This window comes from Anaerobacterium chartisolvens (genome assembly GCF_003337415.1).
Taxonomy (GTDB): Bacteria; Bacillota; Clostridia; order Acetivibrionales; family DSM-27016; genus Anaerobacterium; species Anaerobacterium chartisolvens.
In genome coordinates this window covers 1-89,687 of sequence record NZ_QPJT01000019.1, presented here as the reverse complement: position 1 = coordinate 89,687, position 89,687 = coordinate 1, and the positions used below count along the sequence as shown (strand labels likewise).

The 89,687-nt window shown below is 39.7% G+C and carries 77 protein-coding genes, 1 pseudogene and 2 riboswitches; of the genes and pseudogenes, 15 read left to right on the top strand and 63 right to left on the bottom strand.

The window, feature by feature from the left end; translation table 11 throughout:
- Together DFR58_RS15530 and DFR58_RS15525 are read right to left on the bottom strand one after the other, a co-directional pair.
- Positions 1-922, bottom strand: a 922-nt coding sequence (locus DFR58_RS15530; RefSeq protein ID WP_147273191.1) for a hypothetical protein, incomplete at its 3' end; no start/stop codon positions are given.
- Position 923: 1 nt separating this feature from the next.
- Positions 924-2,186, bottom strand: coding sequence for an S-layer homology domain-containing protein (locus tag DFR58_RS15525; protein ID WP_114298768.1), 1,263 nt, complete (start codon positions 2,184-2,186; stop codon positions 924-926).
- 616 nt (positions 2,187-2,802) lie between these two features.
- Between DFR58_RS15525 and DFR58_RS15520 the strand changes: the two genes are divergently transcribed.
- Positions 2,803-4,644, top strand: coding sequence for a P-loop NTPase family protein (locus DFR58_RS15520; RefSeq protein ID WP_170138181.1), 1,842 nt, complete (start codon positions 2,803-2,805; stop codon positions 4,642-4,644).
- 312 nt (positions 4,645-4,956) lie between these two features.
- On the opposite strand, the gene DFR58_RS15515 is transcribed toward DFR58_RS15520, so the two are convergent.
- The 16 genes from DFR58_RS15515 to DFR58_RS15440 form a co-directional block, all read right to left on the bottom strand.
- Positions 4,957-5,496: an imm11 family protein gene (locus tag DFR58_RS15515; protein ID WP_114298766.1), complete on the bottom strand. Its 540-nt coding sequence runs from the start codon at positions 5,494-5,496 to the stop codon at positions 4,957-4,959.
- Positions 5,497-5,519: 23 nt separating this feature from the next.
- Entirely contained in the window at positions 5,520-6,677 is a 1,158-nt protein-coding gene (locus DFR58_RS15510) for an AHH domain-containing protein (RefSeq protein ID WP_114298765.1), read from the bottom strand.
- 79 nt (positions 6,678-6,756) lie between these two features.
- On the bottom strand, positions 6,757-7,053 hold the full coding sequence (locus DFR58_RS15505; RefSeq protein WP_114298764.1) for a WXG100 family type VII secretion target: 297 nt from the start codon (positions 7,051-7,053) through the stop codon (positions 6,757-6,759).
- Between the two features lie 133 nt (positions 7,054-7,186).
- A complete protein-coding gene (locus DFR58_RS15500; RefSeq protein WP_170138180.1) occupies positions 7,187-7,525 on the bottom strand; it encodes a WXG100 family type VII secretion target in 339 nt (112 codons plus the stop codon).
- Positions 7,526-7,559: 34 nt separating this feature from the next.
- The gene (locus DFR58_RS15495) at positions 7,560-7,796 is read right to left on the bottom strand and encodes a ubiquitin family protein (RefSeq protein WP_114298762.1); all 237 of its coding nucleotides are present in this window, start codon (positions 7,794-7,796) and stop codon (positions 7,560-7,562) included.
- 5 nt (positions 7,797-7,801) lie between these two features.
- Positions 7,802-8,641: a hypothetical protein gene (locus DFR58_RS15490; RefSeq protein ID WP_114298761.1), complete on the bottom strand. Its 840-nt coding sequence runs from the start codon at positions 8,639-8,641 to the stop codon at positions 7,802-7,804.
- 57 nt (positions 8,642-8,698) lie between these two features.
- Positions 8,699-13,288 (bottom strand): type VII secretion protein EssC, encoded by a 4,590-nt coding sequence (essC, locus tag DFR58_RS15485; RefSeq protein ID WP_114298760.1) that lies wholly within the window; start codon positions 13,286-13,288, stop codon positions 8,699-8,701.
- A gap of 196 nt (positions 13,289-13,484) precedes the next feature.
- Positions 13,485-14,474 carry a hypothetical protein gene (locus DFR58_RS15480; protein WP_114298759.1) on the bottom strand — a complete coding sequence of 330 codons (990 nt, stop codon included), beginning with the start codon at positions 14,472-14,474 and terminating at the stop codon, positions 13,485-13,487.
- Complete coding sequence (locus DFR58_RS15475; RefSeq protein WP_114298758.1) at positions 14,461-14,988, bottom strand: hypothetical protein; 528 nt, start codon at positions 14,986-14,988, stop codon at positions 14,461-14,463. Before DFR58_RS15475 ends, DFR58_RS15480 begins: the two co-directional genes overlap by 14 nt.
- A 9-nt stretch (positions 14,989-14,997) precedes the next feature.
- On the bottom strand, positions 14,998-15,465 hold the full coding sequence (locus DFR58_RS15470; protein WP_114298757.1) for a hypothetical protein: 468 nt from the start codon (positions 15,463-15,465) through the stop codon (positions 14,998-15,000).
- A gap of 33 nt (positions 15,466-15,498) precedes the next feature.
- Complete coding sequence (locus tag DFR58_RS15465) at positions 15,499-15,969, bottom strand: hypothetical protein (protein WP_114298756.1); 471 nt, start codon at positions 15,967-15,969, stop codon at positions 15,499-15,501.
- Between the two features lie 38 nt (positions 15,970-16,007).
- On the bottom strand, positions 16,008-18,023 hold the full coding sequence (locus DFR58_RS15460) for a hypothetical protein (protein WP_114298755.1): 2,016 nt from the start codon (positions 18,021-18,023) through the stop codon (positions 16,008-16,010).
- Positions 18,016-19,881: an ATPase, T2SS/T4P/T4SS family gene (locus DFR58_RS15455; protein ID WP_242987673.1), complete on the bottom strand. Its 1,866-nt coding sequence runs from the start codon at positions 19,879-19,881 to the stop codon at positions 18,016-18,018. The genes DFR58_RS15460 and DFR58_RS15455 overlap by 8 nt, the downstream gene beginning before the upstream one ends.
- Before the next feature lie 3 nt (positions 19,882-19,884).
- On the bottom strand, positions 19,885-20,700 hold the full coding sequence (locus DFR58_RS15450; RefSeq protein WP_114298754.1) for a P-loop NTPase family protein: 816 nt from the start codon (positions 20,698-20,700) through the stop codon (positions 19,885-19,887).
- 3 nt (positions 20,701-20,703) lie between these two features.
- Positions 20,704-21,372: a hypothetical protein gene (locus DFR58_RS15445; protein WP_114298753.1), complete on the bottom strand. Its 669-nt coding sequence runs from the start codon at positions 21,370-21,372 to the stop codon at positions 20,704-20,706.
- Positions 21,365-22,363, bottom strand: a complete 999-nt coding sequence (locus tag DFR58_RS15440) for a hypothetical protein (RefSeq protein ID WP_114298752.1) — start codon at positions 22,361-22,363, stop codon at positions 21,365-21,367. The genes DFR58_RS15445 and DFR58_RS15440 overlap by 8 nt, the downstream gene beginning before the upstream one ends.
- Before the next feature lie 697 nt (positions 22,364-23,060).
- Here DFR58_RS15440 and DFR58_RS15435 point away from each other — a divergent pair.
- A complete protein-coding gene (locus DFR58_RS15435) occupies positions 23,061-24,158 on the top strand; it encodes a GerAB/ArcD/ProY family transporter (RefSeq protein ID WP_114298751.1) in 1,098 nt (365 codons plus the stop codon).
- Here the strand turns inward: DFR58_RS15435 and DFR58_RS15430 are convergent.
- The 5 genes from DFR58_RS15430 to pta form a co-directional block, all read right to left on the bottom strand.
- Positions 24,124-24,342, bottom strand: a complete 219-nt coding sequence (locus tag DFR58_RS15430; protein ID WP_114298750.1) for a hypothetical protein — start codon at positions 24,340-24,342, stop codon at positions 24,124-24,126. The two genes, DFR58_RS15435 and DFR58_RS15430, sit on opposite strands and share 35 nt — an antisense overlap.
- A gap of 1 nt (position 24,343) precedes the next feature.
- Positions 24,344-25,513, bottom strand: coding sequence for a Ger(x)C family spore germination protein (locus DFR58_RS15425; RefSeq protein WP_170138179.1), 1,170 nt, complete (start codon positions 25,511-25,513; stop codon positions 24,344-24,346).
- Positions 25,497-26,930 (bottom strand): spore germination protein, encoded by a 1,434-nt coding sequence (locus tag DFR58_RS15420; protein ID WP_114298748.1) that lies wholly within the window; start codon positions 26,928-26,930, stop codon positions 25,497-25,499. Before DFR58_RS15420 ends, DFR58_RS15425 begins: the two co-directional genes overlap by 17 nt.
- Before the next feature lie 294 nt (positions 26,931-27,224).
- A complete protein-coding gene (locus tag DFR58_RS15415; protein ID WP_114298747.1) occupies positions 27,225-28,415 on the bottom strand; it encodes an acetate kinase in 1,191 nt (396 codons plus the stop codon).
- A gap of 107 nt (positions 28,416-28,522) precedes the next feature.
- Positions 28,523-29,515 carry a phosphate acetyltransferase gene (gene pta, locus DFR58_RS15410; RefSeq protein WP_114298746.1) on the bottom strand — a complete coding sequence of 331 codons (993 nt, stop codon included), beginning with the start codon at positions 29,513-29,515 and terminating at the stop codon, positions 28,523-28,525.
- A 686-nt stretch (positions 29,516-30,201) separates the two neighbouring features.
- Between pta and DFR58_RS15405 the strand changes: the two genes are divergently transcribed.
- Entirely contained in the window at positions 30,202-31,854 is a 1,653-nt protein-coding gene (locus DFR58_RS15405; RefSeq protein WP_114298745.1) for a cellulase family glycosylhydrolase, read from the top strand.
- A gap of 189 nt (positions 31,855-32,043) precedes the next feature.
- On the opposite strand, the pseudogene DFR58_RS22690 reads toward DFR58_RS15405, so the two are convergent.
- The 5 genes and pseudogenes from DFR58_RS22690 to DFR58_RS15375 all read right to left on the bottom strand — a co-directional run.
- Positions 32,044-32,349 (bottom strand): annotated as a pseudogene (locus DFR58_RS22690) (carbohydrate-binding protein); the annotation flags it as partial.
- A 481-nt stretch (positions 32,350-32,830) separates the two neighbouring features.
- Entirely contained in the window at positions 32,831-35,113 is a 2,283-nt protein-coding gene (locus DFR58_RS15390) for a DUF5703 domain-containing protein (RefSeq protein WP_114298743.1), read from the bottom strand.
- Positions 35,114-35,133: 20 nt separating this feature from the next.
- Complete coding sequence (locus DFR58_RS15385) at positions 35,134-35,970, bottom strand: carbohydrate ABC transporter permease (protein ID WP_242987670.1); 837 nt, start codon at positions 35,968-35,970, stop codon at positions 35,134-35,136.
- A complete protein-coding gene (locus DFR58_RS15380) occupies positions 35,970-36,839 on the bottom strand; it encodes a carbohydrate ABC transporter permease (RefSeq protein ID WP_114298742.1) in 870 nt (289 codons plus the stop codon). Before DFR58_RS15380 ends, DFR58_RS15385 begins: the two co-directional genes overlap by 1 nt.
- A gap of 196 nt (positions 36,840-37,035) precedes the next feature.
- On the bottom strand, positions 37,036-38,406 hold the full coding sequence (locus tag DFR58_RS15375; protein WP_114298741.1) for an ABC transporter substrate-binding protein: 1,371 nt from the start codon (positions 38,404-38,406) through the stop codon (positions 37,036-37,038).
- 326 nt (positions 38,407-38,732) lie between these two features.
- Here DFR58_RS15375 and DFR58_RS15370 point away from each other — a divergent pair, with 326 nt between their 5' ends.
- The 3 genes from DFR58_RS15370 (at position 38,733) to DFR58_RS15360 (ending at position 42,804) form a co-directional block, all read left to right on the top strand.
- Positions 38,733-40,535: a cache domain-containing sensor histidine kinase gene (locus DFR58_RS15370; RefSeq protein WP_114298740.1), complete on the top strand. Its 1,803-nt coding sequence runs from the start codon at positions 38,733-38,735 to the stop codon at positions 40,533-40,535.
- Positions 40,536-40,559: 24 nt separating this feature from the next.
- On the top strand, positions 40,560-42,062 hold the full coding sequence (locus DFR58_RS15365) for a response regulator transcription factor (RefSeq protein ID WP_114298739.1): 1,503 nt from the start codon (positions 40,560-40,562) through the stop codon (positions 42,060-42,062).
- 151 nt (positions 42,063-42,213) lie between these two features.
- On the top strand, positions 42,214-42,804 hold the full coding sequence (locus DFR58_RS15360) for a DUF5301 domain-containing protein (protein ID WP_114298738.1): 591 nt from the start codon (positions 42,214-42,216) through the stop codon (positions 42,802-42,804).
- A 65-nt stretch (positions 42,805-42,869) separates the two neighbouring features.
- Here DFR58_RS15360 and DFR58_RS15355 read toward each other — a convergent pair whose 3' ends face one another.
- The 5 genes from DFR58_RS15355 to DFR58_RS15335 all read right to left on the bottom strand — a co-directional run bounded on the left by DFR58_RS15355 (position 42,870) and on the right by DFR58_RS15335 (position 47,599).
- On the bottom strand, positions 42,870-43,664 hold the full coding sequence (locus DFR58_RS15355) for an amino acid ABC transporter permease (protein WP_114298737.1): 795 nt from the start codon (positions 43,662-43,664) through the stop codon (positions 42,870-42,872).
- A gap of 18 nt (positions 43,665-43,682) precedes the next feature.
- Positions 43,683-44,396 carry an amino acid ABC transporter permease gene (locus DFR58_RS15350; RefSeq protein ID WP_114298736.1) on the bottom strand — a complete coding sequence of 238 codons (714 nt, stop codon included), beginning with the start codon at positions 44,394-44,396 and terminating at the stop codon, positions 43,683-43,685.
- A 39-nt stretch (positions 44,397-44,435) separates the two neighbouring features.
- Positions 44,436-45,338 (bottom strand): transporter substrate-binding domain-containing protein, encoded by a 903-nt coding sequence (locus tag DFR58_RS15345; protein ID WP_114298735.1) that lies wholly within the window; start codon positions 45,336-45,338, stop codon positions 44,436-44,438.
- Between the two features lie 92 nt (positions 45,339-45,430).
- Positions 45,431-46,153 carry an amino acid ABC transporter ATP-binding protein gene (locus DFR58_RS15340; RefSeq protein ID WP_114298734.1) on the bottom strand — a complete coding sequence of 241 codons (723 nt, stop codon included), beginning with the start codon at positions 46,151-46,153 and terminating at the stop codon, positions 45,431-45,433.
- A 243-nt stretch (positions 46,154-46,396) separates the two neighbouring features.
- Positions 46,397-47,599, bottom strand: coding sequence for a macrolide family glycosyltransferase (locus DFR58_RS15335; protein WP_114298733.1), 1,203 nt, complete (start codon positions 47,597-47,599; stop codon positions 46,397-46,399).
- 287 nt (positions 47,600-47,886) lie between these two features.
- Between DFR58_RS15335 and DFR58_RS15330 the strand changes: the two genes are divergently transcribed.
- The 5 genes from DFR58_RS15330 to DFR58_RS15310 all read left to right on the top strand — a co-directional run bounded on the left by DFR58_RS15330 (position 47,887) and on the right by DFR58_RS15310 (position 51,610).
- On the top strand, positions 47,887-48,729 hold the full coding sequence (locus DFR58_RS15330) for a YiiX/YebB-like N1pC/P60 family cysteine hydrolase (protein ID WP_242987669.1): 843 nt from the start codon (positions 47,887-47,889) through the stop codon (positions 48,727-48,729).
- A gap of 176 nt (positions 48,730-48,905) precedes the next feature.
- Complete coding sequence (locus DFR58_RS15325; RefSeq protein ID WP_114298732.1) at positions 48,906-49,271, top strand: VOC family protein; 366 nt, start codon at positions 48,906-48,908, stop codon at positions 49,269-49,271.
- 53 nt (positions 49,272-49,324) lie between these two features.
- Positions 49,325-50,086, top strand: a complete 762-nt coding sequence (locus tag DFR58_RS15320) for a MerR family transcriptional regulator (protein ID WP_114298771.1) — start codon at positions 49,325-49,327, stop codon at positions 50,084-50,086.
- Positions 50,087-50,148: 62 nt separating this feature from the next.
- On the top strand, positions 50,149-50,880 hold the full coding sequence (locus tag DFR58_RS15315; RefSeq protein WP_114298731.1) for an ABC transporter ATP-binding protein: 732 nt from the start codon (positions 50,149-50,151) through the stop codon (positions 50,878-50,880).
- A complete protein-coding gene (locus tag DFR58_RS15310; protein ID WP_114298730.1) occupies positions 50,867-51,610 on the top strand; it encodes an ABC transporter permease in 744 nt (247 codons plus the stop codon). Before DFR58_RS15315 ends, DFR58_RS15310 begins: the two co-directional genes overlap by 14 nt.
- A 75-nt stretch (positions 51,611-51,685) precedes the next feature.
- Here the strand turns inward: DFR58_RS15310 and DFR58_RS15305 are convergent, their stop codons facing one another.
- Both DFR58_RS15305 and DFR58_RS15300 read right to left on the bottom strand, forming a co-directional pair.
- Positions 51,686-53,209 carry a radical SAM/SPASM domain-containing protein gene (locus tag DFR58_RS15305; protein WP_242987668.1) on the bottom strand — a complete coding sequence of 508 codons (1,524 nt, stop codon included), beginning with the start codon at positions 53,207-53,209 and terminating at the stop codon, positions 51,686-51,688.
- A gap of 175 nt (positions 53,210-53,384) precedes the next feature.
- A complete protein-coding gene (locus DFR58_RS15300; protein ID WP_114298728.1) occupies positions 53,385-53,939 on the bottom strand; it encodes a protease inhibitor I42 family protein in 555 nt (184 codons plus the stop codon).
- A 459-nt stretch (positions 53,940-54,398) separates the two neighbouring features.
- Positions 54,399-54,491, top strand: a riboswitch (NiCo riboswitch).
- 76 nt (positions 54,492-54,567) lie between these two features.
- Between DFR58_RS15300 and DFR58_RS15295 the strand changes: the two genes are divergently transcribed.
- Positions 54,568-55,458, top strand: coding sequence for a cation diffusion facilitator family transporter (locus tag DFR58_RS15295; protein WP_242987667.1), 891 nt, complete (start codon positions 54,568-54,570; stop codon positions 55,456-55,458).
- Positions 55,459-55,694: 236 nt separating this feature from the next.
- Positions 55,695-55,883 (top strand): 50S ribosomal protein L28, encoded by a 189-nt coding sequence (rpmB, locus tag DFR58_RS15290; protein ID WP_114298726.1) that lies wholly within the window; start codon positions 55,695-55,697, stop codon positions 55,881-55,883.
- A gap of 189 nt (positions 55,884-56,072) precedes the next feature.
- On the opposite strand, the gene DFR58_RS15285 is transcribed toward rpmB, so the two are convergent.
- The 27 genes from DFR58_RS15285 to DFR58_RS22620 form a co-directional block, all read right to left on the bottom strand.
- Positions 56,073-57,758: a sensor domain-containing diguanylate cyclase gene (locus tag DFR58_RS15285; protein ID WP_114298725.1), complete on the bottom strand. Its 1,686-nt coding sequence runs from the start codon at positions 57,756-57,758 to the stop codon at positions 56,073-56,075.
- Between the two features lie 45 nt (positions 57,759-57,803).
- On the bottom strand, positions 57,804-59,891 hold the full coding sequence (locus tag DFR58_RS15280; RefSeq protein ID WP_114298724.1) for a cell division FtsA domain-containing protein: 2,088 nt from the start codon (positions 59,889-59,891) through the stop codon (positions 57,804-57,806).
- A gap of 146 nt (positions 59,892-60,037) precedes the next feature.
- Entirely contained in the window at positions 60,038-60,673 is a 636-nt protein-coding gene (gene nth, locus DFR58_RS15275; RefSeq protein WP_114298723.1) for an endonuclease III, read from the bottom strand.
- A 36-nt stretch (positions 60,674-60,709) separates the two neighbouring features.
- On the bottom strand, positions 60,710-62,179 hold the full coding sequence (gene glgA / locus DFR58_RS15270; protein ID WP_114298722.1) for a glycogen synthase GlgA: 1,470 nt from the start codon (positions 62,177-62,179) through the stop codon (positions 60,710-60,712).
- A gap of 167 nt (positions 62,180-62,346) precedes the next feature.
- On the bottom strand, positions 62,347-63,795 hold the full coding sequence (locus DFR58_RS15265) for an HD domain-containing phosphohydrolase (protein ID WP_242987665.1): 1,449 nt from the start codon (positions 63,793-63,795) through the stop codon (positions 62,347-62,349).
- Positions 63,796-64,070: 275 nt separating this feature from the next.
- Positions 64,071-65,648 (bottom strand): S1C family serine protease, encoded by a 1,578-nt coding sequence (locus DFR58_RS15260; protein WP_114298721.1) that lies wholly within the window; start codon positions 65,646-65,648, stop codon positions 64,071-64,073.
- 178 nt (positions 65,649-65,826) lie between these two features.
- Entirely contained in the window at positions 65,827-67,317 is a 1,491-nt protein-coding gene (locus DFR58_RS15255; protein ID WP_114298720.1) for a sensor histidine kinase, read from the bottom strand.
- A gap of 12 nt (positions 67,318-67,329) precedes the next feature.
- A complete protein-coding gene (locus DFR58_RS15250; RefSeq protein WP_114298719.1) occupies positions 67,330-68,016 on the bottom strand; it encodes a response regulator transcription factor in 687 nt (228 codons plus the stop codon).
- Between the two features lie 142 nt (positions 68,017-68,158).
- Positions 68,159-68,347, bottom strand: coding sequence for a hypothetical protein (locus DFR58_RS15245; protein ID WP_114298718.1), 189 nt, complete (start codon positions 68,345-68,347; stop codon positions 68,159-68,161).
- 182 nt (positions 68,348-68,529) lie between these two features.
- Positions 68,530-69,324, bottom strand: a complete 795-nt coding sequence (gene trpA, locus DFR58_RS15240) for a tryptophan synthase subunit alpha (RefSeq protein ID WP_114298717.1) — start codon at positions 69,322-69,324, stop codon at positions 68,530-68,532.
- 24 nt (positions 69,325-69,348) lie between these two features.
- Positions 69,349-70,548 (bottom strand): tryptophan synthase subunit beta, encoded by a 1,200-nt coding sequence (gene trpB, locus DFR58_RS15235; RefSeq protein WP_114298716.1) that lies wholly within the window; start codon positions 70,546-70,548, stop codon positions 69,349-69,351.
- A 248-nt stretch (positions 70,549-70,796) separates the two neighbouring features.
- On the bottom strand, positions 70,797-71,444 hold the full coding sequence (locus DFR58_RS15230) for a phosphoribosylanthranilate isomerase (protein WP_114298715.1): 648 nt from the start codon (positions 71,442-71,444) through the stop codon (positions 70,797-70,799).
- A gap of 2 nt (positions 71,445-71,446) precedes the next feature.
- A complete protein-coding gene (gene trpC, locus DFR58_RS15225) occupies positions 71,447-72,229 on the bottom strand; it encodes an indole-3-glycerol phosphate synthase TrpC (RefSeq protein WP_114298714.1) in 783 nt (260 codons plus the stop codon).
- 16 nt (positions 72,230-72,245) lie between these two features.
- Positions 72,246-73,292: an anthranilate phosphoribosyltransferase gene (gene trpD / locus DFR58_RS15220; protein WP_114298713.1), complete on the bottom strand. Its 1,047-nt coding sequence runs from the start codon at positions 73,290-73,292 to the stop codon at positions 72,246-72,248.
- A 61-nt stretch (positions 73,293-73,353) separates the two neighbouring features.
- Positions 73,354-74,490, bottom strand: a complete 1,137-nt coding sequence (locus tag DFR58_RS15215) for a chorismate-binding protein (RefSeq protein ID WP_114298712.1) — start codon at positions 74,488-74,490, stop codon at positions 73,354-73,356.
- 418 nt (positions 74,491-74,908) lie between these two features.
- Positions 74,909-76,102: a cation:proton antiporter gene (locus tag DFR58_RS15210; protein ID WP_114298769.1), complete on the bottom strand. Its 1,194-nt coding sequence runs from the start codon at positions 76,100-76,102 to the stop codon at positions 74,909-74,911.
- Between the two features lie 52 nt (positions 76,103-76,154).
- Positions 76,155-76,229: riboswitch (Fluoride riboswitch) on the bottom strand.
- Positions 76,230-76,284: 55 nt separating this feature from the next.
- Complete coding sequence (locus tag DFR58_RS15205; RefSeq protein ID WP_114298711.1) at positions 76,285-76,566, bottom strand: hypothetical protein; 282 nt, start codon at positions 76,564-76,566, stop codon at positions 76,285-76,287.
- Between the two features lie 147 nt (positions 76,567-76,713).
- On the bottom strand, positions 76,714-76,893 hold the full coding sequence (locus tag DFR58_RS15200; protein ID WP_114298710.1) for a ribbon-helix-helix domain-containing protein: 180 nt from the start codon (positions 76,891-76,893) through the stop codon (positions 76,714-76,716).
- Between the two features lie 317 nt (positions 76,894-77,210).
- Positions 77,211-77,393 carry a hypothetical protein gene (locus DFR58_RS22220; RefSeq protein WP_207659249.1) on the bottom strand — a complete coding sequence of 61 codons (183 nt, stop codon included), beginning with the start codon at positions 77,391-77,393 and terminating at the stop codon, positions 77,211-77,213.
- 239 nt (positions 77,394-77,632) lie between these two features.
- Positions 77,633-78,937 (bottom strand): amidohydrolase family protein, encoded by a 1,305-nt coding sequence (locus DFR58_RS15195; protein WP_242987663.1) that lies wholly within the window; start codon positions 78,935-78,937, stop codon positions 77,633-77,635.
- Between the two features lie 13 nt (positions 78,938-78,950).
- The gene (locus DFR58_RS15190) at positions 78,951-79,724 is read right to left on the bottom strand and encodes an ABC transporter permease (protein WP_114298708.1); all 774 of its coding nucleotides are present in this window, start codon (positions 79,722-79,724) and stop codon (positions 78,951-78,953) included.
- Positions 79,724-80,626 (bottom strand): ATP-binding cassette domain-containing protein, encoded by a 903-nt coding sequence (locus tag DFR58_RS15185; RefSeq protein ID WP_114298707.1) that lies wholly within the window; start codon positions 80,624-80,626, stop codon positions 79,724-79,726. Before DFR58_RS15185 ends, DFR58_RS15190 begins: the two co-directional genes overlap by 1 nt.
- A gap of 182 nt (positions 80,627-80,808) precedes the next feature.
- Positions 80,809-81,519: a response regulator transcription factor gene (locus tag DFR58_RS15180; RefSeq protein WP_114298706.1), complete on the bottom strand. Its 711-nt coding sequence runs from the start codon at positions 81,517-81,519 to the stop codon at positions 80,809-80,811.
- Positions 81,516-82,973 carry a sensor histidine kinase gene (locus tag DFR58_RS15175; RefSeq protein WP_114298705.1) on the bottom strand — a complete coding sequence of 486 codons (1,458 nt, stop codon included), beginning with the start codon at positions 82,971-82,973 and terminating at the stop codon, positions 81,516-81,518. The genes DFR58_RS15180 and DFR58_RS15175 overlap by 4 nt, the downstream gene beginning before the upstream one ends.
- A gap of 306 nt (positions 82,974-83,279) precedes the next feature.
- Complete coding sequence (locus DFR58_RS15170) at positions 83,280-85,619, bottom strand: hypothetical protein (RefSeq protein WP_114298704.1); 2,340 nt, start codon at positions 85,617-85,619, stop codon at positions 83,280-83,282.
- 262 nt (positions 85,620-85,881) lie between these two features.
- On the bottom strand, positions 85,882-86,268 hold the full coding sequence (locus DFR58_RS15165) for a hypothetical protein (RefSeq protein WP_114298703.1): 387 nt from the start codon (positions 86,266-86,268) through the stop codon (positions 85,882-85,884).
- A gap of 151 nt (positions 86,269-86,419) precedes the next feature.
- Positions 86,420-86,992: a 4Fe-4S binding protein gene (locus tag DFR58_RS22620; RefSeq protein ID WP_114298702.1), complete on the bottom strand. Its 573-nt coding sequence runs from the start codon at positions 86,990-86,992 to the stop codon at positions 86,420-86,422.
- A 177-nt stretch (positions 86,993-87,169) separates the two neighbouring features.
- On the opposite strand from DFR58_RS22620, the gene DFR58_RS15155 reads away from it, so the two are divergent.
- Positions 87,170-87,655 (top strand): transcriptional regulator, encoded by a 486-nt coding sequence (locus DFR58_RS15155; RefSeq protein ID WP_114298701.1) that lies wholly within the window; start codon positions 87,170-87,172, stop codon positions 87,653-87,655.
- Between the two features lie 187 nt (positions 87,656-87,842).
- Here the strand turns inward: DFR58_RS15155 and DFR58_RS15150 are convergent, their stop codons facing one another.
- A complete protein-coding gene (locus DFR58_RS15150; protein WP_114298700.1) occupies positions 87,843-88,397 on the bottom strand; it encodes a TetR/AcrR family transcriptional regulator in 555 nt (184 codons plus the stop codon).
- Positions 88,398-88,554: 157 nt separating this feature from the next.
- Here DFR58_RS15150 and DFR58_RS15145 point away from each other — a divergent pair, with 157 nt between their 5' ends.
- Entirely contained in the window at positions 88,555-89,487 is a 933-nt protein-coding gene (locus tag DFR58_RS15145; protein WP_114298699.1) for a ketopantoate reductase family protein, read from the top strand.
- Positions 89,488-89,687: the final 200 nt, after the last annotated feature.

Sequence of the window (89,687 nt, the reverse complement as noted above, 5' to 3'; positions counted from 1 at the left end):
CACTGCCCATATCATCCGCCTTTATAACTCCCGTAGCCTCTGGATCTATATCCTCACCGCTCTTGCCTGTATTCTCAGATCCTTGGTAATAAAAGTAAATACAGGCCGTGGAAAATAAGTCATCTAATGACAGTATTACGCTGTCAGAGATCTGCATAGAGCCCTCGGCACTTTCACCATATTTCACCTTTACTCCCATGCATTCATGTCCCGCTATCTGTCTGGCAGTATATTGATGCTCCCCGCTTTCAACCTGCTCCGAGTAATCATACCTGCTTATTGCGCTGCCGTCCATGAGGAAATGCTTTACTTCAACATTGCCATCCAGCATTTCAGGATGCCTGTCAAGATGTACCTTTTTATTGAAATGACTATCAAAGCTTACGGAGCTTCCCCAGATACGGGCATTTTTAATTCCATCAAGTGTAAAGTATACCTCCTCTTCATAGTTGTCCCCCCCGTTGGTAAGCCTGCCTAACCGCCTCTTTTCAACTTCTCCATCATATTCAACAATGGTAAGCACACCGTCAAAGATAAGGTCTCCCCCCTCGCGGTACAGCTCCTCCTGCCATTCCTTATCCACTGCTCCTATTCGGTTGAATATTATATCTTTGTCTATCTTAAAATATGTTCTCACTTTCTCCTTATATCCATCCCCATCCTCATCTATATATTCGCTTTCCGACTCCTCAAACTGTATTACTACAGATTTTGTCCTGTCCTCACTGTAGATCGTCCAGCCTATGGTTCTGTATCTTATATCCGTTGTCGCCTTTTGATCATATGTCGTCATTGTAAGCGAGCCGTCAGACTCAAACTTCAATGGCTCACCTGCATAACTGTCTCCTCCTGCATAACCACTTGTATAGACTATATACGCTATAAAAATCACCATGAATATAGAATATAATTTTTTCTTCATATTAATCTACCTCACTGACTTCTGTGAGAAGGTATTCATTGTTCATTACTCTTGAGGCATGTTCCCATCCCTCTTTTAATTCCATGTTTACTAATTCAACTTCAAAAGCACAAGTATATTCTTTATTTAAGGTTACATTTCCAAGCATGGTATAATTCTTTAACCATTGCATGTCACTGCAGCTTTTTACTGAAAAATTCAATTGTCCTCTTACCACTTCCCCATGCGCTGCATATACTAGTGAAGGATCGGTTATAAATTCACTCTTTATGGAAATATTCTTTTCCTCCACCATATCCGCCCAATACTGTATATGTTCCTCTATAGGCCTTGTTATCCCGTCATCTGCTCTCCATCTTGTCTGAGGCATGAAAAACCACTTAAGCTTTTCAATATATTGAGCCTTGTCATATGTACGGTAATCCACATTGTAAAAAGTCTCCATATACCGCTTTCCTATATTCATAAATTCAGTTACTTTTTTTAATCCATATCTCTCGACACTCCACTTATTAGAACCAATAAAGCCTGTAATTTCACTTTTCCTATACTCATACTCATAAAGCTCCTGAGGTATATCGGGATTGATCCTGTATACCAGATCGCTCAAATCAGGCGTATTATCTGCTTCAACACCCTCAAGCTCCAGCTTGAGCCTTGCCGAAGGATCTATAAACCTTCTTATAATTGCCACCGCCTGAGCCCTTACCAAATTATCCTCGGCCCCGAAGCTTCCGTCGCTATAACCTCCTATAAGCCCTATGTCATAAGACTTTATTACGTAAGGCTTATATTTATCCGGTACTGCATTATAATCCTTTATAAGGGTCTTTACCTTGTTTGCCTCACGGAAGCTGTATTCCCCGAAGGCCCTTACCAGCAGCATGGCCATCTCTCCTCTTTTAGCCGCTCTTTCATAATCACTCAGCTCAAATTCTCCTCCGCTCAGCCATCCGTTCATTATTGCCGTTTTAACATATGGGATATACCACTTTTCTCCATTGCGCCTTTCAGGTATCTCATCATTTCTGGCAACCGCTATGCATTTCATAAGCTGTGCCAGTGTAAAGGGATTCTCCGGCTTAAAGGTTCCGTCGGCAAAGCCCTCAAATATTTTCCTTGAATCCTTCATCATATAATCCAGATCATTTTTATAATATGCGTTGTCAGGGATATCGCTGAAGCTTTCCGCACCGAAAGTAGATGTTGTAATAATGCCTGAAAGCAGTATAGATACAAGCACCATGGATAATATCTTTTTCATTTTGGGATCCTCCTATTTGTTAATATTTTTATGAGGAGGCTGAATGCTTTTCTTTGTTTATTTTCTGAATTGTATACCAAGTAATTTATAGCATTATTCTATATAATATCCTCTGCTTCAATTATATAGCAGTCTATCTATGAGGTAAAGATGGTTTTAGCAGAATTTTATCTTACTCATGAGTAAAAACTTGAATTAACCAATTCATAATACCTATTTTTATTGGTTTCTGATGCCGACTTTCCGAAACTATTCCGATATTGTAGGTATCAAAGGATGAAAGCCTTATGACGTAACAAGAATTACTTGATATTCTCAATAATACCCAAAATGAAAAATCCTAATTTATTGTCATCCCAAAAAACATAAGAAACCGTTGCAGAATTAAGTATTTCATTAGTTAATGCAACGATCCCTTTTTTTTAAATTTAATCAGTTATACTGGTTAATTAAAAATGCGTTGTGAAAGGGATAAGAAAAGGATAGCGCATGCCCTTAATTTCGAGACTTAAGCATTTTAACAATTATCACAAGCTATTCACAACAATTATTGCATAGATATTTACCAATGAATAATTTTACTATATAATTATAACAAAGGATGTGATGTAAAGATATGCCACACTCAATTTGCTGCATGAAATCGAGAGACAGCTATGACAGAATAGTACATATTTTAAAACAATTTAACATACAATGGGATGATTTTGTTACAGATCTGGATTCTTTTAAAGAAAAAATAGCCTCCAAAGAATATGATCTGGCAATTATAGACGTGAGGCTCTGGTGGAAAGATGAGGCAATTGATTTCTTATACCGTAAGGGTGTTGAAAATATAATTCCATTTGAAGGAGACTTTGACGATATTCTGAATATTATTAAGTCTACTGTAAAGTCTTATCAAAGTATGCCGGATGAAAAAAGCACTTTTAATGAAAAATATCCTGTTGAGCAAAGAAAAAAAGATAAGCACCAATCCGAGAAAATGGTTGAAGTGCCTGTCTACAGACAGGTTTATACTGCTATACAAAATAATCTCATAGGTGTTCTCAATCTTACCCCCGGCGCAGGCTCCACCTTCGTAACGCTTAATCTGGCAAAGATGCTTTCTGAGCATGGAGTACTCCCCAGTGTCATTGAGCTTCCACTGTCACGTACAATCTTTGGCAGAGCCGGACTGGAAAAAAAATTGGGTTATGATTTCTATTCCTTTCATAATGCTGTGGCCGAAGGAGAGAAAATCGAAAAAAACAGAGAAAATATATCCGATGGAATAGCATATATAGTACCTGATTCTCGTAAATTTCTTTCTGACAAATGGAATTATAATATGATTATGAAGCTCTTATATGCTTCAAAAAAATCTTCTATAAATATAATTGACATAGGTCATCATTTCAAGCATGAGCTTGTACAGGAAATAATTGACGAAATGGATATGCTGCTGCTTGTAATAGACTCCGGCTATAAGGATTTTGATGTTGACATGGTAAGACAAGTAAAAAAATTCCAGAATACCGGCAAGGTAAAATATATAATAAATAAATGGTGCAGTGATTCAGACAGGAACAAAGTCATTTCAGATATTGGAGATATAGATTATATAAACGTACCTTTTCTTAGTAATGAAACAATAAAAAAATGTGTTGAAGGCAATTTCATTCCATATGCCTTGATTGAGGTAAAAGAGCAGCTTGACAAAAGCCTTATGGGACTGATAAGAGAATTAGTCCCTTCAGAGGTATTTCCCGATGCAAGCTTGCCAAAACCAAATAATACAAATGGAAATACTCAGCCTATAAAATATGTAGCCGTGGGAAATAATGAGATAGCATTTACCGGAGCAGGCTATGGCACAGGCGTAACACATACTGCAATAATGTTTGCTCATTATCTCTCAATAAATTATAATGTGGCTATCGTAGAGCTTAACGAAAGCATGTCATTTAAAGAGCTTCAAAGCAATATAAGTGATTCTGACGCTCCTGATAAATTCTTTACATACAAGGGTGTTGACTACTTTTGGGGAATTGAATATTCACAATTTGTACTGACCCATAAAGAAAAGTACGACTTTATACTTCTGGATTTCGGATGTTTTAAAGATGGAATAGAGCTTGATGATTTTTCCAGAGCCAATAAAAAAATAGTTTTGGGACATGGGTCCGATTGGAAGGTAAAGGAAATAAGAAGGTTCCACACCTATTCCAGAAGCTATGATTTAAATAACAGTTGGATTTATGTTATACCATTCATTTCAGGAAATGAAACAGGAGATATAAAGGGATTTGTAAAAAACAAGGTATATACATTGCCATTTAATAAAAACCCCTTTATCCCGTCCGAGGATGTAAAAAATGTATTCTCCGAAATTCTGGGGATCAAGCTTGAGTCTCCCCCCAAAAAAGGCCTTCTGGATTTTTTTAAACGAGCTCACGATTCCATTAAATTATCATAACTTAAAATTCAGAAAAGTTGTCCTCATTTTTATACTTAAATAGCTGCAGCGGGAGCCGTATCTATTTCGTTTCCGGCATTTCATATTCCGTCTTACTTTTCAGTATTTCATCCACTGTCACAAAGTGCTGCGCACCGCTCAATACATGGCAAACTCCCGCTAAAGGATGACCACTTAGGTGGAAAGTTCTTTGACCGGGAATTCAGCTTTATTGTATTTGGTAATCAAACGGATTTAAAGTTTAGGTGCTGTTCAGGTGGCTGTTAATCAATTTTTTTCGAAATAACCAATATTGTACATCTGTTTGTATTATTAGTTTTTATCACTATCCCAAACAAGCTCAAATTTGAATCCAGTAAGGTTATTTTCGAGTATACGATTTCTAAATTCATCGGATACAAAGGGACGACGCAATGGTTCATCAACAATTTTAAACAAATGCTCATTTTTTACTTTTGAAATATCAAAAGCGTATTTAATAAATCTCATAATTCGTTTGCCATCTCTAAAAGTTTTATACTCTGATTTATCATAATCAATGCAGTCTAAAACTTTAATTACATTAATTGCATAAAATTCCCAGCCCTCGCAATCTAGTTGGAGTATTTCTGCATTCCCAATTAATAAATCTTTGAGAGTATCGACAGCCTTCTTGTCAAATATCGGTATATGTGATGAAAGTCCAGGTGAATTGCTAAATTCCCTATCATACATTCTTTTTACTTGAACAGGGTTCCAATTCATCAACTTCTGTCTTCCATCAAAAGTCTGTACTTCATCAATATCTATATCATTTTTCCATGTCAAATTATCGTAATTATCAACATCACAGTCTAGCAGCCAAATTTTCATGCTATCCACCTCCATACTGTATACTATTTGAATGTTCCTTTTGATAACTGATCAGCTATGTCGTCTAAGATATCTAATACGTCATTCTTGCTTTTTGCTCCAGATAATAAATCCGTAACTTTTCTATAATACGAATCGGTATGCAGACTTGGATGATATGCGCCTTCTGCCACATCTTTTACAGTTGGTAGAAATGCCCCATTAGTAGCATCATTAATGTCCACTCCAAATTTTTGAAGAATCGCTCTAGCTTCAGCAGCTTTAGGTGAACTTCCTGCAACTATATGATGAGCTGCATTAGCGTAATTCGGAACATTAATTCCTGATTCAATCATATTTTGACGTAAGACTTTAGAGCTTGGTGTGGATAAGGTCTTTAACCCACCGTTTAAGACTTCCTTAGAGCCTAAAACCGCCTCATCACCCTTTTTTAACACAGTCGAAAGCTCATCACTATTCTTTAAAGCTGTGACAATCCTGTCACTGCCTTTAATCGCTACCGCTGCCTCATCCGCATACTTCAGATATTTTAATGCGCCTATAACGGGTATTACCCCCACGAGGTTTAACGCAAAATTTAAAATATGCTCCCCAGACCATTCCCAGTTTACCAGACTTGCCGTTAAGTCCCTTATATCCGCTGGCAGGTCTATCCCTACAATACCAGTAAGCACCTGAAGCCCCGTACCTAAAAGTGTCATGTCATCCGTAAAATCCCCCAGCACTACCTGCTTTACTGAGGAAAGCAAATAATCTCCTACAGGACTCGCCACGCTTTCATTCATCTCAAGTGACACATTACGATAAAACTGCTGCTTAAGGCTTCCGTCAACCCCCATTCTTGCATTGTCAGAGGAATTAAGCCATGCAACCTCTTTCGCCACACTCTCCATTCCCTTTAGCGCAGCCTCCATATCACGGGAAAGAAAGCTGTCCTCATCCATAAAGCTCCGACCTGCCTTCTGCGCCATAGAGCCTAAGTCCATACCCATATTATACAGCATATACAGGTCATCTGCAATCCGGTATTCTGTGCCTCCCAGCCTCTTTTTAACCTCCGGCTCAAGACTTTCAAGTATGCTTCCCACATCTCTGACCATAGGCTCTATTTCAGCAACTATGGACTTAATCCTGCCCCCAAGGCCTATTACCTCATCCGGCTTCATATATATTTTTCCCATCTTATTTTCTCCCTAAAGCAGCTCAGATATCAGAAGCCGGCCAAATAAAATTTGACCGTTTTCTGATATTCCAACACCCTTAGACTTTCATCTGAGCGCCTAAATTTCTGTCTGTATCCTCAAGTGCTTGTGCTGATTTGTTCATATTGGCAACAAAGACATCTATAGACACCTTAAACTTATTCAGTTCTGCTTTCGCACTGTTGAAGGATTGCTGAAACGCTTCCACAGCTTGTCCCTCCCACTGGCTTCTAAGACCCTCAATCAATTTCCCCATCTGATCAAAGGTCTGCTGGTGCTGATCATTAAAGCCTTGTAGTCTTTTAGCCTCACTTCTCAATTGTTCAGGAGTTATCCTGATTGTTCCTGTCGCCATAATATTTTCCCGTCCTTTCAGTTTATTTATAATATCCGGAGTCTAAAGAATCGCCTGCAGTACGAATGCCTGCTAAAACATAGTCATCCGAAAACTATACAAAATTACATGCTTTTTTATCCTCTGGTTTATTTTATTTAAGACTCTGTGCCGCCCGCCTGCGTCTGGCTTCCTCAGCTCTTCTTCTTGCTTCAGCCTCAAGCCTTTTATCTTCTCTTTCATAATAATCCGCAATACTGTTTAAAGATCTTGCTAAGCTTCTCAAGCTGTTCTTCATATTTCCCAAATATGCCCTCCATCTGTCTTCACAGGTACTGTAAGCAATTTGTGAATACCCCTGCCATATATAGCTTACCTGCTGTAAGGCACTTTTTGCCCTCATATCGACCCTCTCCAGAGCATCAGCTTTACTTAAAATTTGTTTTGCTGCATAGTACAGCCTGTTATAATCCACATTTACATAACGTCCCACACAAAAACACCTCCCACCACTTCTGACATAACGTCTAGACCCCTCCTGCCTCAACTATCAGGCAGCTCCCTTCCCATACTCCTGCTTCTCCCAGAGTTTCTTCAAAGGATAATCTTCTGCCTAGAGGTTCGGCAAATAAAAAATCTATCTTTTCGCCCATATAATTCTCCAGAGAAGCAGCCAGTTCCTGAGCTGTAATATGGAAGGAGGCTTCAATATCCATAAGCTCCCTTCCATCACCAGATTTTATTGTAAAAATCACAGTATCCATACAACTTATACCTTTCTTTCGGAATTTCTGCTTAATATATACCTCTCTGCAATATCCTCAGCAAGCTCGTCTATTATATCTTCTGCCTGTTTTCTGCTTACACTGAAGAATTCAATGTAATTCCCCTTTTGATATAAGAACTCTGCAACCCATAGTCTGTCTTCATCCTTTAGAAGCTTAAAAGCTGTGGCTTTGCCTCCATAGTTCTCCTTATATTCTTTTACAATTAAAGATCCATGCACGTCAGATCCTGCTAATGCTTTTAAAAGAGACTCCGCTGCATCCTCGGACAATCCGCTGTCTTTAAGCAGCTCACTCCCCGAATTGCTCCCATCTTTAATGCATTTAAATATATTATCAAGCTGTGTTTCTGATATACGCGCTTTTTGGTTGTCTATACGAAAATCGTAATGCGGAATAGTACACTGCTTTATAATATTTGAAAGCTCTGAACTTTCCACAATGGGCCTCACACTATAAATATCTTTTTGCCCGGGTACTTTGTAAAGGTGTATACATGCACCCTGAGACAAATAAATTCTGTGTACGGAAACTGCATTTCTCCCCTCGTACATTTCTGCCTGTATAATTGCCTTGCAGAAGCAGCATATAGCAATCGCGGCATATATAAACCTGTCCATGACAATTTTTCCTTCCTCAAGCTTTATATATCCTTTTTCACTGAGCTCCTTCCGAATAATCTCCCACTCCGTTTTTATGCCGCTCTCAGTAAAATTTTTATATGGGTTTTCTATTCCTATAAGCTCTTCGGCATTTACAAGAGCAGCAAGAAATACCAACTCCTTTGAACTGACTATACAGCTTACCGTTTTTGGCTCTTTCATATGTACAAAACTCCTTCTCTCTTTTTAAAGTTATTCCCTAAATATGCTAAATAGCCCTTATATCAGCGGGAGCTTAAGCTTAACATACCTGCCCTTTGAAATATAATAAGCCTCTCCGGTACCAAGTATATTTCCCTGCTCAGAATAGGGCATTTTTGTGCTGAAAACCCTTTGCTGCTCAAAGCTCCCACCTGTAAGCAGACCTGTCTGATTGTCTATGACCGCTTTTGTAAAGCTGTCATAGCTATTACTTGATATATCATCATCCAGACCTGATATCACTATGCATAAGCCAAGACCCTTATACCTCTTTACGAGCTTCTCAAGATTCATTTTTGTATCATCATCTGCCATATCCATAAAATCTTTGTACTCATCTATAAAAACAATTATCCTTGGTACACTGTCGATATAGCTCTTCTCGTCAAATTCTCCTCCTGAATCCATTCTTTTATTTAAAAGCTGCTCTTTTCTATTCTCTATTTTTAGTATAATCTCACTTACTACAGCAGACACGTCCGCCGCATCCGAAGAATATGAAGCTATTTTATTAATGCTTTTATATTTATAAAGTCCCATATTATTGGAATCTATTATATTCACCTGATATAATCCTTCAGCATCTTTTTCTAATACTGTTGTTAGTAAGCATTTCAGAACAGTGGTTCTTCCACTCTGGATTTGTCCTGCTACCAGTATTGAGGAGCTATCTCCAAAATCAAAAAACACAGGCTCCATGTCCTCTGTTGTAAGCCCTAAAGGTATAAGATTCCGGCCGCATATGCTCTCTTTAATCTCTTCATATTCAAGCATCTCCCTATAAGACATAACTTCAGGAATCACAGGTATTTTTTTAGCCCTCTTTCCCTCCCAATTACCGCTTACTCTTTCAAAACATTTTCTCATCTCCTGAGATCTTTCAGCCTCATTTTTTCCTGGGAACGGCAAAGCGGTCTGGAATTCAACAGGCTTTCCCATTTTTATAAGACCTCTGCCGTTTACCGGAGACGGTTCAAGTCCGCTTGTTCTCCCTACTATGTTCACGTAATCCGATTTGTCTGTCATTTGAAGGGCTACAGAAATTTTAAAGTTTTGTGACACTTTATATTTTAGCTCTGACATGGCACTTGCAGTAACAACCAGATGCAATCCATAATTCGCAGCTTCTCTTGAAAGCTGCACAAACACCTCCTCCATGTACGGATAAAGCTCAGACATGGCAGAATAGTTATCCACAATCAGCACAATTGCAGGCAGCTTATTCTCCGAAACAGCCCTGAAAGAGGAAAGATTGGTAACACCTATATCAGAAAATATTTTTTTTCTTTTATCTATCTCCTTTTTAAGAAGCTTTACAAGCTTGGACAGCTTTTCTTCATCCTCACCTATTACTACATCTCCTACGTGTGGAAGACAGCCAAAAGTATTAAAGGTTCTTCCTCCAAAGTCCATAATGTATATATTTACATCTTTGGGTGAATATGTAATAGCCAAGGATGTTATCACCGTACTTAGGAATGTTGTCTTTCCCGTACCGGGAGCGCCATATAAAACAGCATGACCCTCCTTGCCAAGATCAAGAAATGCAGGATACTGCTTTTGTTCGGAAGGACTGTCCGCAAAGCCTATTACAGGACATATCCAATCCTTAGCATCTCTCCACGTACACCCATCCCATTTGTCTGGCTCCATCCCAAGAAGCTCCCATAGCCAAATTACATCTGAAAGCGGTGGAAGCCATGGCCCATTCAACCTTTCTATATCTTGCTCCGAGGCTGTTTTCATTATTTGCTTAATGACAGCATTAAGCTGCGTCTCTAAGTTTCCCGTGCCCTTGCTCTTTTCATATGAAAACAAAGGCCTCCTGCTTCCCTCAAGACCTACTCTAAGAAGTAATCTTTCACCTGTCCCTGCTCCTTCGCTCCCGGGATTATATTTTGCACCGCTCCAGGCAGACTGAAAAAGATCAAATATTTCATTATTCCCTACCTGCAGATATGCCCTTCCCGGATGCTTTATATCCCCTGCATCCGGCCTTTTAAGCACCTCATTACTGTCCTCCCTCCCCTGGACCTTAAGGCAGAGTCTGAATCTTGCATTGCTCCATATCTGATCATCCACAACACCTGACGGCTTCTGTGTAGCAAGTATGAGATGTATTCCAAGACTTCTTCCCACTCTGGCAGCACTTACAAGCTCACGCATAAATTCGGGCTGTTCAGACTTGAGCTCTGCAAATTCGTCAATTATTATTATCAAATGCGGAAGAGGATTTTGCGCCTCCTTCTTTTTATAGAGCATCTGATATCCGTCAATATGATTTACTTTATATTCTCCAAGAACTTCCTGACGTCTTTTTATCTCACTTTTAATGGAAACCAGGGATCTTGTAATCTGATTTCCGTCAAGATTTGTAATTGTCCCTATTAAATGAGGCAAATCCTCAAAAAGGTTAGCCATTCCTCCACCCTTATAGTCTATAATTACAAATGCTACATCATGCGGATGAAAATTTACTGCAAGAGAAAGTATCAGGCTTTGAAGCAGCTCACTTTTCCCTGAACCTGTAGTTCCTGCAATAAGTCCATGAGGGCCGTGATATTTTTCATGCAAATCCAGAAGAAGCTTGTCTCCGCCTTCACGCAAGCCAAGTGGTACTGCAAGCGACTTAAATGTTTCACTTCCCTCCCATCTGGTTTTTATATTCAGCTTTTCAGTAGAATCCACTCCAAAAAGCTCAAGAAAAGGAACACTAACAGGGATTTCCTGCTCCGCCCCTACCTGCTTCAGCCTTACAGGGGCTAACCTTCTTGCAACAAATTCACTTTTAGCAGCGGATATCTTATCCGGAGTAAAATTAATTCTGTGAGAGGATTTCTTTTTCTCATATATAAGCCCTGTAGCTTCACTAACCAGTTCAAGTATATACCTGCAATTTTTAGGAAGATACTGCATTTTATCGAATGCAAGTATTGTAGATACCCCGAGAAGACTGTTATTCTTCATAAGCAATTTTACAACAGGCTCATTTTCAGTTGCCGCTTTATCTGCAAGTATAAATATATAATGAGGAATAAGCCTTTGCTGCTCATCCTTCTTTTCCTCAAGGTCTGATTCCCTCTTTTTCAAAAGATCGTTGAACATATTCATTATATCGTGGGCAGAGGAAGCCTCACATGCTACAAATCTATTTTTATAATTCTCATCCCATACATGGGGAAGCCACCTTACCCAGCTCCACTCATGCAATTCCTCTTGAGGAAATATCAATACAAACTTGACCTCATCGTATGAATGATGTACAGCAAGCCTTATAAGTATATTCCTTATCATGGCAATTACATTACTCCGTATGCCTATAACCCCAACAGTGCACGCCTCATACAAATTTACAGTTATAGGAAGCTTTTCGACTATTGCGTGTTTCTCAAAAATCACCTGAGGCTTATCTAAAAGCGGATCATCATCTATGTTGATTTCGGGAACCGAATATTTTATCTTTGCCATCAGAGGAACGTCACCTATTCCAACCCTTACATCAATAAAGTCATTGTCGTCAGTTGCCCTTTCCCATAGCCTTCTTGAACGTTCCTCTGCTATCTGTACACATTCCTCAGGTTCCGGATGTGTTCTTAAAAGTATTGACTTCTGCTCCGCTCTCATATTTTCAAGCTTATAATCTATCTTCATTATAGCAGAAGAGTATTTTTCATTCCTCAACCTGTCTCTCTTTTTATATTCCTTTGTTTGGGAAAAAAAATTTGACAGCGATATAATTACCGTAGCTGAAGCCATGGGAACAGTAAACATAAGAGAGCGAGGATACGCAAATGCCGCAAGGCAGGTAACCATCGGCGTAAGAAAGAGCTGGAGCCAGAAGGATAGTCCCGTATTAGGCTTATTAGGCTTTTGAGGAGCACTGGGTATGGATACCTCTTCTATTGGCATTTGAGGCTCAAGCCTTGGTGAACGCTGAAAATATGGGTATATCGATTCGATTGACAGCACTTCTTTTAAATTTTTTACCGAAATCAATGTATCCGAATGAAAAACCGTTATCCAAGTCCTGTCAAAAACAATTTTATGTCCGCCTATATATATTGTGTCCCCAGGGCTTAAGCTCTTTCTCTCCGCTCTTGTTCCGTTTATATGTACAATGTGGCCTTCACATGACTCAATACAATATTCCCTGTCTCTCATACACCTTATAACGCAATGCCTGTTATGCACAAAGCTGTTGCCGTACACTATATCATTATCAGAAGCACTGCCTATTTTAATATCTATAAGGTCTTTAATAAGATATTTAGACGATTTATTAGGATAACATGCCTTGTCTAAAACCACTATTCTAATGTCTTCCCCTGAATGCACAGATTTGCTGACAGTAAAAACGTCCCCATTTTCCACTGTTTTCCGATCTATAAGCTTTTCGCCGTAGAATACACCTCTTGATGCCGGGTTTAAAATGACCCATGCACCTAGTCTATTTTCGAATATTACACTGGAAGGATATAAAAATTCTGACTGTATAAAAATATCGTCAGATTCATCACTGCCTATTGAAATTGCTTCCTTATTGAATTTACCTACATCTACCTCATTAAAAAAGTCTCCATGGTATATATGCAGTAAAATTTCTTCCAAGAAAAGTCCCCCCTATAGTTAAATCTGAGATATTTCTCAATATTTAAATATATTTGTATGTTAACTATGTATTATTTTTTTATAATTGTATCATATTGTGTTTTTTATATCAAATTAAAATAAATCCCAAGTTTCTATAAATATATAATCTTATTTCAAAACATATATATGAGAATATTTTATACCTTTCCTTTATTTATGGATTGCATTTAGGACAAGGATAATACCCTTTTTCAGCACATTCCTTTCTGCTGCCGTATATATCAACCTTATCCTTATCTACTCTTCCGTTATTATAGGGCAAATCCACACATCCTGTCCTGTGATAGTATTGTATCAGGCTGGTGGCCTCAGACTCAACATAGTATCCCTCATGCTTTACAAGCCTTCCTCCTCCGACAGCAAAGCTGTTAAACACATCCCCTCCAGTCCCTATCGGTATTCCCTGAAAAAAGGCGATTACACCCACATCATCTATAGTTCTGTACCAGTCCTCATCCTGTATCAGAGGGGGCGCAAAATGATATGTAATACCGTATTTTAATGCAATACGGTTATGCAAGTTTATATAATAGTTTATGTCATCCTTAATGCTTTCAACAATTGTGCTTCTTCTCACACGGTCGAAAGACTCACTCGTATCTATAATACTCCCTGCATGCAAAAGCCTAATATCCTCATAAGCTCCCTCATAGGCCCTATTATCGGGATCTGTGACATCGTACACCGTTAAATAATCATCTAATGTAAAGGAATACACATATGTCCCTTCAGAATATGAAAACATTTTTTTGGGCTTCCATACATGCTTTATCTCGCTAAAGCCTAAAGCCCCCGTATATATTTCCTGCGAAAATATATAATAGCCATCATAGTCAATCACCGCAATGACCGGAACATAGCCTTGTATTTTTCTTTTAAGCATTGAATTGTCCAAAACATCAAAATTTATATACAGTGAATTAAAAAAAGCTTCAACAGCTTGCTCTTTGTTTATCGTAATCCTGCCATCCTCTCCCCTCCCAATAAGTGCCGAAGCCGCATCCTCACATGCTGCATCCAGCAGCTTGTTGATTTCCAGCGTCTTTATGGATACTGCCTTCATATCCCACAGCTTAAGATTGGAAATTAAAATAAAAGGAATAACTATTATTACAAAAACGATGGCAAGATTAGTAATCTTCATCCTTGACCATCCCCCCGTAATTGATTATGATTTTTGCCTCAGCCATGTCTGCGCCATACAGCATCTGTTGTATTTTAGTAGCCAGAGTCTTATTTTCATTTCTTACCCTTACAGCAAAATAGTCGCCCTTTCCAAGCTTATATCTGGGGTCAGCAGCAGATGAGGCAGGAAAAAGCTCAGACATTATGCTTTCCGTATATGTACCCCTATAATTAATGTTAAACTTATTTTCGGAAGCTCCCGCACTGTCCAGAGGATCATATCTCTTATGATAATGCTCCATCTGTATGGAATAAATATTGTTTGTAGCAGAAAGCCTCCGGGTAAATTCCCTGTACATATCCGGTGTTATATAGCCCAGATTTCTCACAGAATCCACAAACTTAGCTGTTTCATTCAGTACAAAAACCTTTGTTGTGTCATCTTGATTTTCAAACATATTTAATATGGGAAATATAAACAAAAGCAGCACCGAAAGAAACAGGGCTATAATTTTGCTGAGCGATTCACCCATTTTAAAACCTCACACCCTTATATATTCAATCCCTGTGACTTTTCCCCCGGCATCTATTATGTACTTTGCCCTGTATGTGTCATTGGGATTTATTCTAATACCGTTAAACGGATCTTTTTCCGTATCGCTTCCCATATCTGTAAAAGCGCTGTTTAAATTCCCTTCATTTTCATTCCCTTCATTTTCAAATCCGGAATAAGTGTTTGCCATGCTTTCCTCTGCTATTACCCCTCCGTTAACAAAAATATCCACATCCATTCCCCCGTAAACCTTTGCGATGATTTCGGCTCCAGATACAGTAACCTCCTTGGCATCCACATTGCTCTCATACAACAAATTATCCTGCACAAGACTTTCCTTAACAAGAGCGATATTTCTAGCTGTGCCGCTGCCCATAAGCATAAACACGGAAATGGCTACCGTAAAAATAAATATACATGACACCTCAAACAGAAAATCCGCCAGATTGTCGCTCATAGAAACACCCCTTGCATACCATATATTATGGTCTTATGTCTGCTGTGTAAATAGAAGCCCCGTTATTGCTCCATTAGCATTTTTGTAAACTTTACCCAGAAACCTTCCGTTAGGATTAATATAAGTAGCCCTCTTTACGTCTTTAGCAATGTTAATATAATTATCAGTATCACTTTCTGAAATATCATTTCCTATTCCCCCTGTACTCGTTACTTCTTTAATATAGCATACGCCAGCCGTATTTAAATTTGTAATAACCTTTACACCAAATGAAGCCTTCTTATTTTTTTCTATGAAATTTAAAACCTCGCTCCCCGATACGACTGAGCCTTCATACATGCTGACCTCTGCCGTATCAAGATCGCTGTTAACCTGCCCCAGCTTTTCCAGTCCAAGCTTTGCAGTATCCTGCCCTGATCTTAAGACCATAAAGCCTATTGTCACCACCACCATTACTATTACTATAGCAGCACCAATTTTAATGGCTGTAGTTGCATTTTCCATAAAAATTATCTCCCTTCAATATTCTTAAATAAAAATTTTTAAAGTATGTCTCTAAGCTGTTCTGAATAATTTAAAAGCTGGTTCATGCTTTCCAGCAAAAAAGGAATAAGCATGTGCAGAAGCAATGTGGCTATAAGAGGAGTAAAGGCTATCATCTTACCGTACATCGCCTTGCTGGCAATCATCATTTCATTGTCCTGCTTTCTTTTTTCCTGATAATACCCCCTTTCAATGATAAGCTCATCAAATGCCTGCTGAACCGATATCTTATCGGATGCGGCCTGAAGGTTCTCCACAAGCCTTGTGAACGGAAGAAACGGCTCATCAATTTTGAGCTGCTCCAAGGCCTCTATGTCACCGTGCTCAAAATTATTTATACACCTGCTTATAGAGCCTTTAAAAATCACTGCAAACTGCTCCATCCACTGGAGTATGTTGTCTACGCTTATCCTCTCTATATACATAAGCATGATTATGATTGAGTGGAACTGCATAACCTCGTCCTCCATCCCCATCTGAAGTATCTTTTTTCTGAATACCAGTATCAGGTAGGGTATATTATAAGCCATAAAGGCTATAAGGAAGCAAATTAAAAGCTGCCACCATTTAAAGTACTGATTGTTATATGAAACAAGCTTTTTATATATCCTCTCAGAGGCTGAAGCCGACATGTCCGCGTCCCTGATTCCTCCTGATTCTTGTATTTCCTTTTGGATCTGCTCAAGTGCCGGGGTTGTACCCTTATATTTAAGCAGTATGCCCCTGTCAAGATCCCTCATCTCATCGGCAGCCTCCTTGTTGGTGCTCTGGGTCTCCCTATCCATATCGGCTCCTACGGAATTGAGTATGTTATACCTTGTGATTGAGTAAACGTTGAAAAACACAAAAAGGCTTATGGCAAAAGCCGCACTCCCGTATATTATGCGCTTGAGGTAAAAAGCATTGACCCCTGACTCAGAGGCTGTATTTTTAAGCAGTTCGGTATACCTTGAGGCTTTGCTGTAGTTAGCGTCTACAAGCCTGTCCATTGTTTTTGAAACAAGCCTTATGCTCAAAAGCTTATCCTCAAGGACACTCAGTGTCCTGCTTGTCTGAACGTTACTCTGGAGCTTGTTTATAAGCTGGTATGAAAGTATAACAAGTGCAAAAAGTATTATTGGCTCTACAAACCCGTAAGCACCGCTGTAATATTTAACTAATTCAGGTAGATTAGCTACCGCCCACATTTCCATAGGCTTAATAGTAAATATAGGAGCCATTGCGATTATGGACAGGCTCTTAAACAGGTAGTTGAGCTTCTGTCTTTTTAAAAGCTCTATATTTATCTCCTGCTTTAAATAATTGAGGTTTGTAAGAAACATTGATTTATCGTCAACCTTTCTGTCATCAAACCTCAGTATGGTCTGGCACAGTGCGATAAATGTCTTGAAAAACTTATTGGGAGCCACCTCATTATACTTTTCTATTTCTTCCTCAACATCGTTTGCCGTCAGAATCTCGTATATCCTGTGAGCATGCAGTGACATTTCATATCCGCAATTCTCTATAGAGTCAAAAATAGCCTCATCAATCATTCCGTGCTCATGAAAGTTATGCCTTACATCTCCTAAAAATCTTTCAAACTGCACCATTATTTTGTTCTCAACCCGGTCTACAAACAGGCCCAATATCTGGTCATGTACTATAACAGCAGTGAGAATCGCTATTACAAAGAAGTATAAGTCTCTTCCAAGCGCAGCAAGGATTACAAACACAAGAAGTGCTGAAAAAAAAGACATAAAAGCGAACTTCATAGTGCTTCTCCCGATCGTCCAGTTATCGGCAAGCTCCATTATCTGGATTCTTTTTCTCACCCTTGCTATATAGTTTTTAGTTATGAAAAGCCTGCTGAAATACAGATATGAGGAATACCAGAAGTTTTTTCCGCTTCCGTGCCTTTCCTTAACCGCATTTCTGCTTTTTACCCTGCGCTCGGTAAGAAGCGCCGCCGCAAGGAATAAAACCGCTGCAACCAGTATGCCTGCAAGTATAATTATAATAGTATTGTTACTCATAGCTCACTCCCCAATTCAAAAGGGTAAAAGCCTTAAACTCTTCTCTTTCACCCCCGGTCATATGCCTCGCCATTTCGCTGTAGCACTCAGGGCTTACAGGCTCTCCCGCCTTGTACTCACCGTTTTCCCACACTATAATATCCCTTGTTTCAAATACCTTTCTGTCCGTCACCCGCACAAAATACTCCTTCATTGTGTCAAGAAAGCTATCCTGCTTTTCCTCATGCCTCTCAATTCCTTTATACCCCTCGGGGTATTCTATATCCTGACTTAAGGGTATGATTTCAGTTATTCTCTCAATATACCTGTGCCCGCTTATGTCCTTGTTCAGGTGCACATCAAAATTTACTACGTCCGCCACCTGCTTCTCAGCAATCTTTTCGTTGTTAAAAACTCCTGTCTGCAGGAGACAGTTTCTCAAGGCCAGCACAAGATTGCCGGTGGTCTTGGCATGGTGAGTAAACATAGTAAAAAGTGAGGCAACCTGAGCCATCTGTATCATCCACGAGGCAACCTTGGCATCGGCAACCTCTCCCAATATGTTTACAGTACCGTCGGTTTTTTTCTGAAGGTCTAACCCCTCCTGGCCTGAAACCGTTGTGGTTTCCCTGAAGGTCAGTATATTCCTGAAGGGATAGAGCTTTCTTAAATGAAGCTCAAAGGCCATCTCCTGAATTCTTAATGTGAAGGTCGGATTTATAAACCTTACAATGGACATCAGAAGAGTAGTCTTTCCTGTTCCCTGTGATCCTGTTATTGCGGTAATCCTGCAGCCCTTTATAAGCCATTTTACAAATCCTATGGGAAGCTGCTTATTTTTATCGACAATAAGATCCTCAGGGACAGCCTTGTCCACACTGTCGAACTTTCTTACAAAAAATACCCAAGACTCCGAGAAAGGCGGCCTGGCTACGACTATACGGCTTCCGTCCTTCATCTCGTTTACCTTGTAGCCGTTTGACTCAGACAACTGTCCCGGGTTGTTGTAGCGGTATATATTTTTGCATACACGCATCAATTCGTACTCTGTCCCAAAGCTCAGGAAGGAAAGATGTATGGTTTTTCCCTTAAAGAATATCCACACACTGTCATAGGACGCGGGAAGAGAGCTGAATACCTCGCTACTGAGCTCGGATTCCTGAAAAAAGCTTGGAGGAATACCCGACACTCCCCCTGAAACCCCGTCAATTTTCATATCCCTTATTTCGTCAATTACTCCATAGCCCTTGTACAGTTGGTATATTCGCTGTACCACAATACTTAGCCGATCCTCAAATGTAGCCAATCTTTGAGCATTTTTATTATATATTTTGTTTATTTCATCAGCTTTTATTACGTATAAAGGCTGTCCATATTCATCTGTTTTGGGATTGTCAAGCCCATTATCCATAATTATTTTTTCTAATGCCCTGTAACCATTTTTTATTTTGTAGATATGCATCAGTATTTCAAACTTGTCCTGTATGCTCAACTCCTTTGGGTTGTCAAAATTTATAATTTTTGTTATATTGACTTCGTCTATCTTGTAATTTTTAACAAGAATATCCCTTATAAAATCCTTTATATAATTTTTAGCATTTATATCTCCATATGTGCAGTTCTTTAAAGCAAGCCTGAGCTGGCTTTTATTTTGAATTCTTTTTGCAAACTCCTCTTTTGACAGATTCATTTCGTAAAGGTTGGTCTTTAATATATTATTAAATGTATCCTTAACTTTCTGTACAAGAAACTCCACACTAAACATATCTTCCTCAATGTCATATTTAGCATGGATAATTTTCTTGCTCTTATTAAAATACCAAAATACCCCTCCGGCAAAAACGGCCAGAATCAAAATAATCATTAGAGTATTCATCATAGCCTAATCACCTATTTTCTTTGTAGTAATATCTATGCCTGTATGTGCCAATATGAGCCTTGCGGCATTCCTGACCTCATTGATGAAGCAGTAATTCAAATCATCCTTTTTAGCGGACAGGTTCTTAAGGAAGAAATCAAGCACCCTCCCGTCGGAACAGGCATCACTGAATTCTATGTTGTAAGGGATAGCAGCAATATTTTTCTTTATGCCATACCTTCTCATAATGTTCTTTGTGTTATATCGGGAGTCCATGTCGTACCTTCCTATAAGGAAAATATAATTCTCCAGCCCCTCCTTATGCCTTTCGAAAAAGTCATCCAGCACACTTGAGTTCTGGCTGAGATTAACAACTATAATATCCGAATACTTTAATATTTTACTTGAAAGCTCATTATAGCCCGCAGAAACATCAATGAAAACAACATCATAAAATTCCTGAGCCAGACTTAATATCTGATTCATAACATTATTAAGATCATGCATATAAAGATCCTTATTTGTATTGGTTGTACCCATAAGCAGATCAAGCTTTTTTTTCAGTATGCTTGTTGTATAATTTACGATATTGTCCTTGTCCAGCTTGTTTGACTTTATAAATCTGGCCAGTGCGTCAATGCCGCTGTCAGACAGCTCCATAAGCTCACTGTTCAAATATCTTTTATCCAGTAACGAGGATTCTATGGTGCTCTTTTCAAAATGATTATGGGTGATAAGCATTTTAAGCCTGTATTCAAGCGCAGTTACTAAAGCAATAGAAAGCATGTTGCTGGTGGTAGCAGACTGCCCGTGCACATTACTCCAAAAAGCTATACGCATATACTACTTCCCCTTTTCCGCTTTTTTAATTGCCATTTCCACATCCTTGCGGTTAAAGCTCAAAGAATCCACAAGAATATCTTTAAACATAGCACTGTATTCCTTTGGGAGCCCACTGAATCTGAAAATGTCATTATACTGGCTGTCCAGCCTGCAGCAAAGCTCTTTTTCGGAAATATAGAAATAGTATTCCTTGACAACTGTTGCTATGTCAAGCAGACTATCCAGATAGCTTTTGTCGATCTTGCTGTCTACCACATCCCTGTATATTCTTATAAACTCATAGGAGCAATCCAGCATTTCTAAATACTCCTTAAGTCTTAAAACACTGGATCTTTCCAGATCTGTCACAGCAAATCTCAGACTACAGGACATTAGCTCCTTTACAAATGCGGGGTTAAGTCCAAAGTTTATAATTATCACATTATATTTACTTATATCGACTTTTTTGTAATTCTCCTTATTGCAGCAACCAATATAGAAGTCCACATTCCTATACGAGGTAAGAAGGTTTATTGGAATAGATTCTGGTACGGAATACTTTAGCAACTGCTGTTCTGAAGTATCCATAACAGCAATATTCATATCCATATTGAACAGTATCCTTGAAATATAGAGAATTATATCTTCTGTTTTACTTCCTACAAATCCTATTTTAATAGTTTCATCCATCCTTGCCACCCCCAAAATCAGCTTCTGAAAGATCATCCACACCTTGCTCCTGTTCTTGCGGTGTCATCTGCTGTTCAGAAATTGTGGATACATCCTCAAGAAGTTCCCTGTCCTCGTGCTTATCAGTATTGCTGATATTCGGCACAGGCACTGAGTATGCACCCGGAACAGAATAATTGGAAACTGCAGCCTTAGGATTAATATTTTCAAGCCTTTTGTCCAAAGCTTTACGAACCTCTTCCGCCAGATACAACTTAGCTTGATCCAAAATATTAGGGTTTGTTTCCATAAGACTCATTACATGGATGTTTGCAGGATATGTAGGTGTAGCCTCTGCCTGAGACGTCGGCTCAACATATGTGACAACATAAAGCTTTGTGCCCTGATTTATGTAAGCATCTACAATGGCACTGCTTACCGTTACCGTTTCCCTCTCATTGAGCCAGCACCATATGGTGTTTTTAGATATATCAATGCTTCTTATCTTCTTTTTTGAAAGCACAATGAAATCCTCTCCGTTGGGAAACATTATTCTCAAGTCTATAAACTTGTCCTTTTCCAGATTGCTTTGAAGCAAAAACATATTGAATTCTTGCTCTCTTACATCATCCTGAAGCTGCTCCTCCGAAACCATGTATTTCATAACAGGAACATTCTCAGGCATTTCACTTTTTGCATACTTCCCAAAATCGACTTCACCCATAAACATCTCCGGGTCAAGGTTCGAAATAATTTCCGATTCATTGAAAAGCTCCTTGTCAAGCCTTGCTCCGAAGGTTATCTTTTCTTTGGCAACAAAGACCCGTCTCCTGTCGTTATTCCTCTGAAGCTCCAGTTCCCTGACCTTTTCCTCATATCCCTGCTTAACCCCGTTAGTAAAGCCCGTATATGCAAAATATCCCGCAAACCCCAGAGTTAAACAGCCGACTGCGCAAATTGCAAGTGTTATACCGTATTTAAAAAGCTTATTTCTCTTCTTGACAAACGCCATCTAAAAGTCCTCCCATCTGCAAATCATAAAATAAATAAAGCCCTCTGCAACGCTTCAGCTCTTACATTACCTGTACGGCACAAGCTACACCTCTTGTGGCATGGCAGCACCGCCCTTTCGTTATAAATGTCCCGCCTTTTAAAATATCTGTTATTTAAAAATTAACCATAAATTTGTCCGCGGCAATGGTATTTATATTATATTTATCATCTTATATGCATTTTTAAGATGGCGTTAAATATTGATATTCTTATTTTAAATTCAAAAGCTCGACAACATTTAATACAGTTGATATTTATATTTAAAATCTGATTAAAAAATCTTCTGTAGTATAATTTTACGTTATATCCTCCTTTTTGATTATATACCATTTTTTTTTACACGTAAATACATTTATAAGCTTATATTGAAATTTTTCACTGGTGAGCAAGGAATTTTGCATGTAGATTTATGTATATATTGTTGTTAGAATATTTGAATTTGAGCTGTTTTTATGCAATATTATGTTGTCTAAAAATATTACTTCTACATATTTTAACATCTATAGAAGTAATTTACCACATCCTCTAAAATAATTCAAGAATAATCGGAATTAATTTTTAAGCTTAAAAAGCATTTGTATAAGAAGAATAAAATATCAAAAAATCCGAAACAATATTCTTGTTTTTAAAATTGTAAGCTTTGTGGAGGAGATTATTTGTATACAGGCAATGTGACCGACAAGCAAAGTATATCCGTAATAGTAATGTATATAACAGGAACCTCGTCTCTGGTAATATTTGCACTGGAGGCAAAAAAAGATTTATGGCTGGGTATACTTATATGCTACGCTATGACAGTCCTGATGTCACTTATGATAGGCAGAATAAAGCGGCTTTTTCCCGATATGGACATCTTTCAAATATTCGAGGTGTGCTTCGGAAAAATAATTTCAAAGCTCATAAACGCAGTATATATTATATCTGCATTCTATGTTGTCGTTTTAATCAATACCTTCCTCATTCATTTTATAAGAATAACAGCCTTGCCCACTACTCCCAATCCCTTTTTGGCAGTATTTATCACCTTTATATGCATATGGATGGTTAAGGAAGGAGTTGAGCTTATAAGCAGGTTCTCGGCTATGTTTCTTTTGCCCACCCTGATTTCTATTATTCTGCTGGTAGTTATGCTTATTCCCCAAATGAACTTCGGAAATCTTCTTCCCGCTTTTCAGGAAGGAATATTCGACATACTGTACGGCTCCTTATCCGCCTTTATTTTCCCTCTTGGTGAAATAGTCGTATTCTCGGCATTCTTTCAAAAATTCAGCACACCAAAAGCTTCATACAAAGTCTTTTTGACGGGCTCTGCAATAGGTGCTCTGGTGGTATTTTCTATTTCGGTGTCGAATGTGATGGTATTAGGAATAAATCTGGCCTCCGATGTGTATTATCCCACGTATTTATCTGCCTCAAGAATTTCCGTAGGTACGTACCTGCACGGGCTTGAGCTGATTTTATCAATTGTTTTTATTTTAGGGGCTTTTGTGAAATCAGCGGTATATTTTTCTGTGTGCTGCAAGGCTATTGCACGCAGCTTTGGCCTTGATAGTGATTACAAATTTATTGTGACTCCCGTAGGGCTTTTGCTTTACTGCAGCTCTCTTTTTTTCTATAAGGGTGCTCCGGATTATACCGAATGGCTTAAAAAGGCTCTTGTGCCCTATTCCATACCGTATATAATAATAATTCCTATAATTACATTTATAGTAGTGGAATTCAGGAAGAAAAAATTTTCGCAATTGCGTCAATGAAGTCGCCCATCGGCTTTGCCGGGGTGCTTAGCTTAACACCCAAGCTCAGCAGCAGAGTAAGAATAAATGCGGGAAGGAAAATGCACAAATACAATATCAGCTTCTTTACCTGCCTTGCTTTTACCAAAGGAGCTGTTTCAATCAGCGCTATAGCAGCAAATACACATATAACCAGTAAGAACATACTATCTACCCGCCTTTGTTATTTTCATGCTCTGATCGCTTGCTGTAATTTCTAATTTCACCTGTATGTCAGATGAGATTTTTTCAAATTCATTTCCCCAATCATTTTTCATTTGCTTCCAGAGCTTTGGATATTTATTTTCAACCTTATCACCGAAGCGCACGGCATCCACCTTATATTTTTCCTTAAGCAAATTTACAAGCTCTTTTATTTCGCCTGTTATCATTCTCTCTGCTTCCTTTTCCAGCTCCTTTATATTCTCCTTCTTAAAAATATCTTTACTTCCGTCAATTTCAGAAACACTGGCTTCCATTTGCACTCTGACCTCCATTACCAGTCCTTTCTCACCCAGAATGGGTTTTATTCTGGTCTTGCTGCCTAAAATCCTTAACGAAACAGTCTGGCGTTTTTCATTATGTGTTTGCTCCACGATAAAAGTCGCATCACGCAGCTTGTCCATGATGAGCAAAAGTGTTTTTGTCTGATTACCGTCAAGCCAGCATATGGCTTTATTTCTGCTTATTATCTCAGTGCCGTTTACCAAAGGAATAGCACCCTTATCCGACTCCTCAAGTGTGACAGTGGGCAGTACCGCGTAAAAGTCTTCTGATTGCAGGCTGTACATAAATTCCCAATAAGGAACCTTCATATAGGTTTCGTTAGATTTTACAGTCAAAAAAACATGATCCAGATAGTATGAAATAATGCTTTCAGTCTGAGGATCAGCCTTTAAAAAAATCTCCCCTGCGGTTTTTTCCTTTGATAGAAGCATCCATACATAGTCCCTCGTCTCAAGGTCTCTTTTAACCCAGTCCATTATTCCTATAAATAAATTCTCACTTTCAATCAATTCCTCACTCAGGATGATTACCTTGGAATGACTCCATAGCAGCTTATGTCCGGCCTTTGACGTAAGCTTGTTTACAGCATCAATTACGCTTTTTCCTTTACTAGTGTATATCTTGGAATTAAAGGTGCTTCCTTTTTCCGATGATTTGGGCAGTGTTATCTCCGCTGTGACAACAAGGCAGTCATTTTTTTCGTCATAATCAAACGCCGCACCCGCCACAATAATCTCTTCACTAATTTCCCTATAATCCCAGCAGCCTGTTGTAAACATTAACAATATAAACAAAACAGCAAGTATAAAAATGTCAGCTTTTCTCTTCATTCGCTTCTCCCGCATCTATTTGAGACTGTTTTTTTGCTCTGAAGCGCAAAACCCACCACGGTACGCGTATTCCGGTGTCCTTTGCTTCAAAAGCATTCAGGCTGGATATGCTCAGCATGTAAGGTACTCCGAAGGAGTTCATGGAAAGAAGATGAATAAACAGGCATATTGCTCCGAAAAGATATCCATAAAAGCCTATAACTCCTGAAAACAAAAGTAATATTATCCTTACGATGCTTAAAGAGCTCATCAGCTTTGGGATAAGGAAATTTGAAAGCCCCGTCACAGCCACTATGATTACAATAGGGGCACTTACAAATTTGGCGTTTACAGCCGCGTCGCCTATAACTACCGCCCCCACAAAGCTAATTGTTGACCCGACTGCCACAGGCAGCCTGGAGCCGCCTTCTCTCAATATTTCAAAAACCACCACCATAATAAACATTTCTATAATTGTAGGAAACGGTACATCCACTCTCGAGGCCGAAATAGTAAGCAGCAGCGGAGTGGGTATAATTTCCTTTCGGAAGGAGGTCAGGGCGACATATATTGCCGGTATGCTTGTAGATAAAAAAAATGCCCCCCACCGAAGAAGTCTATTTACACTCCCCGAAATGAAATCATTATAATAGTCCTCGCTGGACTGAAAGTATTCACTGAATAAAAAGGGTACAGTTAAAGCAATGGGGGTTCCGTCTACTATTATTGCAATTCTTCCTTCAAGCAGGCCTGACACAAGCTTATCGGGCCGTTCGGTATGTCCCACCGTAGAAAAGAGGGACAAAGGGTGGTCTCTGATTATTTCTTCAATATACCCCGATTCCAGAACCGCATCAAGCCTTATATTTTTTATCCTATCATTTACCTCTTGAAGTATTTTATCGTTTGACAGTCCATTAATATGACAAATACAGATTCTGGTTTTAGTTTGTGTTCCCAAAAAATCAAATCTAAATTTCAGATTGGGGTTGTTTACTCTTCTCCTTATCAACGATGTATTTATTATCAGTGATTCTGTAAAAGCATCTCTTGGGCCTCTCACAACATTTTCCGAAAGGGGCTCAGATATGTCTCTTAACTTCAACCCCTTTAAATCCACAATCAGGGCCTCGGGGCAGTTATCCGCGATTATAAGTGTATCGCCGTACAGTATTGAGCCCACAATTTTGTCAACATCTGAATTAATCTCAATGTTTCCGCAACTAATGATTTGTTTTTTAAGGCTATTAACCATGTTTTCCCTGTTTAAGCTTCCTTCCGGTGAATTCAGTACCGCTGATATCAAGCCTTTGCTTATTTCCTTCTGATCTGCCATTCCCACGGTATATACCACGCAAATTCTTACATTATCATTATTGAGTGGAAGCAGTTCATGGAAAACAATAGTGTCGTCGTTTTGAAATATTTGCCTAAACATAAGCAGATTTTTTTGGTAATCATCAAATATATGCGTTATATCTAAATTTCCATGGCTTTTTTTTTTGCATACGGCATTTTTCTCTTAAACAAGCTAAATATCCCCCTGCCACTGTCTTAAAATATAATTACGGATAATATAAACCATTATATATTATTGCAGAGATGAAAAAAATTTATTCCTGCCCGTTTGCTATATGTATTAAAAAGAGAGCCCTTGTTATATACAAAAGCCCTCTTTCCGTCACGCAATATTTTTACAATGCCATGCCGCTTGCTGCTCTAAATTTATTACTTAAATTAATTTGGCTGTTTCTCTCGCAATAGCAAGCTCTTCGTTTGTAGGTACCACAAGAGTTCTAACCCTTGCTCCCGGAGTGCTTATATCCATTTCCTGAGCTTTTTGCGTATTCTTATCCCAGTCAATTTCAATACCCATATTTTCCAGTCCCTCAAGAACGGTGCGCCTTACTATCGAATTATTCTCTCCCACTCCCGCTGTAAATATTACCGCGTCAGCCCCATTTAACACCGCCATATATTCTCCTATATATTTCTTTACCCTGTAGCAGAATACCTGAATGGCCATCTGGGCCCTTTTATTTCCGTTCTCGGCAGCGGTATGCAAATCTCTGAAGTCGCTGCTTACTCCTGAAATGCCAAGAACTCCGGATTTTTTATTAAGATAATCATTTATTTCTTTTACACACATATTCTCTTTATCCATGAGAAATGTCAATATCTGAGGGTCTATAGAGCCGCTTCTGGTGCCCATTGCCAGACCTTGAAGAGGAGTAAAGCCCATTGTGGTATCCACAGACCTGCCCTTGTCAATAGCGCAGATGCTGGCTCCGTTTCCAAGATGGCAGGTTATAAGCTTAAGGCTCTCAAAAGGCTTTCCGAGCATGACGGCAGCCCTCTGCGCAACATATTTGTGCGAGGTGCCGTGAAAACCGTATTTTCTTATTCCGTATTTCTCATAAATTTCATAAGGCAGTGCATACAAATACGCATATTGAGGCATCGTCTGATGGAACGCAGTATCAAATACAGCTATCATGCGTATATTGGGCATTATCTGCCTGCACGCCTCTATTCCCACTATGTTGGGAGGATTATGAAGAGGAGCTATATCTATACAATCCCTTATGGCATTCATTACTTCATCATCTATTATCACAGAATCGTGGAATTTCTCTCCCCCATGCACTATGCGGTGGCCTATGGCGGATATTTCATCCATGCTTGATATTACGCCAAGCTCCGAATCGGTGAGAGCATTTATAACCTCTTTTATTGCAGTCTTATGATCCGGAAGAGACTTTTCCAGAACCACGGCATCATTATCTTCTTTCGTATGCTTAAGATATGAATTTTCTATTCCTATCCTGTCGCAAAGACCCTTTGCCAGCACAGCTTCATTTGCCATGTCTATAAACTGATACTTTAAAGAAGAGCTTCCCGTATTAATAACCAAAATTTTCATTTTATACCCTCCATGCAGCTTAAGCCGCGAAAAATTCATGCTTTAAAGCAATTTTCATTCAAGCATCTTTATACATCATACATCAAATTAACGATCAATTTCTTTAATTACGCCTCCTGCGCCTGCACCGCAGTTATGGCAACAACACCGGCTATGTCCTCGGCGCTGCAGCCCCTTGACAAATCGTTTACAGGCTTTGCAATACCCTGTAGGATGGGTCCGTAGGCCTCAGCCTTAGCAAGCCTTTGAGTCAGCTTATAAGCTATGTTTCCGCAATTCAAATCAGGGAAAATGAGTACGTTTGCCTTTCCTGCGACATCACTCCCAGGTGCCTTTGACTGCCCGACAGAAGGCACAAGCGCGGCGTCCGCCTGCAGCTCGCCGTCCAGCATAAGCCCGGGGGCCTTTTCCTTGGCTATCTGCGTCGCCTTAACAACCTTCTCTGTCAGTTCGCTTTTAGCACTTCCATAGGTGGAGTACGAAAGCATGGCAACAACCGGTTCAGCCTGAACCAACTGCTTAAACGAGGCGGCAGATTCAATAGCAATATCGGCCAGTCCGTCTGCGTCAGGGTTCTCCACAACTCCGCTGTCTGCATAAACAAATGTGCCGTTATGTCCGTATTCACAGTCGGGGACAACCATAACAAAAAATGCCGAAGCCATTTTTGTACCCGGCTTGGTTTTTAATATTTGCAGCGAAGGCCTTACAGTGTCTGCTGTTGAATGAGCGGCCCCCGAAACCATTCCGTCGGCATCACCCATTTTAACCATCATTGTGGCAAAATATACATAATCCTTCATTATTTCCTTTGCCTTCTCCAATGTGACTCCCTTTGACTTCCTCAATTCATAAAAGCAATTGGAATAGTCTTCGAACTTATCAGAAATTAAGGGATCTACTATCTTCGCCTTCGAGATATCCAGATCCCCCGCCAGTTTTTTGATTTCACTTTCGTTTCCTACCAGTATAATATTGGCTGTACCTCTCTGCTGAACCATAGCCGCCGCTTTTATAGTTCTTATGTCCTCGCTTTCCGGCAGAACTATAGTTTTAATGTTTGCTTTTGCTCTCTCACAAATTTGTTCTAAAAAATCCATTTATCATACCCCTTTCTTATTTATTTAAAATAGTAAAAACTATCTTTTATTATGACCTGCTCCTAACAATTGCTTTTATCAAGCATTTGCCGACATTCTTAATTATATACAAACTGTTCATTGTATACAAGATAAAATTTATTGAAAATTATTTTTTTGTGATTATTTTTCATATTAAGTAATTATTTTTCATTGTTCTGTTATATTTTGTTATACAGCTTAATAATAATCAATCTTTATCGTGTTCTATATGATTTATTGTTTTTATCAGGAAGTGCATATAATTTGATATAATAACTTTTTTGTAGTCAAAATTTGTAGAAAATAGGTTGATTTCCTCTTAAATGTTTAATAAAATATAATAGTATCAATATTTGTCAATTCCTTGGTTGTATTAGTATTTACTTTAAGGAGGTGAATCATTTTTTTACTTTCTTATAAAACTTTTTAGAGCTGATCTCACTCCTCCAGTCTGTAAAATTATGCGGAAATTATGCTAAAATAAACGAATTTTGTTTTATAGGAATGGCAGTGCTTTAATTTCAACTTATTCAGTGTCCCGTAATCCAGTACCTCTTAATGAATTCTATTGCAGGACACCGGTTAGTGAAAAGGGGGGATTTTACAAACAAAATTTATTATTAGAACTTATAGAGTACAAACTTTTTTAGGGGGAGAGATTTTTTATGAGAAAAACAAAAAGAGTTATTTCATTAACCGTTGCTTTAATGCTGGCTTTTACGCTGTGCTTTTCACCTGCCGTAAAAGCTGTTGACGGAAATAATGACGACTGGCTGCACTGTAAGGGCAACAAAATTTATGATATGTACGGAAACGAGGTATGGCTGACAGGCGCCAACTGGTTTGGCTTTAACTGCAGCGAAAATGTCTTTCACGGTGCCTGGTATGATGTTAAGGGCATTATGAAAAGTATAGCCGACAAAGGCATAGGGCTTTTAAGAATACCCATTTCAACAGAGCTTCTATACAGCTGGATGGTTGGAAAGCCAAATAAGGTTTCAAGTGTAACCGCCGGCAACGACCCTCCTTATCACGTTATCAATCCCGATTTTTACGATCCTCAAACCAAGGGTGTAAAAAACAGTATGGAGATTTTCGATATTTCAATGAGGTACTGTAAAGAGCTGGGTATCAAGGTAATGATTGATGTGCATAGTCCTGACGCCAATAACTCAGGGCATATGTACCCTCTATGGTATGGGCTTGATACAACCACGGCGGGCGAAATAACTACCAAAAAATGGATAGATACCTTGGTATGGCTTGCCGACAAATATAAAAACGATGATACCATTCTGGCGTTCGATCTGCAAAATGAACCCCATGGAAAGAGGGGATATACTGGCAATCGTGCTCCCGAAGACATGGCAAAATGGGATAATTCCAAAGACGAAAACAATTGGAAGTATGCCGCCGAAGAATGTTCCAAGGCAATTCTTGCTGCAAACCCCAAGCTTCTGATAATGATTGAAGGAATTGAACAATATCCAAAAACAGAGAAGGGATATACGTTTGATACACCCGATGTCTGGGGAGCAACAGGAGATGCCGCCCCATGGCATGGAGCATGGTGGGGAGGAAATTTAAGAGGAGTTAAGGATTATCCTATAAATCTGGGGCCTTTAAACAGTCAGATTGTATATTCTCCTCATGACTACGGGCCTTCAGTATACAACCAGTCGTGGTTTGATAAGGACTTTACAACCCAGACACTACTGGATGATTACTGGTATGACACATGGGCATACATTAACGATCAGGGCATCGCACCGCTTCTTATCGGCGAATGGGGAGGCCATATGGACGGCGGAAAAAATCAGAAATGGATGACTCTTCTTCGGGATTACATGATAAAAAATAAAATCCATCATACCTTCTGGTGCATAAATCCTAATTCAGGAGATACAGGAGGACTTATAGGAAATGACTGGTCAACATGGGATGAAGAAAAATACGGATTGTTCAAGCCCTCATTGTGGCAGTCAAAGGGCAAATTCATAGGGCTTGACCACCAGATACCCTTGGGCTCAAACGGGATCTCCTTAGGAGAGTATTACGGAACTCCCGATCCTGATCCTGACCCCGATCCAGATCCCGACCCTGACCCTGTAATACTTTATGGTGATTTAAATGATGATAAAACTGTAAACTCCATAGATTTCGCCCTGCTTAAGAGACATCTTATCGGTGATACCTCTGTAGACATAAATATGGATGCAGCCGATGTAAATGATGACGGCGGCGTAAATTCTGTGGACTACGCTATTTTGAAAAGATATTTAACCGGTGAGTTAGAAACACTGCCTTATAAACCCTAAGACAACAGACAGTTTGTTTTAAAAACACCCAAGCGGAGGCCGCCGAATATTTTTCGGCCGCCTCCGCTTTTTTGAGCCTTCTTTACGCGCAAAATTTCCGATTGCCTTCTTTAAGAACCGTCACCTTGCGCCACGGTGTTAATATTTAGAAAGTCGCTTTTGCGGCTTCATTTACTGAGGGATAAATTGCTACTGCGGGCTGGTTCCGCCGCTATTTGTCCATTGAATGACTTCCCCGCCGGTGAACTTCAGATATACGTCATGAGTACCGCTTGCTCCAGTGACATTGGTAGTTCTGGTAGCCCATGTCTGCCATCCGCCAGTATTACTGATCGGTAAAGTTCCTATCAGAGTACCGTTAATGCTGCCAAGCCTTATCTCAATATTGCCTCCGCTGGTAGCACTGGCTACTCTGGCTTCAAAGCCTGTGACTCCACTGCCAAGGCTGACATTGTTATAAACAACATAATCTTCATTTTCTATATTACATACATTAAGACCGCCTTCGCTGCAGCTTTCAGTTCCAACTCCAGATTGTGAGCTGTAGCTCTCAGCTTAGATCTGTGAATCTCCGCCTGATGAATTCACAAGGCACAGCTTGTAGTTTCCTGCAGTATCGGGAGCGGCAATAGTTGTTGCTGTTCCTTCTGCGCTTGTCATGGTTGGTCCCTCAACAAAGCTTGGTTACTGTCGCTTCCCATCGGTGAAACGTAATAAGACGCCTGAGCTGCTGCTGAAGCAACCATAGGACAGATGGTAACAGTGAACAAGCCAGTTAAAACCATTACCAAAGATAGAATTAATGGAATGCACTTTTTTGAAGCCTTGTTCTTTAACATAATTCTGTCTCCTTTCGATTTAAAACTTCATGATTTTTATGGGTCTTATAAAAACACCTTCACCGTCTTCCGCTCCGGATCAGAAGTAATACACCCGGGACTTCCCCGAGGGTGTATGCTGCTGAAAGTGCTAATATCTATACGATTACTTCAATTCCATCCATATCAGGCACAAGCTTCCAGCTAACCTTTTTGTTTTCCATGGAAGCATATATTGCGACTCCTCCCAAGAGATGAAGCTTGAATTTGACATCCCATTCCCCTGTCCATGCGGGAAACAGATAAACTTTATTGCCATATTGCTGCACAAGCATTTCCTGAAGTCCTATCATACCGCTCCCACCCCAATTGTGATCCGGTACCCAGTCGTGTCCAGGCCCCCAGAATGCCGGAAATCTTCTTCCGCTATCGTCAAGCTTCTTTGTATTTATCTCCGCCGCATCTTCCGTCAAACCCAGCCTTGCTGTGAAAATACCGTCCTGATGCCAGCTGATATGGTCCTTCAGCCTGTCCGGTGCCGTTTTCCATGTATGTATCGCAGTATTCTGTCCTTCCAAACCAATTCCATAGATCTCATAGGGAAATACAGGATATAGCTGCGGCAGCTCAACATTATGTATATGGGTCCATGAATATGCAGGATTTATCACCTGCCCCCCGTCTATGCTTCCTAAGGATATATCAGGAACCCTGCTTAGCTTTTCTCTATAGTATTCCGCATCCACATATTCCTCCAGGTGTATAAGCTCTGAAATCAAAGCCCTCAAGCCGGACACAGCATCTGTAGGATTCAAAGCATCCTTGTAGGTTTCAAGGGCGGTTGAAGGGAAAATGACAAGTTTCCCATTCTCGTCATACGGTCTGCATGCATTAAACCTATGTACGAATTCATAATGTTCAAAGTAAAATGCAACTACACTTTCAATAAATGGTACATATCCAGAAATATCCTTTCCTGTATAGCGATAATACCTTAGAATCATGAACGCGAATTCCAGCTGTGTACTGTAATGGTACTTGGTAGCGGCACAGATAAGTTCCGTTTTATCATAGTATTTAGGTCTTTTAAAGATATCCCAACGCGCGTTATCAAATCCATATGTCAACCCGATAGGGAGGCCCATGTTTTCCAGCTGTTCGGTGAAGGAGCAGCCTTTGTGTCCCCAGTATTCCTTTGTTCTTAGCTCGGCATTTTTCAGCAGCCGCTTGTAGTAATTGAACTGGCTGGGCATCATGTCAAAATCTCCCGACTTCAGCATGGGCCAATATATAAGGCGTTGATTTTGCGCTGTAAAGCTGCCCCCTCCCCACATCCTGAAATCGGGAGTCTTGCCGTAATGGTCGGCATCCTTTTCGGAAATGAACGTATGTCCGCCTGTCACTGAATAACATGGGTCGGTAGTAAACAATCCCCCATTGAATTTGGTGGGGTAGCTTCCATATGCATTACAGCCCAGCATATATCGAAAAAGTGTATAATTTCTCGAAAGTCGAAATCCTGTATCACTTTCGTTCTTGTCTCCGTTTATATCAATAAAGCTTCTTTCCCAGAATGACTTCCACCATCTTTTTGAGTTTTCGCGTGCAGATGTGTCTTCAACTGCTTTCTTACACAATAATTCAAGCTCTTTGTTCCATATCCCGATTCTTTCTGACTGGCTTGTATTGAAACAAATATATAACCTGTGCTTTTTACATGCTTCTGATTTTAATGCATAACCGGTATAACCAATCCCGGCATAGCTGCCGCTTGTATTGCCTGAAAATACACAAGTATCACCAAACAGTCTTCCTCCGAAGGTCAAATCCTTCTGCGGATTGTACATTTCATCCTTTATTGCATTGAGGCTTTGCTGGTTTATGAGGAAATCAAACAACAGCTTTTCATTCCTGTTCCGGTGATAAAAAGTTACACTATCCGTACCGGCATATAAATAGTCCGGATATGTGATTACAGTACCCGGATAACATATATAACTGGCAGCAGCCTGTCTTTCACCGTCTCCCAGCTCACCATAGGCAAGTTCCCTCTCCTCTGTGCGCCAGCTTTCATATTGAGCAGTAACCTGGATATCCCTGCCGGACTCCACCTCAATATTGCAAACAGGCTTTGCAGTATCAAACCATACAGCCATATGGAAATCTTCACCGGATATCAACACATATCCATCCTGAAGTATCAATTCCTGTGAAAAGTATTTTTCAAAAGGATTATGGCTGAAAGAGAATCTGAATCTGCCCAGCTTCAGCATCTGGTTGTTTTCATCAAAGCTGCCGCTCCTGTCGATGTACATCAGCACCTCGTCGTTTTCAACCCAAACATTGGCGCCGGCATCAAAGCCACCGCAAGGCATCGATTCGCCCGAGTCCTTGCTTTGCGTGGTCCATTTCACATTGTATTTGCTGATATTAAAATCCATATTTATCACCTGAAATTTTTTTATCCTTTCACAGAACCCGCTGTTAATCCGCTAACAATATATCTCTGTCCGAAAATATATACAAGAAATACCGGCAGAGATATTAAAACCATGTCTGCAAAAACAAGATTCCAGTCTCTGGAGTATTGCGAGAAGAATTTATATGCAGATAAAGGCATTGTCCAGTTATTTGAGTCATTTATAAAATATATGGGTAAGGTTATATCGTTCCAAATACCAAGAAAGGCGAATATAACCAGCGTGATGTTAATTGGCTTAGTCAAAGGGAAAATTATACTGAAGAATAATCTAAGCGTCGAAGCACCGTCCATTAACGCCGATTCATCTATTTCCCTGCTCACAGACTTGACAAAGCCGGTGTACATAAATACTGAAAAAGCACAATTGTATGCTGCGTGCAATAAAATTACACTGGGAATGGTACCGTATATTTTAAGACCCTGCAGCAGCTTTATAGTAGGTATTATCTGTTGAGGGGTTATCAATCCTATAAAAAATACCATAAAAACGAAACCGGTCAACCTGTTTACTCTTCTTGCGACAATAAAGCCCACCATAGATGAAAGAATGACTGTAATGGTTACAGAAAAAGCCGCTATGAGAACTGAATTATAAAAATACCTTACCAGATTCCCTTTTTCAATAACGGTAAGATAATTTTTAATATGCCAAATGGATGGCAGCTTTAATGAAAAGTCCAAAACCTCCGTGTTGGTTTTAAATGAACCCATAAACACAATCATTAAAGGTGCAATAATAGTCAGACTGCATATCCATAAGGACGCTTCCAGCAGCAATGTCCTGACCCTCCGCATCAAATTTATTGAAGAGTTCATTATACATCGACCTCCTTCTTTCTTAAATAAAACAACAAAGGAATACAAATCAAAGCCACCAAAAAGCACTGGAGAAAGTTCAACGCGGTACCGAGCCCCCATGAGCCTTCCCCGAACTTTTTAAAGACTACTGTTCCTATAACCTGTGAAGCATCTGCAGGACCGCCGCCTGTCAGTGTGTAAACATTGGAAAAAGCGTTAAGCCCCGAAATCATGCTCATCAGTAGACTGACGTTTATCGCCGGCACCAGCATTGGAAGTGAAATATTAATAAACTTCGAAATGCTACCCGCACCATCAATTGTTGCTGCCTCATACAATTCAGTAGGTATTGATTGGTACCCTGAAAGAAATATTGTCATATGATATCCAACCATCTGCCATACCGCTACAAAGCTTACGGTATAAATTACTAAATCAAGGTCCGCAAGCCAGTCAAGAGCAGCAAATCCCATGCCAATGCTATTAAGGAAAGTATTAAATACCCCTTCCGGAGTTAAAATTGCCGAAAACAGAACTCCGATTACAACCGTGCTTAATACCGCTGGTATATAATAGATTGTTCTAAGTATGTTTCTTGATTTGATTTTTACGTTCAGCCCTGTAGCTAACAGCAGTCCTAAAATGTTTTTCCCCAAAATAGTAATAACAGCAAATATGAATGTATTCTTCAGTGCTGAAACCAGCAACGAATCAGTAAAAATATATCTTAAGTTTTCAATCCCTGTAAATTTTATTATTTCGTTTTCCGGTCTCCAATCAGTAAAGGAAAAATAAATCCCCGATATGGTAGGAAACATATAAAACAGTAAGTATAAAATCAGTCCTGGGACAATCATATAATACGTATAAAGTTTAGTTTTACCCATGAGGGTCCCCACTTTCCCTTAAATTCAAGTTTATATTGCCATCATTTTTCTGATATGCCATAAGTGTATACCACGCGAAAATAACAACCCTTCAGCTCACGCCTCAATAACCTTGTTATGAATCACCATAATATAAGGCAAGGGATAATAGTCCCTTGCCTATTATTACCCGTATTTCACAATTCCATCTAAAACATTACCAGCCTGCTATTCCCTTTTGTTTCATCAGGTCTGCGAATTTTTTGCCCCATTCCTCGCTTACCTGCTGCGGAGTCATTTTGCCTCCAAGCATGGCCTGGTACAACTGCCATGCGCCGCTGCCGTCTATGCCGGTTTCGCCGTAAATAGTGTCGTTTGCCTGCATACAAATTTTACCCGGCGTTACATAATCGTCCATAATGTCCTTTTTGTATTCGGGCATATCGACCGACTTGGCGTCCTTGAAATTCGCTATGAAAGGCTTGGTCTTGTGCTGCCTTTCAAGCTGGTCCGGCTGTGAAAGGAAGTCAAACAACATCTTCGCTTCTTTTTTATGCACTGCAGCCTTCGGTATACCAAATCCGCTGACTCCCTGATTTGCAAGGTAAACATCATTGTCATAGGGAATCGGGAATATTGAAAGTCTTAAGTCGGGATACTTTTCAATCGCCATAGGAATGAAGAATTCACCCATAATAAACATCGCAGCCTGCTTTTTACCCATAATATCGACTGCGCTGTCAAAGTTATCGGACAGTACACCTTTGTTTGTATAACCCAGCTTAACAAGATTAAGCAATTTAGCATTCATATCCTCATAGACTTTTAAATCAGCCCACTTTTGCTTTCCTGAATTAATATCAGCGGATAAAGTAGGTTGTTTTCTTGTCTGGTAATCACCCAAAGCACAGGACTGCCAGATCTGAATGGTCCAGGCATCCTTGCCGGCAATTAGAAGAGGTGTAATCCCTTTTGCCTTTATAACTTCACAGGCCTTTAAAAATTCGTCATAACTTCTGGGAACTGAAATATTGTTCTCTTTAAATATATCCTTGTTATAAACAATACCTGCAGTATCAACAGGGATATCAAAGGAGAAGTTCATTATTTTATCGTTAAACTTCAGCACTTCCGGTTTGATCAATCTGGATACCCACGGCTCGCTGTCGAGTGTTTCGAAGTTCTTCTCAGCACTAAGCGCCGACTGGAAATCACTGTATGGAGCATGGACAATATCAGGTACGCCTGAACCGGATGACAGCTTTGTCTGGATAATGTTTTTCCACTGGTTATCCGGGTAAACCTGAAAATCGATTTTAATATTAGGATTTTTTTCTTCAAAGGCTTTAAAATTTTCATCATTCCAAGACTTAACCGCTCCCTGGGAATCAAACCAGATAAGAGTGACTTTTTCGTTGCTGGCTTGTGAAGTCTTTTCATTGCTTTCCGGGGTAGACTTTTCGGTGCTTGCTGCTGAAGTTGCTGCTTGAGATGCCTGATTGTCTGCTGATGTTCCGCAACCTGCAAACAAAGATACAACCATAATCATTGCTAATATAACAAATGCTAGCCTTTTAGAATTATGCATAATGCTCCTCCTTATAATATATTGAATTTGTAACAGGTGTTATCAACAACTATAGTGCACTAATAGGTTAATAACCAAAATTGTTTTACATGTTTAATAATAAATCGAAAACCGGAGAAAATAAATGTAATATTTTGAATTCACACCATGTGAATTTTTGACCAGGCATCCAATTTGCGTCCTTTCATATTGAAACATATGCGAAACTGTTATACAATTCAATCTAAAGACTTAACATAATTAGTTCGTTCAGTATATAACATACAATATAACATACAATATAACCAATAGCCAAAGATGATACTTTCATTATAGGAGAAAAGTAAATGAACAACATCAATCTTCAGACAAAAATCATAATAAGTTTCTCAATTGTGATGTTTGTAATGGTTATTTCATTCGGTTTATATATTTCTCTGTATTTTATGAAAATACAGGAAGATAGAATTATCGAAAATATTGAGGAACTGACATCCAAATTCACAAAACAGATTGATTATTATATGAGAGATTTAACCCAGTCGGCCAGAAATCTTGCGTATGAACCCGGATTGATTGAGCAGTTGAAAATTATAAACCAATTCGATGACATCAATGACTATGACCTTACTATGTTTGATCGGAATATAGGCGATACCATTGCAAGAGTAGTTTCCCTCAATTCTTTTTCTCTATCCCCAAACATAGCATATACGAATATTTATGTTTACAGCAAAAATATGAAGTATAAATATTCATTTACGTCAACAAGTGTTGGGAATTTGGAGAAAGTATTGCGCGATAAACTCTATCAGAATGATTTGGAGAAGGATAAGTTTACAATATACTGCAGCAACTCAAATACCAGCCAAGCATCTGCTCCAAATTATTCCATAATTATTCCGATAATGGACAATCTGGGTAATTTATGCGGCTATCTGGAAATCATTCAGGATAATCATGTGCTGGATGAAATTTTTAATGTCGGAAGCTTAGGTAAATGTATTATCATTGATAAATACAACAATATTGTTTATTTAAAGGAACCTCTGGGCGATAAAACGTTAACTTTTCTGACTTCCAGCAAAACCAGCGGCGGTAGTTATCTAAGAGATTCAAGCAACAACTATTTTTTTCACTTCAAGTCGGTCTACAGTCAATGGCATGTATTTATCCAATATACGACCGAATCTCTTTTTGCTCCCCTGAACACAATGAAGTTTGCAAATTACATTTTCATCTTTGTATTGTTAATTTTATCACTTATGTTTATATATTACTTTTCCAGAATATTGACCACCCCAATAATAAAGCTCCGTGATGAAATATTAAAAGTTAACGGCAGTAACATGGAGTTCAATTTTGACGGTGTGTCCTATAACAACGAGATTGAAATGCTAAATAAAGCGTTTCAGGATATGCTTTTCAGGCTGAAGGAATCCGTGCAAAGCGAAATAACTGCTCATAAGGAGGAAGCAAAAGCACGGTTTTCAGCCTTACAGGCTCAAATGTCGCCTCACTTTATCCATAACGTTTTATATCTCATAAGCATTTCCATCCGCAATAACAAGGGTGACGATGCCGTAAAAATGTGTAAACAGCTTTCGAACATGTTAAGATACATTGTTAACTCCCCATTTTCCACAGTGACGCTGGAAGAGGAAATAAGTTATATGTGGAATTACCTGTCTCTTCAGGAAAAAAGCTATGGAGACGCGATAAATTATAGTATAGACCTGCAGGAATCAATCAAATTGATTACTTTGCCCAGACTTGTCATACAACCCTTTGTCGAAAATGCAATTCAACATGGTTTTATAAAGTGCAAGCCGCCCTGGAAAATTTCCATTTCATGCATTGAAAAAAATGATTCATGGGTAATTATAATAAGTGATAACGGCATAGGAATAAAACCTGATAAACTCGATGAAATCTGGGAAAAGATTTCCGGCAATAACGCTTTAGTCACTCAGGAACGTTCAGATGACACTCCGGGCATGTGCAGCATGGGCATCGTTAATACGGTAATGCGCCTCAAGCTTTTATACGGTGAAGAGCTGAGTTTTGACATCTGCAGTAATAATGGATCCGGTACTACTGTATCAATATCGGGGCCCATTAAACCTCAAATATCATCCTTAGAACTTTAAATATTATTTTTGGGGAGATTTCTCATGTACAAAGTATTAGTTGTTGAAGACAACAAACTTATTTTAAAGGATATTACCGACCAGTTAGAATCAATCAATAGCAGGCTAAAGGTAGTAGCTGCTGCTTTCGATGGTGAAGAGGCGTTGGAAATATTAAAAAGAGAGGATATTGATATTCTTTTTACAGATATAAAAATGCCTGTGAAGGACGGGTTAACACTGGTAAATGAGGGGAAAAAAATATCTCCTTCACTAAAGTGTGTGATAATAAGTGGTTATGGTGACTTCGAATATGCCCGTCAGGCAATCAAACTTCAAATAGACGGATATATACTTAAGCCTATTGACCCCGGTGAGTTGGAGGCTGTTATTGAGAAAATTACCGGAGAAATTGATACGGCAAAAGAGCTTGTCTTGGAAAAAACACTGTCCAGACTGCTGATGAATACGTATTCCGGAGAACTTGATCTTATACCTTTTAAGGATAAAAGCTTTGTTTTATCGGTTGTGCGGACAGGCTTATCCAGAAAAGGTCCGCAGTCTTTGGAAAATAATAATGTAAAAAAATACATAAGCGAGGGAAGCAATATTGATTTCAATATAATTGACACTGAATTCATTTCGGAAAAGGTCATTATCTATAATACTTCTGAACATGAACCCGAACATTTTTTGTTAAATGCCGAATTACTGTTCAACAAACTGGTTAAAGAGTACCCACAAATAAATATTATTACAAGTTCAAGGATTTCGGATATATCAAAACTTTGTGATAGGTACACCCGCTTGTCACAGGAATTAAGCTGCCAGATCATATTGGGCAAATCGCAAATATTGTTTGAGAATAATGTAAACAGCATTGATTTAAAATTATTAAACGAATTGTCATACAAGCTTAAGAGAAAGTATGATCTGCTCATGAAAAACTCCCCTCTAAATAGTCTTTTTAATAAAATTGAAGCCGATTTATGTGAATGGGAACAAAAGAGCTTCAACCTGCTTTATATTAAAAGATTTTTGACTATAATGATCGAATGTCTGTATGAAGCCAATAATGCTATCAATATCCCACAACTTGATATATCTCTGGATGTCGAACAACTCCTATATCCCTGTAATACGTATCAGGATCTCAAAAAGAACATGATAAATCACGTTAAGTCGTTTTTTGATGGCTTAACTGAATCGGAAAATATATCTTTGAAGGAATTAATAGAAAAAATTGGCCAATTCATTCAATCAAACCTGTATAACAGCATTACACTGCAAGACTTGGCAGATAAATTTGACCTGACATCATCTTACATATGCAGGATTTTTAAGTCTCAATTTAGTATCTCCCCAATGGCCTATTACATGAATTTAAAAATTGAGGAGGCAAAAAAACTTCTTCGCTCCGATAACGACATATTAATAAAAAATATATCGGATACACTTCGTTTCAGTGACCAGTTTTACTTCAGCAAAGTATTTAAAATGTATACAGGCATGAGCCCGCAGGAATACAAAAAATCTGAAGAGAGGTGACGATAGACCTATGGGGACATATTGACAATCAGGTCTGTGTTGTATAGATTAAAGGCACGGGTTTGCACAACATAGGCTAAGTAGGAATTGCACTATGGCGAAGAGTCCGTGAGATTAAAAGGCTGCCGCAAGAGTACAAAAGGAGGTCGCGATGGATAAGCTGATTTGTCAAATACTTAAAAGGAATATTTTAAACCATAAAAAGCCTGCGCTTTGGGTAATAACCGTTGTGGTTATTGCATGTACTGCCGCCGCCGTGTTTTTGCTGGCAAATCCCGTGAAAATGCTGGAGCTGCCCGACGCCGCCTCTGTTCTTTCTATGGATATGGAGCAATTTAACGAATATGAAAGTCTTGGCGCTGTCACTGCGACAGACAAGGGTGACATCAAAAGCGTTTTATCCGCACTAACCGGAGCAAGAAAAACACTGCGGTCATCTGTAAATGACTATCCGGTGCAGAATAGCTATCTCGTTATCAGGCTCAACCTTTCAGAGGAACGGAGGACACTGTGTCTGTACAGCGAAGGGAGCGCGTACTATATCGAGGAGCCGTATATTGGAGTATATAGAAGCAGCAGCGACGCCAACGCTGCAATACATAAGATATATACCGACTTTACAAGGTATTCCATGGCTGAGAACCCCAAGGGGGGCGGAACGCCATGGGGGGAGGAACGCCACGGGGGGCGTTCCCTACTGGGGACATTCCTCAAAAAATCAGCAACTTCCTTTGTAGAATAGCTCCAGGAATGTCCCCACCTCCACGACTTTTTTGACACAGGAGAACGCATGAAAACAATTGGCGTTCACAATTCGTAGGGAACACCCCCTGTGGTGTTCCGTTCCCGGGGATGGCAATACTGTTTTGTTTTTACATTACTGTTCCCTCTGACCAAAAAGGACAGGGCAAAATTAATTATGAAATAAATAATTGCCGCAAAGCCAAACAATACAAAAACATCTGATACATTAACTGAGCCTGTGCCATTATATCTGTTGGCCGCGCTCAGCAGCGTTTTTACTCTTGACATCAGCTCAATAACCGCAATATTCGCTAAATAAGACGAGTCTTTAATTGTCGTTATAACCTGGCTTAGCAATGTCGGTATTATATTTCTGTACGCTTGAGGCAGAACAATATACAGCATAATCTGTATGGTATTAAAGCCTTGAGAGTGTCCTGCTTCAAACTGCCCGTGATCCACAGAATTCAATCCTCCGCGTACAATTTCGGCAATAACGGAGGAGGTGAACAGAGTCAATGCCGTAGCCCCTTTAAATAAAAGCTTAACCTCCACCGAGGTAAGTCCGAACATCCTTTTTGACAGTGCCTCAGGAATTGGACAAAACACCAGGCATATAAATATCCACAGAAGCAGCGGTGTGTTTCTGAAAACCTCAATATAAGCTGTAGCCAGCCATTTAAGCAATATCTTTTCCTTGCTGCAATAATTACGCACAAGTGCAAGTATCGAGCCTAAAACAAGCCCAATCCCTACCGCAACCAACGATATTATAATTGTAAAGGCCACCCCTTTAAAAATATAGACAAGGATTGCCGGATTCTTCAATATGGATAAACTGCCCTCTAAAGTACTCATTGCCTTGCCGTCACCCCCTTAAGAAATTGCTTTTTGCCCGCCGGCTGCCCTTCGATCCCGCTTTTTAAGGGAATCCTCCCACATACCCGCCAAAGTGGACAGAGGGAAACAAACAACAAAGAACAACAACCCGCTGACCAGATATGCCGGCGCATATGCCCCTCCCGTTGTAGCCCCTGTCACAAAGCTGTAGGTCAGTGAAATCAAATCGGCCCCTCCAATTATATAAAGGCACGAGGTATTTTTTATCAGGTTTACAACCTGATTTACCATAGGCGGAAGTATGATTTTTATGCTTTGCGGCAAAATAACATAATACATCTTTTCGACATAATTGAAGCCTTGAGAATCAGCCGCTTCAAATTGCCCTTTAGAAATAGATCCAATGCCCGCACGAATAACCTCAGACACATAGGCTCCATGATAAATACCCAGAGAGATAGTCCCTGTGACTATAATCCCAAGGCTTTTTCCCGAAAACGCAAGAGCGTAATACAAAAAGCACAGTTGAAGAATCAGTGGTGTATTCTGAATCAGCTCTACGTAAACACGGCTTATGCCTTGCAGATACTTCTTTCCGCCGGTAGCCATTAATCCAAACAGCATCCCCAGCAGCAGTGACAGCAACAAAGCCAACAACGCCATTCTGCCGGTATTATATAAGCCCAATAGAAAGGTAGAGCGGTATATCCATACCTTTTCCCATGCAGCTATAGAAAATAAACCTTCCAATCCGTTTCCTCCCGCCTATTTTTAATAATGCCGGAGCCATTATTCCAGTCCGTTTTCAGAGACTAATTTGTCAATAGTCCCATCCGACAGCCAGCCTGTAATCAGCTCTTCAACAACCGCTGTAAATCCCGAGCCTTTTTTAGTAGCAACTCCGTAATTCTGAGGCGAGAACTTATCCGCTATATAAGACCGGCTATCGGTATTGTAGACGGCAAGAATGGACTTATCCACGCAAAACGCCATAATCTCCCCTGCGCTCAGTGCAGTGGAGATTGTCGGATAATCATCATATTGATGGAAGGAAACCCCCGTATTCCATGTCGCCGGATCAAAGGTATCCTCTTTAAAGCTGTCACCGCTTATAATGCCTCCGTCAATCATCGCTTTTACCAAAGCCTTGGCTGATGTTGAGCCTGAAGAAACACCGACCTTCTTATTAACCAAGCCTTCAAGCCCTTTGATGCCCGATGAATTTTCAACCAAAACAGTAACATAATCAGTGTAATAGGGGGATGAAAAATCCCAGCTTTTCTTTCTTTCATCGGTAATTGTAAATGTTGCCAATACACAGTCAATGTCTCCGGAATCGAGAAGCTCAGTGCGCGTCGCGGCAGTAACGGCGGTAAACTCAAAATAAACTCCAAGATGCTCCGCAATCTTCTTTGCCAGAGTAATCTCAAGCCCGCTATACTCTTTAGTCAATGGGTCCTCATATCCAAATCCTATTACAGCGTTCTTAACACCTACCTTTAAAACACCCCTTTTAATAATAGCCTGCACATCAGCAGGATATTGCGGGATATCATTGCTCACGGCCGTACCAGAGCTTTCAGCATTCGCCGCGCCTCCAGTCCCGCTTTCCTTACCTCCACATGCCGCTAACATAGATGTCAGCAAGAGTATGCTAAGCATCAGACTTACATATTTCTTTAAACTTTTCATAAATATTCCTCCTTTTATATTCTTTTTAAGAATGTTAATGTATTAACATTACAAGCTATAAATCAGTGTTTTCCTTGTCAAGCCAAATTTTATCAACGAATAATCTTACTAAGAAATTGTTTAACCCGGTCATTTTCCGGATTGGTGAAAAAATGCTCTGGAACACCTTCCTCGATAATCTGTCCGTCGGACATGAAAACAATTCGGTCTGCCACCTGGCGGGCAAAGCCCATTTCATGGGTAACCACCACCATTGTAATGTTTTCCCCGGCTAATTTAATCATGACATCCAGTACCTCCTGAATTGTTTCAGGATCAAGCGCGGATGTGGGTTCGTCGAACAATATAATCTTTGTCTGGGCACATAATGCACGTGCGATAGCAATACGCTGCTGCTGTCCTCCCGAAAGAGTTATCGGATACGCATGGGCCTTTTCACTAAGCCCTACAATATCAAGATAATGGTACGCCAAGTCTTCAGCTTCTTTTTTGCTCTTATGGTGCAATTTAACGGGTGCCAGGGTCAGATTCTTTAAGACCGTCATATGAGGGTAAAGATTAAACTGTTGAAAAACCATAGACGTGGTTTGTCTGACCAGTCTTGTCTTATTTTTTGATGTCAGCTTTTGCCCATTAATATATACGTGTCCGCTGGTTGGCGCTTCCAAAAAGTTTATGCAGCGGACAGCCGTGGATTTTCCGGAACCGGAGGGTCCGATAATGACCAGCTTTTCACCTTCCGAAACTTCCAGGTTGACATTTTTAAGTACATGCAGAGTCCCAAAAAACTTGTTGACATTCTCCATGTTTATCATAGTATCCCCCTTCTCCCGCAAACCTCGCTCTGATGCCTAAGATAAAAAAAATGCCTGAACTGTTAAGTTCAGACACCATTATCTTGAATAAAACTTTAACAAAAAAATGTTGTTCTGTCAAGGAAATTATGGGGATAAATGGTCTTGTTTTAAAAATGCGGAATCATGGGGGACGGTTCTTCTGCTTTCCTTTCAGTCCTACGCTGCGCTACGGAAGCATAAGAACCGTCCCCATGGTTCCGTTTAAGCTGTTTTGGTGATGCCTTGTATGTAGTTTGCAGCCGTTTTATACCCTCCCGCTTCTCTTAAGGATTGCTTTATCTTTTTTATGTTGTTTTTGTAACAGTCGTCTTTTAATATTTTTTCTAATGACTCTCTGAGCAATTCCGGAGTAATGCTTTCATTATCAAGCGCAATTCCTGCCCCTAATTCCGCTACTCTGCCTGCTACAAACGGCTGGTCTACCGATTGTGGCACCAATATGGTCGGTACTCCAAAGAAAAGTGCTTCATTAGTGCTGTTCATACCTGCATGGGATATAAATGCGTCTGCTTTGCTTAACACCTCAAGCTGAGGAACATAATTGTATACGCAAAAGTTTTTCGGTATGCTCCCCAGCTCTTTAATGCTTGTATCCTTTCCAACAGACATTATAAATTCATAATCAAGGCTTTCAAAAGCTTTAAAGCATTTTTTATAAAATTCGGCAGAGTCATTGTATACTGTTCCCAAGGATATATATACCTTCCTCTTTCCGTTTGCCTTGTTAATTATATCCGATAAATTGCTTTGCTCTTTTCTATACGCGATTGACGGCCCTACAAATTTATATGTGTCGTCAAGCCGGTCTGAAAAAGGCTGAAAATATTTTGATGTATAGACAACGCTTATTGTACCTTTTGTCCCGATGAGCTCTTTAATGGGAGGAAGCTCTATATTGTATTGGTTGCGCAGCCTGTTTGCAATTGTTATAATTTCATTATCCTCAGAAAGCAAGCAGCTTATCCTGTTATCAAAATCTGAATACATCATGGCGGCTTCTTTAATGTTATTAATAAAATTTTCATCAAAAACAAAGGTAGTGATTGAGCATACCGTAGGTGTGTGCAGCTTCCTTCCAAACAGCTCTGCCATAGCCAGTACCTGATCATAAACTATGTAATCGTATTTTTCTTCACTGTTTAGTACTATTTCCGCCAATGCCTCAAAGGTTTTAAGATAATTTAATATATTGTCCTTAATTTTACCCGGATCGGCAAATTTGTATATGCCTAGACTGCAATTGTAGCTTTTAACCCTCGCTCCTACATTCTCCACCTTTTCTTTAAACTGTTCCGGCAGTAAGTATGTCACCTCCTCTCCTCTTTCAATCAATTCTTTCACTACCCCTAATGTGGGATTTATGTGCCCGTGCGAAGGCAAATTAATAAATAACCCCTTTGACATTCTAATCCCTCCTCGTATAAAAGTTAAGCTTAATGTAATTTTATGATATTTAATACTTAAATTGTATTTTGCTTTCTGTAAATAAATAAATATTAATCCATTTATAGTAAATTGTCAAGAAAATTTGTTTTATTTAATGTTTATAAAATTTTTCATATTATGTATAAAAAAATTAATTTTTGTATTTACATTTTCCTTTATATGGTTTAAAATGTAAATTAATGATAAACTTTATTGTATATTTTTGCTTTTACTGTAAAATAATTTATTTTGTAGGAGGTTATGTTATGAAAAAAAATTTGGTTGCATCCTTAATTCTTGCAGTATTAATATCTGTTAATCTGAGTTGTTTAAATGTCAGCGCGGCTTCCCTATCCGGGGACTTTTTGGGGTCGGATTATATAACAGCGCGGAACATGCAAAGTATTATTAATGACTTAAAGAAGTCTTTAAAATCCCCAATAGAGGCTTATGAAATTGTAAAGGGATTGTCGGATATTTTAAAGTCCCCGACAACTACTTACAAGGCAGTAAAGGAATTGGCGGATGTCTTGAAGTCCCCGAAGACTACACGGGAAGTAGCAGAGGAATTAATTGATACTTTAAAATTCCAAATAGATATAGAGAAAAATTGGGATAACCTGAAAGTAGAAAAGGATATGGATCTATACAATTCTCCCGGAAGGTATGTCGGAAAACCCGGGGACATACTAATTGCAGCAGTTGATCCTGATAATCCCGACATAGAGGCAATTAAAATGGGCTCGCTCACCAGCCACGCGGCTATGGTAGATAAAGATCCGCAAAAGGTTCTTGAAGTAATGCCGGGCGGTATTCAAAACGCAGAAAATGACTGGAAGACCAGGTACAAAAAAATCCTCGTATTGCGTCCGAAGACTAATGAAGGTACAATTAAAGGTGCTATTGAATATGGACATTCAAAGCTGGGACTGCCTTTTAACTTTAATTTTTTGGACAAAACCAGAACCGATAAGTTTTATTGCTCTCAGTACGTATGGAGATGCTTCATTGAAAAAGGCCTGGATTTGGACAGGAATGGCGGAAAAGCCGTTGCGCCGTATGATTTTATAAGCGATAAGGTTACAATTGTTTATAAGCAGGGAAGGTAGCTTTTTCTCCGGGGACATTCCTCAAAAAATCTGCAAATTCCTTTGTGGATTTTTGAAGAATGTCCCCTCCTTTTTTTGTTCCCTCCTTTTCAAAACGTGTACGCTGTGTTAAAGTGTAGAAAATAGTATATTACAATGTGCAATGCTTAAAACTAAAGAATGCTAGGAGGTATTTTATGAAATTCTGCTGGAGTACATTAAGAACTAAAAACTTAGACGATTCAATTCGGTTTTATAGCGACATTGTAGGACTTAAGGTAGTTGAGAGGTTTACCGCCGGTCCCGGCATGGAGATTGCATTTTTAGCCAGCGGGGAAACTAAAATAGAGCTCATTTGTGATGGCAGCGACAGGGATATAAACGTCGGCAATGACATATCTTGGGGGTTCGAGGTCGAGTCGCTTGATAAAACACTTGGTTATATCAGGGAAAAAGGTATTAACATTGATGGCGGACCGTTCCAGCCTAATCCTCATATAAGATACTTCTTCATCCAAGATCCAAACGGTATGAGACTGCAAATAGTGGAGAATATCCGTTAAAACCGGCATGTCCCCATGCCTTCATGCCTTCAGTGAAAGGAATGATGGTTAATATGAATACCTACAAGACCTCTGAAATTGCACATTATATTGGGATCCATCCTAATACAGTGCGGCTTTATGAAAAACTTGAACTGATTCCTAAGCCAGAGCGTAAGGAAAATGGTTATCGTGTCTTTACGGATTTTCATATGGAGCAGATTAAATTTGCAAGAATTGCTCTAAAGGTTGAAGTCCTGCAAAATGGACTGAGAAAGCAAGCAATTGCTATTATTAAGACCTCTGCGCTTGGGAATTTTAGCATGGCAATTTGTTTGACGGAATGTTACCTGCAACATATTAGAAATGAGCAAAAAAACGCGGAAGAAGCCATAGCAATTACCGAAAGGTTGTTATCAGGTGACAGTCACGAAATAGGCTCTACGTTTTTAACCAGAAAAGAAGCGGCCGATTACTTACAAATCTCAATAGACGCTTTAAGAAATTGGGAAATGAACGGCTTGCTTGCAGTAAAGCGAAAACAAAACGGCTATCGTGTTTATACCAGTGAAGATATCCGGCGGTTGAAAATCATACGTTCCTTGCGTTGTGCAAATTATTCGCTTACATCAATTTTACGAATGCTGAATACCGTATCCCAAAATCCCCAAGCAGATATTCGGCAAGTGATTAACACTCCAAAGGAAAATGACGATATTATTTCTGTATGCGATAAGCTGCTTACATCCTTGCATTACGCTGAACAAAACGCAAAAGTTATGCTCACTCATCTCGAAAAAATGAAAAAACAATTTCACGCAAACCCTACACTTTAACACCAGACTTTGTTGTGGTGTTATTCTTTTTATACAAAGAAAGACAGGAGGGATTAAATTGCATGAAAACAACGATTGAAGTAAAAAAACTCTGCAAGTCTTACAACCATCTCAAAGCAGTAGACAATGTCAATATTTCAATTTGCCGAGGAGAAGTGTTTGGCTTATTGGGCGCAAATGGTGCGGGTAAAAGCACCACAATTGAATGTGTTTTAGGTACGAAGAAACAAGATAGCGGAACAGTATCCATTTTAGAAATGAATCCTCAAAAAGAGCGAAAAAAATTGTTTGAGAGGATTGGAGTTCAATTTCAGGAAGCTAACTATCAAGACAAAATACGGGTCGCTGAACTTTGTGAGGTCACCGCCTCGCTTTACAAAGCCTCTCTCGATTATGGCACTCTTCTAAAACAATTTGGGCTTTCCGACAAGCCAAAAAGCTTGGTAAGTGATCTTTCGGGAGGCCAAAAGCAGCGGCTTTCCATTGTGTTAGCACTCATTCCAAATCCCGAAGTCGTATTCTTGGACGAGTTAACCACCGGCTTGGATGCCAGAGCGCGACGGGATGTGTGGAAAAGCCTTTCTGAATTAAAAACCAAAGGAATTACCATTCTATTGACCTCTCATTTCATGGATGAGGTGGAAGCTCTTTGCGACAAAATCATGATTCTGAAAAAAGGAGAAAGCATTTTTTACGGAACAGTACAAGAAGCAATTGCAGCCAGTCCTTATGAAAAATTTGAGGACGCGTATCTTTGGTACACAGACGAGGAGGTAGAAAATGAATGCGTTTAGAGCCTTACTTAAAACAGAAATCAGGTTATCCCTTCGCGGGATGGATATGTTTATTTTTGCTATCTGTATGCCTGTTGCCGTCATCATTATCTTAGGAGCAGTGTTCGGAAATAAGCCCGCTTTCGTCGGCGCAGGGTATACCTTTTTAGAGCAATCTTTCGGTGCGGTATCAACCATTGCTATTTGTGCCGGAGGCGTGATGGGGCTTCCTTTAGTCATATCTGATTATAGAAGCAGAAAAATATTAAAGCGTTTCAAGGTAACGCCTACCAGCCCCGCTCTTATCTTAGCGGTACAGGTTGTAATTTACGCACTTTATTCAATTGTTTCACTTATACTTGTTTACATGGCAGGTGCGATATTTTTTAACTACCGGTTACACGGCTCATGGCTTCAGTTCTTGGGAGCATACTTTCTGATTATGCTATCAATGTTCAGTATTGGGTTATTGGTGGGAGGAATTGCGGCAAACATGAAAATAGCCAGTGCCGCTGCCAGTCTGCTGTATTTTCCTATGCTTATTTTTTCGGGTGCTACCCTGCCCTATGAAGTTATGCCAGTTGCACTTCAAAAAATAGCAGATATATTGCCGTTGACACAAGGAATAAAACTTCTCAAAGCCGCTTCACTTGGTCTGCCAATAGATAGCGTTTTCATCCAGATAATCTTGATGATTGCAATTGCAGTAATATGTATAGCTATTTCTCTCAGATTTTTCAAGTGGGAATAGGTTAATAGATGGGGACATTCCTCAAAAAATCAGCAAATTCCTTTGCAGAATAATTGAGGAATGTCCCCCTTTCCTCTAAGTCTGTGCCATTATGCCATACAGTGCTTCACTCATAGGAACAAAATCAGGAGACTTTCTTTTGCCCTCTTCAATTATTTCCTCCGCCTCCCTGCTTCTGTTGTTTTGAATGAGGGTTAAAGCCAGATCATAATACGGAACCATATAATCAGTGGTGGTAAGAGCGGCGGATCTTTTCAGAAAGCCAATTCCGTCCTCCAGCCTCCCCAGCTTGACAAGAGTCAGTCCCATACCCTTGTTTGCATATATATTGCCTCTGTTAATTTCTAAAGCCCTTCTGTTTGCGTCATATGCATCATTATAATTCTGCAGCATATAGCTTACAAAGCCATAGTTGTTCAAGAAATCTATATTCTGCGGCTCCATAGAGACAGCCTTAGCCATAACCATTTCCGCTATCTGGTATTCCTCCCTTTCAATAAGCCTTTTACCCATATGAAAGAGCTTCGAGGAATCATTTATCCGTGAAATTCTTTCCCCGGTTTTACGCATAGCCTGATTGTATGAGCAATAATGGTTTTCCGAATAAATATCATCATTTATTGTAAGCCTTGTATTTGGACATCCTCCAAGGCACAGATCTCCATACCCGCATTTTTTACACAGCCCCGACAGTTTTTCCTTCGATAGTCCCCTGCTCCATCTGAAGCTGTTTTCATCATTCCATATTTCCTTAAGGGATCTGTACCTTATATTACCCTCTATAAATTTCCTGTCCCTTATTGAGGTACACCCTAAGATATCTCCGTTATGAAGAATCCCCATGCTTTGCTTTCCTGCCGTGCAGCCCTGCCAATGCGTATTCTCTGCTGAAAAGGTCTTGCTTCTCACCGCAATTTCCTTCAGGTTGTAGTAGCCTATGCAGTCGGCAAGGAACATATCTATCTTATCCTCCGACAGCATATCGTAAGCAAAATCTATAATTGTGTCCACATATTCCGGCTCAAGCAAAAGAGACTTGTTTTCCGCAAAATTGCCCATGGGCAAGCCAATCTGTATCTGCCACAGCTTTACACCCTTTTCCAGCAAAATTTCCTTCATTTGCTCAAGCTGTTTGACGTTTGTATTTGTCACCGTCGTTATGGCAGCCGGAACAAGGCTTGTTCCCTTGAGAAGCTCAAAACCCTTCATCACCCTTTTGAAGGAGCCCTCCATCCTCATGAAATCGTGAGTCTCCTTTATGCCGTCAAGGCTTATCGCAAAGGTTCCAATTCCCGCTCTCTCCGCAAGCTCCACGATTTCACTGTCCACAAGCCATGCATTGGTTATAAGCTGAGGAGTTACGCCATTTTGGGATAACCTTCCCGCAATAACATGCCAATCATTTCTGGTAAGAGCCTCTCCCCCTGAGACAGTAACCCATTTTAACCCAAGCTCAGCAAGCTCGTCACATAGCTTTAAGGCCTCTCGCGTAGACAGCTCACCCTTTTGAGCCGTTTTACAGGCAGAGCCGCAGTGCTTACACCTCATATTACATCCCATTGTAATTTCCCATACCGCAGCCAAAGGCTTAAATTCCAATTTATACACCCCCATGTATGTAGTACGTTATACCGCGCTTAAGGCACTTTGTCCTAAAAAACGCGGTCGTTTTAAAGAACGGTCCAAAATTTATAAATCCCCGGGAACAATTCATACAAATCATTCCCAGGGTAAATCCACGAAGCTTATGCCGCCTTTTGCCAAAGGCTTACTTTTACTCCTTGTTCTTGATTTCGCCCGGATCTATGGGAGCCATATATTTTACTACTGGGGGTGCCATATACTTTACCGTTATAGGAGCCATATACTTTACTGCCGTAGGAGCCATATATTTTACTGCTGCAGGGGCCATATACAACACAGTTATGGGGGCATCCCATGAGCCTGCACATGAGTTTATATCTGCAAACTGGCCTTTTCCCATAATGTCTAAAAGCTCGTTATCTCCACTATCCCCCGGCTCCTCGATTTTTAGCGGAAACACCTTGGTATCGGCAATAACTTGCGGCTCCCATGGCCTTACAAGATTGAATTTCAAAGTGTCCTTGTCTGCCTTCAGCGCACTGAAAGTAAAAATCTGGCTCTCTTTGCTTCCGCATATAGTTGAATGCGAGCTTTCATATGTTATCTCCAGCAAATTTACACTGTCGGGCATATGCGCAAGAGCCCAACTGTACCCTGTTGATCCCACCTGTGTGTCAAGGACAACCTTGAAAACATGTCCTTCCAGCACGCTGATACCACATGTTTCAACTTTTTCATTACTCATTTTTATAAACCTCCTAAAAATTATTTGCAAAACCCGTACTTTTGTTTTTAAATTATTCCATATATAATATTATTCTTTATTTCTATAAATATGCAAATATTACATTTTGTATTTATATATAAATCTTTCTACAAAAGACACTTTTAATGACTTATATAAAAATACATTCAAATCATATATCTATGTTCAATTAAGGTTATGCATTAATATAATAGTATAATTTTAGAAATTAATTGTCAATAAATAAATACATTTTTAAGTTATTTATTTGCGATTTTGCACTTATTTTATAAATAAAAAGTAAGACTTAATATATTTATATAGAAAAAATATTTTTCCATATATGCATCCATAATTATATGCTTTTAGAACTTTTAACGGAATCTTTTCATATAAATAAAACATATGCTTTATTTATATGGTAAAAAGACTTTGACAACATTTAGGTTTTGAATTATAATTAAAGAAATTGAGCAGGCGGCATACTTCATACTTGGTATATTCAGCCGGGCTTCATTATGAGGCAGTGGACTTATGATCCATGGGACAATTTCATTAAAATTGTTTCATGGTTTTTTTGTTCCTAAAATTTAAAATAAAAGTATATTCTAAGGAAGGAGAGGTTGTTGTGGCAACGGGAAATTATAAAAGAGTGCAGAGAATACTTGGTATAATTTTGGTGGCAAATCTTGGAGTAGCCGTTTTAAAAATAATTTTTGGTACAATTATACAAAGCTCCAGCATGACGGCTGACGGCTTTCATTCTCTTACAGACGGTGCTTCAAACATTGTAGGTCTGCTTGGAATATGGTTTGCTTCAAAGCCTGTAGACCTTGAGCACCCATATGGACATAAAAAGTTTGAAACACTTGCGGGCTTATTTATAGGAGGAATGCTTTTCGCCATAGGAATAAAAGTAATTATAGACGCTTTTGAGCGCTTTATAAATCCCGTTTCCCCTCAAATAAGCACCGAAAGCCTTATTGTGCTAATCTTCACGCTCTGCATAAACATATTTGTCTGCAGGTTTGAGTATAAAAAGGGGAAGTCGTTATCAAGCCAGATACTGATTTCCGATTCCATGCACACCAGAAGCGATATATACGTGTCATTAGGTGTGCTTGTAACTCTAATATGCATAAAAATGGGCCTGCCATCATTTATAGACCCTCTGGCCTCTCTTGTTGTCTCGGGCTTTATTATCCATGCAGGCTACGAAATTTTTAAATATACCAGTGACATTCTTGTAGATAAGGCGGTAATAGATCCGGATAAATTAAAGCAGATTGCCTTAAGCTTTGAATCTGTAAGGGATGCTCACAGGATCAGGAGCAGGGGTAACGAAAACGAATTTCATGTTGATATGCACATAATGACTGATCCCCATATGAGCGTCGAGATGTCCCATGCCTTAATACATAATATAGAAAAAAAGATACAGAGTGAGCTTTCGTGCAATGTTCAGGTAATAATTCATATTGAACCGTACAATGATGCCATAGGAGACAGCCCCCTGTAACCATTTAAAACGCCCGAATAATTTCTATATGTAGCGATAAATATTTTACATAGAGGATATAATTTGATGGAAGAAATTTTTTTGACCCATTTTCTATTTTTTTATAAACTCGTAAAAAAAACTTGCGGTATTTCCTTATTATATGTTAAAATAGTTATTGCTTTGATTTTTAAAGTACATGTTAATTTTAAGTAAGTATACTATTTCTCCACACTTAGAAGGAGGTGTAACTATAAATGGCAAAATGTGATATATGCAGTAAGGATGTTCGTTTCGGCTTAAGTGTAAGTCATTCAAACAGAAAAACAAACAGATCTTGGAAGCCTAACGTTAAAAAGGTTAAAATCGTTGATAATGGTACTACCAAATCAGCACATGTTTGTACAAGGTGCCTTCGTTCCAACAAGGTTACAAGGGCAGTCTAAAGAATAAACTAAAATAAAAGAAGCATATATGCTTCTTTTATTTTGATTTATCCCATCCTAAGTACCTTTTTAATTATATTTCCAAAAAATCTCGGCATTTTTACCACCATTATTTTCATATGCACACTCCTCTCAAAAACGCATCCATATTTTAATATATTCCAAAAGTCTGTTTTTGGTGAAAATTCATCATTCCCTTATCCATACATCCGCAACCTTCACACAGTTTCTTCCTGCATTTTTAGCGGCATACAAGGCATCATCCGCTTTTCTTATAAACTCACTTTCCGTAACGGCGCTCTCAGGAAAGCATGCTATGCCAAAGCTGACGGTGACACAGGCTGTAACAAGGTTATCCTTTATACTGTGCTGGTTTATTTTTTTCCTTAAGGCTTCAACCTTTTCATACGCCTCCTCGGTGCTTGTGCGGGGAAAAAGTATTATGAACTCCTCTCCTCCGTATCTGGCAAAAACATCGGTGCTTCTCAAAAAATCCTTCACCGTACCGGCTATGCTTTTTAATACCTTGTCTCCGAATAAATGTCCGAAGGTATCATTAAATCTTTTAAAATGGTCTATGTCAAATATGGCAACAGAAAGATTATACCCACCCTTCTGTGCTTTTGAAAATTCCTTTTGAAGCCTTTCCTGAAAATAAAGCCTGTTGTAAATACCCGTAAGTCCGTCAATAGTGGCCAGCTCATGCATTTTTTGGTACAGCTCGGCATTTTCCAATGCAATGCCCACCTGCTGCCCTATTATATCTAAAAGCCTTACATTTTCGTCGTCAAAAGCACCATAATATTTCTGTTCTATAAGCACCAGCCCGAACTTTCTTGTTTTTGTACTCAGCGGTACGCAAATGAGGGAATTAACATCTCTACCATCCGTAAAAACATACTCGTCGGAGTCGGCAAAGTTTTCGATAATGGGCTTTGAATTGTTCAGAGCGTTCATGAGGATATTGCAGTTGATGTTGTTGTTTAAAATATCAAGCTCCTCTTTATTCTTAATGTTGGTAGTATGCACCGTTAATTTCGACTTTTTCTCATCGTAAAGTATTATTGTGGAATAGCTTACCCCCATAACTCCCAGAATTATGTCATTCACATACTTCAAAAGCTCATTTATATCAAATATTGAGCTTATTGCCTGAGTAATTTGCTGCAAGGTATAAAACTCCGCAATACTGCTTGTCAATTTTTTGTTTGTGTCCTCAAGCTTTATGTTTGTGTCCTTTAATTTTCCGTAATGAATTTTTATTTCATCCTGAGCCGCCTCAAGCTGCTGATACTTTTCCTCAAGCTGTGCCAGCAGCTTCTTGTTCTCCTCTTCGTTTTCCATATTGTTCCTCTGGATCTTGCTGCATATCATTACAAAAAGTATAACTGTTATGTAATAAAACAGCATCTGGAAAAAAAGCTGTGATGTGAAAAATTCAACAAGCAATATTCTCTGATTGGATACAGAAATATTGTAGGATATATAAATAAGAAAGGTGGTAACTATTAATATTGCAACCAGAAGCAAGCCCTGTCGTTTACCCTTAACCAGACTGGTAAAAGCAAGAATAAGGATTGTAAATATATATGCCCATTCTCCTATGTTAAGATACACTATACCAAACGAAAAAAAGCTTATGTCCATGATTTTAAAAACAAATATAAGCCTTTCCCTCTTGAAAATATTCTTCTTTACCATATAATGCTTTAAGTATGTGTAAACCATTATAAAAGCAAAGAAGAGCAAATGATATAATAATATGCTGTGGGCAGCAAATAAAACATCATGTACAGCAATGTAAAAAAAGCCTATCAATATAAAAGCAAACCCAAGCTCTAAATACATCTGATCGTATTTATCAACCCTATCCACAAGAACACACCCTTCTACCCCTATATCAAAATTTATACAACCGGACTATTTCTCCCAGTATATGTCGATAATATCCCCAGACTCAATTTTGTCAGTGAAGGCAGCTTGATTTCCATTAAGCTTTAAAGCTATACTGCCCTGAGGCTTTGACAAGTCAAACTCAATATAGTTAAAAATATCCACAAATATGTATTGGCTTTTCTTATCAGGCAGCAAAGTGCTTTTGCCATTGATTGTAACACTAAAGGCATTTGTTAAATCAAAAACCTCGGCCTTATTTTCAGATTTTTTTATAACCTCAACGGCATCGTCATCTTTCAGAATATAATGCATTTCTTCTTTTTGTCCGTTGACTGAAAAATCATAGCCGTCTTTATCCATCTCATAAAATTCAATTAAATCCGAAAGGGTCTTTATACAGCTTACCTGCACAGCATCACCCTCACAGATTATGCTCTCCCTTCCGGCAGGCTTTTGATTTATATAGACTTTCGAAGCAATGTCTGTGGCAGCTCCATTCAAATAAACCCTTCCCGCCGACATGCTCATCACATCCCCGGCCTTTATTTCAGCATCTCTTCCGTTTTCCGCGGGATTTATTTTAATATAGTCATCATGCTTTAAAACTGTCTCAAGATTTCCCGGCATACCGTTTACAAATATTTCGGCAGCCCTTCCGTATTCTCCCCGTATAGTCTTTTTTACTCCGTTCAGCTCAAAGGAAAGGCTCTTTCCAGATCTTCCGATCAACTGCCCGGGGTTAAAGCCCATCAGTATTAATGCATCGGCAACAGTCATCCTTCTGGAATTGAAAAGGCGAATTTTGCTTTCATTTACGGTTACCTCCAAAAAGTCCTGACCGCGCTGAATCATAGCTGTAACCGCTATTCCCACAGGCGTAACCGATTCAGGGCCCGACAGCTTTCTTCCGTTGAATTTGACATTCTGTATTATATCCCTTCCCCTTACCGCAACCCTTTCCCTAGGTATTTTAAGGCTGTCGGCAATCATGTCTGTAAGTCCGGGTATACGGCTGCCCCCTCCTATTAAAAAAATTGCATTGGGGGCCTTTTTATTGTACTCAAGGATTTTGCCGGATATGGTCTCCGCCAAAAAAAGAATGGAGGGATTCACAGCGTTGCGAACATCCTCTATGTCTACGGTATGCTTTTTCCCCAGTATATCGGTAAAGCTGACTTTATCGTTACTTGAGGATAATGAAATTTTTATTTTTTCAGCCGTAATGAAATCTACAAGGTAATTTTGAGCTATTTTTTCAGTAATTTCATCCCCCGCAATAGGCGCCATTCCATACGCAATAACACTTCCATCCTTTGTAAGCGCAATATCAGAAGTGCCTGCACCAATATCCACAAGCGCCAGATTCAAAAGCCTGAGATCCTTGGGGATTGTAACATTTATAGCGGCAATGGGCTCAAGGGTAAGGCTTACAACCTCAAGGCCTATCTTATTCATTACAGTATAAAGACTGTCAACTACTATGTGGGGCAAAAACGTGGCCAGAATATCTACCCCTATTTTTTTTGCCTTATGCCCCTCAAGAGAAGAAATGATATACCCGTTTAAATAATAATTTATGACGCTGTATCCAACACAATAAAACTGCGTCTTCTCCTCCTGAGACATTTCATCATCCAGCTTGAGCTGGGCCATCTGTATTCCTTCCATTTCTATACTGCCGACAGTGGCCCTGTCTATTTCCTTTGACGAATCCGTATCCCTGTGAACGGTTATTTCACATGTGCGCAAAACCCTTCCCGCAGCCGCTATAGCTACCTTTGTCAAAGCAAAGCCCAGCTTTTTCTCAAGCCTCCCCTTTACCTCTCCGGCTACCTCTGCCACCTGTCCTATATTATGGATTTGCCCGTCAAGCATTGCCCTGTTTTTATGCTCCACTACCTCAGATGCAATGACCTTAAATTTATTTCCTTCGGGCACTCCCACGATTCCAACGACAGTTCTGGTCCCTATGTCCAGAGCAAATATAATATCCTGGGGCTCTATAGTGCCCCTTGCGTCAGCAGCAGGCTTTTTGACCTCTGTCTGCTTGTTCAACCGAATAATATTTTTTTTCTTTTCTTCTTTACGCGATTGACCCGCATTGACAGCCATACACACACCTCATGTAAAATAATATTTTAAATTTAATTATGCTCAAGCACAAAAATATACCATTATCATAACTAATTAAATTTCGACACTAAGCTTCAAAATCCTTCTCTTTTATTCAGTTTTTCAAAAACAGGCTTAAAAACCCTCTATTTTAGAGTTTTATAATAGTCGCAATAGCTTTTTATGGTGCATATGCCGCATTGGGGCTTTCTTGCCACGCAAACAGCCCTCCCATGGTATACAAGCTGGTGGCAGAATTTGCTCCAATATTCTCTGGGTATTATATCCATTAAATCATATTCTATTTTTTCAGGGTCACTGTTTTGTGTAAGTCCTATTCTGTTTGCAAGCCTTTTTGCATGTGTGTCAACCACAATTCCCGGTATGCCGAAAATATCTCCAAGCACCAGATTTGCGGTTTTACGCCCCACTCCGGGGAGCTTTAGCAGGTCATCCATATTCCCCGGCACCCTGCCGTCATATTTTTCAATAAGCATACGGCAGCAGTTTATTATATTCCGGGCTTTGTTTCTATAAAAGCCTGTAGACCTTATATCCTGCTCCAGCTCTTCTATATCTGCGCCCGCAAAATCAAACACATTTTTATATTTTTGGAATAAAGTCTCAGTTACCATATTAACCCTTGCATCGGTGCATTGTGCAGCAAGCTGGGTTGATATCAACAATTGGAGCGGGTCCTTGTACTCGAGAGAACACTGTGCATCATTATACAGCAAATCAAATTCTTTTATTATGTTGTCGATACGTTCGTTTTCATTCATACATATAGTCCTCTTTATGTGCTGAATTTTATATTCTTAAGCTTCATCCTTTAATGCCGTCTGGTATAGCTTCATATATTTTTTTGCAGGAGTGGTCCATGAAAAATTACACCCCATGCCCTTTTCAATAAGCTTGTACCACTTCTCCGGCTCCTCAGCGTATAGCCTCAGTGCCCTGTTTAGTGCCTCATAAAACGCCTCGGCGGTAAATTCCGTAAATGAAAAACCGTTTCCGTTTTCATTATCCTCATCAAAATCAATTACCGTGTCTGCCAGTCCGCCCACAGCTCTGACTACTGGAACGGTACCATATCTCAAGCTAATCATCTGCCCTAAGCCGCAGGGCTCAAATTTAGACGGCATAAGAAAGATATCACACCCCGCGTATATTTTTTGTGCCAGCTCGACATTAAATACTATATTTGCCGAAATCCTATCGGGGTACTTGATTGCGGCATTTTTAAAAGCCTCCTCATAATGTGCGTCACCTGAGCCAAGAAGAATAAATTGCATGTCCTGCTCTGCCATAATTTCATCAAGCGATTCAATGATGAGCTCCAGCCCTTTTTGTCCCGTAAGTCTGGAAATAAGGCCTGCTACCGGCATATCTCCTACAGGAAGCCCCAATTCCCTTTGAAGGTCATATTTATTCTCTCTCTTATTATGCACCGTTTTAGCATTAAAATTTTTATATATGCTTTTATCCTTTTGCGGGTTGAAATCATTATAGCTTATTCCATTAATTATTCCGAAAAGATCTTTTTCTCTTTTTTTAAGCAGTCCCTCCAGCTTTTCACCATACTCCGGAGTTTGTATTTCACGTGCGTAAGCTTCACTTACAGTACTAATTTTATCACAGTATACAAGCCCAGCCTTCATAAAACTGAATTCCCCATAAAATTCTGCTTTATCGGAGTCAAGAACCCCTCTCCCCACATTAAATAATTTATATGCCTCAGCCCAGAAATTCCCTTGATACTCCAGATTATGAACTGTGTAGACAGTGGATATTCCGCTGTAAAACGGGTCGTCCTTATAGTTTTCCTTTAAAATCATGCATATCGGCCCGGTATGCCAGTCATTGCAGTGTATTATATCCGGCTTAAAATCTATTTTAGGAAGCATCTTAAGCACCGCACTGCAAAAAAAAGCAAAGCGCTCTCCATCGTCAGGATAGCAATATATCCCTTCCCTGTCGTAGTAATGATAATTTCCTATAAAATATACAGTCATACTTCCGTTTTGCTTCCTTGGGCCAATAGGCACTTCGGTTCCCTTTACTATACAGGTTTCCTTTTTAAAATCAACCATAACCTCAAAATCCGTTACATATTCCATGGGACTTTTGATAATTTTATACTGCGGCATAACAACCCTTATGTCATTGCCCATTGACGCAAGCACCTGAGGAAGAGAACCCGCAACATCGGCCAAACCGCCTGTCTTGGCAAATGGAGAAACTTCAACCGAAACAAATAATATTTTCAAACCACTGTTTTTTTGCATTTGTTTACCCCCTATTGATATATTGTTCTTATTCTTTGTCTTAACGCCCGCGATGTAAATATACAGGCATTTATATAGTAAAAAACGCCATCCCGCCAAAGCCAGATGGCATTAATCCCGCACAATTCAGCTATTCTTCACTGGTATAATATCCTATAAACACCACATTATATAATTTGCTTGCTTAATTGTATAAATTCGGATGCAATATAGGGATCAAATTGGCTTCCCTTGCACCTTTCTATTTCACTAACAGCCTCCCTCATTGACATGGCCTTTCTGTAAGGCCTGTCGCTCGTCATAGCGTCAAACGCATCGGCTATGCAAAGTATCCTCCCCAGCTTGCATATCCCTTCTCCTTTAATGCCATACGGGTATCCCTTGCCGTCATATCTCTCATGATGCTGGAGAATGCCGTCCAGCCCTCCCTTAATAAATTCTACATCCTTTAATATATTATATGCAATTAAAGGGTGCTTTTTTATATCATTATATTCATCATCGGTCAATTTCCCCTGCTTATTTAATATCCTTGCGGGAACTCCTATTTTACCTATATCATGCAGTATTGCAACATATCTTAAATCCTCAATTTCACTTTCACTCATTCCAAGCCTCTTTCCAAGCTCGCAGGAAATCTCCATAACTCTCTGGCAGTGCCCTCTTGTATAAGCATCCTTTGCCTCTATGGAGTTTGAAAGCGCGGTAACCGTCTGTAAATATGCCGTATGTATTTCATTGTAATATGCAATAAGCTCATCGTTTTTACTTTTGAGCTCCTCCTTGGTTTTATTTAACTGGTTTATATAAGAGTTGAGCTCCTCGTTAACAGCGGTTGTTTCTTCATACAGGGCTTCAATCTCCTGCTTCTGCTCATACAGATTGTTAAACAGCTCGGCATTTTTTATTGAAATAGCGGCATAAACCGCGAGATTCTCTAAAAAGCTTATATTTAGCTTTTCAAACGAATAGGCACTTCCGCTTTCAATAAAAATAACTCCCACAGTCTCCCCTGAGACACTTAAAGGTATGGCAATTTTATCCCCCGCAGTATTCCTGCTTTTTATAAATGAATTCAGTGCAATAAGCGTTCTTTTGCTTTCATAGCATTTTGCCACTATAGATTCCTGATCTACAAAATCTCCCGTCTCATTTAATATTATGGTGCCGAATTCATATTTAAAAATTAATTGCTCCGAGCATTTATCCGCAAAAGCTATGAGGTACCTGTCACACCCTGCAAATTTATTGAAAATCTCATATATATATTCGGTAATAATTTTAACCTCAAAGGTAGAGGTTATAATTTCAGAAATGTCCCTCAAAGCCTTAAGCTCTTCATTTTTAACCTTAAGCTCATTTCTCATACCCGCCGTTTTATGTAAAAAGCCTTTTACTACCCCTACCTCATCTCTTTGCGAATTCTCCGAGCCACTTCTGTATTTCTCTGAAAACAGATCAAGTAGTATTTCCATAATGAATACCGCGGCAACACATAAAACTATTGCACGAGTATCAATATTCCCTTTATAGTACATATATAAAAGGGTAGCAGACAAAATAAACATCATGATAATATATTTTATCACATACAGTTCACAAAGCTTACTTTTCATTCTATTCCCCCTTGAAGCATGTTAATGCCTCACCGCCAGACAAACATCCTCATAAGCCTATATGTTTACAAATAAAACAACTTTCAAAGCTACTTCCAAACACAAATATTAAAAAACGTATACTAAAATGATGTGATACAAATATGTATATTTATGTATATTCTACATGCATATATAAAATCCTCTATTTTTATATATTTTTTTAAATGTAAAAAAAACAATACATTCATATGATAATATTACCATATGAACGTATTGTTTTCGTTAACCATGTGTTAATTTTTTTGTTCTGAGAGAACAACATCTATATTTATAGTTTCACCCTTGCGGTAAATTGACATCGTAACCTTATCACCGGGCTTATATTTATTTTTCTCTTCATTTAACTGATCAAGATTTTTTATTTCCCTGCTCCCAAACTTGGTTATAATATCTCCCCTCTGTATGCCTGCATCGTATGATCCGCTCAAGGGCTCTACCTTATCCACCAGAACACCGACTGGCAAATTGTACTGCTTTGCCGCAGCCTCATCATAATCAGGATTGCTCCATATTCCCAAGTACGGTCTTCCTTTTACATATTTATACTCTATCAGGTTGTCTGTTACTTCCTTGGCCTTGTTTATCGGTATGGCAAACCCAAGCCCCTCAAAACCCTGTGTCGCTATTTTTACACTATTTACGCCTATAACCTGCCCGCTTGAATTAACAAGCGCGCCGCCGCTGTTTCCGGGGTTAATGGATGCATCTGTCTGAATAAGCTTTAGCTCGTCACTGCTGTCGTCGGTTATGGATCTGTTTATACCGCTTATTATTCCGCCTGTTACAGAACCCATAAACTCCAGCCCTCCGGGGTTTCCGATAGCTATAGCCATTTCTCCCACCTTAATATTGTCGGAATCCCCAAGCTCCGCCGCAGGTAAATTTTCCGCGTCAATTTTCAGTACCGCAAGATCCGTTCTCTGGTCCCTTCCTATTACCCGAGCAGTGTATGGCTTATCCTTTCGATCAGGTAAAATAACCTCTATTTTACTCCCTCTTGTCTGCACATTGCTCCCGCTTTCCAAGGCATTAGCTATAACATGGTTGTTTGTCATTATATACCCGTCGCTTTTTATTATAATACCGGAACCCTCCGAGGTTCCCTGCAATGTATTAAAACCGAATATATCCCGTCCCACTCCGACGACACGTATCCCTACTATTGATGGGCTTACCTTTTCTGCTATGGCAGTGGCTGCCGAATCGGTCTTCTCAATTTCAATCTTTTTATAAGTATCGCCGTTTGCCGAAGCCATAGCCGGCTCCCGTGATGTCTGGCCGAAATACTCCTTTACAATCGGCTGAAGACCCGGCGATATAAACATAAACATCGCCCCTACAACAACCCCTCCGAGAATCGAACTCATCAAAGCCACCAGTATCAACTGCATAACACCGACACCCTTTTGCGAAGATGTTTTTTTATATCTTTCGGTATAAAAAGCAGGTGTCCTTTTAGAGTCATCTTTTGAGGCTTCCTCCTCTACCTGTACATGCGGCATTATAAAATTGACCTCTCCAGTGCTGTTCTCGTTATCATTGTATGATTCACAAGACTCAATAGCTTCCTGCTTATTACCGGCTTCATATACACTTTCCTCCAAGCCGGACAAATCATCTCCGGCTTCTCCGTCGAGCTGAATACTCTCCTCCGCAACCGGTTGCGGTACATTATTGTCCGCAATATAATCCATATCATTCCGAGCGCTGCCGGTATCCTCCTTATCCATGCCTATGTCCTCCGCTCCGCTGCCCTGATAGATTATATCGTTATTTATGTTGTCAGTACCTTCCGCACCGAATTTATCCATAACAAACCTCCTCTTCTCCAGCCCGTCTTTTGTTCATGCTTTGCTAAACGAGCCATCCATATGTTTTTATATTTTATCATTGCCTTATATGTTAATTTTAAAAAAGTATTTTTAAAAAAGTATGTCTAAACTGTTAACAATGCTTTTTCAGCAAATCGATCAATGCATCGGAACGGTGCTAACTCCCCTCTGCCGTATTAAGAGTAAACGTAAAGCTTGTGCCCTTTCCTATCTCGCTTTCAACCCGTATCTGCTGGTTATGCTCATTGAGTATATTTTTAACTATCGCAAGCCCGAGGCCTGTGCCGCTTTTATCTATTCCTCTGGATTTGTCCGATTTATAAAATCTGTCCCAAATCATCGCTATCTCACCGTTGTCTATTCCTATGCCGTTGTCGGAGATCTCAATGAAGGCTTTTCCTTTTTGCCAATAAGTGCTTATACTTATTTTGCCCTCTTCACCTGTGAATTTAATAGCGTTGTGTACAAGATTTATTATTACCCTTTCTATGGCATCAGCATCGGCATTTACATACATATCCTCCTCTTCAAAGCTTGCCTCTACCAAAATTCTCTTTTGCTCTATTATAGCCTCCAGCTTTATTATGCATCTTCTTATAAGCTCATTAATATTGAAATCGCTTAAATTCAAAACAACCTCCCCTGATTCCATTTTCGCTAAATCCAGCAAGTCATTTACCAGCCTGTTCAGCCTGCTTATCTCATCCCTGACTACTTTTAAATAATCCGGTTGCCTGTCGGGCGGAATCACTCCGTCCAAAATACCATCAATAAAGCCTCTTATTGATGTCATAGGCGTTCTGAGCTCATGGGACACATTGGCAATAAACCCTCTCCGCATTTCTTCAAGGTTTTCTAATGCTACAGCCATTTGATTAAAGCTTTGCGCAAGCTCTCCTATTTCGTCCCGTGACTTTATGTCAAGCCTCTTTTGGAACTCCCCTCCCGCAATGAGCCTTGCGGCATTTTTAATCTGCTTTAGCGGTCTTGATATCCTAAGTGAAAAAACATATACAAGAATTACAGAAACACCTGTAGCCACCAATACTGAAAATATGAAAAACTTTAAAACCGTCGTTCTTACCCTCTGAACCTCCGGGATGGGAGTACTGAAGTAAACAGCTCCCCCAACCTTTTCCACATTGTCCTCCCCTATATATTTAAATGGCTTTTGTATGGTCAACCAAGGAATCTGCGTATCTTTAAACAATCCGTAAAGATCTCCCCTCTCCTCTACAAAGCTTTTGTTTCCGTTCATAACCTCTTTATATTGCCTCTCATCGGGAAGCTTTCCGTAAATCAGTTTATTTTTAATGCTGGCTGCAAATTTGGTGTTTTTAAAAGGCCCAAACTCTATAAACCCTATAGTCCCTTCATAATTAACTATCCATATTATTGAATTTGTATTTGCGCTTAACGTTTCAAGTGTTTGTTCAAAGCCAAGCTTAACAAAAGCGTTATTCTGATTTTCAAGATATATTTTTAGAAACTGATTGGAAAATTCACCGCTTTGCTCCAGCATCTCTATTTTTTCATCCAGAACAAAGTCACTTAAAAAATAATAAAGCATAACCCCGGTAATAGAAAAACCTATAAAAAGTATAAGTATGAATATTGATATAAGCCTTCCGAATATTGTCTTAAACATGGCTGTACAACCTCATTTCACCTCGAACTTGTATCCCACGCCCCACACAGTCTTGAGCTGCCATTTATGCTGATCCGTCTCTATTTTCTCTCTGAGCCTTTTTACATGTACGTCCACCGTCCTTGAATCCCCGTAGAAATCAAAATCCCATACATGCTCTAAAAGCTGCTCTCTGGTAAATACCTTGTTTGGATTTGAGGCAAGGAAAAATAAAAGCTCCAGCTCCTTAGGCGGCAGCTCAACGTTTTTTCCGGCAACCTTTACGGTATAATTTGACTTGTTGACAACAAGGTTTGGATATACTATTTCCTGTATATCCATCTCCTTATGCTCATACCTTCTCAAAACAGCCTTAACCCTCGCCACCAGCTCCTTAGGATCAAAAGGCTTTACCATATAGTCGTCTGCGCCCAGCTCAAGCCCTAAAACCTTGTCAAAGGTCTCTCCCTTTGCTGTCAGCATTATTATAGGTATTCCGCTTATTTTCCTGATTTCCCTGCAAACTTGCCATCCGTCTATTCCCGGAAGCATGATATCCAAAATTACTATATCGGGAGTATATTCCTTAAAAACCTCCAACGCCTTGAGCCCGTTATATGCCGACATAACCCCATACCCTTCCTTTTCAAGGTACAGGCGTATAAGCTCACAAATATTTACATCATCGTCAATTACCAGCGCCTTGTGCTTGGTGTTCATATATAAACCACCTCTTCACTTATATTGTGAAACTGTATCATCAATTATAACACTTATAAATTATTACAACAATTCTATAAATGTAAACAATCTTTAAACAAAGAAGCCGCCAGACTCTATGCCTGACAGCCCCTCCCCTTTGTCAATTAACCATTTCATTCCTCAATGTAATGCTGTTCAATACAAAATTACTTAGCTTTATTTCATCCTGTATTTTCTTCTGATCCGATTTTATTTCATTAATTCCTTCAAGTATCTGCTTTTGACCATCCATCAATATCTTAAGCATATCCCTTATCTCATTGAGAGTTTCATCGGCCTTCCCACTCATTTTATCCCCCCCAAGCTATAAAACAATTCAGCACCATATGTTTTGAGCCTTCCTTTACAGTAAGCTCTTACCGTACGGTAAGCGGTGCCGGGTCAAGTCTTTTCACTCTATTCTATCACATTTTGCTTTTTTTTCACTATAATTATTAAAAAATAATTTTATATTTTGATGTATTTTGGGTGTTAAGCGTCTATTGCATTTCTCAGCACTTCTACAAAATCCCCCACATTTTTCACTGCATCGCTTGGGCTGCTGCTCTCCTCAACCTTTTTTACTATTGCACTGCCCACGATTAAACCGTCACAATACCCCTTGAGAGCCTGCACCTGCTCGGGTGTCGATATTCCAAAGCCTATGGCCTTGGGTATTTCAGAGGCGTTATTTATATATTTGAAGAACTCCTCAAAATCAGTTTTAAACTCGCTCCTCACTCCCGTAACCCCCAGAGAGGAAACACAATATAAAAAGCCCCTTGCCTTTTTAGATATTTTATCCGCTCTTTCTTTAGAAGTGGGCGCCACAAGGGTAATGATGCTTATGTCAAAGCCCTCCGCAACACCGTCTATCTCTGCCTGCTCCTCATAAGGCAGGTCAGGTATAATAACACCATCAACTCCCGACTCCCTGCAATCCGAAAAAAACCTCTCCGGCCCATACTGCAATATACAGTTAAAGTAAAGCAAATACACAAGCGGCACCGAAACCCGCTCCCTTATTTTACGCACCGTATCCATTATGTCCTTTATCCTTATGTTGTTTTTCAGCGCACGGCAATTTGCTTTTTGAATTACAGGGCCCTCGGCAACGGGATCGGAATACGGAACTCCAAGCTCGACTATGTCCGCGCCTCTCCTCTCCATCTCCTCCACCAGCTCCACCGTTGTACCAAGGTCAGGGTCTCCGGCGGTAATAAATGTTATCAATGCTTTTTTATTTTTGCTTTTCAGCTCCTTGAACTTTTCTTCTATCCGATTCATATAAAACCTCCAAAATGACATTAATTAGCCTTCAGCTTCAATATTCTCTCCCAGATATCTGGCAATGGAATACACATCCTTGTCTCCCCTGCCCGACAGGTTTATAACTATTATTTTGTCTCTTCCAATGTGAGGAGCGATTTTAATAGCATGAGCTACGGCATGTGAGCTTTCAATTGCAGGAATTATTCCCTCAACCCGTGTTAAATATTTGAAGGCCCGTACAGCCTCCTCGTCCGTTACGGGAACATAGCTTGCCCGCCCTGTTTTATAAAGATATGCGTGCTCGGGACCTATTCCAGGATAGTCAAGGCCTGCGGAGATTGAGTACACGGGATTAATCTGTCCGTCACTGTCCTGAAGAAAGTATGATTTCATTCCGTGCAGCACTCCCACGCTTCCTTTAGTAAGCGTTGCGGCGTTTCTAGGCGTATCGGCACCCTCTCCGGCGGCCTCCACACCTATCAATTGCACATTCTCATTCTGTATGAACGGGTAAAACAGCCCCATTGCATTGCTGCCTCCCCCAACACATGCAAGCAGTATATCAGGATACCTGTCTTCCTTTTCCATTATCTGCTCCTTCACCTCATCACCTATTATTCTCTGAAAGTCGCGGACTATTGTTGGGTATGGATGCGGCCCCATAACAGAGCCAAACACATAGAAGGTGCTGTCTACCGACAAAGCCCACTCTCTCATTGCCTCACTGCAGGCGTCCTTCAAGGTGGCCGTTCCCGACAGCACAGGCCTGACCTCGGCACCCAAAAGCCTCATCCTGAAAACATTCAGCGCCTGCCTTTCCATGTCCTCCTTTCCCATGAACACCTCACACTCAAGATCAAACAACGCCGCGGCAGTCGCTGTCGCCACGCCGTGCTGGCCTGCGCCCGTTTCAGCTATTACCCTCTTTTTGCCCATCTTTTTTGCCAGAAGCACCTGTCCCAGCACATTGTTTATTTTATGTGAGCCGGTGTGGTTCAAATCCTCTCTTTTTAAGTAAATCTTGGCCCCGCCTAAATCTTTGGTCATTTTTTCAGCAAAATAAAGAAGAGACGGTCTGCCTGCATATTCCTTAAAGTAGAAATCCAGCTCTTTTTTAAAGTCGGGATCCTTGCTGTACCTTTCATATTTTTCTTCCAGCTCAATTAAAGCATTCATCAGGGTTTCCGGCACATATTGCCCTCCAAATTCCCCAAATCTGCCCTTTCTGTTCAACTCCATACCCGTTACCTCCAAAATCTATAATTATTTCAAGTATATATGTAGCGATAAAGATTTTACATGGAGGATATAACTTGATAGAAGAAATTTTTTTAACCCGTAAGGAATACATCTAAGAAAAGTGCCTGATGACAGACCCGGGAGACGTTTCCCCACAAGGCATCTTTTCGTTGCTATTAAAAATTTCTGTAAGCAATTATATCCTCTATGTTTGTAAAATCTTTATCGCATCCTATATAGCAATCTTGCTAATAGCTGCTGCTTCTTACCGAATAGATAAACCTTTTTATTTTATCCTCATCCTTGCCGCCGTCAGTCTCCACTCCGCTGCTTATATCAACGGCAAATGGATTTACAACGGATATTGCATTTTGTACATTGGATTCTGTCAATCCTCCGGCAAGAACTATATCGCCATATTTTTTAGCCTCGGCAGCCAGCCCCCAATCGAAGGTCTTTCCGGCGCCTCCATAGCTCCCTTCTGCAAATGAATCCAGCACAAAGGCATCGGCGTCATAGAGCGGCATTTGCTTTAAGCAGTCGGCTCCTTTTACTCTTATAGCCTTCCATACCGCTATATTTCTATTCTCGCAGCCGAGGCATTTAAGCCTTTGCCTCAGTTCCTTAAAATATACAGGCGGCTCATCCCCATGAATCTGAATAACATCAAGTCCGCATTGTATAGCGGCTTGGGCCACCTCATCGGTGCTCTGATTTACAAAAATACCCGCTCTCTTTATTTTATTGTCAAGCATTAGAGACAATATGCGGGCACGGCTTACATCAACCCGCCTTTTGCTGGCAGCGAAAACAAAGCCCACATAGTCGGGTAAATGCCTGTTGGCATATTCAATATCCTGCTCTCTCTTAAGACCGCATATTTTTATCCTTGTCATACTCATACCACTCTTAATTCATTTATTTTTTCACTTATGGAATCAGCTCTCATGAACGTCTCGCCTATCAGCACCGCGTCAACCCCAAGCTCTTTTAAATATCTCATATCCTCTCTCGTCCTGATTCCGCTTTCACTTACAACAGCTCGGTCATGGGGGATATAGTTCATAAGGCTTTCGGTGGTTTTCAAGTCCACCTCAAAGGTCTTTAAGTTTCTGTTGTTAATTCCTATTATAGATGCCCCCGACTCAATAGCTCTTTCAAGCTCCTCCCTGTCATGAACCTCTACAAGACACTGCATACCCAGAATTCCCGCCACAACCTGAAACTTTTTAAGCCGTTCGTCATCTAAAACAGCGGCAATGAGAAGAATTGCGTCGGCACCAAGGCACCGTGCCTGATATACCTGCCACAGGTCTATTATAAAATCCTTCCTGAGAAGAGGCGTAGGGATTGTCTGCCTTATTCTTACAAGGTAGTCGTCATCCCCCATAAAAAAATTTTTTTCGGTAAGCACCGATATTGCCTGAACGCCTGATGAGCAATACTCCTTAGCAATTTCGACAGGTTCAAAGCTCTCCTTTATAATTCCCTTTGAAGGCGAGGCCTTTTTGACCTCTGCTATTATGGATATTTGCCCTTCTTTTTTAATAGCTCCAAAAAAATCACGGACGGCGTGCATCCCCGGCCTTTTCAATCTTTGCTTCCAGCCCTCTATTGTCAATTGCTTCATCTCGGCTTCAAGCTGAATCTTCTTATTATCAATAATTTTGTCTAAAATCATGTTACCACTCTCCCAGTCACACTTTTGCATCTTCCTGCGTATTTTTTAAGCCCATCTCTGCCGTAAGCCTTTTTAGCTCCTCCAGCTTATCCATTGCTCTTCCTGAATCTATAATCTGTTTTGAAAGCTCTATTCCCTCCTCAAGCGTATCCGAAGCCTTCCCCACATACAAGGCAGCAGATGCATTGAGCAGTACTATATCCCTCTTAGGGCCTTTGTCTCCTTTAAAAATCGAGCTTATGATCTCCGCATTTATCTGCGCGTTTCCGCCCAGAATTTCCTCCTTGGAGGCTATGTGAAATCCAAAGCTTTCGGGGCTTATGGTATAGCTTATCACAGCTCCGTCCTTCAGCTCTGAGATCCTTGTGTCGGCTGTTATGCTTATTTCATCCAGACCATCATCTCCATGTATAACCATAGCCCTCTCAATACCCAGATTCATAAGAACATTTGCAATAGGCTCGGTAAGTCTTGAATCGAACACTCCCAGCACTTGTCCTTTTGCATTTGCGGGGTTAGTCAGGGGGCCCAGTATATTGAATATGGTTCTTATTCCAAGCTCCCTTCTCGGTCCTGCCGCATACTTCATGGATTTATGAAAGGAGGGTGCAAACATAAAGCCTATTCCCGCTCTTTCCACACATTCCGCCACCTGAGGCGCGGTTAAAGAAATATTTACTCCTAAGGCCTCCAGTACATCGGCGCTGCCGCTCATGCTTGAAACAGACCTGTTTCCATGCTTTGCAACAGGCACGCCTCCCGCAGCGGCAACAAAAGCAGCAGCGGTAGAAATATTAAATGTATTGGAGCCGTCCCCCCCGGTTCCGCAGGTATCTATAAAGTATTCCTTTCTGGGAGCGATCCTCTCAGCCTTATCCCTCATCACTCTGGCACAGCCTGTAATCTCCTCAATTGTCTCTCCCTTTATCCTAAGCGCCGTTATAAATCCCCCTATTTGTGCCTGAGTGGCATTCCCCTCCATGATGCCGTTCATTGCATCCATGGCCTCCTGCTCAGAAAGATTTTTACCTTCAACCAGCTTTTGGATAGCACTCTTTAACATAAATACAACTCCCCTCTTAGATTATTCCTCTCTTAAAGCGTATCGAGTATTTCCCGCCTCCTTAAAGGGCCTTAAGCATTGCCTCCGCGCTATTGAGCGTCTCTTCATATTTTCCGGCGGGGTCGGAATCAAAGGATATCTCCGCTCCGACCTGCACATACGCCTTTTTATCCTTAAACACTATCGTGCTTATATCAGCACAGCTATCAAGGCTGCCGTTAAAGCCCAAATAGCCTATAGCCCCCCTATACTCTCCTGTCTTAACACCCTCCTCAAGCTCATCTATTATTTCCATAAGGTTTTCCTTTTTTCCCGCGCCTGCCGCAGAGCAGGGCTCAACATCGCCGTTCTCAACTCTTACCAGCATTTTGTGGGAGGAGCCCGCAAGACTGTAGTCCTTAAATTTAAGATAATACATATAGGGAGACGGGCTGATGCTTCTCAAAGCCCTGTAAACCTCCAAAGGCTCCCTCCCTGTCTCGGCACACAGCCTCTGTGAGATAACAGCACTGGAGGCAGCACCGTTTATGATATTCTGCCTTGCTCTCATAACATTTTGGCAGAAGCTCTCCCTTGTAATGTTTGAGGAGTACTCAAAGGGAGCGGGAACGGAACCCGGCGTGAAGCTATCCGTGACTTTCCATCTTGTCGTAAGTATTTCCTTATAAATAGCCTTAATTCTATCTATCGAGCTATTGTAGCCTCTTTCAACATTTCCATTGACATGAAGATTTACAATAATATGAATTTTCTGTTTTAAGTGATCAAAAACCAGCACCTCATCGGTAAACATGAAATGCGTTTCGGCAAACTCAGGATCATTCCCCAAGAAGCCCACCGCACCCCCATTAAACCTAGGAAGCCCGGGTATGTCGGCACCCTTATAGCAAGACATCAATTCCTTGATTATTTTCATAGCATTGGCTGATTTTGGGGTAATATTTCCCTGCCCGTCCTCTATAACAGTAGCACCCTGAGAGCCTTTAACGATAAGAAAGGGAGTTCTCCCTATAAAAGAATACCTTGCCCATTTTTCCCCGCCCTCCACACTTTCGAGCAGAAAACAGAAGCTGCTGTCCTCAAATCTCTTAAACAGGCTTATGGGAGTTTCCATATCTGCATACACTTCCATTGCCACAGGAATAACATTGTACTTTTCAGCCAGAATTTTTACATTCTCCAAATCGGGATAAAACATTTTAAGAGCCTCCTTTCTTTTGATGTGCCCAAGGAAAGAAGACATGAGAATCGCCCGTCAAAGCAGGCATACACCCTTTTATACAAGCAATAAGTTCAAAAGGGCTCTAAAGAGAATTTAAGCTATCGCAGAATTAAAAAAACCAGGTCAAAGGAACCCGGCATATAAACAGCCTCGTCTCTTCTCATCTCTTCAAAACCAAATCCTCGGCAAAGAAAATGCAGCTAAAAGCATTTTCTATCTCTCTTCTAATCTAAACAAACTATATTATTTAAAAAAATTATAGCACTTACAAATCAATAATGCAATACCTTATTTTGAGAGCAGACACATAGGTCTGCCCTACATTGATAACACCATCTTATTCTCATTGACGCAAAAATATTGGGGACATTCCTCTGTACCCGTTTTTTTAACTTTAAATCTTAGGTCCGTCACTACGTGTCAAAAGCTTTTTATGCGTCACATCCATAAGGACTGCTCCAAGTGGTGCGGTAATTAAAATAGATAATACCGCTACCGTTAATACAATATCCCCGCAAGCAAGTCCCATTGCAAGGGGAATACCGCCGATTGCCGCCTGTACGGTTGCTTTGGGCATATACGCAATTGCAGAAAAAAGACGTTCTTTTTTGTTTAGCTTTGTTTTTATGAGGCACACAAGCACACCCATCATACGGAAAATCAAAACGCAGAATATAAGGGCACTCGCAAATAATCCGGCATTAAGGGCATAGCTGATGTTTACCATAGCGCCTACAAGAACAAATAACAGAACCTCCGCGCCCACCCAAAGCTTGGAGAACTTTTGGGACAGCCGTTTGGACACGTCATGTTTTCTTTGCTGAATGGCAGTGCCCAGTGCCATGACTGCAAGCAATCCCGAAAACCCTACGGCTCCTTTTAAGCTATGCTCTAATGTAATAAGCAGAAAAGATATGGCGAGCATAATAATCACCTTTCCACTGTCACGAATATGCACCTTAGAAAAGAAAAGGGATAAAAGCAAACCGATTATCGCGCCTCCGGCGAGCCCTAAAAGGATTGAAGTGGGAATGGTTAAAAAGCTCACAAGATCAATGGTGCCGCCTTGCGCCAAGCCTGTAAATGCGGTAAACAGAACAATGACAAAAACATCGTCAACAGAAGCGCCCGCCATAATCATCTGGGGAATACTTTTTTCTTTGCCATAGCCGCTTTCCATCAGCTTCAGCATTCTTGGTATAATAACGGCGGGGGAAACCGCTGCAATTACAGTTCCTAAAATAGCCGCTTCCAAATAGGTGATACCCAGCAATATGGGTGCAAATATGAGCATACCGATGATTTCAAAGCAAGCGGGAATAAAACACATGAGAATTGCCGAACACCCAACTTTTTTTAAATCCTTTATATCGAGATTCAATCCCGCGCGGGTTAAGATGATAATAAGAGCAATCTGCCGCAAATCAGGGGATATTGCCAATATTGAATCATCCAGTAAATTCAGCGCATATGGCCCGAGGATCACTCCTGTCAGCAGCATTCCCAACAGGCCGGGCAGCTTAAATTTTTCAAATATTTTTCCGAGCGTCATTCCGCACAGAAAAACAAGGGCAAGTGATAAAAGCATTTCTCTCTCCATTCTTCGCAGAGCATTAAAAAAGCCAATGCGTCTGCGATAAAAAATCACAGAAGTCATCAGCTTAATAAGCGGTTTAGGGTAAAACCCAAGGGAGAACCTCATTCCCTGCTATTGCTTATCAGAGTATCACAGCTTGATAATATTGTCAAGACAGTAAGCAGCGGTTATTTTTAGCCTGCCTCCTGATAAATCAATATTTCAAGAAGCGAGGACAACAAATTGCCTTTGGTTATCAGCTCAAATCTCGGGCCGCATTCCTCCCGGTAGATGCGCAGTGCCTGCAAAACCGCTACTTTGTTATGCCTCTCCGGCTGCACCTTAACGGCATACTCCGCGCCGTTAATTGCCATGCTCACGGTATAGCTCGCCTCCAATGGATCGGCATGGGCTTTCATAACCAGAGAATTATGCAGGCCTTCAAACTGTTTTTCTTTTAACTGCCGTATAATCATAATACGCCACCTTTCATTTTTTTATGATGTCCGACATTGCTTGAAAGGACTCGCGGCGCATGGTATAATATTTACGCTGCACTTGCCTTAGGGCATTTGTCGGTGGTGGAAGTGGCGTGTTTCTTTGACGAGTGTGCGCCGCTTCCTTCATTTTTTCTTGAGGTCGTCATGCATCTTGTTAATCCCTTGCCGTACCACTTCGGCTTTTGATACTTCCATTTCTTCTTTACATTCTTCCAGTTTTTTAGAAGTATCATTATCGAGGCGGATTTTCAATACAATGTCTTTGGGATTATCAGTTGGACGGCCTAATTTGTTTTCGCCCATTCTTCACCTCCCCTTTTTGTGGGCCGTTAATAACAGTATATGTCGGCGGCCCACAAAAGTCAAGCAAAAGATGGGGACATTTAAAATAACAGCAATACCACAGTGGCGGAAAGCCTCTGGGGGCGGAACACCACAGGGGGTGTTCCCTACGAATTGTGGGACTAGCTGGGGACGCTCCTGCTTTTTCCACAGTTTTCTGGCTCTGCCTGCTCCGTGCACAGCAAAAAGGAAGCCGACCTTCAGCCTTGCCTTAAACCTATCCTATCTTAAATTAATGGATTGAAAACGCTTCAATAAACAGGTGCGTCCCCACCTCTCTAAAGTGGAGAAATTACTTTTTCTACATCAAAAGATAAAGCTATTGAACCGCTCATTTTTATTAGTATGCTTTTTACTAGCCGAATAGATTGCCAACTTTGATAGCCACTTTCTCTGTCAGTTACGTTATATAATAATTCATATAAAGCTTTTAGTTGTGTTACACTTATTCCCTCAATCAAAATTTTATCGAGAGCATTAATGGCACTAGAAATAGCTTGTTCTGTATAAACAATTGGACGTCTTATGTTTTTCTCTTGTTACTGACATTCATCATCTAAGGAAGAACCAAACTTTTCTTTGGAAAGAAGCAGCACCATCTCAGTAAGGCAAAAACATTGTGCCGATTGCCGGAGCGAGCTTGTCCAGTGCGGAAATAATATGCGCCATAGCATACTATGGCGCATGTCATTTTCATCACCTACTTTTTGGTGGAGAGTTGCACTCCTTCGCGCCAAACGGCGTTAATGGATAGTGTGTCAGATATGTCAGTCAGCGGATCTCCATCGACCAGTAATAGGTCTGCACGAGCGCCGGGGATAATCCGTCCACGGTCGGCAAGGTCAAACCTATCGGCAGGGACGGACGTAGCCGCACGCAATGCCTCGGTGGGTGTAAGCCCTGCGGCAACCAACAGTTGCAATTCGTGATGTAAGCTTGCACCATGAGCCAGTCCGCCAAGGATTGGGATAGGTTCAGACACATCACTGCCCGCCAGAATATCCACACCGGCATTATGTAGCGTCATGACGGTGGCGTAGGCGTCTTCAAGCTTTCCTTCGGGGTAAACATTCATACTGCGAGACAGCGCTTCGAGCCACTCCTCGCTGAGTCTTGAGCTTACTCGTTCGTCATCGGCAAGCCATTTTGCATTATTGCCAAAAGCAGTAGACAATGTTACCAGCGTGGGGATAACGAATATGTCTTTGGCGGCAATGTCATCAACAAGCTCCTTGTCAGGTTTGTTGTCAAAGAACAAATGTCCCAGTCCGTCAACTCCGATAGCAACGGCGCGTTTAGTTCCCTCAATGCTTGTCACATGGGCGATTGCCATTTTATCAAGGCGGTGACCCTCGTCAACGGCCGCTTGAAGCGTTTCGTCATCAAGTGTTGGAAGTCCGGGATAACCGATATTATCACCGTCCTCAATAAAAACTTTGATGTAGTCAGCCCCATTTTTAACCTGTTTATCTACGAATTTGACCGCTTCATCAGGGGAACTGACAGCTGGAAATTTGAAAAACCAACGTATAAGAAAATTACTGCTGTCTTTCATATATTGTGTCGGGTGTCCATCCTTTGCCGTAACGCCCATTCCGGGAGAACGCAGGTCGGCAACATCACTTGTGTCGGCTACTTCTTTACGCTTTTTTACCGACCATTCCCCTTGCATTTCAAGCTCCGTGGTTACGCCAAATTTCAGCGCATCACGCAGACCGTTCATGTCGGTATGCGTATGAGAATCTATAAGTCCGGGCATCAGCATACCACCGTTTGCATCAATTATGATTGCCTCGTCCGATATATCGCCGCCTACAGCTTGAATGATTCCGTCTTTAATAACCACGGTCGTATCGGTGATAAGGTTCTCCCCGTCGAAAATTTTAGCATTAGTTATTGCGGTAAGCGGTTTTTCCGCAACCGCTGGTTTGGCAGAGCAACCACCCAAAACACCAATAACAAGAACCACCGCAACTGCGATTGACATCGTTTTTTCGAAATTCATAATCATTTTCCTCCTATTTAATATCTTGTTTTTTGAACAATATACTTCCGATAATAGTTCCCCCAAGCAAATAACACAGCCCTACTATAATACCCTGAAGCACCGCTCCGCTTTCGGGGGCAAGCGAGGCAAGCGCAGTAATATTTCCTGAAATCCAATAATTTGACAGCGTTACATTATCTCCGATGACGTAGTTGACTGCCATTAGTAGTGTAGGGAATAATGAAACCGCACAGATATTGACGGCGATAGATGCTACTATGCTGCGCAGCCACATGGAAACAAAAACAAATATTGATGAATATGCGAGCAGTAATAACCCTTCGCCAAGTAACATAGCAGCCAAATTGGAAAAGGTTGCGACACCATACGGGTCAAAACCCCAAAGAATCGTACCTGTGATACACGAAAACGCAAAATTGACAACATACATCGTCAAAACTGCCATGCCGCAAACCACAATCTTTGAAAGATAAATTTGAACACGATTAACGCCTTTGGATACATAGTTCTTCATAGTACCGTTGTAAAATTCGCCGGACACAAATAACGAAACAAAGACCCCAAAAAGGGTTGGCAGGAAGGTCAAGCCAAGTGTTTGCTCAAGCAGCGACACAGCGCTGATACTATCCGCAATTGCCGCAACATCTTCGGTGCCTCTGGCAACGACACCCATCTGTATGGCAAGAGCTAAAAATACTGCAATCGCGGCGCACACAAACAGACAAATGTAAAATGGCTTGGAATTTTTGAGTTTGTAAAGTTCTGATCTGATAATATTCGTCATTATTTTTTCCCTCTCATCAAATCCATAAAATAACCTTCAAGGTCTTGTTCGCCGGGGACAAGAGCCGACACGGCGAGTCCGTTTGAAACAAGCATTTTCCCGATATTGGCAGCTTCGTCAAGGTGATCATATAGAACAATCGCTCCATCCGCCGTCACATCGAAGTTTGCACTGACCGTAGTTGTTAATAGGTGTTCCGCTTTGTAGACGTCATCTACAACGATTTTTAAGTTGCGGTGGCACCTGCGCTCCAGTTCCTTAGACGAAAATTCATCAATGAGATTGCCTTTGTGGATAACACCGTAACAGGTTGCCATTCTGGAAAGCTCGTCTAAAATATGACTGGATATTATGATTGTCAGTTTTTTCTCCTTGTTTAGCTTCAAAAGCAAGTCGCGCACCTCCTTGATACCCATAGGATCAAGACCGTTCATCGGCTCGTCTAAAATAAGAAAATCGAGATTTCCAATCATAGCGACGGCAATCATCAACCGTTGCTTCATGCCAAGGGAAAAATCCTTGGTTTTCTTTTTGCCCGCGTTACCAAGCCCCACTAAGTCAAGCAACTCCGGCACAATGCCCTTGTCGGAAATGCCCATTAGTATGCGATACACCTCCAAATTCTGTCTTGCTGTCATGGCCGGATAGATTGCGGGATTCTCAATGGTGCAACCGATACGTTTGCGTTGCTCTTCCAAGTCGTCACTCTCGAAAAGCCGAATCGTTCCTCCCGTAGGTTCGGCAAGCCCGCTCAACATCCTCATAAATGTTGTTTTCCCCGCCCCATTTTCACCAATAAATCCGTAAATATCCCCACGGCGAATATTGATATTCACACGGTTCACAACATTTTTGCCAGAGAACACTTTACACAGGTCTTTTGTTTGCACAACAAAGTCCATTCTCATTACCCCCTGCATTTAATTTCTAATTGCTTTGTATAGGTTATATGATAAACCGCAACTCTAAAGAATCGTGGTAAAAGATATTAACAATCGAAGTGAAAGATATTAACAATTTCTAAACGAATAAAAAAGCCGATACAGTTTTTACTGCACCAGCTTTTACATATAAGGTATCTTTTTTATTTATTAAATCTATATCCCGCGCCCCAAACAGTATCAATATACTTAGGGTTACTGCTGTTCTGCTCAATTTTTTCACGTATGCGGTTGATATGCACGGTTACGGTTATGCTGTCACCAACATAATCATACCCCCAAATCCGTTCAAAAAGAGTTTCCTTTGAAAAAACGATATTAGGGTTTACAGCAAGAAACAACAGAAGCTCAAATTCTCTGTTTGCGAATTTCACTTCATTTCCCTTTACATAGACTCTGTACGCTTGTGGCAGAATACGCAGATCACCCACAACAATTGCATCATCAGTTTTCCTATCTGGGACTTCTTCTTGCTTGTTTCCATTAGTCAATCGTTCATATCGAGCAATGTGGGCTTTTACACGCGCCACAAGCTCGGCGGGTTCAAACGGCTTTGTTATATAATCATCCGCACCGAATCCAAGCCCTCTTATTTTATTAACTGATTCTATTTTTGCCGTAACCATTAAAATAGGTAGATCAAAGGCATCACGGATTTCTTTACAAAGCTGAAAACCATTTTTACCCGGCAGCATCACATCAAGAAGAAGCAAATCGTATTGTTTTGCCTTTATCATTTCAAGCGCCGTGTTGCCGTCTGCGGCAATGTCAGATTCAATATCGTTTATCTCCAAGTAATCCTTTTCGATTGCCGCTATCTCTGCATCATCTTCAACGATTAAAACACGCTTCATTGTGAGTCCTCCTTTTCTACCGGCAATTCAATAATGATTGCCAACCCGTTATAACTCTCAGCGTATATACTTCCTCCATGAGCAATAACGATATTTTTTGCAATGGCAAGCCCAAGCCCGCTGCCGTCGTTAGAATTTTTTCTTGATTCGTCCCCACGATAAAAACTATCAAACAAACGTGAGAGTTGCTTAGTTGACACGCCTAACCCATCGTCTTGTATCCGAATGTTTATCTTGTCATCTTGTGGGGTCAAAGTAACCGTAATATGGACTTGCTTGCTTGGATTATATTTGATGCTGTTATCTATTATGTTTGTAATCGTCCGTGTCATCTGCTCTGTATCAAGAAGCACTTTCTGATGGGAACAAGTGTTTTCCAGAGTAAGGATAGCGTTATTTTTTTTCAAATCGTATTCGAGTGAATCAAGCAAGGTGGCGATATATTTCTGTATGAAAATGGAATCAAAATTAAAAGGCATATTACCAGTTTCCAGTTTTGAAAATAAAAACAAGCGGTTAAGCAAGCCCTCCATATCGCAAGATTTACGATAAATGACATCTAAATATTCCTTTTGCTTTTCCGGCGTTTTGGCAACTTCATCCTGTAAGCCTTTTACATAGCTCTTAATGGATGTAAGTGGAGTTCGCAAGTCATGCGAAATCCCCACAAGCATTTCTTTCCTATTTTGCTCATATACCTCGTTCTTCTTTATATTCGCTTTAAGCTGACGCTGCATTTCATTGAAAGAGCCGCAGACTTTTTCTAATTCTTCGATGCCTCCGTAAGGAATATCTTCATCAAGATTACCTTCCCTAATACGCTCAGCTCCATCGCAAAGATTGTCCAATGGAAGTATGATTTTTTTTACTATCTTATTAGCAAGAAACAGGCTAATCACCACAACAATAAAAACAACCACCGCAATAATCAGCATAAGGAACACAATAATTGTTGAAGCTGAAGTTACTCCGATTGCTTCAAACGGCATAGTTTTATTTGAGCCTACAGCGATAAACACAATGGGGGCAGCATTCGTTTCGACACGATGCCATAAAAGATTAAAATCAAATGTACGGTCCCAAAAAGTTTGGTTGGAAGCCTGTAAGCGTTCTGAAACAATATATTGTGAAATATACGATTGTTCCCTGTGATTCATATTAGTAAACAGAACTTCGCCTTCTTGTTCTACCCACAGGCGAAACCCTTTGTCGGCTATTTTATCCATTAAATCGTTTTGCGCTGCCTGATTACCAACTAATAAATTCATATCTGAATCGTCTATAATTGTTTGAATTTCGAGCAGCGATTCGTCAACAAGGCTAATCCCACTAAAGTCTGAAAAAAGGGTAGCTCGGAGTATTCCGCCAAAAATCAAACTGGCTGCAATAAAAGCAATTAACGGGGCAACCACCATTACCAGATTAGAATAAAACAGCCGCTTTTTTATCGTCACAAGCACACCTCCTCGTATAAACAAGTATATTTTATAAGTCTAAACAAGTCGATGGCAAAAGATAAACATTTCATAAACAGAAAAGATTTATTTTGCGTTACTTATCTTCATATCCATTGAGTGCCGCCAGCTCTTTCACCGCAGAAGTTACATCTATCTCGTCCAAATCTAAATCGATCTCATTCCTATCATTCGGTTTTTGTTGGGACAAAAGAACTACACACTTCACGTGCCTCGAAATATCTGTATACCTTGATAGAAAACACATTGAGAATAATCAAAAAAACCTTGATGATATGGCTTAAACTATTTCTTTTTCTTCTTTCGCTTTTTCATCCTATGCTTTGAAGACTTTTTTCTTTTAGACTTTTTATCAGCTAAAGATGATTTATTAAATCTGATAGAATTTTCAATTTCCTGACCATAAGGATCCTTAGTTAAAATTTGATCTATTATTGCAAAAGGATAATCATCTTCAAAAACATCAAATGCTTTAGGAAAAGCCTCAATACAACCCATATAAGGTGACGTTGTTATTGGATTCTCTAAATAATGTATAAACTCATTTGCAGTTGGTTCTGTATTTTTCCATAATCTCTTTGAATTTAGTACCTTTTTATCATTAAGACTCATCACTTTTACTTCCGGATTAATAAAAAATTTTAAAAGAGTAGACTCGTCGACCACCCTTATATTTTCTCCGTAAACCAGCGTTGTGAAATCAAAAATATTAGTACCAACTAATTTAATTATTTTATCATCAGCAAAAGGTTTTTCGGGTAATTCGATGTTCGCCAACTCTTTTATCTTCTTCCAATCTGTTTTTATTATATGACTCCTTCTTTCAATCTGATCAATACATTCCATAATAGTTTTTTTACATTCCATATGCTTTTTATCACTATAAGGTACAGTCATTGCTTTGAATTCCCATAGTAATAAATGATTATCAAACGTGCCAATAAAATCAAATTCAATATTTCTTCCATCTGATGCTAAAAATTCAATTTTACTTGTGTTGACTTTTATTCCACTAAAATGAGACAAAATAAATTTGATGCGATTCTCGAAATCCTTTCCAATACGGGCGATATTTACTTCAAAATTACTAAGAAGCATTTCAATTATTCTTTCTAGATTTATCTGTTGCATTAGAATCGGACAGAATACTATATTATCTGAATTCACTAATATTAAAGGTCTAGAAAAGATATCACTCTCGCCTTTAATTCCTGACTCGAAAGTAAAACACTTAATTAGCTTTAAAGAATACTCTTTAGCGAAACCGTAATAATTGGTTAAGACTTCAATAAAATAGTCAATAGGAACAATTGGACATAAGTATTTATACCAGGCGTTATCTTCTTGATCAAAATCTTTGTAAATTGCTCGTTTATAACATTTCGCTAAAACATGCAATAATTCAAATACTCTAAAGATGTCTTCAATCCTGAATCCTTCTATCGCTAGCTCTAAGTAGTATGAATGCATATTAAATTTGTATGCATTTATCATTGTCTGATAGCTTTCTGCCGCAATAAGATAATCTTCTTTACTCATCAAAAACAGCGTTTTGATATCATCTTTATTGATTTCACCAGAAATTTTAGAAATTATCCTGCTACTCTCATGTACCATTTCTGTATCTTTTGTCTTAAATAGATTTAGCATTAAAGAGTATTGTCTTCTATTGCTTGCAATAATATGTTCCTTGTATTCTTCCTCAACCTTAGGCATAAATATATACACATCTTGTGCATTGTCGTTCTTTATTACTACATTCCATTGTGAATACTTAAATTTTTCCCATGTTCTTATTAGAAGATTTCTTTGAATTGACAACTTCGTTATTAACTCCAATGAAGGGATTCTAATATGTGTTATATCTCCATGTTCCGGTATTGTTTTATTTTTATAATCCTTATTTTTCTTAAAATACAAATATCGAATTAAAATATCATAAGCCTCTAATATCCCCTCAAAATTATCTTCATATGAAATTAACATATTTAGATTTGTATTGGTACACTTGTTTGAAATAGCTGATTCCATTCCAGTAAAAAAACCTTGTTTCTTTATTTCTTTTTTTCTTAATTCAGCTACTAATCTATCTTGATCTTGAAGGAAAATAAATAGCATCCTTATCTGTTCTGACAAAGAAAACTTCATAAAGTCACAATTATTAAGTTTCTCAGTATTTCTTAGATTATTATGATTAAAGAAGTTTAAAGCTAAGTATAATTGTTTCAATTCAATCAATAATTCTTTTGGATACTCTTTTGAAATTGCTAACTTAAAAGCTCTATTAATAATTAATATAGAAAATTCATGGATTTCTTGACTATACTTGAAACCCAAGGGATCCGGAAAACATTCACTTAGCAAGACAGCTTTTCTAAAACTATTCTTATGTTTATCATAAATAACAAGTAACAATTCACTGCATTTTATTGGTTTTCTTTCTATGTAAAATTCTTTAAATAACTCAATTGAATCTTTTTCCTCATCAAATTCAAAATCTAGTGTTTTTAATTCATCGTATTCATACTGAGTAATCTCACCTTTTTTAAGCTTCTCATCTAATAATTTTGTTGTTTCTTCTATTAATTTCATAAACTCTTCATGTTTATCTTTCCAATTATCCACTATTTCAAGCTCCCTTTAATTTAAAAATGATTCTACAAGTTGGAATATACGATTCGCATTTTAAACTCAACTTACAGATATAAATCAGGTATATCCTCATAAATTTTTTTCAAAATCAAGCACATGTTTATTTGAAATATTTTCACATATGGTTATTTTATACTATTATTTAACATACTTCAATTCTCCTCAATAATATAAAAAAACAGCCGACTAAATTGCACTCCTGCAAATAGTCGGCAAAATAATTTATCTCTATCTTTTATACTAATATCTCTTTCAACTCAATCCCACTCCTGAATATAAACGTAGCCTCCACCAGCGAATGTATGATCACCTTATCAACCAGCCTCCTAAATAAAGCCCCATCAAACTTTGTAAGTGGTGTGTCTGTTGAACTCAGATATTTCTTCATCTCATCAATTCTTTTTTGTCTCATCATCTCCGATAACTCCGCTTCCTCTATTGCTGACTTCCGCTCCCGGATTTGCTCCATTTCCTTAGATACTCGTATATACTCGGCTTCATATGCTGACGTGCCGGTGCCTGCTCTTGCATTTAACCTCACAAGGCCCATCATCTCTTGCCCCAGTGCTTCTAGCCTCTCATTCAATTCTTCAATAGTAAACTCCTGCTCAACAGTGGACATTGGGGACGCTCCTGCTTTTTCCACTATTTTCTGGCTCTCCTGCTCCGTGCACAGCGAAAAGGAAGCAGACCTTCAGCCTGCCTTAAACCTATCCTATTTAAATTAATGGATTGAAAACGCTTCAATAAACAGGTGCGTCCCCACCTCCGTCTTAGCGCCGCCAGCTTATATGATTAAGGCCTGATGTAATCGCTTTTTTTCTGCACGCTTTCTTACAGGCACCACAATGGTTACAGTCCATATGATGAGGCGTCTTATCAGGTTCTAAATTCATTTTGCATACTTGAGCGCACATACCGCAATGGCTGCATTTCTGCTTGTCTATGTTATATCGATAGATCGGAACAATATTCCCCAGAGAGAGAATAGTCTCTACAGGACATAGATATTTGCAGAATGGACGATAATTTACTATACAGATAAATATGAAAATAACAACTCCCACAATGACTTTCCAATCGAATCCAGTATTCCGGATCGGTTCTTTGATTGGAATACCAATCAATAGAAGAACTATAGATACTAATAAACCGATAACTAAAATGGCATATTTAATTCGGCGCAACATCATATGCAGTTTGAATGTTTTGACTTTTCGGGGAAACGGTATTTTGTAAAGAAATCTTTGTATATGTCCAAACGGGCATATTTTACCGCAAAAACTTTTGCCGCTTACGGCACCCAAAACGATAAGTACACATATTAAAACAATTCTAGATGTCACATGGATTGCCCCGCATTCTTGTGAAAATAGTTTCCTAATACTATCTTTTAGGAATTGATATTATCATAACACAATAAGGTTTCCTTGTAAACCATATTTCAAAAACTATTTACATCTATGCTTAATTGATATATGATTTATATAGTTTCTCAGGAAATTATTCGCGAGGTGTTTATCATGTCAGATACTGACTTAAAAAAGGAAGTTAATATAATTATAAATAAGCTGATTAGCCTGATTGATTATTTCGGCGATTATTCCCGAAATCATGAGAAATACTTAAAAGAACTCTTAATATCTGAATATAAAATTCTTCTGACCAAAGGACTGACACTTTCTGAGATTCACGTCATTGATTGTATTGGAAAAAATCGGTTGCCGAATGCCAAATTTGTTGCTAAAGAATTAAATCTGACCAAGGGCGCTATATCAAAGATAAATGCAAAATTATTTGATAAAGGGTTTATTAAAGGAAACCGCTTTGAAGATAATAAAAAGGAGATTTATTTCACACTGACAATTCAGGGAAAAGAGATTTTTGAAGCTCATAAAAAAGTTCATGATATTGAAAATAAAAAAATAAAAACAATTCTTGATCAATATAAAAAAGATGAATTACAAATAATCAATAATTTTTTAGATGACTTGTTATATAAACTTTAAAAGGGAAACTATAACCGTCTCCATATACCTTCAAGTAGACAAAAAAGATGCCGTAACCCTCTGGTATCCCCTTGGCGGATGCCTATATTTCGGATGAAGTCGCCTGGATAGGCCTTTTTATTCGATTTGGTGCCTGCTTTTGCATTACAATTCAAGTTAATAGTAAAAATTTTATCAGCAAATTAGTTTAACGTGATACAAGGTGCTTGGTGTATGGTTCTAGCAAAAACATAAGCTGCTCAGTAATTTCCTGAACATTGCAGGGCATAGAATTATTGATCCACCATTCCAATACACCTATAAACCCAGAAGCCAAAAAATGAGTAGTTACACCATTTGAAAATGCGTGGTTTTCTGACTTTATACCGATAACCTCGGTTACTGTTTGCGCAATGATGGCATATAAGCGGTTGCTGAAAATTCCAAAGCCCTCCTTGCTAAGAAGCAACTTGTATATTGTAAAATTTTTCTCCAAATATTCAAATATGCTTTGAAATGCGCTTGCGTTTAGAGTCGTATCAGCAGTATCGGCACAGTGATTCAGCAGCAGCTCGACATACGTTTCTATGCACTTGTCAAGCAAGTCGAATTTATCCACGTAATGCAGGTAAACAGTCCCTCGGTTTATGTTGGCGCGTTCGGCAATGTCATTGATGGTTATTTTCTCAAAGCCTTTCTCAGCCAAAAGGCCGATGAAGGTATTCATAATCAGCTGCCTTGTTTTTTGTATTCGTCTATCCATAAAGTATCCTCCAGATATTCAACAAATTAGCGCAATGTGTTGAGTTATCAACAGTTGGAACAATTGTAACTATTGAAATTCTCACCACAAATCAGTATGCTCAGAATATCAAACATGTGTTGAAAAGTCAACACGCGATCATTATGGAGGAAGCTTTATGAAAATACTTTTCTTTGGGCGCGGTGTCATTGGAACGCAATATGCCTGGGCGTTTGAAAATGCAGGCCATACGGTTGAGTTTTATGTTCGTGAAGGCAGGAAGGCACAATACGGCTCCTATGTAAACTTGGAACTATGGGATGCAAGGCGAAGCAAAAAAGAACGGATAGTCAAAGAAAATTGGCCTATTGTTATGCAGGAAGAGATAAAGGAAAATCACGACTATGACCTTATTTTTATGAGCGTCAACCCCGAGCAGGTATCAAGCGCGGTAAAGTACCTTGCGCCACGAGTTGGTAATGCGACGGTTCTTTTTTTCAATAACTTTTGGCGAGACCCTCGATCAGCTGTTCAGCCGATTCTGCTCAGCCAAATTGTTTTTGGCTTCCCAGGTGCCGGCGGCGGGTTTGAAGGAAACACGCTTTACGGCGGGCTTTACAAGACGGTTCGGTTTGGAACATTTGAACCCGAGCCAACCAAAAGAGATTTAGAGGTCCGCAAGCTTTTTGCTCAGGCAGGCTTCAAGATAATGATTCAAAAGGATGTTCAAAGCTGGTTATGGAATCACTTCGCGTTCAACGCTGCTATGGAAGTCGAAGTATTAAAAAGCGGCAGTTTTGAAAAAGTAATTTCTTCACCCGAAGCACTTGCTGGATTAGGTCGTAATATGAAAGAAATGCTCCTTGTTTTGAAAGCAAAAGGCTCAAAGCCTGATGTTATGATAAAAGTGGTGAGTAGCCTGCCACCGAGCGCTGTTGGATATCTATTGAGTAATGTTATCTTTTCACCTAAAAGCATGCCCTATGCGCTTGTGGCGCATAACCACTATAAAGTTGGCTATGCCGTACAGGAAGTTATTACAGATGCCAGAAAGTACGCAATAAAGGCATCACGGCTTTACGAAGTAGAAAGCCTAATTACAGAACAGTGAGCAGATCCAAGAAAAAAGGACAAGAGAGTGTAAAATAGTTTGTGCTTTTACCAAAACCATTTTATCAAATAGTATAATAGAATGGAAAGGTGGAAAAGCGCATGAGTTTAATGGATAGGAAGCAGTTACGTGAGTTCATCAAGGAGAACAACATCAAGTCGGCAACTGACATTCAGAATACCTTAAAGGAAATGTTTAAG

What these genes read in the sequence shown, in the direction of transcription:
- DFR58_RS15525 (WP_114298768.1), bottom strand. Translation starts at nt 2,186, where the DNA reads ATGAAAAAGATATTATCCATGGTGCTTGTATCTATACTGCTTTCAGGC.
- DFR58_RS15520 (WP_170138181.1), top strand. Translation starts at nt 2,803, where the DNA reads ATGCCACACTCAATTTGCTGCATGAAATCGAGAGACAGCTATGACAGA.
- DFR58_RS15515 (WP_114298766.1), bottom strand. Translation starts at nt 5,496, where the DNA reads ATGAAAATTTGGCTGCTAGACTGTGATGTTGATAATTACGATAATTTG.
- DFR58_RS15510 (WP_114298765.1), bottom strand. Translation starts at nt 6,677, where the DNA reads ATGGGAAAAATATATATGAAGCCGGATGAGGTAATAGGCCTTGGGGGC.
- DFR58_RS15505 (WP_114298764.1), bottom strand. Translation starts at nt 7,053, where the DNA reads ATGGCGACAGGAACAATCAGGATAACTCCTGAACAATTGAGAAGTGAG.
- DFR58_RS15495 (WP_114298762.1), bottom strand. Translation starts at nt 7,796, where the DNA reads ATGGATACTGTGATTTTTACAATAAAATCTGGTGATGGAAGGGAGCTT.
- DFR58_RS15490 (WP_114298761.1), bottom strand. Translation starts at nt 8,641, where the DNA reads ATGAAAGAGCCAAAAACGGTAAGCTGTATAGTCAGTTCAAAGGAGTTG.
- DFR58_RS15480 (WP_114298759.1), bottom strand. Translation starts at nt 14,474, where the DNA reads ATGAAGATTACTAATCTTGCCATCGTTTTTGTAATAATAGTTATTCCT.
- DFR58_RS15475 (WP_114298758.1), bottom strand. Translation starts at nt 14,988, where the DNA reads ATGGGTGAATCGCTCAGCAAAATTATAGCCCTGTTTCTTTCGGTGCTG.
- DFR58_RS15470 (WP_114298757.1), bottom strand. Translation starts at nt 15,465, where the DNA reads ATGAGCGACAATCTGGCGGATTTTCTGTTTGAGGTGTCATGTATATTT.
- DFR58_RS15465 (WP_114298756.1), bottom strand. Translation starts at nt 15,969, where the DNA reads ATGGAAAATGCAACTACAGCCATTAAAATTGGTGCTGCTATAGTAATA.
- DFR58_RS15460 (WP_114298755.1), bottom strand. Translation starts at nt 18,023, where the DNA reads ATGAGTAACAATACTATTATAATTATACTTGCAGGCATACTGGTTGCA.
- DFR58_RS15455 (WP_242987673.1), bottom strand. Translation starts at nt 19,881, where the DNA reads ATGATGAATACTCTAATGATTATTTTGATTCTGGCCGTTTTTGCCGGA.
- DFR58_RS15450 (WP_114298754.1), bottom strand. Translation starts at nt 20,700, where the DNA reads ATGCGTATAGCTTTTTGGAGTAATGTGCACGGGCAGTCTGCTACCACC.
- DFR58_RS15445 (WP_114298753.1), bottom strand. Translation starts at nt 21,372, where the DNA reads ATGGATGAAACTATTAAAATAGGATTTGTAGGAAGTAAAACAGAAGAT.
- DFR58_RS15440 (WP_114298752.1), bottom strand. Translation starts at nt 22,363, where the DNA reads ATGGCGTTTGTCAAGAAGAGAAATAAGCTTTTTAAATACGGTATAACA.
- DFR58_RS15430 (WP_114298750.1), bottom strand. Translation starts at nt 24,342, where the DNA reads ATGTTCTTACTGGTTATATGTGTATTTGCTGCTATAGCGCTGATTGAA.
- DFR58_RS15425 (WP_170138179.1), bottom strand. Translation starts at nt 25,513, where the DNA reads ATGAAGAGAAAAGCTGACATTTTTATACTTGCTGTTTTGTTTATATTG.
- DFR58_RS15420 (WP_114298748.1), bottom strand. Translation starts at nt 26,930, where the DNA reads ATGTTTAGGCAAATATTTCAAAACGACGACACTATTGTTTTCCATGAA.
- DFR58_RS15415 (WP_114298747.1), bottom strand. Translation starts at nt 28,415, where the DNA reads ATGAAAATTTTGGTTATTAATACGGGAAGCTCTTCTTTAAAGTATCAG.
- pta (WP_114298746.1), bottom strand. Translation starts at nt 29,515, where the DNA reads ATGGATTTTTTAGAACAAATTTGTGAGAGAGCAAAAGCAAACATTAAA.
- DFR58_RS15405 (WP_114298745.1), top strand. Translation starts at nt 30,202, where the DNA reads ATGAGAAAAACAAAAAGAGTTATTTCATTAACCGTTGCTTTAATGCTG.
- DFR58_RS15390 (WP_114298743.1), bottom strand. Translation starts at nt 35,113, where the DNA reads ATGGATTTTAATATCAGCAAATACAATGTGAAATGGACCACGCAAAGC.
- DFR58_RS15385 (WP_242987670.1), bottom strand. Translation starts at nt 35,970, where the DNA reads ATGAACTCTTCAATAAATTTGATGCGGAGGGTCAGGACATTGCTGCTG.
- DFR58_RS15380 (WP_114298742.1), bottom strand. Translation starts at nt 36,839, where the DNA reads ATGGGTAAAACTAAACTTTATACGTATTATATGATTGTCCCAGGACTG.
- DFR58_RS15375 (WP_114298741.1), bottom strand. Translation starts at nt 38,406, where the DNA reads ATGCATAATTCTAAAAGGCTAGCATTTGTTATATTAGCAATGATTATG.
- DFR58_RS15370 (WP_114298740.1), top strand. Translation starts at nt 38,733, where the DNA reads ATGAACAACATCAATCTTCAGACAAAAATCATAATAAGTTTCTCAATT.
- DFR58_RS15365 (WP_114298739.1), top strand. Translation starts at nt 40,560, where the DNA reads ATGTACAAAGTATTAGTTGTTGAAGACAACAAACTTATTTTAAAGGAT.
- DFR58_RS15360 (WP_114298738.1), top strand. Translation starts at nt 42,214, where the DNA reads ATGGATAAGCTGATTTGTCAAATACTTAAAAGGAATATTTTAAACCAT.
- DFR58_RS15355 (WP_114298737.1), bottom strand. Translation starts at nt 43,664, where the DNA reads ATGAGTACTTTAGAGGGCAGTTTATCCATATTGAAGAATCCGGCAATC.
- DFR58_RS15345 (WP_114298735.1), bottom strand. Translation starts at nt 45,338, where the DNA reads ATGAAAAGTTTAAAGAAATATGTAAGTCTGATGCTTAGCATACTCTTG.
- DFR58_RS15340 (WP_114298734.1), bottom strand. Translation starts at nt 46,153, where the DNA reads ATGATAAACATGGAGAATGTCAACAAGTTTTTTGGGACTCTGCATGTA.
- DFR58_RS15335 (WP_114298733.1), bottom strand. Translation starts at nt 47,599, where the DNA reads ATGTCAAAGGGGTTATTTATTAATTTGCCTTCGCACGGGCACATAAAT.
- DFR58_RS15330 (WP_242987669.1), top strand. Translation starts at nt 47,887, where the DNA reads ATGAAAAAAAATTTGGTTGCATCCTTAATTCTTGCAGTATTAATATCT.
- DFR58_RS15325 (WP_114298732.1), top strand. Translation starts at nt 48,906, where the DNA reads ATGAAATTCTGCTGGAGTACATTAAGAACTAAAAACTTAGACGATTCA.
- DFR58_RS15320 (WP_114298771.1), top strand. Translation starts at nt 49,325, where the DNA reads ATGAATACCTACAAGACCTCTGAAATTGCACATTATATTGGGATCCAT.
- DFR58_RS15315 (WP_114298731.1), top strand. Translation starts at nt 50,149, where the DNA reads ATGAAAACAACGATTGAAGTAAAAAAACTCTGCAAGTCTTACAACCAT.
- DFR58_RS15310 (WP_114298730.1), top strand. Translation starts at nt 50,867, where the DNA reads ATGAATGCGTTTAGAGCCTTACTTAAAACAGAAATCAGGTTATCCCTT.
- DFR58_RS15300 (WP_114298728.1), bottom strand. Translation starts at nt 53,939, where the DNA reads ATGAGTAATGAAAAAGTTGAAACATGTGGTATCAGCGTGCTGGAAGGA.
- rpmB (WP_114298726.1), top strand. Translation starts at nt 55,695, where the DNA reads ATGGCAAAATGTGATATATGCAGTAAGGATGTTCGTTTCGGCTTAAGT.
- DFR58_RS15280 (WP_114298724.1), bottom strand. Translation starts at nt 59,891, where the DNA reads ATGGCTGTCAATGCGGGTCAATCGCGTAAAGAAGAAAAGAAAAAAAAT.
- nth (WP_114298723.1), bottom strand. Translation starts at nt 60,673, where the DNA reads ATGAATGAAAACGAACGTATCGACAACATAATAAAAGAATTTGATTTG.
- glgA (WP_114298722.1), bottom strand. Translation starts at nt 62,179, where the DNA reads ATGCAAAAAAACAGTGGTTTGAAAATATTATTTGTTTCGGTTGAAGTT.
- DFR58_RS15265 (WP_242987665.1), bottom strand. Translation starts at nt 63,795, where the DNA reads ATGAAAAGTAAGCTTTGTGAACTGTATGTGATAAAATATATTATCATG.
- DFR58_RS15260 (WP_114298721.1), bottom strand. Translation starts at nt 65,648, where the DNA reads ATGGATAAATTCGGTGCGGAAGGTACTGACAACATAAATAACGATATA.
- DFR58_RS15255 (WP_114298720.1), bottom strand. Translation starts at nt 67,317, where the DNA reads ATGTTTAAGACAATATTCGGAAGGCTTATATCAATATTCATACTTATA.
- DFR58_RS15250 (WP_114298719.1), bottom strand. Translation starts at nt 68,016, where the DNA reads ATGAACACCAAGCACAAGGCGCTGGTAATTGACGATGATGTAAATATT.
- DFR58_RS15245 (WP_114298718.1), bottom strand. Translation starts at nt 68,347, where the DNA reads ATGAGTGGGAAGGCCGATGAAACTCTCAATGAGATAAGGGATATGCTT.
- trpA (WP_114298717.1), bottom strand. Translation starts at nt 69,324, where the DNA reads ATGAATCGGATAGAAGAAAAGTTCAAGGAGCTGAAAAGCAAAAATAAA.
- trpB (WP_114298716.1), bottom strand. Translation starts at nt 70,548, where the DNA reads ATGGAGTTGAACAGAAAGGGCAGATTTGGGGAATTTGGAGGGCAATAT.
- DFR58_RS15230 (WP_114298715.1), bottom strand. Translation starts at nt 71,444, where the DNA reads ATGACAAGGATAAAAATATGCGGTCTTAAGAGAGAGCAGGATATTGAA.
- trpC (WP_114298714.1), bottom strand. Translation starts at nt 72,229, where the DNA reads ATGATTTTAGACAAAATTATTGATAATAAGAAGATTCAGCTTGAAGCC.
- trpD (WP_114298713.1), bottom strand. Translation starts at nt 73,292, where the DNA reads ATGTTAAAGAGTGCTATCCAAAAGCTGGTTGAAGGTAAAAATCTTTCT.
- DFR58_RS15215 (WP_114298712.1), bottom strand. Translation starts at nt 74,490, where the DNA reads ATGTTTTATCCCGATTTGGAGAATGTAAAAATTCTGGCTGAAAAGTAC.
- DFR58_RS15210 (WP_114298769.1), bottom strand. Translation starts at nt 76,102, where the DNA reads ATGCTTTTATCACTTGCCCTTGTTTTTCTGTGCGGAATGACGCTCGGA.
- DFR58_RS15205 (WP_114298711.1), bottom strand. Translation starts at nt 76,566, where the DNA reads ATGATTATACGGCAGTTAAAAGAAAAACAGTTTGAAGGCCTGCATAAT.
- DFR58_RS15200 (WP_114298710.1), bottom strand. Translation starts at nt 76,893, where the DNA reads ATGGGCGAAAACAAATTAGGCCGTCCAACTGATAATCCCAAAGACATT.
- DFR58_RS15195 (WP_242987663.1), bottom strand. Translation starts at nt 78,937, where the DNA reads ATGAATTTCGAAAAAACGATGTCAATCGCAGTTGCGGTGGTTCTTGTT.
- DFR58_RS15190 (WP_114298708.1), bottom strand. Translation starts at nt 79,724, where the DNA reads ATGACGAATATTATCAGATCAGAACTTTACAAACTCAAAAATTCCAAG.
- DFR58_RS15185 (WP_114298707.1), bottom strand. Translation starts at nt 80,626, where the DNA reads ATGGACTTTGTTGTGCAAACAAAAGACCTGTGTAAAGTGTTCTCTGGC.
- DFR58_RS15180 (WP_114298706.1), bottom strand. Translation starts at nt 81,519, where the DNA reads ATGAAGCGTGTTTTAATCGTTGAAGATGATGCAGAGATAGCGGCAATC.
- DFR58_RS15165 (WP_114298703.1), bottom strand. Translation starts at nt 86,268, where the DNA reads ATGTCCACTGTTGAGCAGGAGTTTACTATTGAAGAATTGAATGAGAGG.
- DFR58_RS15155 (WP_114298701.1), top strand. Translation starts at nt 87,170, where the DNA reads ATGTCAGATACTGACTTAAAAAAGGAAGTTAATATAATTATAAATAAG.
- DFR58_RS15150 (WP_114298700.1), bottom strand. Translation starts at nt 88,397, where the DNA reads ATGGATAGACGAATACAAAAAACAAGGCAGCTGATTATGAATACCTTC.
- DFR58_RS15145 (WP_114298699.1), top strand. Translation starts at nt 88,555, where the DNA reads ATGAAAATACTTTTCTTTGGGCGCGGTGTCATTGGAACGCAATATGCC.